This window comes from Bradyrhizobium sp. LB11.1, from assembly GCF_040549385.1.
GTDB lineage: Bacteria > Pseudomonadota > Alphaproteobacteria > Rhizobiales > Xanthobacteraceae > Bradyrhizobium.
Window position 1 is genome coordinate 114,079 of record NZ_JBEPTH010000004.1, and the last position, 112,300, is coordinate 226,378.

The 112,300-nt window shown below is 64.1% G+C and carries 112 protein-coding genes and 1 pseudogene (2 of these 113 running past the window's edge); 81 read left to right on the forward strand and 32 right to left on the reverse strand.

Features of this window, described 5'->3' with window-relative positions; translation table 11 throughout:
* The 5 genes from ABIA96_RS11865 to ABIA96_RS11885 all read left to right on the forward strand — a co-directional run.
* Positions 1–131 carry the 3' portion of an ABC transporter permease gene (locus ABIA96_RS11865; protein WP_354137236.1) on the forward strand. Its footprint begins 1,693 nt before the window's first position, so only the last 131 of its 1,824 coding nucleotides appear in the window; its start codon lies off the left edge, out of view; the stop codon is at positions 129–131.
* Positions 131–979 (forward strand): ABC transporter ATP-binding protein, encoded by an 849-nt coding sequence (locus ABIA96_RS11870; protein ID WP_354137237.1) that lies wholly within the window; start codon positions 131–133, stop codon positions 977–979. The genes ABIA96_RS11865 and ABIA96_RS11870 overlap by 1 nt, the downstream gene beginning before the upstream one ends.
* Positions 976–1,716, forward strand: coding sequence for an ABC transporter ATP-binding protein (locus tag ABIA96_RS11875; RefSeq protein ID WP_354137238.1), 741 nt, complete (start codon positions 976–978; stop codon positions 1,714–1,716). The genes ABIA96_RS11870 and ABIA96_RS11875 overlap by 4 nt, the downstream gene beginning before the upstream one ends.
* Before the next feature lie 232 nt (positions 1,717–1,948).
* Entirely contained in the window at positions 1,949–3,016 is a 1,068-nt protein-coding gene (locus ABIA96_RS11880) for a HoxN/HupN/NixA family nickel/cobalt transporter (protein ID WP_354137239.1), read from the forward strand.
* Positions 2,997–5,297 (forward strand): TonB-dependent receptor, encoded by a 2,301-nt coding sequence (locus ABIA96_RS11885; RefSeq protein ID WP_354137240.1) that lies wholly within the window; start codon positions 2,997–2,999, stop codon positions 5,295–5,297. The genes ABIA96_RS11880 and ABIA96_RS11885 overlap by 20 nt, the downstream gene beginning before the upstream one ends.
* Here the strand turns inward: ABIA96_RS11885 and ABIA96_RS11890 are convergent.
* On the reverse strand, positions 5,294–6,805 hold the full coding sequence (locus ABIA96_RS11890) for a helicase HerA domain-containing protein (protein WP_354137241.1): 1,512 nt from the start codon (positions 6,803–6,805) through the stop codon (positions 5,294–5,296). The two genes, ABIA96_RS11885 and ABIA96_RS11890, sit on opposite strands and share 4 nt — an antisense overlap.
* 358 nt (positions 6,806–7,163) lie before the next feature.
* Here ABIA96_RS11890 and ABIA96_RS11895 point away from each other — a divergent pair, with 358 nt between their 5' ends.
* Positions 7,164–8,228: a ketopantoate reductase family protein gene (locus ABIA96_RS11895; protein ID WP_354137242.1), complete on the forward strand. Its 1,065-nt coding sequence runs from the start codon at positions 7,164–7,166 to the stop codon at positions 8,226–8,228.
* A 1,058-nt stretch (positions 8,229–9,286) separates the two neighbouring features.
* Here the strand turns inward: ABIA96_RS11895 and ABIA96_RS11900 are convergent.
* From ABIA96_RS11900 to ABIA96_RS11915, 4 genes are all read right to left on the reverse strand, one after another.
* On the reverse strand, positions 9,287–9,922 hold the full coding sequence (locus ABIA96_RS11900; RefSeq protein ID WP_354137243.1) for a MarR family winged helix-turn-helix transcriptional regulator: 636 nt from the start codon (positions 9,920–9,922) through the stop codon (positions 9,287–9,289).
* A gap of 825 nt (positions 9,923–10,747) precedes the next feature.
* A complete protein-coding gene (fliI, locus tag ABIA96_RS11905; RefSeq protein ID WP_354137244.1) occupies positions 10,748–12,073 on the reverse strand; it encodes a flagellar protein export ATPase FliI in 1,326 nt (441 codons plus the stop codon).
* Between the two features lie 36 nt (positions 12,074–12,109).
* Complete coding sequence (flgF, locus tag ABIA96_RS11910; protein WP_354137245.1) at positions 12,110–12,838, reverse strand: flagellar basal-body rod protein FlgF; 729 nt, start codon at positions 12,836–12,838, stop codon at positions 12,110–12,112.
* Between the two features lie 3 nt (positions 12,839–12,841).
* Complete coding sequence (locus ABIA96_RS11915; RefSeq protein WP_354137246.1) at positions 12,842–13,633, reverse strand: DUF1217 domain-containing protein; 792 nt, start codon at positions 13,631–13,633, stop codon at positions 12,842–12,844.
* Positions 13,634–13,775: 142 nt separating this feature from the next.
* Between ABIA96_RS11915 and motA the strand changes: the two genes are divergently transcribed.
* From motA to ABIA96_RS12105, 38 genes are all read left to right on the forward strand, one after another.
* On the forward strand, positions 13,776–14,684 hold the full coding sequence (gene motA / locus ABIA96_RS11920) for a flagellar motor stator protein MotA (RefSeq protein ID WP_354137247.1): 909 nt from the start codon (positions 13,776–13,778) through the stop codon (positions 14,682–14,684).
* Positions 14,681–15,619: a flagellar motor switch protein FliM gene (locus tag ABIA96_RS11925; RefSeq protein ID WP_354137248.1), complete on the forward strand. Its 939-nt coding sequence runs from the start codon at positions 14,681–14,683 to the stop codon at positions 15,617–15,619. Before motA ends, ABIA96_RS11925 begins: the two co-directional genes overlap by 4 nt.
* Positions 15,600–15,914 carry a hypothetical protein gene (locus tag ABIA96_RS11930; RefSeq protein ID WP_354137249.1) on the forward strand — a complete coding sequence of 105 codons (315 nt, stop codon included), beginning with the start codon at positions 15,600–15,602 and terminating at the stop codon, positions 15,912–15,914. Before ABIA96_RS11925 ends, ABIA96_RS11930 begins: the two co-directional genes overlap by 20 nt.
* A 77-nt stretch (positions 15,915–15,991) precedes the next feature.
* A complete protein-coding gene (fliN, locus tag ABIA96_RS11935; protein ID WP_354137250.1) occupies positions 15,992–16,366 on the forward strand; it encodes a flagellar motor switch protein FliN in 375 nt (124 codons plus the stop codon).
* Positions 16,367–16,368: 2 nt separating this feature from the next.
* Positions 16,369–17,409 (forward strand): flagellar motor switch protein FliG, encoded by a 1,041-nt coding sequence (locus tag ABIA96_RS11940; protein ID WP_354137251.1) that lies wholly within the window; start codon positions 16,369–16,371, stop codon positions 17,407–17,409.
* A 13-nt stretch (positions 17,410–17,422) separates the two neighbouring features.
* A complete protein-coding gene (flhB, locus tag ABIA96_RS11945) occupies positions 17,423–18,508 on the forward strand; it encodes a flagellar biosynthesis protein FlhB (protein ID WP_354137252.1) in 1,086 nt (361 codons plus the stop codon).
* 63 nt (positions 18,509–18,571) lie between these two features.
* Positions 18,572–18,973 (forward strand): flagellar basal body rod protein FlgB, encoded by a 402-nt coding sequence (gene flgB / locus ABIA96_RS11950; protein WP_354137253.1) that lies wholly within the window; start codon positions 18,572–18,574, stop codon positions 18,971–18,973.
* 11 nt (positions 18,974–18,984) lie between these two features.
* Positions 18,985–19,401 (forward strand): flagellar basal body rod protein FlgC, encoded by a 417-nt coding sequence (gene flgC, locus ABIA96_RS11955; protein ID WP_200469622.1) that lies wholly within the window; start codon positions 18,985–18,987, stop codon positions 19,399–19,401.
* A gap of 2 nt (positions 19,402–19,403) precedes the next feature.
* Positions 19,404–19,733, forward strand: coding sequence for a flagellar hook-basal body complex protein FliE (gene fliE, locus ABIA96_RS11960; RefSeq protein WP_354137254.1), 330 nt, complete (start codon positions 19,404–19,406; stop codon positions 19,731–19,733).
* A 17-nt stretch (positions 19,734–19,750) separates the two neighbouring features.
* On the forward strand, positions 19,751–20,542 hold the full coding sequence (gene flgG, locus ABIA96_RS11965) for a flagellar basal-body rod protein FlgG (protein WP_354137255.1): 792 nt from the start codon (positions 19,751–19,753) through the stop codon (positions 20,540–20,542).
* A gap of 13 nt (positions 20,543–20,555) precedes the next feature.
* Positions 20,556–21,032, forward strand: a complete 477-nt coding sequence (flgA, locus tag ABIA96_RS11970) for a flagellar basal body P-ring formation chaperone FlgA (RefSeq protein ID WP_354137256.1) — start codon at positions 20,556–20,558, stop codon at positions 21,030–21,032.
* Complete coding sequence (gene flgI, locus ABIA96_RS11975; RefSeq protein ID WP_354137257.1) at positions 21,029–22,159, forward strand: flagellar basal body P-ring protein FlgI; 1,131 nt, start codon at positions 21,029–21,031, stop codon at positions 22,157–22,159. The genes flgA and flgI overlap by 4 nt, the downstream gene beginning before the upstream one ends.
* 67 nt (positions 22,160–22,226) lie before the next feature.
* Entirely contained in the window at positions 22,227–22,988 is a 762-nt protein-coding gene (locus tag ABIA96_RS11980) for a MotE family protein (RefSeq protein ID WP_354137258.1), read from the forward strand.
* Positions 22,989–23,684 carry a flagellar basal body L-ring protein FlgH gene (gene flgH / locus ABIA96_RS11985; RefSeq protein WP_354137259.1) on the forward strand — a complete coding sequence of 232 codons (696 nt, stop codon included), beginning with the start codon at positions 22,989–22,991 and terminating at the stop codon, positions 23,682–23,684.
* 30 nt (positions 23,685–23,714) lie between these two features.
* Positions 23,715–24,158, forward strand: a complete 444-nt coding sequence (locus ABIA96_RS11990; protein WP_354137260.1) for a flagellar basal body-associated FliL family protein — start codon at positions 23,715–23,717, stop codon at positions 24,156–24,158.
* A complete protein-coding gene (fliP, locus tag ABIA96_RS11995) occupies positions 24,155–24,895 on the forward strand; it encodes a flagellar type III secretion system pore protein FliP (RefSeq protein ID WP_354137261.1) in 741 nt (246 codons plus the stop codon). The genes ABIA96_RS11990 and fliP overlap by 4 nt, the downstream gene beginning before the upstream one ends.
* A 239-nt stretch (positions 24,896–25,134) precedes the next feature.
* Positions 25,135–26,040: a flagellin N-terminal helical domain-containing protein gene (locus ABIA96_RS12000; RefSeq protein ID WP_354137262.1), complete on the forward strand. Its 906-nt coding sequence runs from the start codon at positions 25,135–25,137 to the stop codon at positions 26,038–26,040.
* Between the two features lie 274 nt (positions 26,041–26,314).
* Positions 26,315–27,223, forward strand: coding sequence for a flagellin N-terminal helical domain-containing protein (locus tag ABIA96_RS12005; RefSeq protein WP_354137263.1), 909 nt, complete (start codon positions 26,315–26,317; stop codon positions 27,221–27,223).
* Positions 27,224–27,565: 342 nt separating this feature from the next.
* Positions 27,566–28,474, forward strand: coding sequence for a flagellin N-terminal helical domain-containing protein (locus ABIA96_RS12010; protein ID WP_354137264.1), 909 nt, complete (start codon positions 27,566–27,568; stop codon positions 28,472–28,474).
* Between the two features lie 299 nt (positions 28,475–28,773).
* Entirely contained in the window at positions 28,774–30,399 is a 1,626-nt protein-coding gene (gene fliF / locus ABIA96_RS12015; RefSeq protein WP_354137265.1) for a flagellar basal-body MS-ring/collar protein FliF, read from the forward strand.
* Complete coding sequence (locus ABIA96_RS12020; protein ID WP_354137266.1) at positions 30,396–31,097, forward strand: FliH/SctL family protein; 702 nt, start codon at positions 30,396–30,398, stop codon at positions 31,095–31,097. The genes fliF and ABIA96_RS12020 overlap by 4 nt, the downstream gene beginning before the upstream one ends.
* A 7-nt stretch (positions 31,098–31,104) precedes the next feature.
* Positions 31,105–32,424 carry a MotB family protein gene (locus ABIA96_RS12025; RefSeq protein ID WP_354137267.1) on the forward strand — a complete coding sequence of 440 codons (1,320 nt, stop codon included), beginning with the start codon at positions 31,105–31,107 and terminating at the stop codon, positions 32,422–32,424.
* Positions 32,421–33,605, forward strand: a complete 1,185-nt coding sequence (locus ABIA96_RS12030) for a chemotaxis protein (protein ID WP_354137268.1) — start codon at positions 32,421–32,423, stop codon at positions 33,603–33,605. The genes ABIA96_RS12025 and ABIA96_RS12030 overlap by 4 nt, the downstream gene beginning before the upstream one ends.
* Entirely contained in the window at positions 33,602–34,939 is a 1,338-nt protein-coding gene (gene fliK / locus ABIA96_RS12035) for a flagellar hook-length control protein FliK (RefSeq protein WP_354137269.1), read from the forward strand. The genes ABIA96_RS12030 and fliK overlap by 4 nt, the downstream gene beginning before the upstream one ends.
* Positions 34,890–35,474 (forward strand): transglycosylase SLT domain-containing protein, encoded by a 585-nt coding sequence (locus ABIA96_RS12040; RefSeq protein WP_354137270.1) that lies wholly within the window; start codon positions 34,890–34,892, stop codon positions 35,472–35,474. The genes fliK and ABIA96_RS12040 overlap by 50 nt, the downstream gene beginning before the upstream one ends.
* Positions 35,475–35,589: 115 nt before the next feature.
* Positions 35,590–36,828: a flagellar hook protein FlgE gene (locus ABIA96_RS12045; protein WP_354137271.1), complete on the forward strand. Its 1,239-nt coding sequence runs from the start codon at positions 35,590–35,592 to the stop codon at positions 36,826–36,828.
* A gap of 46 nt (positions 36,829–36,874) precedes the next feature.
* On the forward strand, positions 36,875–38,350 hold the full coding sequence (gene flgK, locus ABIA96_RS12050; protein WP_354137272.1) for a flagellar hook-associated protein FlgK: 1,476 nt from the start codon (positions 36,875–36,877) through the stop codon (positions 38,348–38,350).
* A gap of 2 nt (positions 38,351–38,352) precedes the next feature.
* Entirely contained in the window at positions 38,353–39,399 is a 1,047-nt protein-coding gene (locus tag ABIA96_RS12055; protein WP_354137273.1) for a flagellar hook-associated family protein, read from the forward strand.
* Between the two features lie 60 nt (positions 39,400–39,459).
* Positions 39,460–39,804 carry a flagellar biosynthesis regulator FlaF gene (flaF, locus tag ABIA96_RS12060; protein ID WP_354137274.1) on the forward strand — a complete coding sequence of 115 codons (345 nt, stop codon included), beginning with the start codon at positions 39,460–39,462 and terminating at the stop codon, positions 39,802–39,804.
* Complete coding sequence (flbT, locus tag ABIA96_RS12065; RefSeq protein ID WP_354137275.1) at positions 39,804–40,214, forward strand: flagellar biosynthesis repressor FlbT; 411 nt, start codon at positions 39,804–39,806, stop codon at positions 40,212–40,214. The genes flaF and flbT overlap by 1 nt, the downstream gene beginning before the upstream one ends.
* A gap of 14 nt (positions 40,215–40,228) precedes the next feature.
* Positions 40,229–40,645 (forward strand): flagellar hook assembly protein FlgD, encoded by a 417-nt coding sequence (gene flgD, locus ABIA96_RS12070; RefSeq protein ID WP_354137276.1) that lies wholly within the window; start codon positions 40,229–40,231, stop codon positions 40,643–40,645.
* Positions 40,642–40,908: a flagellar biosynthesis protein FliQ gene (gene fliQ, locus ABIA96_RS12075; protein WP_027535955.1), complete on the forward strand. Its 267-nt coding sequence runs from the start codon at positions 40,642–40,644 to the stop codon at positions 40,906–40,908. Before flgD ends, fliQ begins: the two co-directional genes overlap by 4 nt.
* 79 nt (positions 40,909–40,987) lie before the next feature.
* Entirely contained in the window at positions 40,988–43,069 is a 2,082-nt protein-coding gene (gene flhA, locus ABIA96_RS12080) for a flagellar biosynthesis protein FlhA (RefSeq protein WP_354137277.1), read from the forward strand.
* Positions 43,066–43,818 carry a flagellar biosynthesis protein FliR gene (gene fliR / locus ABIA96_RS12085; protein ID WP_354137278.1) on the forward strand — a complete coding sequence of 251 codons (753 nt, stop codon included), beginning with the start codon at positions 43,066–43,068 and terminating at the stop codon, positions 43,816–43,818. The genes flhA and fliR overlap by 4 nt, the downstream gene beginning before the upstream one ends.
* Positions 43,819–43,824: 6 nt before the next feature.
* The gene (locus ABIA96_RS12090; RefSeq protein WP_354137279.1) at positions 43,825–44,244 is read left to right on the forward strand and encodes a hypothetical protein; all 420 of its coding nucleotides are present in this window, start codon (positions 43,825–43,827) and stop codon (positions 44,242–44,244) included.
* Positions 44,241–44,720, forward strand: a complete 480-nt coding sequence (locus ABIA96_RS12095; RefSeq protein ID WP_354137280.1) for a rod-binding protein — start codon at positions 44,241–44,243, stop codon at positions 44,718–44,720. The genes ABIA96_RS12090 and ABIA96_RS12095 overlap by 4 nt, the downstream gene beginning before the upstream one ends.
* A gap of 44 nt (positions 44,721–44,764) precedes the next feature.
* On the forward strand, positions 44,765–45,364 hold the full coding sequence (locus tag ABIA96_RS12100) for a flagellar biosynthesis protein FlgN (protein ID WP_354137281.1): 600 nt from the start codon (positions 44,765–44,767) through the stop codon (positions 45,362–45,364).
* A complete protein-coding gene (locus ABIA96_RS12105; protein WP_354137282.1) occupies positions 45,361–45,819 on the forward strand; it encodes a hypothetical protein in 459 nt (152 codons plus the stop codon). The genes ABIA96_RS12100 and ABIA96_RS12105 overlap by 4 nt, the downstream gene beginning before the upstream one ends.
* A 179-nt stretch (positions 45,820–45,998) precedes the next feature.
* Here the strand turns inward: ABIA96_RS12105 and ABIA96_RS12110 are convergent, their stop codons facing one another.
* Positions 45,999–46,772 carry a response regulator transcription factor gene (locus tag ABIA96_RS12110; protein ID WP_354137283.1) on the reverse strand — a complete coding sequence of 258 codons (774 nt, stop codon included), beginning with the start codon at positions 46,770–46,772 and terminating at the stop codon, positions 45,999–46,001.
* Positions 46,773–47,590: 818 nt separating this feature from the next.
* Between ABIA96_RS12110 and ABIA96_RS12115 the strand changes: the two genes are divergently transcribed.
* A complete protein-coding gene (locus tag ABIA96_RS12115; RefSeq protein ID WP_354137284.1) occupies positions 47,591–48,520 on the forward strand; it encodes a hypothetical protein in 930 nt (309 codons plus the stop codon).
* Between the two features lie 13 nt (positions 48,521–48,533).
* Here the strand turns inward: ABIA96_RS12115 and ABIA96_RS12120 are convergent, their stop codons facing one another.
* Positions 48,534–49,112 (reverse strand): MarR family winged helix-turn-helix transcriptional regulator, encoded by a 579-nt coding sequence (locus ABIA96_RS12120; protein ID WP_354137668.1) that lies wholly within the window; start codon positions 49,110–49,112, stop codon positions 48,534–48,536.
* Between the two features lie 575 nt (positions 49,113–49,687).
* On the opposite strand from ABIA96_RS12120, the gene ABIA96_RS12125 reads away from it, so the two are divergent.
* Both ABIA96_RS12125 and ABIA96_RS12130 read left to right on the forward strand, forming a co-directional pair.
* Positions 49,688–50,914 (forward strand): MFS transporter, encoded by a 1,227-nt coding sequence (locus ABIA96_RS12125; RefSeq protein ID WP_502918816.1) that lies wholly within the window; start codon positions 49,688–49,690, stop codon positions 50,912–50,914.
* Positions 50,915–51,013: 99 nt separating this feature from the next.
* Complete coding sequence (locus ABIA96_RS12130; protein ID WP_354137285.1) at positions 51,014–51,901, forward strand: dienelactone hydrolase family protein; 888 nt, start codon at positions 51,014–51,016, stop codon at positions 51,899–51,901.
* Between the two features lie 58 nt (positions 51,902–51,959).
* On the opposite strand, the gene ABIA96_RS12135 is transcribed toward ABIA96_RS12130, so the two are convergent.
* Both ABIA96_RS12135 and ABIA96_RS12140 read right to left on the reverse strand, forming a co-directional pair.
* A complete protein-coding gene (locus tag ABIA96_RS12135) occupies positions 51,960–53,228 on the reverse strand; it encodes a serine hydrolase domain-containing protein (RefSeq protein ID WP_354137286.1) in 1,269 nt (422 codons plus the stop codon).
* A gap of 124 nt (positions 53,229–53,352) precedes the next feature.
* Positions 53,353–54,201 (reverse strand): SDR family oxidoreductase, encoded by an 849-nt coding sequence (locus ABIA96_RS12140; RefSeq protein ID WP_354137287.1) that lies wholly within the window; start codon positions 54,199–54,201, stop codon positions 53,353–53,355.
* Positions 54,202–54,334: 133 nt separating this feature from the next.
* On the opposite strand from ABIA96_RS12140, the gene ABIA96_RS12145 reads away from it, so the two are divergent.
* Positions 54,335–55,069, forward strand: a complete 735-nt coding sequence (locus ABIA96_RS12145) for an HAD family hydrolase (protein WP_354137288.1) — start codon at positions 54,335–54,337, stop codon at positions 55,067–55,069.
* 13 nt (positions 55,070–55,082) lie between these two features.
* Here ABIA96_RS12145 and ABIA96_RS12150 read toward each other — a convergent pair whose 3' ends face one another.
* Positions 55,083–55,490, reverse strand: coding sequence for a nuclear transport factor 2 family protein (locus ABIA96_RS12150; protein ID WP_354137289.1), 408 nt, complete (start codon positions 55,488–55,490; stop codon positions 55,083–55,085).
* A gap of 89 nt (positions 55,491–55,579) precedes the next feature.
* The gene (locus ABIA96_RS12155) at positions 55,580–57,049 is read right to left on the reverse strand and encodes a mannitol dehydrogenase family protein (protein ID WP_354137290.1); all 1,470 of its coding nucleotides are present in this window, start codon (positions 57,047–57,049) and stop codon (positions 55,580–55,582) included.
* Positions 57,050–57,196: 147 nt separating this feature from the next.
* Here ABIA96_RS12155 and ABIA96_RS12160 point away from each other — a divergent pair, with 147 nt between their 5' ends.
* The 4 genes from ABIA96_RS12160 to ABIA96_RS12175 all read left to right on the forward strand — a co-directional run bounded on the left by ABIA96_RS12160 (position 57,197) and on the right by ABIA96_RS12175 (position 61,563).
* Positions 57,197–58,009, forward strand: coding sequence for a FadR/GntR family transcriptional regulator (locus tag ABIA96_RS12160; protein ID WP_354137291.1), 813 nt, complete (start codon positions 57,197–57,199; stop codon positions 58,007–58,009).
* Positions 58,010–58,123: 114 nt separating this feature from the next.
* Positions 58,124–59,173, forward strand: coding sequence for an L-idonate 5-dehydrogenase (locus tag ABIA96_RS12165; protein WP_354137292.1), 1,050 nt, complete (start codon positions 58,124–58,126; stop codon positions 59,171–59,173).
* A gap of 13 nt (positions 59,174–59,186) precedes the next feature.
* Positions 59,187–60,377 carry a mannonate dehydratase gene (gene uxuA, locus ABIA96_RS12170; protein ID WP_354137293.1) on the forward strand — a complete coding sequence of 397 codons (1,191 nt, stop codon included), beginning with the start codon at positions 59,187–59,189 and terminating at the stop codon, positions 60,375–60,377.
* A gap of 34 nt (positions 60,378–60,411) precedes the next feature.
* Positions 60,412–61,563, forward strand: coding sequence for an alpha-hydroxy acid oxidase (locus ABIA96_RS12175; RefSeq protein ID WP_354137294.1), 1,152 nt, complete (start codon positions 60,412–60,414; stop codon positions 61,561–61,563).
* A gap of 258 nt (positions 61,564–61,821) precedes the next feature.
* On the opposite strand, the gene ABIA96_RS12180 is transcribed toward ABIA96_RS12175, so the two are convergent.
* Positions 61,822–62,472, reverse strand: coding sequence for a TetR/AcrR family transcriptional regulator (locus ABIA96_RS12180; RefSeq protein ID WP_354137295.1), 651 nt, complete (start codon positions 62,470–62,472; stop codon positions 61,822–61,824).
* A gap of 212 nt (positions 62,473–62,684) precedes the next feature.
* Between ABIA96_RS12180 and ABIA96_RS12185 the strand changes: the two genes are divergently transcribed.
* The 4 genes from ABIA96_RS12185 to ABIA96_RS12200 all read left to right on the forward strand — a co-directional run bounded on the left by ABIA96_RS12185 (position 62,685) and on the right by ABIA96_RS12200 (position 67,467).
* Positions 62,685–64,022, forward strand: coding sequence for an MFS transporter (locus ABIA96_RS12185; RefSeq protein ID WP_354137296.1), 1,338 nt, complete (start codon positions 62,685–62,687; stop codon positions 64,020–64,022).
* Between the two features lie 23 nt (positions 64,023–64,045).
* A complete protein-coding gene (locus ABIA96_RS12190; RefSeq protein WP_354137297.1) occupies positions 64,046–65,542 on the forward strand; it encodes a carboxylesterase/lipase family protein in 1,497 nt (498 codons plus the stop codon).
* Positions 65,539–67,197: a carboxylesterase/lipase family protein gene (locus ABIA96_RS12195; RefSeq protein WP_354137298.1), complete on the forward strand. Its 1,659-nt coding sequence runs from the start codon at positions 65,539–65,541 to the stop codon at positions 67,195–67,197. The genes ABIA96_RS12190 and ABIA96_RS12195 overlap by 4 nt, the downstream gene beginning before the upstream one ends.
* A 111-nt stretch (positions 67,198–67,308) precedes the next feature.
* Positions 67,309–67,467 carry a hypothetical protein gene (locus tag ABIA96_RS12200; protein ID WP_354137299.1) on the forward strand — a complete coding sequence of 53 codons (159 nt, stop codon included), beginning with the start codon at positions 67,309–67,311 and terminating at the stop codon, positions 67,465–67,467.
* 15 nt (positions 67,468–67,482) lie between these two features.
* Here the strand turns inward: ABIA96_RS12200 and ABIA96_RS12205 are convergent, their stop codons facing one another.
* From ABIA96_RS12205 to ABIA96_RS12220, 4 genes are all read right to left on the reverse strand, one after another.
* Positions 67,483–68,799, reverse strand: a complete 1,317-nt coding sequence (locus ABIA96_RS12205) for an MFS transporter (protein ID WP_354137670.1) — start codon at positions 68,797–68,799, stop codon at positions 67,483–67,485.
* 163 nt (positions 68,800–68,962) lie between these two features.
* A complete protein-coding gene (locus tag ABIA96_RS12210) occupies positions 68,963–69,721 on the reverse strand; it encodes an amino acid ABC transporter ATP-binding protein (RefSeq protein WP_354137300.1) in 759 nt (252 codons plus the stop codon).
* Positions 69,718–70,380 carry an amino acid ABC transporter permease gene (locus ABIA96_RS12215; RefSeq protein ID WP_354137301.1) on the reverse strand — a complete coding sequence of 221 codons (663 nt, stop codon included), beginning with the start codon at positions 70,378–70,380 and terminating at the stop codon, positions 69,718–69,720. The genes ABIA96_RS12210 and ABIA96_RS12215 overlap by 4 nt, the downstream gene beginning before the upstream one ends.
* 6 nt (positions 70,381–70,386) lie before the next feature.
* Positions 70,387–71,223 carry a transporter substrate-binding domain-containing protein gene (locus ABIA96_RS12220; protein ID WP_354137302.1) on the reverse strand — a complete coding sequence of 279 codons (837 nt, stop codon included), beginning with the start codon at positions 71,221–71,223 and terminating at the stop codon, positions 70,387–70,389.
* A gap of 237 nt (positions 71,224–71,460) precedes the next feature.
* On the opposite strand from ABIA96_RS12220, the gene ABIA96_RS12225 reads away from it, so the two are divergent.
* The 10 genes from ABIA96_RS12225 to ABIA96_RS12270 all read left to right on the forward strand — a co-directional run bounded on the left by ABIA96_RS12225 (position 71,461) and on the right by ABIA96_RS12270 (position 80,748).
* Positions 71,461–72,378 (forward strand): NAD(P)-dependent oxidoreductase, encoded by a 918-nt coding sequence (locus ABIA96_RS12225; protein ID WP_354137303.1) that lies wholly within the window; start codon positions 71,461–71,463, stop codon positions 72,376–72,378.
* A 17-nt stretch (positions 72,379–72,395) separates the two neighbouring features.
* Entirely contained in the window at positions 72,396–72,749 is a 354-nt protein-coding gene (locus ABIA96_RS12230; protein WP_354137304.1) for a RidA family protein, read from the forward strand.
* 9 nt (positions 72,750–72,758) lie between these two features.
* The gene (locus ABIA96_RS12235; protein ID WP_354137305.1) at positions 72,759–73,985 is read left to right on the forward strand and encodes a pyridoxal phosphate-dependent aminotransferase; all 1,227 of its coding nucleotides are present in this window, start codon (positions 72,759–72,761) and stop codon (positions 73,983–73,985) included.
* Positions 73,982–75,643, forward strand: a complete 1,662-nt coding sequence (locus ABIA96_RS12240; RefSeq protein ID WP_354137306.1) for a thiamine pyrophosphate-binding protein — start codon at positions 73,982–73,984, stop codon at positions 75,641–75,643. The genes ABIA96_RS12235 and ABIA96_RS12240 overlap by 4 nt, the downstream gene beginning before the upstream one ends.
* A gap of 3 nt (positions 75,644–75,646) precedes the next feature.
* Entirely contained in the window at positions 75,647–76,912 is a 1,266-nt protein-coding gene (locus tag ABIA96_RS12245) for an NAD(P)/FAD-dependent oxidoreductase (protein ID WP_354137307.1), read from the forward strand.
* Between the two features lie 9 nt (positions 76,913–76,921).
* Positions 76,922–77,665 carry an aspartate/glutamate racemase family protein gene (locus ABIA96_RS12250; RefSeq protein ID WP_354137308.1) on the forward strand — a complete coding sequence of 248 codons (744 nt, stop codon included), beginning with the start codon at positions 76,922–76,924 and terminating at the stop codon, positions 77,663–77,665.
* A gap of 104 nt (positions 77,666–77,769) precedes the next feature.
* A complete protein-coding gene (locus ABIA96_RS12255; protein WP_354137309.1) occupies positions 77,770–78,471 on the forward strand; it encodes a GntR family transcriptional regulator in 702 nt (233 codons plus the stop codon).
* 301 nt (positions 78,472–78,772) lie between these two features.
* Entirely contained in the window at positions 78,773–79,315 is a 543-nt protein-coding gene (locus ABIA96_RS12260; protein ID WP_354137310.1) for a thiamine pyrophosphate-binding protein, read from the forward strand.
* Between the two features lie 5 nt (positions 79,316–79,320).
* Positions 79,321–79,911 carry a thiamine pyrophosphate-dependent enzyme gene (locus ABIA96_RS12265; protein WP_354137311.1) on the forward strand — a complete coding sequence of 197 codons (591 nt, stop codon included), beginning with the start codon at positions 79,321–79,323 and terminating at the stop codon, positions 79,909–79,911.
* Positions 79,912–79,968: 57 nt separating this feature from the next.
* A complete protein-coding gene (locus tag ABIA96_RS12270) occupies positions 79,969–80,748 on the forward strand; it encodes an SDR family NAD(P)-dependent oxidoreductase (protein WP_354137312.1) in 780 nt (259 codons plus the stop codon).
* Positions 80,749–80,751: 3 nt separating this feature from the next.
* Here the strand turns inward: ABIA96_RS12270 and ABIA96_RS12275 are convergent, their stop codons facing one another.
* From ABIA96_RS12275 to ABIA96_RS12285, 3 genes are read right to left on the reverse strand one after another with little or no spacing between them, the layout of a single operon-like run.
* Positions 80,752–81,546 (reverse strand): IclR family transcriptional regulator, encoded by a 795-nt coding sequence (locus ABIA96_RS12275; RefSeq protein ID WP_354137313.1) that lies wholly within the window; start codon positions 81,544–81,546, stop codon positions 80,752–80,754.
* 21 nt (positions 81,547–81,567) lie between these two features.
* Complete coding sequence (locus ABIA96_RS12280; RefSeq protein ID WP_354137314.1) at positions 81,568–83,301, reverse strand: FAD-dependent oxidoreductase; 1,734 nt, start codon at positions 83,299–83,301, stop codon at positions 81,568–81,570.
* An 8-nt stretch (positions 83,302–83,309) separates the two neighbouring features.
* A complete protein-coding gene (locus ABIA96_RS12285) occupies positions 83,310–84,524 on the reverse strand; it encodes an ABC transporter substrate-binding protein (protein WP_354137671.1) in 1,215 nt (404 codons plus the stop codon).
* 360 nt (positions 84,525–84,884) lie between these two features.
* On the opposite strand from ABIA96_RS12285, the gene ABIA96_RS12290 reads away from it, so the two are divergent.
* From ABIA96_RS12290 to ABIA96_RS12300, 3 genes are all read left to right on the forward strand, one after another.
* Complete coding sequence (locus ABIA96_RS12290; protein ID WP_354137315.1) at positions 84,885–86,186, forward strand: MFS transporter; 1,302 nt, start codon at positions 84,885–84,887, stop codon at positions 86,184–86,186.
* A 225-nt stretch (positions 86,187–86,411) separates the two neighbouring features.
* Positions 86,412–87,203: a fumarylacetoacetate hydrolase family protein gene (locus ABIA96_RS12295; RefSeq protein ID WP_354137316.1), complete on the forward strand. Its 792-nt coding sequence runs from the start codon at positions 86,412–86,414 to the stop codon at positions 87,201–87,203.
* Positions 87,204–87,353: 150 nt separating this feature from the next.
* Complete coding sequence (locus ABIA96_RS12300; RefSeq protein WP_354137317.1) at positions 87,354–87,770, forward strand: hypothetical protein; 417 nt, start codon at positions 87,354–87,356, stop codon at positions 87,768–87,770.
* Positions 87,771–87,780: 10 nt separating this feature from the next.
* Here the strand turns inward: ABIA96_RS12300 and ABIA96_RS12305 are convergent, their stop codons facing one another.
* Genes ABIA96_RS12305 through ABIA96_RS12320 form a run of 4 tightly spaced genes read right to left on the reverse strand, consistent with a single transcriptional unit; the run spans position 87,781 to position 91,097 of the window.
* On the reverse strand, positions 87,781–88,524 hold the full coding sequence (locus tag ABIA96_RS12305) for an IclR family transcriptional regulator (protein ID WP_354137318.1): 744 nt from the start codon (positions 88,522–88,524) through the stop codon (positions 87,781–87,783).
* 21 nt (positions 88,525–88,545) lie between these two features.
* On the reverse strand, positions 88,546–89,397 hold the full coding sequence (locus ABIA96_RS12310; RefSeq protein ID WP_354137319.1) for an HpcH/HpaI aldolase/citrate lyase family protein: 852 nt from the start codon (positions 89,395–89,397) through the stop codon (positions 88,546–88,548).
* Positions 89,397–89,885, reverse strand: coding sequence for a MaoC family dehydratase (locus ABIA96_RS12315; protein WP_354137672.1), 489 nt, complete (start codon positions 89,883–89,885; stop codon positions 89,397–89,399). Before ABIA96_RS12315 ends, ABIA96_RS12310 begins: the two co-directional genes overlap by 1 nt.
* A 9-nt stretch (positions 89,886–89,894) precedes the next feature.
* Positions 89,895–91,097, reverse strand: coding sequence for a CaiB/BaiF CoA transferase family protein (locus ABIA96_RS12320; protein WP_354137320.1), 1,203 nt, complete (start codon positions 91,095–91,097; stop codon positions 89,895–89,897).
* A 229-nt stretch (positions 91,098–91,326) separates the two neighbouring features.
* Here ABIA96_RS12320 and ABIA96_RS12325 point away from each other — a divergent pair, with 229 nt between their 5' ends.
* Genes ABIA96_RS12325 through ABIA96_RS12350 form a run of 6 tightly spaced genes read left to right on the forward strand, consistent with a single transcriptional unit; the run spans position 91,327 to position 98,273 of the window.
* Positions 91,327–92,352, forward strand: coding sequence for a TRAP transporter substrate-binding protein (locus ABIA96_RS12325; protein ID WP_354137321.1), 1,026 nt, complete (start codon positions 91,327–91,329; stop codon positions 92,350–92,352).
* A 27-nt stretch (positions 92,353–92,379) separates the two neighbouring features.
* A complete protein-coding gene (locus tag ABIA96_RS12330) occupies positions 92,380–92,934 on the forward strand; it encodes a TRAP transporter small permease (RefSeq protein WP_354137322.1) in 555 nt (184 codons plus the stop codon).
* Positions 92,935–92,946: 12 nt separating this feature from the next.
* Positions 92,947–94,236, forward strand: coding sequence for a TRAP transporter large permease (locus ABIA96_RS12335; RefSeq protein WP_354137323.1), 1,290 nt, complete (start codon positions 92,947–92,949; stop codon positions 94,234–94,236).
* Positions 94,237–94,275: 39 nt separating this feature from the next.
* A complete protein-coding gene (locus ABIA96_RS12340; RefSeq protein WP_354137324.1) occupies positions 94,276–95,442 on the forward strand; it encodes an acyl-CoA dehydrogenase family protein in 1,167 nt (388 codons plus the stop codon).
* Between the two features lie 23 nt (positions 95,443–95,465).
* On the forward strand, positions 95,466–97,019 hold the full coding sequence (locus ABIA96_RS12345; RefSeq protein ID WP_354137325.1) for a class I adenylate-forming enzyme family protein: 1,554 nt from the start codon (positions 95,466–95,468) through the stop codon (positions 97,017–97,019).
* Positions 97,020–97,025: 6 nt separating this feature from the next.
* A complete protein-coding gene (locus ABIA96_RS12350) occupies positions 97,026–98,273 on the forward strand; it encodes an acetyl-CoA hydrolase/transferase family protein (RefSeq protein ID WP_354137326.1) in 1,248 nt (415 codons plus the stop codon).
* Positions 98,274–98,316: 43 nt separating this feature from the next.
* On the opposite strand, the gene ABIA96_RS12355 is transcribed toward ABIA96_RS12350, so the two are convergent.
* From ABIA96_RS12355 to ABIA96_RS12395, 9 genes and pseudogenes are all read right to left on the reverse strand, one after another.
* Positions 98,317–99,885 carry an AMP-binding protein gene (locus ABIA96_RS12355; protein WP_354137327.1) on the reverse strand — a complete coding sequence of 523 codons (1,569 nt, stop codon included), beginning with the start codon at positions 99,883–99,885 and terminating at the stop codon, positions 98,317–98,319.
* Between the two features lie 33 nt (positions 99,886–99,918).
* Complete coding sequence (gene upp / locus ABIA96_RS12360) at positions 99,919–100,554, reverse strand: uracil phosphoribosyltransferase (protein ID WP_354137328.1); 636 nt, start codon at positions 100,552–100,554, stop codon at positions 99,919–99,921.
* Between the two features lie 125 nt (positions 100,555–100,679).
* Positions 100,680–100,808: a hypothetical protein gene (locus ABIA96_RS12365; protein ID WP_354137329.1), complete on the reverse strand. Its 129-nt coding sequence runs from the start codon at positions 100,806–100,808 to the stop codon at positions 100,680–100,682.
* Between the two features lie 88 nt (positions 100,809–100,896).
* Positions 100,897–101,274 carry a hypothetical protein gene (locus ABIA96_RS12370; protein WP_354137673.1) on the reverse strand — a complete coding sequence of 126 codons (378 nt, stop codon included), beginning with the start codon at positions 101,272–101,274 and terminating at the stop codon, positions 100,897–100,899.
* Positions 101,275–101,290: 16 nt separating this feature from the next.
* Positions 101,291–101,482, reverse strand: coding sequence for a hypothetical protein (locus ABIA96_RS12375; protein WP_354137330.1), 192 nt, complete (start codon positions 101,480–101,482; stop codon positions 101,291–101,293).
* 112 nt (positions 101,483–101,594) lie between these two features.
* Entirely contained in the window at positions 101,595–101,990 is a 396-nt protein-coding gene (locus ABIA96_RS12380) for a hypothetical protein (protein WP_354137331.1), read from the reverse strand.
* 27 nt (positions 101,991–102,017) lie between these two features.
* Positions 102,018–102,936: pseudogene (gene dapA / locus ABIA96_RS12385) on the reverse strand (4-hydroxy-tetrahydrodipicolinate synthase).
* Between the two features lie 25 nt (positions 102,937–102,961).
* Positions 102,962–103,210, reverse strand: a complete 249-nt coding sequence (locus ABIA96_RS12390) for a hypothetical protein (RefSeq protein ID WP_354137332.1) — start codon at positions 103,208–103,210, stop codon at positions 102,962–102,964.
* A 132-nt stretch (positions 103,211–103,342) separates the two neighbouring features.
* Positions 103,343–103,810: a hypothetical protein gene (locus tag ABIA96_RS12395; RefSeq protein ID WP_354137333.1), complete on the reverse strand. Its 468-nt coding sequence runs from the start codon at positions 103,808–103,810 to the stop codon at positions 103,343–103,345.
* A gap of 425 nt (positions 103,811–104,235) precedes the next feature.
* Here ABIA96_RS12395 and ABIA96_RS12400 point away from each other — a divergent pair, with 425 nt between their 5' ends.
* The 6 genes from ABIA96_RS12400 to ABIA96_RS12425 form a co-directional block, all read left to right on the forward strand.
* Positions 104,236–104,325, forward strand: a complete 90-nt coding sequence (locus tag ABIA96_RS12400) for a K(+)-transporting ATPase subunit F (protein ID WP_035698142.1) — start codon at positions 104,236–104,238, stop codon at positions 104,323–104,325.
* A gap of 110 nt (positions 104,326–104,435) precedes the next feature.
* Positions 104,436–106,139, forward strand: a complete 1,704-nt coding sequence (gene kdpA / locus ABIA96_RS12405; RefSeq protein WP_354137334.1) for a potassium-transporting ATPase subunit KdpA — start codon at positions 104,436–104,438, stop codon at positions 106,137–106,139.
* 17 nt (positions 106,140–106,156) lie between these two features.
* Positions 106,157–108,271: a potassium-transporting ATPase subunit KdpB gene (gene kdpB / locus ABIA96_RS12410; protein WP_354137335.1), complete on the forward strand. Its 2,115-nt coding sequence runs from the start codon at positions 106,157–106,159 to the stop codon at positions 108,269–108,271.
* A gap of 60 nt (positions 108,272–108,331) precedes the next feature.
* Positions 108,332–108,937, forward strand: a complete 606-nt coding sequence (locus ABIA96_RS12415; RefSeq protein ID WP_354137336.1) for a K(+)-transporting ATPase subunit C — start codon at positions 108,332–108,334, stop codon at positions 108,935–108,937.
* 40 nt (positions 108,938–108,977) lie between these two features.
* Positions 108,978–111,701 carry a DUF4118 domain-containing protein gene (locus ABIA96_RS12420; protein ID WP_354137337.1) on the forward strand — a complete coding sequence of 908 codons (2,724 nt, stop codon included), beginning with the start codon at positions 108,978–108,980 and terminating at the stop codon, positions 111,699–111,701.
* Positions 111,698–112,300, forward strand: the 5' portion of a protein-coding gene (locus ABIA96_RS12425) for a response regulator (protein WP_354137338.1). 87 nt of this gene lie beyond the right edge of the window; only the first 603 of its 690 coding nucleotides appear in the window; its start codon is at positions 111,698–111,700; its stop codon lies off the right edge, out of view. The genes ABIA96_RS12420 and ABIA96_RS12425 overlap by 4 nt, the downstream gene beginning before the upstream one ends.

The window sequence follows — 112,300 nt, forward strand, 5'->3', positions numbered from 1 at the left end:
TCGGCGCGGTCGCGCTGGTCGGCCTGCCCGAGCTGTTCCGGATCGCGGCGGAATACCGCATCCTGATCTACGGCATCGTGCTGCTGCTGCTGGTCCGGTTCAGGCCCCAGGGCCTGTTAGGGACGATCTGATGGCGGAGGCGCACGCACCGCTGTTGTCCCTGCGCGGGCTGACGCGCCGCTTCGGCGGCCTCACGGCCGTCGACGGCATGGATCTCGATCTCGCCAAGGGCGGGCTCGTCAGCATCATCGGCCCGAACGGGGCCGGCAAGACGACGCTGTTCAACCTCGTGACCGGGCTCGACCGGCCGGATGCGGGCGTCGTCTGCTTCGAGGGACAGGACATCACCGGGCTTTCGCCCGAGCGGCTGGCGGCGCGAGGCATGGCACGCACGTTCCAGCTCGGCCGCGTCTTCGGCAATCTCAGTGTGATGGACAATGTCTTGATCGGCGCCCACACGCGGCTGCGCGCGGTGAAGCCGGCGGTGCCGGTGATCGGTCCGCTGCTTGAATTGGGGCTGGCGCTACTGCGGCCAGCAAGTGTGAAAGCCGAGGAAGAGCGGCTCCGCGAAGAGGTCAAGGCCATTCTCGCCCGCTTCGGCGAGCGACTGTTGCCACGGATCGACCAGCCCGCCTACAGCCTCTCTTACGCCAACCGTCGCCGCGTCGAGATCGCGCGTGCGCTGGCGCTGAAACCGCGCCTGCTGCTGCTGGACGAACCGACCGCCGGGATGAATCCGAGCGAGACCGCGGAGATGCAGACGCTCGTCGCCGAGCTCAAGGCGGAGGGACTGACCATCCTCCTGATCGAGCACAAGCTGGAGATGGTGATGCGGCTCTCCGACCGCGTCATCGTCATGGACGAAGGCCAAAAGATCGCGGAAGGATTGGGCGAGGAGGTACGCAACGATTCCAAGGTGATCGAGGCCTATCTCGGACATGGCCTGTCGGGAACGGCGGAGCAGGAGAGCGCGGCATGATGACGGGTGCAGCCGAACCGCTGCTGGCGCTGTCGAACGTCAATACGTTCTACGGACAGGCCCAGGTGCATTTCGACCTGTCGATATCAGTTGGCCGCGGCCAGATCGTCTGCCTGCTCGGCGGTAACGCCAGCGGCAAATCGACGACGATGAAGATCATTCTTGGGCTGGTGAAGCCGCGTTCCGGTGACGTGATGTTCGACGGCGCCTCGCTGATCGGGCTGACCACGCCGCAGATCGTTCGCCGTGGCATCGCCTCGGTGCCGGAGGCGCGGCGGCTGTTCGCGGACATGAGCGTTCGCGAGAACATTTTGATGGGCGCTTTCGTGCGCAACGACCGTGACGCCGTGGCGCAGGATCTCGACAGGATGCTGACGCTGTTCCCAAAGCTCGGCCAGCGGCTGTCGCAGCGCGCTGGCTCGCTCTCCGGCGGCGAGCAGCAGATGGTCGCGATGGCGCGCGCGCTGATGAGCCGACCGCGCATGATCGTGATGGACGAGCCGACCATGGGCCTGTCGCCGCTCTATGTCGATCGCGTGCTGGAGCTGATCCGCACCATCAACCAGGAAGGCGTCTCGGTCTTCATGGTCGAGCAGAACGCCAGTCTCGCACTTGAGATCGCGCACGAGGCCTATGTGCTCCAGACCGGCAAGATCGTGCTGTCCGGCCCAGCGCGGACGCTGAAGGACGATCCCCGCGTGCGCGACGCCTATCTGGGTGGATCCGAGGCGGCGTAGCCAGATCTCGGCCTTATGGTTCGAGACGCCCGCTGTGCGGGCTCCTCACCATGAGGGTTTGACATTTCGCCGCGAAACAGGAGCCTCATCCTGAGGAGCCCGCGCAGCGGGCGTCTCGAAGGATGGCCGCGAGCACTGCCGCAAAACTGTGCCTCCCTTCCGGGATTGCACTGGTCGGTGTGATCATTTTATGAAAAGATCATACCGTTGGCGCAACAGGGCGTGCGGCGGAATGAATGTCGTGACGAGATGGTCTTTGCGGGCGGCCGAGCCCGGAATGGTGCTGCTGTTCGGCGGGCTCGTCGCCGCAAATGTTGCCGCATGGGCCTGGGCTTTTGCGGCGTTCAGCGACCGGCCCGCGGTGATGGCGACCGCGCTGCTCGCCTGGGTGTTCGGCCTCCGTCATGCCGTCGATGCCGACCACATTGCCGCCATCGACAATGTCGTGCGCAAACTGATGCAGGCGGGCGATACGCCGCGCAGCGTCGGCCTTTACTTTGCGCTCGGTCATTCCACTGTTGTCGTGATCGCGACCATGCTGCTCGCGCTGGGCGTCGTCAGCCTTGGCGGCGACAGCCTGCTCAAGGATATTGGCAGCCTGATCGGCACGTCGGTGTCCGCGCTATTCCTGCTGGTGATCGCAGCCATCAATCTCGCTATCTTCGCCGGCCTGTGGCGGACCTTTCGCATGGCGCGCGAGCAAGGTGTTCATGACGCCGCAGGGCTCGACGCGCTGCTCGTCAATCGAGGCTTCCTGGCGCGGCTGCTCGGCCCGATGTTCCGCCTGGTGACGAAGCCCTGGCACATGTTTCCACTTGGCCTGCTATTCGGTCTTGGCTTCGACACAGCGACCGAGATCGGCCTGCTCAGCATCTCCGCCACCGAAGCGGCGCGCGGCGCCTCGCTCGCCGACATCCTTGTCTTTCCAGCGCTGTTCGCTTCAGGCATGGCGCTGGTCGACACTGCCGATTCCACGCTGATGGTGAGCGCCTATCGCTGGGCCTTCGTCGATCCCATGCGAAAGCTCTGGTACAACCTCACCATCACCGGCGCGTCCGTCGCGGTCGCGCTGTTCATCGGCGGCATCGAGGCGCTCGGCCTGATCTCCGACCGACTTGGTCTAACGGGCGGCGTGTGGGCGCTGGTCGATGGCCTCAACGAGTCGCTCGCCAATGTCGGCTTCGCCGTGATCGCGTTGTTCGTGATCGCCTGGCTGGTCTCAACCTTGCTCTATCGCCGCTTGTTTGCGGACGGGAGCGGCGCCACGCCAGATGGTCTCGATGCGACCGAGGCGGCCTGAGCCGGGCCGTCGTTGCGTCGTTCTCGCGGCGCTCCCGGCTTTCGTCCTTGTTGCGGATGACGGCAAGGCGTTCGCGCAGAGCGACCTGCCGCCGATCCAAATCACCGGCGGCGAGGCGCCGCATCGCAGGAAGCCGGCCCCGCCACGACGCTCCGCTAGATCTACTGCAGCGCCGCGCCACGTCGTCGCCCAGCCGGCCCCGGCTCCGGGAACGGATGCCACGAGCGTCGCCTCCGGCGCCGAGGGTCCGCCGAGCATGGCGAGCGAGCTTACCGTCTCCGGCGAGGCGCTCAACGCACGTACCTTCACGCGTCCGGGCGAGGCCCTCGAAGCAGTTCCGGGGCTGATCGTCACCCAGCATTCCGGCGAGGGCAAAGCCAACCAGTACTTTCTGCGCGGCTATAATCTCGATCACGGCACCGATCTCGCGATCACCGTCGACGATGTCCCCGTCAACATGCGCACCCACGCGCATGGCCAGGGCTATGCGGACCTCAACTGGCTGATCCCGGAAACCATCAGCGCGATGGATGTGCGCAAGGGACCATACTTCGCCGACGAAGGCGATTTCGCTTCCGTCGGCAGCATCCATATCGGCCTGATCGATCGCACCGAGAAGGGTCTGGCGCAGGTCATGGTTGGCAGCTTTGGCTATCGCCGTCTGCTCGGTATGGATTCCGCGAGAGTCGGCAACGGCTCTCTGCTCGTCGCCGGCGAACTCGGCACCTACAACGGTCCGTGGGACAACCCGGACAATGTGCGCAAGCTCAACGGCCTCCTGCGCTACAGCCAGGGCACCGCGACCGACGGCGTCTCCGTCACCGGCATGGCCTATGCCAGCAAATGGAATTCCACCGACCAGGTGCCGCAGCGCGCGATTACCGGTGGCTTTCTCGATCGCTTCGGCTCGGAGGATCCGAGCGACGGCGGCAACACCAACCGCTTCGCGCTCTCGGCCCGCGTCGCGCAGAGCGACGATCTCGGCTCGTGGAAGGCGAACGCCTATGTCGTGAAGAGCCAGCTCGACCTCTTCAACAACTTTACCTATTTCCTCAGCGATTCCGTGCTCGGCGACCAGTTTCACCAGCACGACGACCGGCTGATGGCTGGCGCGAATATTTCGCGCACGCTGAACGGCTCGTTCGCGGGGCTGCCGATGCAGACAACCTTCGGCCTGCAATCGCGCTACGATGCGATCGATCTCGCGCTCTCCCAGACGTTCCAGCGCAGCTTCCTCTCCAACGTCCGCAGCGACAAGGTCGGCGAAGGCAGCGTTGGTATCTATGCCGAGAACACCGTGCGCTGGACCGACTGGCTGCGGACCACCGTCGGCTGGCGCGATGATTATTACGCGGCCGACGTCACCTCGCTGTTCAACGCGAACAATTCCGGATATGTCGATGCCTCGCTCGGCAGCCCGAAATTCAGGATGGTGCTCGGCCCCTTCAACCAGACGGAATTCTTCCTCGGTGCCGGCTACGGCATGCACTCGAATGACGCCCGCGGCGCGACCACGACGGAGGATCCGAGCGATCCCACCACAAGGCTCTCGCAGTCGCCGCTGCTGGTGCGCACGCGTGGCGCGGAGGTCGGCGTTCGCAGCAGGATCATTCCCGGCCTCGACTCGTCGTTCAGCATCTTCATCCTCGACCAGGATTCCGAGATCCTGTTTTCGGGCGACGCCGGTGACACCGAGGCGACGCGGGCCAGCCGCCGCTACGGCTTCGAATGGACCAACCATTACCGCCCGAAATCCTGGATCGACATCGACGCCGATCTCGCGATGACGCATGCGCGTTTCCGCGGCATCGATAGCGAGCAGGCGGCGGTCTATGCCTCGCTGGCCGGCTATCCCGAGGCGCAAGTGGGCAACGCGCCCGGCAATTACAGCCCGAATGCGCCGCCGATGGTGGCGTCGGCCGGCATCACACTCGGCGAGAAGACCGGCTGGTTCGGTTCGTTGCGCTGGCGCTATCTGGCGTCGAGCCCATTGACGGAAGACGATGCGTTCCGCTCGTCAGCGACCAGCATCTTCAACGGCCGCCTCGGCTATCGCGCCGACAATGGCTGGCGCATCCAGCTCGACGTGCTCAATCTGTTCGACACCGGAGCGAACCAGATCACTTACGCGTACGGCTCGTTGCTCAAGACCGACACGCTCTACAATCTCTGCACCGGCGGTGCTGCGCCGACCGCGGTCTGCCAGAACGGCGTGATGGACTACGTGCTTCACCCGGTCGAGCCGTTGACGTTTCGTCTGACAGTCGCGGGGACGTTCTAAGCCGACGCCGCGCTCGGCATCTGCTCCGCCGGCAGATCGTCGCCATTGGGGTCGCCCGGCGCGGTCGCCCAGGCCAATTCCACCAGCGTCACGAACCTGCGGCCGGCGCCGTCGAGCTGAACCACGATGAGGCCCTGCTCCTCCATGTAGCCGAGCAGGCGCTGCGCCCTCCGCAGCGAATGCGAGCCATAAGCGCGGGCGATTGCAGCGTCGCTGGGGCACGGCCAGCCTTCCTTGGCGGCGCGGGCGATCATCATGAACACGCCCTGCATATCGTCGGGCAGGATCGAGGCGCGCAGCGTCACCTCCTGCCAGGCATCGTCATCGGCGATATCCGTGCCGAGCCCAGCGCGCGCATGCGTCAGCATGCGGCGGAATTCGCCGAGGTCAGGCACGGCGGCGCCGAGACCTTCGATGCGGCAACGGACCGCGAATTCCTGATAGAGCACGCCGATGGCGCGGAAGCCGGCATCGGGCGCGGCGAGCACGGCGCGCAAGGTCCGATCCACGCGCTCGCGCCGTTCGGCGAGCTCCTCGGCACTGACCGGAACCTCGACCACCTCGGGGCCGATCTCGGGAGCTGCCGCCTTTGCCGCGCGGAGCTGCTCGAGCAGATCAGGCGCCGGCCGGCGCTGCGGGCGGCTGGCGTCCGGCGGCGGTGCGGCCAGGATCACGGCGCGCGCATCCTCCAGCGTGGCTTCAGGCATCGGCATCAGCCGTGGCGTCGAATTGCGCGGGGAGGTCGCGGTCGGGCCAATGTTCAGACGCAGCGGACGGCGCGACAGCGCGGGTCCAAGCGCCATGAACTGCCCGCGTTCAAGATCGCGAAAGGCTTCCGCCTGCCGCCGCTCCATGCCGAGCAGATCTGCGGCACGCGCCATGTCGATATCGAGGAAGGTCCGGCCCATCAGGAAGTTCGAGGCTTCGGCCGCGACGTTCTTGGCGAGCTTCGCCAGCCGCTGGGTCGCGATGATGCCGGCGAGGCCGCGCTTGCGGCCGCGGCACATCAGATTGGTCATCGCGCTGAGCGAAAGCTTGCGCGCCTCGTCCGAGACTTCACCGGCGACGGCCGGCGCGAACAGCTGCGCCTCGTCGACGACCACCAGCATCGGGTACCAATGATCGCGCTCCACGTCGAACAGGCCGCCGAGGAACGCGGCCGCGCGCCGCATCTGGTTCTCGGCATCCAGCCCTTCGAGATTGAGCACGGTGGAGACCCGATGCAACCGGGCGCGCTCGCCTGCGACCTGAAGGCCGCGCTCGGTGTGATCCTCGGCCTCGATCACCAGGTGGCCGAAGCGCTCGGCCAGCGTGACGAAATCGCCTTCGGGGTCGATGATGGCCTGCTGCACCCAGGGCGCGCTCTGCTCGAGCAGGCGCCGCAACAGATGCGACTTGCCGGAGCCGGAATTGCCCTGCACCAGGAGACGGGTCGCCAGGAGTTCCTCGAGGTCCATGGCCGCCGCGGCGCCGGCCGTGGTCAGCCCCATCTCGATCGCAACCGTCATGTCCCGACTCAAGTCCCCGTCATTCGCGGACAGGGGCTTATCAATCGGATCGGGATGCGTCGAGCGAAACAGGACGGAACATGCCGCGTTGCCCACGGCGGAATTTCAGCCAAGATTTGAAAGCCGTAGAAGTGGGCCAGCGCGAGGGTCGAATAGTCGAGGTCCCCGATTTCGGTAAAGCCGCAATCGTTTCAGCGGAACTGGGCCGCCGGTCTGTCCGAGGGGCGGAATATTTACTGGCTTCTTGTATGCATTATCCCAGTTGCCATCCCCAACCGGTTTGCCTTAGATGCCGCCAACGCACCCGCGGACGGCGCCCGGGGCTCAAAAAATCACACACATTGTCGAGGGGACGAACATGGCGCGCAACGTTCTGATTCTGGGTGCTTCCTACGGCTCTTTGCTGGGCACCAAGCTGCTGATGGCCGGGCACAACGTGACCCTGGTCTGCCGCGCCAAGACCGCGGAGTTGATCAACCGCGACGGGACCGAGGTGCGCATCAAGCTGCGCGACGAAGCCGTGCACCGCGCGATCTTCTCGCGCGACCTGCCCGGCAAGCTCGACGCGGTGACGCCCCAGAATGTCGACCTCTCCCGCTATGATCTGGTCGGCCTTGCGATGCAGGAGCCGCAATACACCAACCACACGGTCCGCATGCTCATGGTCAAGATCGCGGCAGCGAAGCTGCCATGCCTCTCGACCATGAACATGCCGCCGCTGCCTTATCTCAAGCGCATCCCGGCGCTCGCCGACATGGATCTTGAGGAGGCCTACACCAATGCGCAGGTGTGGGAGCGGTTTGAGCCGGGGCTGGTGACGCTGTGCTCGCCCGATCCGCAGGCCTTCCGTCCGCCGGAAGAAGCGGCGAACGTGCTGCATGTCGGGCTGCCCACGAACTTCAAGGCTTCGGTCTTCGCCGACGAGAAGCACAACAAGGTGCTCCGCGAGCTCGAGGCCGATATCGACGCGGTGACGCTCGCCGGACAGGACGTTCCGGTGAAGCTGAAAGTGTTCGAATCCCTGTTCGTGCCGCTCGCGAAATGGTCGATGCTGCTCACCGGCAACTACCGCTGCATCACGCCGCATGAGCCGCAGTCGATCCGCGACGCCGTGCACGGCGACCTCGCGCGCTCGCAGACGATCTACGACCATGTCGACGCCATCGCCCGCCGCCTCGGCGCCGACCCGAAGGATCAGGTGCCGTTTGCGAAATACGCCAAGGCCGCCGAAAGCCTGCTCAAGCCGTCGTCGGCGGCGCGGGCCGTGGCCAGCGGCGCGCCGTTCATCGAGCGCGTCGACCTCCTGGTGAAGCTGATCTCGCATCAGATCGGCGCGCCCAATGCCGAGATCGACCGCACGGTCGATACCGTCGACCAGAAGCTGAACGAGAAGATCGTGCAGGGCGGATCGGGCGCGCAGTAACGGCGCGCGTCGATCGTCAGCCCCGGCGCTTCACGCGGTCAGCAGCTCGATGCGGGCTATCGGCGCCCGATGGGCGAAACACCTGCACAGTCTGTCAATCTCTCTCGGTAAAAATATTCCACTTTACCGAAATTCGGAAATCGCGTATATGTCGCCCATCCCGGCTCGACCTGGAGGGGCGATCGTACGTCGTCACTGATCGAGAGCTGGGCTTGCGGTGGACGCGGCAGCGTCGGCACGAGAGGTGCGGGCAGGGCGGGTAGTCCCTGTGAGTCCGAAACCGCGTGTGGATGAGCGGCGCTGTCAAGTTCGTCTCGCTGACATTTCGATGGCTACGTGCACGATGCCGTCGAACCCTGTGGCGGCTGGCGAACGCGCGTACGGCAAAACCGTGTGGTCCCGACCGTCGTTGCTACGGTCAAGCTTTTCGCGGAGGTGCGGAGCGCCCAACCGGGTCAACTGCATTGCTAATCTGCGAGGCGAGGGAGGCCAGAAGGAATTCGGCTCCCGGGAGAGCACGGCATAAGCCGTCAACCCATCGCGCAGGGAAGGCCGAGTGATTGGCACCACCTGTATGCTGCTGTGCGGTTTTTCTGCGCTACATTTTCGCGCAGCAGACCGCGGGTGCGAGGTCCGCACCCGGCCTTCCCTGCGCCCTCTTGGACAAGAGGGGAGTGACCAAGCAAAGCTCGGGCGAAATGCGCCGCGAGGGCGCGAAGGCGTGTCTGCGTTTCAGAATGCGAGCTGGAAGAGTGAACCTGCTACCTCATACTCCGTCATTGCGAGCGCAGCGAAGCAATCCAGAATCCCTCCGCGGAACGACTCTGCTTCGCTGCGCTCGCAATGACGAGATTGGGGAGGCTGCCTGCGACACACCCGGACATCGTAGGGTGGGCAAAGCGAAAGCGTGCCCACCATCTTATGCGGCGTCCGCGATTGGAATGGTGGGCACGGCGCTTTGCGCCTTTGCCCACCCTACGGCACTGTGCGACGACACTCGCAATGGGGAAGCCGCTGCGCTTACCACGCGCTGTGACGTGAAGCGTCGCGCGGCGCGCTCAACTCTGGCTTGCCGCGCGCGCGCGATCGAGATGCTCCTCGATCTTGGGGCGGTCACGGGTGCGCTCGAAGCTGGTGCAGAGCAGCTCCGTCTCCTCGAGCGAGACGGGCGCGCGATACAGTCGGCACATGAACTCCGCGGTGGCGCGTCCCTTTCCCGTGCCGGGGCTGCGCTCGGCCAGGAACATGCAATCGCGGCACACGCTGGCGTCGAACCGCTGATGGGCTGCATCGAGATGATTGAGAACCTCGCGCAGCGAGTCGCGCAGCTGGAGGCGCTCGTCGGTCTCGAGTGCCCTGACTGCATTGACAACGTGGTTGATCGGATCGTGTTGGCTCAGGCACTTCTCGCCCTGCGGGGTGACGTGCAGAACGACAGAACGCTTGTCTTCCTGCGACGGCTTTCGCACCAGGAAGGATTTGCTCTCCAGCGTCTTCACGATCTGCGATGCGGTCGCCCTGGTCGCGCCGATGAAGCCGGCGAGGGCGGATGGCGTGCGCGAGAAGCGATTGGCGCGGCCGAGAAAGCGCAGCGCTATCCATTCCCGATCTCGCAACCCGTGTTGATTGCCTTCGAAATACCAGGCTCTGGCCGCCTGGACCAGCAGCTCGACTGCTTCGCGTGCCAACGGCATAAATTCCTACCTCGCCCCGGGAATCGCGTGTGCGGCGCCCCGAAGCCGCTTTCCACCATGGCGCACGAATGTCTCGCGAGATTCCTGATGCCCGCCGGTGTCCGATGAGTGCGTCATGCCCGGCGTCAGCGCACCGGCTTGGACTGCATGGCATCCGACTTGGACTGATGAGCGTCGCAGGATACTGCGCGAGAAACGCTGTTGCCGATGGCATGCCAACCGCGGAGTCGTCGAACGCAAGCCCGAGCTGCCGTCACCGCCGGACGATGGATCGGAGTTGCTCAACTGAAGCCCCTGAGTTCAAGTCACACGCAGACGTTTCTTATGTTCGGACGAAACGATGGATGAGCTTCTCAACAAAATCAAGTAGAGACACTCGTGGAGAACGGATGTCGTTGCACACGAATGTAACGTTCAAGACAATCGCGGTCTTCAGAACACATGATGGTGAACGCATTAGCAGTCTAACCGGCTAGATGCATTTGGCTCTACGACGGTTTGATTGCACGGATATTGTTGTACGTCGTTGATGCAAGTTGATCGAAGCTTGTGCACGACAGGCGCCATGCAACACAAAAATCATCCACAACTTCCGCGATCTGCTTCCGGAATCGTCATGACGGCGTCAGGGGAATTTGCGGGAATTACACGTGATAGTTGTTGCGGTGTCGTGCGACCATGCGGATCGTCTCAACCAAATGGTTGAGATTCGCGCAGCGAACATTGCTGGCGAACGAACGCATATGCAATTTGTGCCACGACATGCGAGCATCGTGGGCAAGATGCTCGGGCGCGGGGCGCGCGCCCGGCTGGCAGCCTGTGCCGCTAGTCGCCCTTGAGCATGTCCCTGAGCTCGCGGAACGGATCGGCGCTCGGCGGAGCTGAGGCGTCTTGTCGCATGGCGGCGTAGATTCGCGGGACCATGTCGACCGCCTGATCGAGTCCCGAATCACGTCCCGATTGGTATCCGCCCATCAGGCGAAGGTCGCGGGTGTCCTCGTACTTGGCGATCAGGGTACGCAATTTGCTCACCAATTCGCGCTCCTCGGGGTCCCAGACGTTGTGGGCGAGGCGGGAGACCGAAGCCAGCACATCCACGGCGGGATAGCGCGCCTGGTCAGCAATGTGCCTGGAGAGCACGATGTGCCCGTCGAGCGTGCTGCGGATGGTGTCGGCGATCGGTTCGTTATGGTCGTCGCCGTCGACCAGCACGGAGAAGATGCCGGTGATGGTCCCGGATCCTTCCTCGCCGGGCCCGGCGCGCTCCAGCAGGCGCGGCAGGTCGGTGAAGACCGTCGGGGCATAGCCGCGGGCCACCGCGGGCTCGCCGGCCGCAAGCGCGACTTCCCGCGAAGCATGGGCGAATCGGGTGATCGAATCGACCACGAGCAGCACTGATTCACCGCGGTCGCGGAAGTATTCGGCCACGGCCATCGCCGTCTTCGGCGCCAGCCGCCGCATCATCGGGCTTTCATCGCCGGTCGATACGATGGTGACGGCGCGGTGGCGGTCGTTGCCGAGCACGTCCTCGATGAATTCGCGCACCTCGCGGCCACGCTCGCCGACCAGCGCCAGCACGACGGTGTCAAAACCCTGGCTGCGGGCGAGCATCGCGAGCAGCGTCGATTTGCCGACGCCGGAGCCAGCAAAGATGCCGACGCGCTGGCCGGCGCAGATCGGCGCAAACAGGTCGATGACGCGGACGCCGGTGCGCAGCGGCTTGTGGACGCGCGCTCGCTTCATTGCCGGTGGCGCTTCCGTCTCCGCCGAGACCGCACGCGCCCCCGGGGTGAGCGGGCCCATTCCGTCAAGCGGGGCGCCGAGCGCGTTGATGACGCGGCCCTTCCAGCTCGGATCCGGCGCGAACGACAATGCCGGCATGCGGTAGGCGACCGAGCCGAGCCCGCCGGCGAATTGCCGGTCGAACGGCTTTGCGACGATGCCGTCGCTGTCGATCCGGATCACCTCGCCGATCTGGGGCTTGCCCCCGGAATTGACACCGATCAACTCGCCGAGCTTGACAAAACGCGACAGGCCGGAGACGCGGAAATGCGTCGGTGCGATCTCGGAGATCGTGCCGCTGATGCTTGCCAGCGGCGTACTCTGCTGGAGTTCGAGCAGCGCCCACTCAAGTTGACGAAGAGCGTTCAAGGAAACCGTCCACCCAAATTACGCGCGACGCGCAGCCTACTTGCCGGGATCGCCCAGCGTCTGAATTGCGTTCCGGAGCGTGCTCTCGGTACCCTCGATCAGCGAGTTGGTGCTGTCGAAGGCGCGCGAGGCCGACATCAGCTTCGTCAGTTCCATCATCGGGTTGGCGCCGGAGCCCTCGACATAGCCCTGCTTGAAGCCGTCCCGGCTGAAATCTCCGATGGCGGTCGCGGGCCGGTCTGGCGTGACGCCGGAATTGCCGTAGCGATCGAGATTGGCATCGGGGGGAATGTTGAACAGGCCGATGGTGCCGATCTCGTTGTTGTCCTGGGTGATCGCGCCGCTGCGCGAGATCGAAACCGGCCCGCCGTTCGGGTCGAGTGAGATCTGCGCGCCGCCGGAATCGATGACGGGGAAGCCCGATACCGTCTGAAGGTCGCCGTTGGCGGCGAGCTCGAGCCGGCCGTCGCGGGTATAGACCGTGCCGTTGGGGCCGGCGAAGGCGATCCAGCCCTGTCCGACTACGGCGACGTCGAGCGGGTTGCCGGTCTCGGTGATGTTGCCTTGTTCGCGCGAGATGATGTTCTCGCCGGGCGAGGAGAACGCGACCGGGTTCGCGGCGGCCTTGGAGAGCACCGTCTCGAATTTCACCACGTCGGTGCGAAAGCCGGACGTGTTGACGTTGGCGACGTTGTTGGCGATCGTCTGGAGGCGCTTTTCGAGCGCGACCTGCGCCGACAATCCTACATAGAGAGCCGATTGCATGACTTACCTGTTGAACCTGATGTTCTGAAGTGTCGTGAGCAAGTTGGTATCCATGGTGGCCGGCGACGTCGAGGCGCCGGTGATCAAGACCAGCGCGGGGTTGGTCGAGTTGTCACTCTGGGCTTGGGTCGCATCCCACATCGCCGCGAAGCGCTGCACGAACTTGGTGACCTTGGTCGGGTCCTGGAAATCGGCGAGATTGATATTCTTCGTGATCATGCTGGCTTGAGCGTCGATGTCGCCCGAGCTGACGGTCGACGACCAGCCGAGCGCGGTCTGGACCACCTGGGTCAGGGCCTTGTCGGCGAGGATCTGGTAGGCGTTGGTGATCGTGGAGGCCTTGCGCGTGAAGTACAGCGCGAGCCGCAGGCCCTCGTTCTGGTCGCCGGCCTGCTGCTCCATAGTCTGCGTGACATACTGGGTCGCCGTGCCCGTGGTGGCCGCGGTGGTCGAGGTCGCGTTGGCGCCGTTGGCGGCGAAATTGAAGGCCGTGGCGAAGTCTCGGTAGCGGGTGTCGCTCAGCTTGTTGGCGAAGGCGTCCTTGTCCGTGACACCTTCGGTCAGCACCTTTCGCATGAAGGCCTTGGCGTACGTCATGTCGCTGAGACCATACGCCTTCATCGCATAGGAATAGAGCCGGTAGTCTCCCAGGAAATCGTCGATCGTCTTCACATTGCCGATATGGCCCAGGAAGTAATCGGTGTCGCGGCTGACATCCGGCTCCGTAGCGACCTGGGTCATCGACTTGCCCATGTTGCTCGTTATTCTGGTGTAATCCGCGATCGTGGATAGCATGGCACGCGCCCCTTTGGCCGCTATTGCGACATCGCCTCAAGCTGCCGCGAATTGCTTGCGCGGGGCTGGCGACCCCGAAACCAGCTTCGCGCAAGCGTGGCCGACTAGATGTTCCCGATGGGGTCGACGATGGAGTGGCGCGTTGCTCAGTTTCGTGGGGATTTTCATCACGGTGGCGGCACTGCTTGGCGGATTTGCCGCCATGGGCGGCCATCTGGCCGTGCTCATGCAACCGTGGGAATTCGTGATCATCATGGGCACTGCGGTCGGCACCTTCATCGTGGCCAATCCGTGGAAAACGGTGGTGGACACCGGCGTGGCCTGCATGCAGGCCATCACGGGCTCGGTGCCGGGTGAGCGCTATTATCTCGATCTGCTCGGGGCGCTTCATGCGCTGATGCGCGAGCTGCGCGGCAAGGGCCGCAATGAGGTCGAGGCGCATATCGACGATCCCTCGTCCTCGGAGATCTTCAAGGCGTTCCCGAGCGTGCTTGGTGACCCGTCGCTGCTCCAGTTCATCTGCGACTATGTTCGCCTCATCATCATGGGCAATGCGCGCACGCACGAAATCGAAGCGCTCATGGATGAGGAAATCCACACCATCGTAAAGAGCAAGCTGACGCCCTACCACGCGCTGGTGGTGGTGTCCGAGGCGCTGCCGGCGCTCGGCATCGTCGCCGCAGTGCTCGGCGTCATCAAGGCCATGGGCGCGCTCGACCAGTCGCCGAAGCTGCTCGGCGGCTTCATCGGTGCGGCGCTGGTCGGCACCTTCGCCGGCATCTTCCTGTCCTACGGCATCATTTCGCCCTTCGCGCTGAAGATCAAGATGACGCGCGAGAAGAAGTGCCGGCCCTACATCATCGTCAAGCAGACGCTGCTGGCGTTCATGAACGGCGCCATGCCGCAGATCGCCGTCGAGCACGGCCGCAAGATGATCGCAAGTTCCGAGCGGCCGTCGATCGATGTCGTCGAGAACGAGACCATCGCCGGTCCCAAGGCCGTCGCGTCCGAGCCCGAACCCAAGGCTGCACCCAAGGCCGCACGCGCATGATGGAAGCTCTCGACGTCGATCAGCGGAAGCAGCTGCCGAACTACCTGCTGGATGCCGCCGGCATCTCGATCGAACGCATGCCGATGCTCAATGTGATCTTCGATCGCATGGCGGCATCGTGCACTGACAGCCTGCAGCCGATGGCCGGTACGCCCTGCTATTTCTCGGTCAACGGCATCACCAACGACCGCGTCGGCGACATTATCAAGGACTACGAGGGCAATGCCGTCGCTGCCGTGCTCTATGCCGAGCAGTGGGACTCACGCGTCATCATCGTGCTCGACCGCGACTTCGTGTTCACCATGGTCGAGGCGATGTTCGGCTCCGACGGCGCCGAGCCGCCGCTGGACGTCGAGCGCACCTTCTCGAACATCGAGATTCGCCTGGTCCAGGCGCTGTTCGAGCGGTTCGCCAAGGCGCTGCAAACCGCTTTCGCCGGAACGTCCAACGTCACGTTCCGAGTGGAGCGGGTGGAGACCGCGATGGCGTCGCTGGCGATCGGGCGCGGCGGCAACATGTCGATCTGCGCGAACATCATGTTGCAGGCGCTCTACCGCGGCGGCCAGATGTTCCTGATCGTCCCGCACTCCGCCCTCAATCCGCTGCGGCAGAAGCTCGCTCACGTCGTCGTCAGCGACGGTCGCGCAGCCGACCCGCGCTGGCGCGAGCAGATGGAGAGCGAGGTGCACCGCACCGAGGTGACGCTGAGCGCGGTTCTCGACGAGAAGATGATATCCCTCGAGGACGTCGTGAAATTCAAGGTCGGACAGGTGCTCGAGCTCGAAGCCACGCCGCGCACGCTGGCCCGTCTCGAGAGCAACAACCAGGTGCTGTTCTGGTGCCAGATCGGCCAGCTTGATGGCTATTACGCCATGCAGGTGGCAGATCCCGTCGATCAGAAACGGGAGTTCGTCGATGATATCCTATCTCGTTGATGCCGTGCTGCTGATTGCGCTGGCCTTCACCAGCATGCGGGTGACCCGGATGCACCGTGAGCTGGCGCGGTTGCGCAGCTACCAGGGCGAATTCTCGACCATCGTCCACGAGACCGCGGGCGCCTTCGATACGGTGATCACCGCGGCGCACGATTCCACTGCAAATCTAGGCCGGCTCGCCAACGTGTTGAGCACGAAGATCGACCAGGCTCACGACGCGATCGCCGCACTCGATGCGCGGAGCGGGCTTCAGCCCACAACGATCGTGGGTGGCGCTGAGGCCAACAAGCATTAAGGCCGGGGACCGGCCGAGCGGATACGATCGGAACGTCGCGGCGCTCCGGGAGCGGAAATACCAAGAGGCGATACAAGATGGCGCAATCCTTCGACTACGATTCTGCAACCGCACCCGATGATGCCGAGACGTCTCCGCTGGAGCGGCTGGCGGAGATCGCCGCGCGCACGGCAGAGGAGACCGGCAAGTTCGCGAATGTCGATGCCATCCTGCGCATTCCCGTTACCATGCAGGTGGTGCTGGGATCGGCGACCATCCCGGTGGCAAACCTGATGAAGCTCGGCCGCGGCGCCGTGGTTCCGCTGGATCACCGCGTCGGCGAGCCTGTCGACGTCGTGGTCAACGGCCGCGTCGTCGCCCGCGGCGAGGTCGTCGTCGTCGAAGAGGACAATTCCCGCTTCGGCGTCTCGCTGACCGAGATCGTCGGGCCGCTGGGGCAGGGTGATTCCTGACCATGGCGGCACAGGTCGGCATCGCTCCCATCAAGCAGCGAGGCGTTGCCACGCTGGGCGGAACGGACAAGGTCGCGGCGCTCCTGCTGGCCATGGGCCGGCAGGCGGCTGCGAGCGTGCTCGCGCAGTTCGAGCCGCAGGACATCCGCATCGTCACCAAGGCCGCGGCTGAGCTGCGGCCGATCACGGCGCAGGAACTCGAGTCGATCGTCGAGGAGTTCGCCCAGCAGTTCTCGATGGGCGCGAACATTCTAGGCACCCTCGGCGGCCTTGAAGCGGTGCTCGGCGACGTGCTTCCTGCCGACCAGGTCTCGGCGATCATGTCGGACCTGCTCGGCAATTCGAGCCGGTCGGTGTGGGACCGCGTCTCGTCGGTGTCGGAAAACTCGCTGGCGACCTACCTCTCCAAGGAGCATCCGCAGACCGCGGCGCTGATCCTGTCCAAAGTCAAGCCGTCCTGCGCCGCCAAGGTGATGAGCCAGTTGCCGTCAAGTCTGCGCAACGAACTGATGCGGCGCGTGCTCAGCCTCAAACCGATCGTCGACGACGCGCTGAAGGTGCTCGAGAAGACGCTGCATGAAGACCTGACGCTCAATTTCGCTCGCAACCTCGGCGCCGACACCTATGCCCGCGTCGCCGACATCATCAACAAGATGGAGCGCGGCCATATCGAGGACATGCTGAAGAGTCTGTCGGAGAAGCGGCCGAAGTCCGCCGAAGTGCTGAAGGAGCTGCTGTTCACCTTCGACGACGTCATCAACCTGGCACCGAAGGCGCGCACCATGATCTTCGACCAGGTGCCGACCGATCGTATCGTCGTCGCGCTGAAAGGTACCGACAAGCACTTCCGCGAACTGATCCTGTCCGCAGTCGCCTCGCGCGTCCGTCGCGTCGTCGAGCACGAACTCGCCATCGGCGAGCCGTCGAACCAGCGCGACGTGCTGGAGGCGCGCCGCGTCATCACCGACCTCGCCCTCGACCTCGCCGAGAAGGGTGAAATCGAGCTCAATCCCGACCAGGAGGATGAGCCGGTCTTCCGCTGACCGCTGAACGGGCATGGCAGAGACATCCGACCAGGAGAGCAAAACAGAAGAGCCGACCGAGAAGAAAGTCCGCGATGCGCTCGAACAGGGCAATATTCCGGTCTCTCGGGAGGCGTCCATGTTCGCGACCATGGCAGCGCTGATGGTGATTCAGGCGTTCCTGATCGGCCAAGGCGTGCAGCGACTGACGCCGACCCTGAGGAGCTTCATCGACGAACCCGACGGCTTCCCGCTCAGCAACGCGGCGGACGCACTGAATCTTCTCACCGTGGTGGGCCTCGAGGCGCTGCGATTCCTGGTGCCGCTGGTCGTGATCATTGCGGTGTTCGGGCTCGCCGCCTCGCTGCTGCAGAACGCGCCGCGGCCGGTGTTGCAGCGCATCCTGCCCGACTTCTCCCGAATCTCCCCGGCCAGCGGCTGGAGCCGCATTTTCGGAACGCAGGGGCTGGTGGAGTTCGCCAAGTCGATGTTCAAGCTAGCCTCGGTGACCGCCGTCGTGTGCTTCGTGCTGCGATCGTCGGAGGCGAGGGCGTTCGAGGCAATGTACACCGATCCTGTCGCGTTGCCGGAGATGATCCTCACCATTGCGATGCGGATCGTGTCGGCGATCTGCATCGCGACGATCGTGCTGGTCGCGATCGATCTTGCGTGGGCGCGCTTTCGCTGGCGGCGCGAGCTGCGCATGACCAAGCAGGATATCAAGGAAGAGCATAAGCAGGCGGAGGGCGATCCGCTGATCAAGGCGCGCCTGCGTTCGCTCGCGCGCGATCGCTCGCGCCAGCGCATGATCGCCTCCGCATCGCGCGCGACGCTGGTGATCGCGAACCCGACGCACTTCGCGATCGCATTGCGCTACGACCGCGACGAAAACCCGGCGCCGCTCGTGGTGGCCAAGGGCATGGATGTGATCGCGCTGAAGATCCGCGAGGTCGCCGAACAGAACAAAATCCCGGTGATCGAAAACAAGGCTCTCGCGCGCGCGCTCTACGAGGCGGTGCAGGTTGATCAAGTCATCCCTGCCGAATTCTTCCGCCCGGTTGCCGAGATCATCTACTTCCTGCAGTCGAAACAAACGCCGCGGACCGAGAAGGTTCAGTAGATTTACGAGGATGGTGCTTCGCGCAACAGCTTGACGAAAGCTTAACGCCCTAGGGTTCTTTCAATGAATCACAATGGGGCTGTCGTGGGACCGCTTTATCTCTTCGAACTCGCATCGTCGCAGGCACGTTGGCTCGAGCTTCGTCAGTCGACCATCGCCACCAACGTGGCCAATGCCAACACGCCGGGTTTCAAGGCGCGCGACGTCGAGCCGTTCAACAAGGTGCTCGACGCAATGCCGGTCAGGCTCGCGACGACATCGCCCGCGCATATGCAGCTTTCCCCGACCGAAACAGACACGCGGGCAATCGCGAAGAAGGATAGCTGGGACGTCGTCCACTCCGGTAACTCGGTCAGCCTCGAGCAGGAGATGATCAAGGGTAGCGACGTCAATCGCGACTATTCGATGAATTCGGCAATCGTGCGGTCGTTCAACCGCATGGTTCTGACCAGTGCGAAGACCTGAGGTGAACTGACATGCTGGACGCTCTACAGGCTTCGTTGACGGTCGCAAGTTCCGGGCTCGAAGCGCAGTCGACCCGCATGCGGGTCGTCTCGGAAAATCTCGCGAACGCGAGCTCGACCGGGCGTACTGCCGGTGCCGATCCGTATCAGCGCAAGACGATCACTTTCGATGCTGCGATGGATCGTGCCTCGGGCACGCAGTTGGCGAAGGTCAAGGAGATCGGGGTCGACACCACGCCCTACCGCGTCGAGTACGATCCGGGGCATCCCGCGGCCGACAAGGCCGGCTACGTCAAGATGCCCAACGTCAACATGATGATCGAGATGGCGGACATGCGGGAAGTCAACCGGTCCTATGAAGCCAATCTCCAGGTCGTGAAGCAGGTAAGATCGATGCTCGGCATGACCATCGATCTTCTGAGGAGCTGACAATGCTAGAGGCGATTTCATCCACTGCGGTCACTGCAGGGCAGGCGGCGTCCCGCATCACAGAGACGCAGGCCATCGCGCCCAGCGCGACGTCGCCGGTCCATGCCGGCGACGACGTTGGCTTCGATTCAGTGATGAAGCAGGTGACCACCGACGCAATCGGTACGTTGAAGGCCGGTGAGAGCGCGTCGATCTCGGCGATGCAGGGCAAGGAATCGACGCGGAAAGTCGTCGAGGCGCTGATGTCGGCCGAGCAGGCCTTGCAGACGGCGGTCGCGGTCCGCGACAAGGTCGTGCAGGCCTACCAAGAAGTCGTTCGTATGTCGATTTGATCTGAAGGAATGACGCTGTGAAATCGCTCGCCATCGCGGCCACTGGCATGAATGCCCAGCAGACCAATATCGAAGTCATCGCGAACAACATCGCGAACATCAACACCACGTCGTTCAAGCGTGCCCGTGCGGAATTCACCGATCTGTTCTACCAGATGGACCGCATGCAGGGTGTCGCGAACGTCAACGGCGCCTCACCAATCCCGGAAGGCGCCAATCTCGGCCTCGGCGTCAAGTCGGCCGCGATCCGCAAGCTGCACATCCAGGGCGCGCTTACGCAAACCGGCAACCCTTATGACCTCGCGATCAACGGCCGCGGCTGGTTCCAGGTGCTGGGTCCCAACAACGAGGTGCAATACACGCGCGCTGGCTCGTTCAACACCAACGCTACCGGCCAGCTGGTGACGATGGACGGCTACCTGCTGGATCCCAACGTCACGGTGCCGCAGGGAACGGTGCAGGTCACGGTCAACCAGACCGGCCAAGTGTTCGCCAAGCTGGACACGGAAGCCAATCCGCGGCAGATCGGCCAGCTCAACCTTGCCAATTTCGCCAACGAGGCGGGCCTCGAGCCGCTGGGCAGCAATCTCTATCGCGAGACCACGGCATCAGGCGCTCCGGTCATTGGCCTCCCCGGAGATGCCGGCTACGGCAAGATCAACCAGCAGTATCTCGAGGCCTCCAACGTCGATCCCGTCAAGGAAATCACCGAGTTGATCTCGGCGCAGCGCGCCTACGAGATGAACGCCAAGGTCATCCAGGCATCGGATGAAATGGCGCAGACGGTGTCGAAGAATCTCAGTCGCTAGTTCCGGTGTGTCGATGTTGAACAGGGTGGGCCTGATCGCGCGCGGGTTGGCCGCCGCGCTGCTGGTTCTCGTCTCCGCGCGGCTCGCCGCCGCAGACGAGCGGCGGCTTCCCGTGCCGGCGGTGGCGATCCGCGCCGGTGAGCTGATCAGGGACGACATGATCACCGAGCGCGACTTTGCGGCGAATGCGCTCGGCGTCGCGATGTTCATCGAGGGACGCCAGGTCCTCGTCGGCCGCATGGCGCGGCGGGCGCTGTTGCCGGGGCAGCCGATTCCGACCAATTCGGTTGAGGATCCCTTCACCATCGCCCGTGGTGCCATGGTCAAGGTCGTGGTCGAAGACTCCGGTCTGTCGATCGTGGCTTACGGCGCCGCCATGCAATCGGGGGCGCCGGGCTCGCTGATCACCGTGCGAAACACCGATACGGGCGTGATCATCAGGGCCATCGTCCAGCCGGACGGCACCGTCAAGGTCGCGGACGGGTCATGACCAGAATCCTGATCGCGCTTCTCCTCGTCCTCTCCGCCGCGAGCGCCCAGGCCGCCGTCCGCATCAAGGACATCGCGGACATCAAGGGGCTGCGCGAAAATCAGGTCGTGGGCTATGGCCTCGTCATCGGCCTCAACGGCACCGGTGACACCCTGCGCAACGCGCCGTTCACGGAACAGTCGCTGCAGTCGATGCTCGAGAACATGGGCATCAATGTCCGGAACGAGACGACCAGCACGAATAACCCGGCGCGGCCGACCACGCTGCGCACGCGCAACGTCGCCGCCGTGATGGTGACCGCGGACCTGATGCCCTCGATCGGACCGGGCGAGCGGATGGACGTGACGGTGTCGTCGCTCGGAGATGCGACGTCGCTGCTAGGCGGGACACTGGTGATGACGTCGCTGCGTGCGGCCGACGGCGCGGTCTATGCGGTGGCGCAAGGCGCGGTCGTTGTCGCCGGTTACAGCGTCGGAGGCCAGGCCCAGAACGTCAGCCAGGGCACGCCTACGGCGGGCCGTATTCCGAACGGCGCGCTGGTCGAGCGGGAGGTCCAGGGCAGCCTCCACGAGATGGAATACCTGGTGCTCGAGCTGAAAAACCCCGACTTCGTCACCGCGACGCGAATCCTTGACGCCGTCAATCGCTATGCCGGCGGCCGCTACCGTGCCCAGATCGCCTTCGAGCGCGACTATCGGACGATCGTGCTGTCCAAGCCGCGCTACGTCGGCCCGGTTCGCTTCCTCGCCGAGATCGGCGAGCTCACCGTCGAGCCGGACACGCCGGCGCGGGTGGTGATCAACGAACGCACCGGCACGGTGGTGATCGGGCGTGACGTGCGAATCTCGACCGTCGCCGTCACCCACGGCAATTTGACGGTCCGTATCACCGAGATGCCCGTGGTGTCGCAGCCGGCGCCGTTCTCGCAAGGCAAGACGGTCGTCGTGCCCCAGACCGTGGTCGAGGCCAACGAGGCCGGATCGCAGGTGGCGATCCTGAGCGGTGTCGACCTCCAGCGCCTTGTGCGCGGCCTGAACCAGATCGGATTGAAGCCGTCCGGCATCATCGCGATCCTCCAGGCGATCAAGACGGCCGGGGCGCTGCAGGCTGAAGTCATCGTGCAATGATGCGTAAGCGTCGTGCAAGCTTGGTCGCTCAATGCTCTGGTTCTGACCGAGAATCGCACGCGAGCCGATGCTGAAGCTGAATCACAAAGCGCAACTTCTTCTCCTGGGCGCGATGTTCGTGCTCGCTGGCGCTTCGCCCGCGCTGGCGCTGGACGAGCCGAAATCGTCGAAGCCGCTCAATCTGCTCTCCTTCGCACGCGCTCGTGCGGCCGGGCAGCAGAGGCCACACGCATCGGCGACGCCCATTTCGAGCGAAAATTCAAGGGCAACGGCCTGGGCGGCCGAAGATGCAAGCCCCGCAATCACCGGTGCCGTGCCGACGGAGCCTCCTCCGCCGGCGCCGGCTCCCGCACCGGTGCCGATGCGCCCGCCGAAGTCCGGCAGCGTCACTGCGTCGCCGAAGCCGGCTCAAGCGGCCGCGCCTGCGGACAACGAAGTGGCGCTGTTCTGCAGCAACGTGACCGATCCCGCCGTCGATGCCAGGCTCGCCTGGCAGCTGAAGGAACTGGAGAAGGCCGAGAGCCTGCTGCGGGAGCGGATCGCCGAAGTCGAGGCCAAGCGCGCGGAATACGAGAAGTGGATGGCGCTGCGGGACGACTTCCTGAAGAAGGCGGAAGCGAGCGTCGTCGAGATCTATTCGCGCATGAAACCCGACGCTGCTGCCACTCAGATCGCCGGCATGGCGGACGAGACGGCCGCCGCGGTGCTCGCAAAGCTCACCCCGAGGAGCTCGAGCGCAATTTTCAACGAGATGGAAACCGGGCGCGCAGCACATCTCGCCGATCTGCTCGGCGGAATGCGTCGCGTGGATGACGGGAAGACCAAGTAAATGAAGAAGCCGATCCTCCTCCTGTCACTCGTGCTTCTTGGCGGATGCTCCCATGATCCGGCAGAAATCCTGACCGGCCCGAAACTGTCTCCGGTGGGCAGCGGGCTGCGGACGCCGGCCGAACCGATCCCGGTGACGCCCCGCATCCGCACGCCCGTCAGCTATCGCTCGACCTGGGATGACGGCACCGATCTCTACCGCGATCCCCGCGCCCGGCGCGTTGGCGACGTCGTAACCGTGATCATCTCGATGCAGGACAAGGCCAAGCTCGACAACAAGACCGATCGCTCGCGCGATTCGCAGATCCAGTTTGGGCTGAACTGGCTGATGGACGTCGCAGGATGGCAGGACAAGGGCCAGACCAACGCCAACCTCAACACCAATTCCCAGATCAAGGGCAACGGCAAGATCGACCGCTCCGAGGACATCAAGCTCTCCATTGCCGCCGTCGTCACCGACGTGTTGCCGAACGGAAATATGATGATCAGCGGGTCGCAGGAGTTTGGTATCAACACGGAGATGCGCGTGCTCAACGTCGGCGGTATCGTGCGTCCACGCGATATTTCGCGGACCAACACGATCTCCTACGAGAAGATCGCCGAGGCGCGCGTGGCCTATGGCGGTCGCGGAAATCTGTCTGACGTGCAGCAACCTGGATGGGGGCACCGGATCTATGACGCCGTGGCACCGTTCTGAGGCTCGCGCGCCGTGGGAGCGGGGGGCCTCATGCGCCTGATTGCCGCCATCCTCGTGCTGACCCTGGTCGCGATTGGCGCGGGCGCGCTTGCGGGCTTGCACCTGTTCGCCACCGCCGAACGGGCCGCCGACGCAAAGAAGGTCGCCACACCATCGCCGATCGCGTCGAGCTACGCCGGCAGCGCGCGGCTCAGGAAGCTGCCTCCGATCGTAACCAACCTCGCAGCGCCGGCCAACAATTGGGCCCGGGTCGAGGCCTCCATGGTGACCGACAGCATGAGCGATGAAGATGCCGGCATTCTGGCCGCTCATATCAGCGAGGACATCGTCACCTATCTCCGCTCGGCCTCGGTCACGCAGTTCGAAGGCGCGCGCGGGCTCCAGCATCTGCGCGACGACCTGTCCGAACGCGCCAGCATCCGCTCGTCCGGCAAGGTTCGCGAACTGATTATTGAGACGTTGGTGATCCAGTGAAATTGAAAGTCCTGCTGGTTGCGTTGCTGCTGGTCGTGCTGCCTGAGGTAGCGTTCGCCCAGATCCCGGACCTCAACTCGTTGCTGCCGCCGGGCAACGGCTCGACCAGCGGCCGTATCATCCAGCTCATGGCACTGCTGACGGTTCTGTCCGTCGCACCGGGGCTTCTCATCATGGTGACGAGCTTCACGCGCTTCGCCGTTGCGTTGTCGTTTCTCCGCGCCGGGCTCGGCCTTCAGACGACGCCTCCGAATCTCGTGTTGATCAGCCTCGCCATGTTCATGACCTTTTACGTCATGGCGCCGACCTTCGATCGCGCCTGGGAAACCGGCGTTCAGCCGCTGATGAAGAACGAGATCTCGGAGGAAGAGGCTTATCTGAAGATCAGCGACCCGTTCCGCGAGTTCATGCTGGCGCATGTGCGAGACAAGGACCTGCAGACGTTCGAGTCGCTCGCCGCCGAAAGCTTCCGCAGGAAGTTCGACGACAAGCGCATCGACATGCGCGTCATCATCCCGGCGTTCATGATCTCCGAGCTCCGGCGTTCGTTCGAGATCGGCTTCCTCATTATCCTGCCGTTCCTCGTCATCGACATGATCGTGGCGACGCTGACCATGTCGATGGGCATGATGATGATGCCGCCATCGATCCTCGCGCTGCCGTTCAAGGTGCTGTTCTTCGTGCTGATCGACGGCTGGAACCTGCTCGCCTCAGGACTGGTGCGGTCGTTCTCGTAGAGCGGCGATCGCCAGTCGGCCGCTTATGGTTAGCGAAGAGTAATATTAACCATATGATTTTGCTGTATAATTCACGCTTGTCTTAATCCGGAAGCAAGATTCGGCGTGCTAGCAATGCGGCACGGCGGGTTGGACCCCACCCATATCAGTCCAAAGGCATGATGCCGCCCCTCCGTACCGGTGAAAGCCCGGTATGTCCCCTCGTGAAAATGTAACGCGTAAAAAAAGGGACATTCGCAATGTCAAGCCTGCTTACGAACTCGACCGCTATGACTGCCCTCCAGACCTTGCGGTCTGTGAGCTCCCAACTCGCCACCACGCAGACCCGCATCTCCACCGGCCAGCGCGTCTCGACCGCTTCGGACAACGCCGCCTATTGGTCGATCGCAACCTCGATGCGTGCCGACAACGCCGCGCTCTCCGCCGTCTCCGACTCGCTCGGTCTGTCGGCCGCGACCGTCGACACCGAATATACCGCTCTGACCTCCGTTGTCGGTGACAGCACCGGCGGCCTGACCAAGCTGCAGTCGCTGCTGGTCGAAGCCAAGACGGCCGGTATCGATCGCGCCAAGATCCAGGCGGACGTGACGCAGATCCAGCAGCAGATGAAGGGTACCGCCGATGCGGCAACCTTCAACGGCGTGAACTGGCTCAGCACGACGACGGCTACGCCGACGACGGTCAACCTGGTGTCGTCGTACTCGCGCGTCGGCGGCACGCCGACCACCGGCTCCATCGGCCTGACCGTTGCCAACTACTCGCTCTATACGTCGTCCACCAGCGGCATCCTGGACACGGTGAGCGGCGGTGCGTCGGTCAACACGATCGACATCACTTCGCTGACCGACTCGTCGACCGACCAGACCACGCTCGATGGCTACATCGCGAAGGTGACTGCTGCGATCAACTCGGTGGCTTCCGCCGCCGCGAACCTCGGTGCCGTCAAGAACCGTATCTCGACCAACACGGATTTCGTGAAGTCGCTGATGGACTCGGTTGATCGCGGTATCGGTCAGCTCGTCGACGCCGACATGAACCAGGAATCCACCCGCCTGTCGGCCCTCCAGGTCCAGCAGCAGCTCGGCGTGCAGGCGCTTTCGATCGCCAACGGCAGCAGCCAGAGCATCCTCTCGCTGTTCCGCTAAGCCTTAGGACCATCCGAGAGGGGGCCGCGCTTCTCGCGAAGCGCGGCCCTTTCGTTTGACGTGACGTCCCGCGCACGTCGCAATTCCGGTCGCCCTGTTGCGGTCCGGTCACAGAGCCACAAGCCTCGCACAAGCTTCGCGCGTTACGGTCGCCGTTACGACAGGTTGGGCCCTAACCGCTTTTTCCGCCGCCCAAAGGCATGACGCCGCCCTGTCGTACCGGTGCAAGTCCGGTATGTCCCCAAATCAACTCAATCTTCAAAGGGACATCAAAATGGGTTCAAGTCTGCTCACCAACTCCGCAGCAATGACCGCGCTGCAAACCCTCCGCAACGTCAGCTCCAACCTCCAGACCACCGAAAACCGGATCTCGACCGGCCAGCGCGTGGCCACCGCGTCGGACAACGCCGCCTATTGGTCGATCGCAACCTCGATGCGCGCCGACAACGCCGCGCTCTCCGCCGTCTCCGACTCGCTCGGTCTGTCGGCCGCGACCGTCGACACCGAATATACCGCTCTGACCGCGGTTGTCGGCGACAGCACCGGCGGCCTGACCAAGCTCCAGGCGCTGCTGGTCGAAGCCAAGACCGCCGGTATCGACCGCACCAAGATCCAGGCCGACATCACCCAGATCCAGCAGCAGATGAAGGGTACCGCCGATGCGGCGACCTTCAACGGCGTGAATTGGCTCAGCACGACGACGGCCACGCCGGCGACCTTCGACCTGGTGTCGTCGTTCTCCCGCGTCGGTGGCACGCCCACCATCGGCTCCATCACCCTGACGATCTCCAATTATTCGCTCTATACTTCGGCCACGGGCGGCATCCTGGACACGGTGAGCGGTGGTGCGTCGGTCGACACGATCGACATCACCTCGCTGACCGACTCGTCGGCCGACCAGACCACGCTCAGCAGCTACATCACGCAGGTGACTGCAGCGATCAACTCGGTGGCTTCGGCCGCGGCCGACCTCGGCGCCGTCAAGAACCGCATCTCGACCAACACCGACTTCGTCAAGACCTTGATGGACTCGGTGACTCGCGGTGTCGGTCAGCTCGTCGACGCCGACATGAACGCGGAATCCACCCGCCTTCAGGCGCTGCAGACCCAGCAGCAGCTCGGCGTGCAGGCGCTCTCGATTGCAAATCAGAACAGCCAGAGCATCCTTTCGCTGTTCCGCTAAGCCTGAAAACCATCTGAGAGGGGGCCGCGCTTCTTGCGAAGTGCGGCCCTTTTCAGTTTGGCGTACGTTGTTCGCGTGCCAAACCTCAACTTGGTGCCCCAACTCGGCATCTCGACTTTGCTCACCGACCAGACGTCTTGGCGTGACGCTTCGAATTGGCTGGCCCCGTTGCAGTCCGGTCACAGAGCCACAAGCCTCGCACAAACTTCGCGTGCTATCGCCGCGGTTACGGTAGGTTGAGCGCGCTTTCCCGCAGCCCAAAGGCATGATGCCGCCCTGTCGTACCGGTGCAAGTCCGGTATGTCCCAAAAAATTCAATTCGTTTTCAAGGGGACGTCAAACATGAGTTCTAGTCTGCTCACCAACTCCGCAGCAATGACCGCGCTGCAAACCCTCCGCAACGTCAGCTCCAGCCTCCAGACCACCGAAAACCGGATCTCGACCGGCCAGCGCGTGGCCACCGCGTCGGACAACGCCGCCTATTGGTCGATCGCAACCTCGATGCGCGCCGACAACGCCGCGCTCTCCGCCGTCTCCGACTCGCTCGGTCTGTCGGCCGCGACCGTCGACACCGAATATACCGCTCTGACCGCGGTTGTCGGCGACAGCACCGGCGGCCTGACCAAGCTCCAGGCGCTGCTGGTCGAAGCCAAGACCGCCGGTATCGACCGCACCAAGATCCAGGCCGACATCACCCAGATCCAGCAGCAGATGAAGGGTACCGCCGATGCGGCGACCTTCAACGGCGTGAATTGGCTCAGCACGACGACGGCCACGCCGGCGACCTTCGACCTGGTGTCGTCGTTCTCCCGCGTCGGTGGCACGCCCACCATCGGCTCCATCACCCTGACGATCTCCAATTATTCGCTCTATACTTCGGCCACGGGCGGCATCCTGGACACGGTGAGCGGTGGTGCGTCGGTCGACACGATCGACATCACCTCGCTGACCGACTCGTCGGCCGACCAGACCACGCTCAGCAGCTACATCACGCAGGTGACTGCAGCGATCAACTCGGTGGCTTCGGCCGCGGCCGACCTCGGCGCCGTCAAGAACCGCATCGCGACCAATACCGACTTCGTCAAGACTTTGATGGACTCGGTGACTCGCGGTGTCGGTCAGCTCGTCGACGCCGACATGAACGCGGAATCCACCCGCCTTCAGGCGTTGCAGACCCAGCAGCAGCTCGGCGTGCAGGCGCTCTCGATCGCCAATCAGAACAGCCAGAGCATCCTCTCGCTGTTCAAGTAAGCTCCGGCATCGAAAAGGACCGTGCTCCCCTGGGAGCACGGTCCTCGCCGTGATCGGCGGACGTGACGGCACATGATGTGCCCGTAATTGATCTCCTGACGCCGGACTTCATGCAGCATTTCGTTCGCGCTGGTATGCGCCCGGGCGGCTGCGTGCCGTCGTTGACCCGGTCGCGTCATCCAAGATTCCAGCAAAATTACAACGCCTCGCCTGCGAACTGACACATTCCTGTCCGCGCGCAACCTTCAGACAAGGTTCGCAGCGGAGTGTCCTCACCGTTCGCATTGGTACGAGGTCATATGCTCAGTCGCGCGCAGCTACAGCAGCTGCTCAACAATCTGCTGGAACTTGGGCCGCGACGTCTGATGGCCTTGGGATTGATCGGCTTCGCCGTCCTCGTCACCGTGGTCGGGGGCGCTTACTACCTGAGCCGGCCGGAATTCGAGTCCCTCTATACCGGCCTGACCCGCGAAGACGTGACGCGCATCGGCGCCGCGTTGCGCGAGCAGAACATCGCCTTCGATATCAACACGGCCGGGGATACCGTCTCGGTGCGACCGAGCCAGACCGCGCAGGCGCGAATGCTGCTGGCCGAGAAAGGGCTGCCGACCAGCGCCAATGCCGGCTATGAGCTGTTCGACAAGATCGGATCGCTCGGGCTGACCTCATTCATGCAGGAAGTCACGAAGCTTCGCGCACTCGAGGGCGAGATCGCGCGTACCGTTCAGCTGATGAAAGGCGTCAAGGCGGCGCGGGTGCACATCGTGATGCCGGTGCGCGGGTCGTTCCGCGCGACGCAGCAGCCGCCCTCCGCGTCGGTTGTGCTGCGCACCGACGGTGCGCTCGAGGCGCGCACGGCGCAATCGATCCGCCATCTCGTCGCGGCCGCGATTCCCGGCATGACGCGCGACAAGGTCATCGTGCTCGATGCCGACGGCTCGATGCTGCTGGCCGAAGAGGACGAGGCCAGCGCCGCGCCGACCAGGATGGCGAGCCTCCAGAAGACCGTCGGCGGGATGGTGCAGGAGAACATCCGCAAGGCGCTGACGCCCTATCTGGGGCTGGAAAATTTCGAGGTCAGCGTCGCGCCGCAGCTCTCCACCGACAAGCGGCAGATCAACGAGACCGTTTACGATCCGGAGACCCGCGCCGAGCGTTCGGTCCGCAATGTGCGCGAAAACGAGAAGTCATCGAACACGGATCGCTCGACGCCGACAACCGTCCAGCAGAACCTTCCGGACCAGCAGGTCAACGCCGGCGGCGCCAAGAACTCCAGCGAGGACAAGACGCGACGCGAGGACGTTACCAATTTCGAGGTGTCGTCCAAGACCACGACGACGGTCAGCGACGGTTACTCGGTCCAGAAGCTCTTCATCGCCGTGCTGGTCAATCGCACGCGGCTTGTCGCCGACCTCGGCGACAAGACCAACCAGGCGATCGTCGACAGCAAGCTCGCCGAGATCAGCCAGCTCGCAGCGACCGCCGGCGGACTGGACAAGGCGCGCGGCGACCAGATTCAGGTGACTGCGGTCGACTTCGTGGAGGGCTCGCGCGAGCTCGCGCCGGTGCCGCCGATCAGCTTCGTCGAGATGATGAACAAGCAGCTCGGCAGCGTCATCAACGCGGTGACGATTCTGGCCGTCGCTTCGATGCTGGTCTGGTTCGGGCTTCGGCCTGCGGTCAACGGCATTCTGGCCCATCGCGCGGCGCAGGAGCAGACCGAGGCGGCCGAGGCCGCGGAGCTCGAGGCCGCTTCGGCCCTCGCATTGGCCGACAGCCAGGACCCCGAGCTCAACCTCGTCGAGGACCTCGAAGGCAAAATGCAGCGTACGCCGCAGAAGCGGCTGGAGCAGATCGTCCGCCTCGATCAGACGCAGGCGGCAGCGATCCTTAAAGACTGGATGCGACGCGAGGAGGCGGCATGAACGCGGCAATCGGAAAACTCCTGACGCAATTCGACGCGAACGGCCGGGCCAAGTCGCCTCCGGCTCCACCGCCCAAAATTCAGGATGTGCTGACAAGGCAGAGAGAGGTTCGACGCGAGCCTCAGCCTCAGCCTCAGCCGCAGCGTCAGGCGCAAGCCCAGCCGCAACTTCAGTCGCCTCCGGCGCCGGCGCCCGAAGCCACGCCGGTCAATCTGCTCGAAGACGCCTATCGACGCGGCCATACTGCAGGTCTTGCGGAAGGCGAATCCAAGCTCGCCGAAGAGCGCGTCCGCAGCGCGATCCGGCTCGGCGAGGAGCGCGCCAAATGGTCCGATCAGCAGGCGGTCGCGATCGTCAATGGTTTTGACGCGGCCTGCCGCGAGATCGAGAGCAACATTGCAAGCTCGGTCGCGCGGATATTGCTGCCGTTCCTCGCCGATGCGGTCCGCGACAAGGCGATCGGATCACTGGTCGAGCAGATCTCGGCGCTGACCTCGAATTCCCCGGTCCCGGCGTTCCGCGTTAGTGGTCCGAGCGAGCTCATCGACCTCGTCAGGACGCAACTCAATCTCGCCGGCCGCTCTGGCGTCGAATACCAGTCCGCCGACACTGTCGAAGTCCGCGTCCTCGCCGATCAGACCACGATCGAGACGCAGATCTCGACCTGGATGGATCGGCTGAAAGAGGCGCGTCGGTAGTTTCACCATGGAAGAGGTCAAGCACGAGCTCGTCATTATCCGTCGGCGGAGCGCATTCGAGGATGAGAAGCCGCACGGTGGCGTCTGGAAGATCGCCTATGCGGACTTCATGACCGCGATGATGGCGTTCTTCCTGGTGATGTGGCTGCTCAACGCGCTCAACCAGGACCAGAAGCAGGTGGTCGCGAGCTACTTCAACCCGATCAAGCTCGCGGAGAACGCACCCGCGCCGAAGGGCTTGAAGGATCTGACCAAGAAGGAGCCTACGACGTCCGAGGGCCAGGATGGCAAACGTCAGCCGTCCGGGCCGAACGAGGAGCGCCGCGGCGACTCGCCGACGGCCGAGAAGCCACCCTTCTACGAAGAGAAGGTTCTGTTCCGCGATCCCTACGCAACGCTTGCCGAAATCGCAGCCAGTTCGAACCAGGCGTCGGGCCAGCGGCGCGCCGGCGCGCTGACGTCGGCCGAAGAAGACGGGCTCAAGGGCGGTGACGCCTATCGCGATCCGTTCGATCCCGGCTATTGGAAGCTCGCGCCCGAGGCTTCGAAGGAAGCCGATAGGATCATGGAGGGCGAGCCGAAGCCGAACGCCTCCGCGCGCGACAATCCGGCCGGCTCAGATCAGGCCGCGCCGCGCCGCGGCAGGACCGATGATGCCGGCGGCAGCGTGGCCCCCGACGCGCAGGCGTCGTCTACGAGCGTGTCGCCGCTGTTGCCGCCGGGACCGGCGCCTTCATCGTCTGCGCGTGACGGCAGCCTTCAGCCGAGCACGCCGGCCAACCTTCAGGCCAACGCCGCGCCGCAGGCACGTCCCACCGACGCTCCGAAGGAGTCCGAGCCGCGCGACGCCGCCCAGACACAGCAGCCGACCGTCAAGCAGCTTCAGTCTGCGATTGCCGATGCCCTATCGGACATCAAGGCCGGCGCCGGGCCGGCGGCCGAGGTCCGCCAGGTCGAGGAGGGCCTCCTGATCAGCCTGACCGACGATGCGAGCTTCGGCATGTTCGCGGTCGGCTCGGCCGAGCCGCGTCCCGAGCTCGTCCGCGTCATCGACAAGATCGGCCCGCTCATCGCGAAGCGCCGCGGCATGATCATCGTTCGCGGTCATACCGACAATCGGCCCTACAAATCGGACAATTACGACAATTGGCGGCTGTCGACGGCGCGCGCGCAGATGGCTTACTACATGCTGGTTCGCTCCGGCGTCGATGCGCAGCGGATCGAACATGTCGAAGGCTATGCCGATCGCCGACCGAAACTTCAGAGCGATCCGGCCGCCGCGCAAAACCGACGTATCGAGATCCTGATCCGGGAGAAGCGCCCTTGACTAGGCTGCTGCTCCGCGCCGCGATGCTGATGGTGCTGTCGCTCGTGACGACACGCGCATCGGCCGAACCGACAGCGCCGTCCGGGGAGCCGGTTGAGCTCGTCCGCGCGTTGCAGGCGGTGCAGGACGGCATCGCCAATGGCGACACCGCGGCGCATGCCAGCCACATCGCGCTGATCCGGCAGATCGGCGAAAAATTTCTCGCCGCCGACGCGAGCGTGTGGAGTAATCCGCAGAACGGCCAGGCGCTCGTGATCTATCTGCTCAGCGGCGGCGCCCCGCAGATCGTCCGCAAGCTGCCGCGCGACAAGATCAATGTCGATTCGCGGCTGTTCGACGGCGCGCTGGCTTATGTCGAAGGCCGGCAGGACGAGGCGAGGGATCTGCTCAAGGACGTCAAGCCGCGCACGATCTCGTCTGGCGTGGGCGGGCAGGTGGCGCTGGTCCAGGGCGCGTTGTTTGCACGTTCCGAGGCATCGCTTGCGATCGAGCGTCTCGACGACGCGCGCCTGCTGCTGCCGGGCACGCTGGTCGAAGAGGCGGCGCTGCGGCGCGAGATCCTGCTGGTCGGGCAAGCGGAGGATTTCGACAAGTTCGAGTTCCTGACGCTGGCTTACATCCGCCACTACCGCAACTCGGTTTATGCCGGCGATTTCTGGCAACGCTTCTCCACGGGCCTGACGCAATTGACCCTTGCGCTGGACGATCGCCGCTTTGCGCGGGTCGCGTCGCTGCTGGAACAGGTCGACCGCGCCAGCCGCCTCAAGCTCTATCTGGTGATCGCGCGCGGCGCGCTCGTTCGCGGTAAACTCACGGTTACCCGGCTGGCAAGCGAGCGTGCGCTGACGCTCAGCGCCGATGCTACGCCGGATCGCGAGCGCGCCCATTTCTACTGCGGCGCATCCCGCGCGCTCACTGACGAATATGACGGCGGCTTTGCCGAGCTGAAGACGCTCGACCGGGCGAAGCTGGCGGAGCGAGACGTCCTTCTTCTCAACGCAACCCTGCAACTCGCGCGCGATGTCCGCAAGCCGATTGCAGGTCCGACTGCTGCCATGTCCACCGACAAGCCGCCGCCCACGCCGGCGCGGATCGATCTCGTGTCGTCGAACGCAATGCTCGCGCGCGCCCAGACGCAGCTCGGCGAACTGGAGCTTCTCACGAAAGATCGTCGTCCATGACCAAACTTAGCGGAACTTCCGGACAGCTTTTCGCAGGTCTCGCCGAAAGTCTTACGCGCGGGGTGTCCCGGTCAGCGAAGGGCACGGCGACGACGGGTGCGAAAGCGGCGGACGATTCATCGTTCCACGATCTGCTCCACACGGTCTCGAACATGGCCAAGCGGGCGCTCGACGACCAGGGCAGTGACACGACTGCAAAGGCTGCTTCGGCCCGCCCGCGCCTGGTTAAGCTGACCGAGCCCGACACGCCGAAGGACGAGCCGGTGCACGCGCGCACCGAGGAGTCCAAGTCGACCAAGAAAGACCCGGTCGATCAAACGGCGAAGGCCGACGTCCCGAGCAGATTGAGCGTTCCGACGATCGTGGGGCAGGAACTCGCCGCCGCGCAGGCCGTGACGATGCAGACGCCGCAGCCATCAAGCGACGAGAAGGACACCACGACCCGCGATGAACGGCCGTCCGCAGCGAAGCGTGAAATTCAGAACGTCACCGACGCAAAAGCGGCGACGGCAGATGTCGCGCGATCTGCCGCAGCGTCTGTCGCGCGTTCCACGGCCGATGCCTCCGGGCCGCGCCCGCAGGCGGCGGCCGCGCCCCAGCGGGCGATGCCGGAGGAAAGCGACGTTCAACCGAAGGCCATGCCCGCCGCCACATCAGGTTTCGAAGCCATCACGGCGAATGTCGAGCGCGCGGCCAAGTCCGCAAGCCGCGACACGTTGCCGGAAACGACCAAGGTCACGGTGGTTCAGCAGGAGACGCATCTGCCTCCCGTGCCACAATTCAGCGCAACCCAGCAGGTCGCAAACGCAGTGGTGTCGGAGCTGAAGGGCTCGCCTGCACCGGTCTCATCCGCCGCGGCCGATCTCGTGGGCGCCCAGAATAATGCACCGGATCAGCCGGTCAGGATCCTCACCGTCAATCTCGAGCCGCCGGATCTCGGCAATGTCACCGTGCGCCTTCGTCTCGTCGGCACCGAGGTGTCGGTTCAGCTTGCCGCCCAGCGTAAGGACACCAGCACGATGCTGGATCAGCAGCGCGACCAGATTCGCGACCTGATGCAGTCGGCGGGCTACGTGGCCGACGTCGCGCCTGTACAGCACGGCTCGCTCGATGGATTCCAGGCCGGATCCGGCCAGTCGCAGTCGCAGTCGCAGCTCGCGGGCCAGCAACAGCAATCATCCCAGCCGCAAGGGGCGTTCGCCGGCGCGGGCACGTCGTCCGGTCAGTCGAATGGCGGAGCCAGGCAAGCCCGGCAGGATCAGCAACCCAATCAGGAGGCACGCCATGACCAGGACATGGCGCCGCAGACTCGTCGCGGCCCTGTTTATCTGTAGCGTAGGCGCCGCCGAGGCGGCGACGACCGACACTTCGCGCCCCTGCGAGCGCGAGATGGCGCGCGCCTCGCAGCGGCACGGGATTCCGCTCGGCATTCTCTATGCCGTCGGTCTCACCGAGACCGGCCGGCGCGGCGCGCTCTATCCCTACGCGCTCGGCGCGGAAGGGCAGACCGTGTTCGCCAAGGACATGAATGATGCGATGGCGAATTTCGAAGCGATGCGAGCCAGGGGCGTCAAGCTGATCGATCTCGGCTGCATGCAGATCAACCACTATTTTCACGGCGACAAGTTCACGTCGGTGCGGGCGATGTTCGATCCAGCCAAGAACGTCGACTACGCCGCGCGTTTCCTCAAGGAGCTGAAGCAGCGCGAGGGAAGCTGGACCATGGCGGTCGCTCGCTACAACGCCGGCCCCAACAATCAACCGGCGCAGAAGCGCTACGTCTGCCACATCGTCGCGCATCTCATCTCCAGCGGCTTCGGCGCATGGACGGACAAGGCGCGCTCGTTCTGCCAACCCAAAACAACATGAAGCGACAACGTGAAATGACGATGCACCGCATGAAGTTGTGCATCGTCGCTAATCATCAGCCCCGCGCAAGCAAGACCCCCCATTGTAACGACAATCTGTCAAAGGAGCCCAATTCATGAGCCTGTATGGTGTTATGCGCACCGGCGTTTCCGGTATGAACGCGCAGTCCAACAAGCTGTCGACGGTCTCGGACAACATCGCGAACGTCAACACGGTCGGTTACAAGCGGGCTTCGACGGAATTCTCCTCGCTTATCCTGAAGAGCGGCTCAGGCAATTACGACTCCGGTGCGGTCGAGACCACGGTCCGCTACGCCATCACCGACCCCGGCAACCTCCAGTTCACGACCTCGACGACGGACCTCGCGGTCCAGGGCAACGGCTTCTTCGTCGTGCGGGACGCGAACGGCAACAACTTCCTCACCCGCGCCGGCTCGTTCGTGCCCGACAGCACGGGCAATCTCGTCAACACGGCCGGCTTCCAGTTGATGGGCTACAACATCCAGAATGGTGCCGCGCCCAACGTCGCCGCCAACGGATTCGGTGGCCTCCAGGTGATCAACGTCAATCAGATGGCACTGCAGGCGTCGCCGTCGACGCTGGCGACCGTGGCTGCCAACCTGGATCCGAGCGCGGCGGTTGTCGGTACACCGGCCGCTGCGGCTGGCCCCGGCAACTACACGTCGAAGACATCGATGGTGACCTACGACAATATCGGCAACGCCGTGACGCTCGACGTCTATGCGGCAAAAACCGGCGCGAATACGTGGGACGTCGAGGTCTACGATCCGTCCGGAGCCGCGCTGACGACGCACGGCGCGGCGACCACGTTCACCTTCGACGTCTCAGCAGCCGGCAAGGGTGCCTTGGCTGCAGCGAGCACGAAGTCGCTCTCGGTGGCGGTACCCGGCGGCTCGACCCTCAACATTGACCTCTCGGCCATGACCCAGGTCGCCTCCAGCTTCGACTTCAAGGCGACCGTCGACGGCAACGCGCCGTCCGCCGTCGAGAAGGTCAATATCGACAGCAAAGGCGTCGTCACCGCGGTACTCAAGAACGGCACCGAGCTGCCGAGCTTCCAGATCGCGCTCGCCACCGTGCCGAGCCCGGACCATCTGACGCCCGAGGTCGGCAACGTCTATTCGCCGAACCTGGACTCCGGAAACGTGCAGGTCGGCCTGGCCGGCCAGGGCGGTCTCGGAACCATCCAGTCGGGTGCGCTGGAAGACTCCAATGTCGATCTCGCGGACGAATTGACCTCGATGATCGAGGCGCAGCGCGGCTTCACCGCGAACTCGAAATCGTTCCAGACCGGCGCCGATCTGCTCGACGTCGTCGTCAACCTGAAGCGCTGAATCCTTCAGCGCCCTTGCCGGGCAAGAGAACGTTCAAGAGCACGCCATGTCCCTTACCTCAGCCCTCGACTCCGCCCGCAATTCGCTCATGGCGTCGGGCGTCCAGTCGTCGACCATCTCGCGTAACATCGCCGGCGCCAGTTCGACCGGCTATTCGCGCAAGATCACGGTGCTGGACAATCTTCCCGGTGCCGGCGTCTATGTGGCGGCGATTCAGCGCGCCGCCAGTTCAGGTCTGTACAGCAACGTCCTGACCGCGACTTCCGCGGCCGCCACGCAGAGCGCGATCTATGACGGTCTTCAGAAGATCGCGTCTGCCACCGTAGACGATCCGGAGCTCGACCAGTCGCCGACGGCGCAGCTCAATGCGCTGAAGCAGGCGCTCCAGCAATACGCCAACGCGCCGGATAACACTACGCTGGCGCAGGCGGCGGTCACGTCGGCCAAGGACATGGCGACCGCGCTCAACCAGGCGACCCAGACGGTACAGTCTGTCCGAGAGGGCGCCGATGCCGACATGAATACGTCGGTTCAGAACATCAACCAGTTGCTCTCCCAGTTCCAGACCGTCAATACGGCCATCGTGAAGGGAACGATTGCCGGCGACGACGTGACCGACTATCTCGACCAGCGCGACAGCATCGTCTCGAAGCTGTCCCAGGAGGTCGGCGTCACGATGTCGATCCGCACCAACGGCGATGCTGCGCTCTACACCGACAGCGGCGTGGTGCTGTTCGACAAGACAGCGCGGGCGGTGAGCTTCGCGCCTACCACCTCCTATTCGGCGAACATCACGGGGAACGCGGTCTTCATCGATGGTGTGCCTGTGACCGGCGCCAATTCGGTGATGCCGATCAAGTCCGGCAAGCTCGCCGGTCTCGCCCAATTGCGCGACAACGACATGGTCACCTATCAGGGCCAGCTCGACGAAGTCGCCCGTGGCCTGATCAATACTTTCAAGGAAAGCGATCAATCGGGCGCGTCGTTGCCCGACGTTCCCGGTCTCTTCACTTATCCCGGCTCGCCGGCGATGCCCGCGAGCGCCACCGTCTCGGTCGGCCTCGCCGGGATGATCTCGGTTGCCGCATCGGTCGATCCGGCTCAGGGCGGCAACCCGAATCTGCTGCGCGACGGCGCGATCAGCGGCAACGTCGCCTACCAATATAACACCGCCGGCAGCGGCGGCTATTCGACCCGACTTCAGCAGCTCATCGGCAACATGGATGCATCGCAACCGTTCGATGCGACCACGCAGGGCAAGCCAAACGGCAGCCTGATCGACTTCGCGTCGTCGTCGACGAGTTGGATCGAAAACCAGCGCAAGACCGCCAACGACAACTCGCAGTACCAGAGCACGCTGCTCGACCGCAGCACGACGGCGCTGTCGAATGTCAACGGAGTCAACATGGACGACGAGATGTCGTTGATGCTCCAGGTCGAGCGCACCTATTCGGCGTCGTCGAAGATCATTTCGACCGTCGATCAAATGTTGCAAGCCTTGCTAGCTGCCGTGGGGACCTAGTCATGATGAGCGCCAACTACATTTCCACCCTGATGTTGTCCTCGTCATTGAGGTATTCGATCACGAGCAACCAGGCTGCGCTGAGCAAGGCGTCGACCGAGGCGACCACCGGCCGCTTCGCCGATGTCGGCCTCCAGCTTGGTGCCACGACGGGTGGCGACGTTACCTTAAGGGCCGACATGAGCTTTGCCGATCAGCTCGTCGATACCAATGGGCTCGTCGCGGGACGCCTGGACGTGACCCAGGATCGCATCACCCAGCTCAGCTCGACCGCAACGGACTTCCTCAAGGACCTGATCGCGGCCCGCAGCACCGACGGCGGCGGGCGGATCATCCTGCCGCCTGCGTCCTCCAACCTCCAGGATCTGATCGGCGCGCTGAACATCTCCTATAACGGCTCGTATCTGTTCTCGGGCATCAACACGCAGAACCAGCCGGTCACGGCTTACGCTGCCGGCTCGGCCAGCAAGAACCAGGTCGACGTCGATTTCTCTGCGGCTTTCGGCTTCTCTCAATCCTCGGCCAGTGTGAGCACCATTACTCCGGCTCAAATGCAGACCTTCCTCAATACGACCTTCGATGCCGAGTTCGCGAGCCCGGCCTGGAACACCAACTGGTCGTCGGCCACCGACCAGGTCATGCAAAGCCGGATCTCCACGACTGAGATCGCCGATACATCCGTCAGCGCCAACCAGACCGGCTTCCGCAAGCTCGCGGAGGCCTACACCATGATGGCCGATCTCGGGAATGCGAACCTGGATCAATCAACGTTCCAGGTCGTCGTGGACAAGGCCATCGGCCTCGTCGGCAGCGCCATCACCGACCTCGCTACGCTCGGCGGCAGCGTCGGCACGGTCCAGCAGCGGCTCACTACCGCGACCGACAAGCTCAAGACCCAGAAGGACATTCTGAACAATCAGATTGTCGGCATGGAGCAGGTCGATCCGACGGAGGCCTCGGTGCGCGTCAATGCGCTGCAGACCCAGATCCAGACGGCGCTCGCGCTCACGTCGCAGCTCCAGAAGATCAGCCTCATCAACTATCTCTGAGCCTGAGCGGCGTCGCGTTCGCTTTTAGTTTCTTGCAATTTTCTGCGCAGAGTTGTCCGGATGACGTTTGAAGCCTACGAAACGGTCGTTGAAGACAGCGGCTACGAGGCGCGGCGGCGCGAGCGTCAGGCGCTCAGCCTCGGCATCGACCGGCTGGAGCGGCTCCAGAAGGAGCGCTACAGCACGGAGGATCAGGTCCAGAGCCTGCTCTACGTCCGGAGGCTGTGGACCATCTTCATCGAGGATCTCGCGCATCCGGAGAACGGACTGCCCGAGCAGTTGCGCGCCGACATCATCTCGATCGGCTTGTGGGTCGTCAAGGAAGCCGATCGCCTTCGCGAAGAAGGATCGAACGACGTGATGCAGCTCGTCGAAATCAACCGCATGATCCGAGACGCGCTTTAATGAAGATTTCCTTGCGGGCGGGCGAACGGGTCTACATCAACGGCGCGGTGCTGCGCGTGGACCGCAAGGTCTCTCTCGAGCTCGTCAACGACGTGATGTTCCTGCTTGAAGGGCAGGTCATGCAGGCCTCCGACGCCACCACGGCGATGCGCCAGCTCTATTTCATCGTGCAGCTCATGCTGATGAACCCGACGGATGTCGGCGCCGCCGCCTCGCTCTATGGGCAACATCACACTGCCCTGCTCGCTGTGTGCGAGAACCGCGAGATGCTGGACGGGCTCGGCGCGATCGACGAGATGGTCGGTGGGACCCGCTATTTCGAGGCACTCAAGCGGATCCGGGCGCTGTTTCCCCTGGAGCTGGCGATCCTCACCGGCGCCACCACCGAATCCCCATTCGAGGCTGCCTGACAGCGGAGAGGCACATGAACGTCCCCAGCGCGACCGATACCACAAGCACGAACTCCACCAGCTCCACAACGAACACGTCGAGCAACACCGTCGACTACAACACCTTCCTCCAGCTCCTCATCGCCGAAATGAAGAACCAGGATCCGACCAATCCGATGGACACGTCGCAGTATATGAGCCAGTTCGCCCAGCTGTCGTCGGTCGAGCAAGCGATGCAGACCAATACGAAGCTGGATTCGCTGCTGTCCTCACAGGCACTGTCGCAGGCGGACGGGCTGATCGGGAAAAACGTCAGCTTCACCGACTCGACCGGAGCGACCTTCACCGGCAAGGTCACGTCGGTCTCCATCAACAGCGACGGCTCCATCGCGACCCTCGACGACGGCACCAAGGTCGCGGTCGGTCCCGGACTAACGATCAGCCAATCATGAACGAGCGGGATGCTCTCGATATCGTGCAGGCGGCGATCTGGACCATCCTCGTCGCCTGCGGACCTGCTGTCGGCGCGGGGATGCTGGTCGGCATAGTGATCGCGCTGATCCAGGCCCTGACCCAGATCCAGGAGGCGACGCTGACCTTCGTTCCGAAGATCGTCGTCATCCTCGTGGTCGTCGCCGTCTCCGGCTCCTTCATCGGCGCGCATATCTCCACCTTCACCGAGATGGTCTATTCGCGGATCGAGCACGGCTTCTGATCCGCGGAAAGCTCCGGCCACCACCCCCGCGTAAGCTTTGCGGGGCAAATTGCGGGGCGGACCCTGCTGCCGGTGACCCATGGCCGATACTTTAGCTGCTAGCCTGCCGAACCCGCGACGCCTCGGCGCGGACGCCTTTTTCGCGGGCGGTATCGTGGCCATGCTCACGATCCTGTTCCTGCCGATACCTCCGATCCTGATTGACCTTGGCCTTGCCATCTCGATCGCGCTGTCGGCCCTGATCCTGATGGTCGCGCTGTGGATTCAGCGGCCGCTTGATTTCTCCGCCTTCCCGACGGTGCTGCTGATCGCCACGATCCTGCGGCTGGCGCTGAATGTTGCGACGACCCGCCTGATCCTGTCCCGCGGCGGGGAGGGCGAAGAGGCTGCGGGCCATGTCGTCGCCGGCTTCTCGAAGTTCGTCATGGGCGGCGACTTCGTCATCGGCCTGATCATCTTCGCGATCCTGGTCACGGTGAACTTCGTCGTGATCACCAAGGGCGCGACGCGTATCGCCGAAGTCGGCGCCCGCTTCACCCTGGACGCCATCCCGGGCAAGCAGATGGCGATCGACGCGGACCTGTCGGCGGGCCTGATCGACGACAAGGAAGCGCAGCGCCGGCGCCGCGAGCTCGAGGAAGAGAGCTCCTTCTTCGGCGCGATGGACGGTGCCTCGAAATTCGTCCGCGGCGATGCCATCGCCGGCCTGATCATCACCGCGATCAATATCTTCGGCGGCATCATCATCGGCGTCACCCACCACGGTCTGACGCTGTCGCGCGCTGCCGACGTCTATACGAAGCTTTCCGTCGGCGACGGTCTGGTAACGCAAATGCCGGCACTGATCGTGTCGCTGTCGGCCGGTCTTCTGGTCTCCAAGGGCGGCACCAGGGGATCGGCGGAGCAGGCGGTGCTGCGGCAGCTCGGCGGCTACCCGCGCGCCGTGTCGGCGGCGTCGTTGATGATGTTCGTGCTCGCCCTGATGCCGGGGCTGCCGATGGCGCCATTCATGCTCCTGGGTGGCGTCATGGCCTTCGTCGGCTACTCGCTGCCGAAGCGGCAGGCGGCCGAGAAGCAGAAAGAGGAGGCGCGCAAGGCGGAAGAGCGCGCGCAGAACGACGCCAAGGAATCCGTCAAGGAGTCGCTCAAGACCGCCGAGATCGAGCTGTCGCTCGGCAGCCATTTGTCGGTTCACCTGCTCAGTTCGCGCAACGAGCTTGCGCATCGCGTCAGCAAGATACGCAAGAAGTTCGCCAAGCAATACGGCTTCGTCATTCCCGAGATCAAGCTGTCGGACAATCTGTCGATCGATCCCAAGGGCTACCAGATCCGGATCCACGATACCCGCGTCGCCCATGGCGAGCTCAGGATCGGCGAGGTGATGGTGCTGGTGGACAAGGATGGCAAGCCCGACGTGCCCGGCGACGAGGTGATCGAGCCCGCGTTCGGCATGAAGGCGCTGTGGGTGACCGAGGCCTTCACCGATGAAGTCAAGCGGCAGGGTTGCAAGCCGGTCGACAACCTGTCGGTGCTGCTCACGCATCTGAGCGAGGTGCTCAGGGCGAACCTCCCCCAGCTTCTGTCCTACAAGGACATGCGTGGACTGCTTGACCGGCTCGAGCCGGAGTACAAGCGCCTGGTCGACGATCTCTGTCCTTCGCAGATTTCCTATTCTGGCCTGCTGGCGATCCTGAAGATCCTGCTGGGTGAGCGGGTGTCGATCCGGAATCTTCACCTGATCCTCGAGGCGATCGCCGAGATCGCGCCTCATGTGCGGCGGTCCGAGCAGGTGGCCGAGCACGTGCGCATGCGTCTCGCTCAGCAGATCTGCGGCGATCTCTCCGACAACGGGGTTCTCAACGTCCTTCGCCTCGGCAACCGCTGGGACCTCGCCTTCCATCAGAGCCTGAAGCGCGATGGCAAGGGCGACGTCGTCGAGTTCGACGCCGATCCGCGCCTGATCGAACAGTTCGCGACAGAGGCCAGCGCTGCGATCAGGAAATTCACCGAGGACGGTACCAGCGTGGTGCTGGCGGTGACTCCGGAAGCCCGCCCTTATGTCCGCATGATCCTGGAACGGGTGTTCCCGACATTGCCGATCCTGTCGCATGTCGAGGTCGCTCGCAGTGCCGAGATTCGGGCGCTCGGAGCCATCTCGTGATCAGCGGGCTCGCCGACGACGTACTCGTTACGTTCATCGTGTTCTGCCGTATCGGCTCCTGCCTGATGCTGGTGCCCGGCTATTCCAGCACGAACATTCCGCCGCAGATCCGCTTGTTCGTCGCGCTCGTCACGACGTTCGCGCTGTCGCCGATTCTGGTCTCGGTCCTGAAGCCGCTCGTGGACGATGCGCCGCCGCTGACGCTCGCGTTGCTGATCGGCACCGAACTCCTGGTCGGCAGCGTCATCGGTCTCGGCGGACGCGTGTTCTTCCTCGCGCTCCAGACCATGTCCACCGTCATGGCGAGCGCGATCGGGCTCAGCAACATTCCAGGCGTGCCGATCGGCGACAACGATCCGACGCCGGCCTCGGTGCCGTTGATCATGGCCGCGGTCACCACCCTGTTCTTCCTGACCGACCAGCATTGGCAGGTCCTGCGCGGATTGATGAACTCCTACGACGTCTGGCATCCCGGTGAGAAACTAAGCGGCGAAATGGCGCTGAACCAGCTCGCAAGCCGCCTTACGGACGCATTCGTGCTGACGCTGCGGATCACCAGCCCTTTCATCGTCTATTCCGTCGTCGTCAATTTTTCGGTCGGTCTCATCAACAAGCTGACGCCGTCGATTGCGGTCTATTTCGTCTCGGTGCCGTTCGTCCTGGTTGGCGGTCTCCTGCTGCTCTACCTCATCAGCGACGAGTTGCTGACGCAATTCATGCTCGGCATGTCGTCATGGCTGGCGGGATGACGGGCCATGACCTCGCGCGCGGACAAGCTCGGTCGGATCGTCTCGCTGGTGAAGCTTCAGCTCCGTCTGTCCGAATGGCAGCTCGCGCAATTGCGGCAGCAGGAGCAGACCATGCAGGATGAGCAGGCGTGGCTGGTCGGGACTCTGAACGAGGGAAAACCGCCGGCCGGATCGTCGAGCGGGTCGATTGCGAGGCGCCTCAACAGGACGACCGTCGGCGTGCAAGCCGTGCAGGAGCGTGCCGCGATGCAGCTCGACAAGGTCCGCTCGGAGAGTCGGCGGGTAAAGCAGCTCGAGGAGGTCGCCAAGGGGGCGCTCGCCGAAAAGCTGCGCGACGCCGAGAAGCGTTCGCTCGAGGATATGACAGAGACACATGCCACCGTGCGCGATTCGACGCCACGGCCAGCCAGCCGGAACAAGACATGATCGTGACACCGACATCCGACGTCGTCCTCGACGTCCTCGACGCCGCCGATCCGGTGGCGCAGCGCGCCGCGACCGCGAAGCTTGACGCGCTGAAATCGTCGAACGCCGATTTCGCCACGACGATGGACGCTGAGGCCAGCAAGGCGTCCGCGGCAGCGGCCGATCAATCCGCCGCAAAGCTGATGGAAGCGCAGTCGAGGGTGGTAAACGGGCCGCCGGTGCAGGTGATCAAGAAGCCGGGTCCTGACGAGGTCTATCGCAAGTTCGAAGCGTTCATCCTCCAGACCTTCGTCGAGACGATGCTGCCGAAGGAGTCGGAGGAAGTTTTCGGCAAGGGCACCGCCGGCGGCGTCTGGAAATCGATGCTGGCCGAGCAGCTTGGCGCTCAACTTGCGAAGGGCAAGGGGATCGGAATTGCCAAGCAGCTCGCGTCCGCGCACCCGGCTGGTCCGGATGTGACGGGCAAGTCGGGCTGATGGATCTGGGACATGGGTGACGAAAGTTGAAGGGTGAATTTGCTATGCAGGTAGAACAAGGCGCGACACTTCCGGTGATGGAGCAACCGGTCGTTGAAAGGCAGGTCTTGAACTCCCAGGTCTTGAACTCCCAGGTCTTGGACACCCAGGTCTTGGGCTACGAGGTCTTGGACTCCGAGCTGATGACGGGGGCCGCGCCGGGCGATACGTTGTTGCCCGTGCTCCTGCCGAATGTCGGCGGCGACATGCCGTTCGACGAGGTCGAAGCGGCGAGATTGGAGGCAACACGATCCGAGGAGATCAGCGGCCTGCTATCCGCGATTCGCCGGCTCGAGAACATCGTCGAGGAAGAAACCATCGCGCTTGCGACCGGACAGAAGGTCGATTTCGACGATTTCAGCATGCGCAAGAGCCGAAGCATGCTGGAATTCGTCCGCCTGATGCGGGCGCGGATGCATCTCGGCGGCGAGACCGAGATCACCGAGGAGATCCAGCGGCTACGCGAGAAGCTCGAGCGAAACCGTTCGCTCCTCGAAATGCATTACGACGCCGTGCGTGAGGTCGCGACCATCATCGTCAGGGCGATCAAAGACGCTGAGTCGGACGGCACCTACACCGGTCGCGCAGCACGGGATGGAAAATGATCAAACTGGTGCTGGCCGGGCTCTGGGTATGCATCCTCACCGCGGGCACGAGCTACGGGGTTGCCTATTGGAAGGAAAACGGCACCCTGCTGCCCGCGAAGGACGAATATCTCGACGGGTTGCAATACGAGAAGACACGGGCGCTGAGCATACCCATGGTCGAGAGCGGCGCGGTGCAGGGCTACATCGTCGCGCGCTTCGTCTACACGGTCGAGGCGCGGACCATGCACCAGCTCACCGTTCCGCCAGAGCCCTTCGTCGTCGACGAGGCCTTCCGCAGGATCTATGCTGACGACAAGCTCGATTTCAGGAAGCTCGCCCGTTACGACCTCTCCGTCCTAACCTCGGCGATCAAGAAAAGCGTCAACGAGCGGATGCAGGCCGACATCCTCCAGGACGTGCTGGTCGAGGACTTCAACTACGTCTCCAAGGACGAATTCCAGCAGAAGCCGTAGCGCGCCGGGTCGTGAAGCCGCGCGGTCGTAACGACGTTTCTGCCAGGAAAGCAAACCGGCCTCTGCGGATGTCCCCGCAGAGGCCGGTGATCGTTTGTGAGCCGTGGCTTTAAAGCACGCTCAAACAGCAGTCTAAAGCGCGATGACGATTTATCCCAATCTCATCGCGCTTTAGCGCGTCAGTTGCCGGCCGGATACGCCGCCTGGGCGACATGAGCTCGGTTCAGGAGAATGCCAACCCCGTCGAGCTCCTGCATCGGCTCGTCGATGATGGCCTCGTTGGCCGGGATGTTGAGCCGGTATCCGACGTAGCGCCGCGCCACGATCGCATCGAAACCGAGGCGGTCGCGCAGCTTCTTGCGCAGCTTGCTGACGTGGCTCTCGATCACGCTCTCGTCGAACGTGGATTCGAAGATGCCGTAAACCGCGTTGAATATCTGCGTCTTGGTGATCCACTTGCCGTGGTTGCTGACCATATATTCGAGAATGCGCAGTTCGCGGCGGGGCAAGGTGAGGGCGTGGCCCGCGATCTCCGGGTCACGTCCGTTGAAGAAGACCTGGATCCTGGTCTCGCAGGGCCTCGGCAACTCGCCTACCCGGCGGCGTGCGATCGCGGCCGTTCGGGCAAGGATCTCACGCAGGTGAATCGGCACGTGAACCACGTCGTCCACGCCGGATTCAAACAGCTCCAGTGTGTTCTTGAGCATCTTCTGGCCGCTCATGGCGATAATCGGAGCCGTGGACCGCTTACGCATCGCCCGTGGCAGGCTTCCGCGGGCATCGCAGTCCCCCAGAAGGAAGGCATCGACCGCTGCCAGGTCCGATTCGTTCGCAGATTGCAGCCAGTCCCAGAATTCTCCGGAGGAGAACCCGATCGACGAAACGCCCTCGCGAACGAGCCCTCCTACGTAGCTGTTCGTGACGGTCTCGCGATCATCAACGATAATATACATCAGTCTGTCGCCCCTGTTTCGCACTTGCAGCGGCCGGGAGGTTGTTGTGATACCCGGCTCGTCGGCCATGCTGTTTGACGATATTCCCTCCCACGAACCGTTATTATGGTTTCGATATTCGCGGGCAGCCCTACGCATTCAGTGCCTGCGTGAGCAGGCCTGTTACCTCGACTCGATACTGAACGCTTACTGCGTGAGGCTCGGCGGGTGTCTTACGGATCACCCCGCGGAGCGGTGAGATAGCGACCTAGAACAGTTGCGACACGTTGCTGATTGCGTCCGAACGCTACTGAACTCAGTCGATCTCCTCGCCAACTGGCGAGAATCACTTGAGAAGGACCGTAACGTTTGCCGATTTCCGATCAAGCGTGCGGAACAAAGCGTTTGCTACGTGTGCTTGATGCTGTTGATTTGTTTTTGGTTGTTTCTTTGTATGTCTAAACTCACCAGTTGATTTGGAATGCGAACTAGTTTTGCACCGTGGTGGTTATAAAGTCCCATACACCCGTGCAAATAAAGCTGTTTCGGGCAGGGCTAAAGGACCGTCGCTCGGAAGGGTTTTCAACCCGGGATTGACTCTCTTGGCCGCGCACCCGCCTGCGACAATTCGACTCATGTATGGCGGCGATACTCAAGCTTGGCGAAATCTAGGCGAGTGTGTGTCTTTCGAGTCGCACTTTCGCCTCGTGCATGACGCGTTGGACTCATTCGGTGTCGCTTTGTTTGTGACGAAGATATTTTTTTTGATGCGCACGTTTCAGGCAAGCTTCGCCTACTAGCTTCGTTCGACAGATCGAAAACGAACGGAGCATTTTCAAATGTTGTCCGATGGAAAAACGCGTCCCGCCGAAACAGCAGATTTAACTGCAGCGGCGAAGCCGGCTCCGGAAGCACGTGACACGAAGATCAATGATGCGCCGCGCACGGCCAAGCCCGCACCTGGCGCGAAGCCTGCAGTTGCATCGAGCGACGAGGTTGCGGCCAAAGCAGCGCTTGAAGGATTGAAGCGTATTCGCGCCAAGGCGCGCCTCGACAAGATGGCGATACCAAAGCCTGTACCGACGGTGATCAAGCCGGCGGTGATCGTGGCCAAACCGCCGCCGCCGCGTCCGACATGGGTGGCGCCGCTGGCGACATTGGCGGTTGCTGCCATCCTGGTGGTCTGCGCCTGCACCGGCGTCATTGCCTATCTCACCACGCAGCCGAGCCAGACCAATGTCGCGGCCAATGCCGAGATCAGGAATCTGCGCGATACGGTCGCCCAGTTGCGCAAGCAATTGTCCGGTGTATCCGAGAATCTCGACGGCCTGCGAGCGGCGGTCGATCAGTCGAGCAAGGCGACCAGCGATCGTTTCGGCCGGTTCGCCGAGAATCTGGATCGTATCGAGCGTGTGAGCTCGTCCTCGACCGCAAAGCTCGACAGGCTCGCCCAGGCCCAGGTCCAGCCGACTCCCGTTGCTGCGCAGCCGTCGCCGGCGATGCCGATGATGGCCTCGGTCGCGGCACCCGAGACCACGGGGTCGGTGTCTCCGGCCGAACACAGCTCGGCACCGCGAAAGGCGGTGAAGGGCTGGTCGGTCCGGCAGGCTTATGAAGGCGTTGCGATCCTGCAGGGCCCGAGCGGTGTCGTCGAGGCCGTGCTCGGTCAGCAGGTCCCGAATCTCGGTCGTATCGAAGAGATCAGGAGCGCGAACGGCCGTCTGGTGGTGGAGACCAGCGGCGGCGTCGTCTACTCAACGCGCAAATGAACCGCGGACAATCCTATTGGCGGTGATGCTCGAAGCTGGTGCATAGCAGGCCGATTTCGGCTTCCGCGATCGGCGCGCGAAACAGCCGGCAGGTGAACTCGACCGTGGCTTTGTTCTCGGAGCTGGTGCGATCTTCCCGGAGGAAGATGCATCGCTTGCAGACGTCGGTGTGATGCCGCTGTTCGGCGGCATCCGCCTGATCGAGCACGTGTCGTAAGGTGTCGCGAAAGCGGATTTTGCCGTCGTCAGCGAGGACATCAATGGCGTCGACGAGACCATTGACGGGATCTCGCGCCAGGAACTTCTTGCCCTGCTGCGTGACGCTCAGCAACACCGAGCGCTTGTCTTTGGCGGAGCGCTTGCGCTCCACATAACCCAACCGCTCGAGCTCGCCGATGATGAACGAGGCGGTACCGCGCGTGGTGCCGATATAGCTCGCCAGTGCCGAAGGTGTCCGGGAGAATCGGTTGGCACGGGAGAGAAAGCGCAGCGCCATCCACTCGCGATCGCGCATGCCGTGCTTGGTGCCTTCGAACCACAGGATTCGCGCCACCTGTCCCAATAATTCAATCGCTTCGCGAGCCAAATTCATATCAATGCCAAATCGGATGAAGCTTTGTTCAATTGGGTCTCTGGTAGCGCAATCGCTGCGGGTCGGAATAAAGCTGTCGAACGTCACTTCGCTCGAAGTTGAAACGGTGCCGCGCTTGGAAGACGCGTCTCCGTTCTGGAGATGGAACATTCGGGGGTGGAACTAGAGGGTCACGAAGAAAGTTCGAGTAAATATGACGGCTCAACTGATCGGAAAATTTCAGATAAATGGCGCGGGCTCGCGCTCAAATGTCGGGTGGTGTGCTGTACCTGGGCAACATGATGTGTCGTTGCGGCCATGATCGAACCCGATTGTTGCGGCGAAACGCTTCGAATTGCGAGAAACCGCGCACAGCCTGCAACGCGTGATGGCGCCGCGGGCAGCGGGAGAACCCCATTTTTCGGTTAATGGATGTTGCGACGCAATGTCGTTACGCGGTTAAATCGGGCACACAATCACCGGGGAATTCGAGAGTGTCGTCGCGAAACGAGCAAGCCAAGCCTTTTCAAGCTCAGCCCCTCCAGGCAGAGCCGTTCAGCGTCAGACGCGCAGCACTGGCCGCCACCGTCGGCAACATGCTCGAGTTCTACGACTTCATCACCTACAGCTTCTTCGCGATCCAGATCGGCCACACTTTCTTTCCGACCGGGAGCGACTACGGCAGTCTGATGCTGTCGCTTGCGACCTTCGGCGCTGGCTTCGTGACGCGGCCGATCGGCGGCATTGTGCTCGGCATCTACTCCGACCGGATCGGCCGGCGGCCCGCCATGCTGCTGAGCTTCGCGATGATGGGTATGGCGATCCTGACCATCACGTTCACGCCCTCCTACAATTCGATCGGGCTTGCAGCGCCGATCATCGTCATCGCGGCTCGAATGGTACAGGGCTTTGCGCTCGGCGGCGAAGTCGGGCCCACCACCGCCTATCTGATCGAGATCGCGCCGGTGGAACATCGGGCGCTGGTGGTGGCGTGGCAGCCGGCGAGCCAGGAGATCGCCGCGACGGCAGGCGCCCTGGTCGGCGTCATCCTCAGCAAGACGATGGCGCCGGAGATGTTGGACACCTATGGCTGGCGGTTGGCGTTTCTGATCGGCGCGGTTTGCCTGCCGTTCGGCGTCTGGATGCGCAGGACCCTGCCGGAGACGATCCCGCAGGCCGAAGCCGGTGCGGCCGCGAAAGAGAGCACGGGCCATCTCTCGCAGGCCCGCCGCCACACCGGACTCATCCTGCTGGCGCTGATGGTTCTGGCCAGCGGAACGATCTCGACCTATGTCACGCAATACATGACGACCTATGCGCAGAACACGCTGCATGTCTCGTCGACCTTGGCGTTTGGCGTGTCGCTGGTCAGCAACGCCATTCAGTTTGCCGGCGCGCTGGTCGGCGGCTGGCTCGCCGATCGTCTCGGCCGCAAGCCCGTCATGATCTGGCCGCAGCTCGCAACGCTGTTGCTGACCTATCCGGTCTTCCTGTGGATCGTCCATGCGCCCGGCACGCTGTCGCTCCTGGTCGGCTTCGGTCTGCTCTCCGTCATCGGTTCGCTGCCCTTCACCGCATTCTACGCGACGTTCACTGAGGCGCTGCCCCAGAACATACGCGGCGGCGTGTTCGCCACCGTCTACGCAGTCGCGATCGCGAGCTTCGGCGGCACGGCGCAGCTCGTAGTCACCTGGCTGCTCCATGTCACCGGCGATCCGCTGGCGCCGGCCTGGTACCTTCTGCTTGCTGCAATCGTCGGACTTGTCGCGATGAGCCTGATGCCGGAGACTGCGCCGGTGAAACAGCGTCAAGGCCAAGTCTGAAAGGTGCCGCGCTCGCAGGCTGGTGATTTGCGTTTCGCTGGCAATTATTGGCGAATGCGTCGCCTGAAGGATCAGGGTCAGGCAGGAAGGGACAAACCGATGAGCATTGAAACCATCATGACAGGCGACGTCGTCGGGTTGACGAAAGTCGCCCCGGTCTCACGCCGCGGATTCATGAGCGCGACCGCGGCCGTCGCCGCCGGCTACACGCTTGCGGCCGGGCCGGTCCGCGCCGAGGTGATCACGACCGACACCAATGGCCTCCAGGCTGGCGACGCCAGGATCAAGGTCGGTTCCGAGGAGATGCCGGCCTATTTCGCCCGCCCGGCCGGCAGCACCAAGGCGCCGGTGATCATCGTTGCGATGGAGATCTTCGGCCTGCACGAATACATCAAGGATGTGACGCGGCGTCTCGCCAAGCTCGGCGCCTTCGCCGTCGCGCCCGACTATTACTTCCGCAAGGGCACTGATCTCACCAAGATCACCGACATCAAGGACCTGCTGCCAATCGTCAACGCCAAGCCGGACGCCGAGCTGCTGTCCGATCTCGATGCGACGGTGGCATGGGCGGGATCGCAAGGCGGCGACATTGCGAAGCTCGGCATCATCGGCTTCTGCCGCGGCGGGCGCACGGTCTGGGAATATGCCGCCCATAACGGCACGCTCAAGGCCGGCGTTGCCTTCTACGGTCCGCCGGTCGATGCGCCAAATCCGCTCTGGCCGAAGAGCCCGATGCAGCTTGCGCCCGAGATGAAGGCGCCGGTGCTCGGCCTCTATGGTGGCGCCGACACCGGCATCCCCGTGGCCCAGGTCGAGCAGTTCAAGGCGGCGCTCGAGCAGAACAAGAAGACGGCCGAATTCAAGATCTATCCGGAAGCGCCGCACGGCTTCCATGCCGACTACCGCGGCAGCTACCGCAAAGACGCGGCGGAAGATGCCTGGAAGCAGGCACAGGCCTGGTTCAAGAAATACGGCGTGCTGAGCTGACGCCACAACATGAAAGGGCGGCCTGATCGGCCGCTCTTTCCATTCTATCGGACTGGTCTCACTTCGTCATCGCACCGTAAACGATGTCCTGCACCTGTTCGCGATAGTATTTCCTGAGCTCGCCGGGCGCCGCCGTTCCCACCACCACGACGAGACGCTCCTTGGGATCACAGAAGAACTGTGTTCCGTAGGCGCCGTTCCAGGTGAACTCGCCGGGATTGCCGGGGACTGACGACAGCCCTTCGCTGGTACGGACCGCGACTGCAAGGCCAAAGCCGAAGCCGGCGCGATGCGGTTCGACATTGGCCACGTTGTTCTTGATCTCGGGCCCAAGATGGTTGCTCGTCATGTGATGCACGGTCTTCGGCGAGAGAATGCGCTGGCCATCGAGCTCGCCGCCGTTGAGCAGCATCTGGCCGAAGCGGATATAGTCGCCGACCGTCGCGAACGAGCAGGCGCCACCGCAATCGAATTTGGTCGGGGTATCCAGCAACTTGATGGCCTGCGGCTTGCCCGTGATCGGATCGTTGGCAAAGGGACGGGCGAGGCGAGGGCGTTGCGCATCTGTCGGATGGAAGGTCGCGTCCTTCATGCCGAGCGGCTGCCAGACATTGGCGCCGAGATAATCGCCGAGGTGCTGCTCGCTCACCTTCTCGATCACGGCGCCGAGCACGTCGATCGAAAAACCGTATTCGAACTCGGTCGAGGGCTGATGCACCAGCGGCAGTTTTGTGATGCGTTCGATGAAGGCCTGCGTGTCGCCTTCGATCGCCGGCGCGGTGCCTTCCGGATATTGTCGTGCCAGCGCGCTGGAGCTGTCCGGGCGGCCGCCATACATCAGGCCGGACGTGTGCCGATAGAGGTCGTGAATGTGGATCGGCGAGGCCTGCGGTTCGAGCTTCACTGAACCGTCGGGCTGCTGAACGCCGACCTTCATATCGGCGAACGCAGGATAGTAGTCGGACAGCTTGGCCTGGAGCGGCAGCTTGCCTTGCTCCATCAGCGTCAAGCCGGCGACCGCGGCCATCGGCTTCGTCATCGAGGCCAGCGAAAAGATCGCGTCGATCGGCATCGGCGTGCCCTTGGCGGGATCGAGCATGCCATAGGCCTTGTAGCGCACGAGCTTGCCGTCCCGCGCGATCGCAACGACGGCACCCGGCACGCGCTTGGCCGCGATCTCGCGCGCGAAGAAATCGTCGAGCCGCGCAAGGCCCTGCTTGGAGAAGCCGACATCGTCGGGGTTGGCTTCAGGCAACGGCGCAGCGTTCGCCGCACCGAAGGTGATGACGGCAGCGGCCGCCGCGATCATGGCGATCGTCTTGTTCATTGCATCCTCCCAAGCCGCGAGCTCGTTATGAAGTGGCTCGCTCCACGGCTAGATCACGACCGCACAAGAGCGAAGTCAAGCGCGGGCAGGGCATGTCTGGGACGCGCCGGCGATGTCGGAACCCCTATCGTCCGTCTCCCGCGTGCCACAGCGCATCGAGACCATGCCGATAGGTCGGGTAGGTCAACGTGACGCCGAGCTCGTGCGTCAGCCGCGCATTGGAGACGCGGGCGCTGCTGGCATAGAAGCTGCGCGCCATCGCCGACATCTCGACTGTCGCGAACGCCTCTTCGTCCGGCGGCGCAATGCCCATCAGCTGCGCGGCATAGGTGATCACGTCCTGCGGCGGTGCGGGCTCGTCGTCGCAGACATTCCAGATGCCGCCGCCCCGATGGTGGATCGCGGCCATGATGGCGCTTGCAATGTCATCGACATGGATGCGGTTGAATATCTGGCCCGGCTTGATGATGCGCCGGGCCGTTCCGCCGCGCAGCGTCACTAGCGCGTTGCGGCCGGGGCCGTAGATGCCGGCAAGCCGCAGGATCTCGACATTGCCGTGCGCCGTCTCCGTCCAGGCCGCTTCGGCCGCGACCCGCATGCGCGCGCGGTCAAGGGCAGACTGCGGCGGCGTGCTTTCGTCCACCCAGCCACCGGCGTGATCGCCATAGACGCCGATGGTGGAGAGATAGACGACCTTGCGGCGGCCCGCCGCGAGTACGTCGTCGAGCACCGCGAGCGCGGGATCGCCGGTGCCGCCCGGCGGGATCGATATCAGAAGCACATCGGCCTCCCTGATACGGTCGACCGTCACGTCGGTGGGACGGCTGCCGGTAAAGCCATGCAGATCGAGGCCGGCGAGGTCGTCCCGCTTGGCGGGATCGCGCACCGTGCCGGCGATATGCGAGAAGCTGCCGCTGAACCTGCGGACGAAATGCCGAGCGCTATAGCCGAGGCCGAAGATGAAGAGCCGCATGCGTCTCCCGTGAGTTCCCGTTCGCGCGAGGCGCGCACCTCCGCTCATAAGAGATTTTTGGGTCCGGCAAAAGATATTGCGATTTTACTCGCCTGCCGGTGCGGGCGATGGTCTGCCCAGGGAGGCATCGACCATGCAGGTGGAATCGAGCGCGGCGGAGCTGGTCCGGAACGCGGCCGCGCTGATCTTCGACGTCGACGGGACTCTCGCTGAGACGGAGGAGCTGCATCGGCGGGCCTTCAACCATGCCTTTGCTCGTCAGGGGCTCGACTGGCACTGGGACCGTGCCGTCTACGGGGATCTGCTACGGGTGACTGGCGGCAAGGAGCGCATCCGCGCCTTCCACACCAGGCAGTGGATCGCGCCGCCCTTGTCGGATGCTGGTATCGCCGACCTCCATGGTATCAAGACCGCCCATTATGCCGAGCTGGTCGCGACCGGCTGCTGCCCCTTGAGGCCCGGCGTGACGGATCTGCTCGCCGCGGCCAAGGCGCGCGGCCAGCGACTTGCGATTGCGACCACGACCTCGCACGGCAATATCGATGCGTTGCTATCGCGGGCGCTGGGGGCGCGCTGGGCCGCGGATTTCGATGCGATCGTTGCCGGTGACGATGTCAGGCACAAGAAGCCTGCGCCGGATGTCTATCTCGAAGTCCTGGCGCGATTGAAGCTGATGCCGTCCGACTGCGTCGCGATCGAGGATTCCGCCAACGGGCTGATCGCGGCCGCGCGGGCCAACATTCCCGTGCTCATCACGCGCAGCATGTTTTTCCGGGATGATGATTTCAGCGCGGCGCGGGTGGTGCTGGACGATCTGTCGGAACTCGCCGCCAAACAAAAAACCGCAAAACAACCCCATGCACAGTAGAACGCCGCGGCGATCAGTGCACCCGGTGGCTCGCTCTATCGTCCTCAGCCTGCTCGACAATCTGCGCGATTGGGCTCGACTGGTGATGCACCAGACGCCAGCCGTCGCCGACGCGCCGAAAATGGTTGGCGGCGGCCAAGGCGGTGCCGTCGACGATCTCGATACAGAGCACGCGCGCGCTATCGCCGTCGACGATGGCCTGCGGCTCGGCGCAGACGATCTGCGGACGTTCCGGGTTCTGCAGGATGTCGCGCCAGCTTCCGATCACTGTGGCGTGGCCGACGATCGCCGGCCAACCCGGATGAATGCAGGAAATGGCGTCGTCATCCGCCCACATCCGCTTCATTTCGTCAAAATCGCCCGTCGAAAAGGCGGCGTAAAAAGCCGCGTTCGCGGCGATGACTTTCTTGTCCTTTGCCATGCCCCTCGGGTGGGCCAATGGCAGGCAAAAATCAAGCGCGACTTCTGTCCGACTTTGAACGCAGTGCAGCATTGCTGCCCACTTTATGGTCACGCCGAGACGAGCGTCTCCACCGCGCGCCGCGCACCTTGCTTATAAAGACGACCGAGCGCCGCGATCACGGCCTCACGCAGGCGCGGCTCGGCACCGAGCGGTCCAAATACTTTCTCCACGCCGAGCAACGCCGGCGCGAGCCGTTCAGCGACGGGACCAGCCTCGCGCGCCAGGTCCGCGATCTCGGCGGCGAGGGGATCGCGCACGTCGATGGTGCGGCCCTGCTCGTCGATCGCGGTGACGTAGCGCATCCATCCGGCCACCGCGAGCGCGTGCGTCGCGATCGGCAGATTTTTGGCGAGACGATCCCGCATCGCGCCGAGCAGGCGCTGTGGCAGCTTCTGCGAGCCGTCCATCGCGATCTGCCAGGTGCGGTGACGCAGCGCCGGATTGGCAAAGCGTTCGAGCAGCGAGGCGCGATAGGCGGCAAGGTCAGTACCCGCAGGCATCGTCAGCGTCACCGCGGCCTCTTCCATCACGTGTGCCGCAAGCCGCGCGAAATGCGGATCCCGCATGGTGTCGGCAATGGTCTCGTAGCCGGCGAGATAGCCGAGATAAGCGAGCGCCGAATGGCTGGCGTTGAGCAGCCGCAGCTTCATCAGCTCGAACGGCTTGACGTCTGTGACGAGCTCGACGCCCGCCGCGGCGAGATCGGGTCTTCCCGCGGAGAAGCGATCCTCGACCACCCATTGCGTGAACGGCTCTGTCATCACCGGCCAGGCGTCGCGCATCCCGAGCGCGGTGGCGACCGCATCACGGTCGGCCTCCAGCGTCTCAGGGACGATGCGATCGACCATGGTGCAGGGGAAGGCGGTGCTGTCCGCGATCCATTTGCCGAGATCCTTTGAGCGGAGTGCTGCGAATTGCGTGACGATCCGCTGCACGGTGTGACCGTTGGCGGCGAGATTGTCGCAGCACAGCACGGTGAAGGGCGCAACGCCAAGCGCGCGCCGCCGCGCGAGCGCGGCCACGATGAAGCCGGGTGCCGAGCGCGGCGCATCGAGATTGTTGAGATCGTGCACGACATCTAGATGCCGTTCGTCGAGATCGCCGGTCTGCGGCGTGTGGCAATAGCCCTTCTCGGTGACCGTCAGCGAGACGATACGAATGGCGGGATCGACCATCCGCTCGACGAGCGCAGCCGGCTTTTCGCGTGCGACGACGCTGTCGAGCAGCGCGCCGACAACGCGATGCTGGGTACCTTCGGCGGCGCGCACGGCGACCGTGTAGAGATGATCCTGCGGGGCGAGGGCGTCGCGCGTCTCCGGACTGCGCAGGCTCGCGCCGACGATGCCCCAGGACGTCGCTCCGGCAGCAAGGCAATCGTCGATGGCGACGGCCTGGTGGGCGCGATGAAACGCCCCGAGGCCGAGATGCACGATGCCGGGCGTGATGCGCGAACGGTCATAAGCCGGGCGGCGGATGGCTGGCGGCAGCCGGTCGAGATTGGCGCGGCCAAGCCGCATGGTCGTCTCTCCCTGTGTTTGGCCGCTGATTGACATGGCGCCCGTGCTCGGTCAATGCTTTGGTCAATTGGTAAGGCCAATTATCCAAAATTGGCGGGCCGCCGGGGTGGAAGCCACCCTTGCGAGACCCTTTTCGGGGAGGCCAGCGTGCCGCTGGAAGTTGTGGAGGCGAGGCGTCTTTATCGCCAGATCGCCGATCAATTGCGAAGCCTGATCGACTGCGGCGAGTACGCGGTCGGCAGCCGCTTGCCAACCGAGCGCGAGCTCGCCGATCAGCTTGGGGTGTCGCGGCCAACGGTGCGCGAAGCCCTGATCGCGCTCGAAGTCGAGGGACGCGTCCGCATCCGCGTCGGTTCAGGTATCTATGTGACCGAGCCCGCTGGCGTCACGCCCGCGCTGACGGCCGCCGTCATAGAAGGGCCGTTCGAGCTGCTGCGCGCCCGCGAATTCCTCGAAAGCGCGATTGCCGAGCAGGCCGCGCGCGTGGCGACGAAGGACGATATCGCACGCATCGACGCCGCCCTGGTCGCGATGCAGAACGTCGCGCACCCCGGCGAAGCCTCGATGGTCCATGACCGTGCCTTTCATATCGCGATCGCCGGATGCCTCGGCAACGCCGTACTGGTGCGCGTGGTCGGCGAACTGTTCGACCAGCGCCTCAATCCCTATTTCGCGCAACTTGCGCATTACTTCGAGAATCCCGGCACCTGGCGCGCCGCGCTTGACGAGCATCGGGCCGTGCGCGATGCCATTGCGGCGCGTCAGCCAACTGCGGCCCGCGACGCGATGCGCGATCACCTCGCGCATTCGCAGGAGCGCTTTGCGCAGAACTTTGGCGCCGACACCGCCACGGGATCGCCGGCGATGCGGAAACGGAGCGCGCGATCCCTGGCTCAGCCGACGAAGCCAAAACGACCGTCGAAGAAGCCGGCCAAAAGCGCCAGCGCGCGACGGCGATGAGACTTAAATCAGCGGAGGAAAATCAGTGTTGAAGACAATGACGATCGCGCTGATCGCGATCACCTACATTCCTGAACTCACCCTCTGGTGACCAAAATATATGGGACTCTCCAAATGACCTCGACCTCTCTCGCCGCAACCCTGTTCGGCCCCGAAGATCTGCGCATGATCGAGCATCCGCTCGACAAGCTCACTGAGGGCATGGCGCGCATCCGTTTTGGTGCCGGCGGCATCTGCGGCTCGGATATGCACTACTTCCGTCACGCCCGGACCGGCGACTTCGTGGTGAAGTCGCCGCTCATACTTGGTCACGAAATCTCGGGCCAGGTCGTGGAGATCGCGGGTTCGGCCGCGAACCTGAAGGTCGGTGACCGCGTCGCCGTCAACCCGTCGCGCTGGTGCGGCCATTGCGGCGCCTGCCGTGAGGGACGGCAGAACCTTTGCGAAAATATCTACTTCATGGGTTCGGCGTCGAAGACGCCGCACATGCAGGGCGGCTTCGCCAACTACTTCGATGCGATTCCGGCGCAGTGCGTGAAGATTCCCGACCATGTGTCCTATCAGGCCGCAGCGCTCGCTGAGCCGCTCGCGGTCTGCCTGCACGCGGTCGCGCGCGCCGGCAACATCCAGGGCAAGCGCGGCATCATCTTCGGTGCCGGCCCGATCGGGCTTCTGACCATGTTGGCCGCGCACCGCGCCGGCATGGTCGATGTCACGGTAGCCGATATCGCACTGGCCCCGCTCGCCTTCGCGACCCGGCTCGGCGCATTGCATGTCGAGAACGTCGCGAACGGCGAAGAGGGCCTGAAGGCGCAAGCTGCGTTGCGTCCCTACGACGTCGCGTTCGAGGTCTCGGGCACGGCCGCGGGCCTTGCCAGCGCCATCGGCATTATCAGGCGCGGCGGCGTGGTGGTGCAGATCGGCAATCTGCCGGGTGGCCAGATTCCGACGCCGTCGAATGCGGTGATGGCCAAGGAGATCGACCTGCGCGGCTCATTCCGCTTCGGGCTCGAGTTCATGACTGCCGTGGAGCTGATCAGTGCCGGCAGCGTAGATGTGCTGTCCCTTGTCACCGCCGAGCGACCGTTGTCGACTGCGCCCGACGCGCTGCGGCTGGCGCTCGACCGTTCGCAGAGCGTCAAGGTCGTGCTCACCGCGAACTGATAGGAGAGAAGGCATGATGCTCGAGGGATGGCGCTGGTACGGGCCCAATGATCCCGTGTCTTTGGATGACGTCAGGCAGGCCGGGGCGAGCGATATCGTCTCGGCGCTGCATCAGGTGCCGATTGGCGAGGCCTGGACGCGCAAGGCGGTCGAGGAGCGCAAGAACTTCATCGAGAACGGCCAGCCCGGCCGCTCGCAGCTGACGTGGTCGGTGGTGGAATCGATTCCGATCCCCGACGATGTCAAGCGCCTCGGAGCCAAGGCCACGAAGTCGATCGAAGCGTGGATCGCGAGCCTGGAGGCGGTGGCCGCCTCCGGCATCAAGATCATCTGCTACAATTTCATGCCCGTCGTCGACTGGTGCCGCACCGATCTGGAATGGGAGCTGCCGAACGGCGCCCGGGCCATGCGCTTCGATCAGGACCGCTTTGCGGCGTTCGAGCTGCATATCCTCAAGCGCCCCGCCGCCGTGCAGGAGTATTCGCCGGAGCAACAGGCCCGGGCGAAGCAGCTCTTCGACAAGATGAGCCAGGCCGATATCGACTATCTCATCATGGCCATCGCCAGCGCGCTGCCGGGCTCGACCACCGAGCCGATGACGATCCCGCAATTCCGCGACCGGCTGGAGAGCTATCGCGACATCACGCCAAAGATCCTGCGGCAGCATCTCGCCGAGTTCCTCGCACGCGTCGCGCCGGTGGCCGAACAGCTCGGCGTCTCGCTGACCCTGCACCCGGATGATCCGCCGCGGCCGCTGTTCGGCCTGCCGCGCATTGCCTCGACCGCCGACGACTATCAGGCGCTGTTCGATGCCGTGCCATCCAGGGCCAACGGCATCTGCCTGTGCACCGGCTCGCTCGGCGTGCGGGCAGAGAACAATCTGCCGGCGATGGCCGAACGCTTCGGCCCGCGCATCGCCTTTGCGCATCTGCGTGCGACCAAGCGCGAGGCCGATGGCCTGACGTTCTACGAGTCCGATCATCTCGACGGCGACGTCGACATGGTCGCGGTGCTGAAGGCGTTGTTGAAGGAGAACGCGCGGCGTTCGCCGGACAAGCAAATCGTATTCCGTCCCGATCATGGCCATCGCATGCTCGACGATCTCGCCGCTACCAAGTGCATTAATCCCGGCTATACTGCAATCGGCCGTCTCCGCGGCCTCGCCGAACTCCGCGGCGCGATCCGTGCGATCGAGCATCAATAGGAGATTTGCGGCGGTGTGTGAGCAGAGGTGAGAGATGCGTCTGACGCAGTGTCATAACTTCCACGACTTCCGGCGGTTGGCGCGTCACCGGCTGCCGGGGCCGATCTTCGATTATATCGATGGCGGGGCCGACGATGAGGCGACCCTCCGCCGCAACAGCGCCAGCTTCGAGCATTGTGATCTGCTGCCCAACGTGCTGCGCGGCGTGCAGCAGGTCGACCTCTCGGTCACCGTCATGGGCCAGAAGCTCGCGCAGCCGTTCTACTGCTCGCCGACCGCCCTGCAGCGGCTGTTCCATCATGAAGGCGAGCGCGCCGTCGCGGCGGCGGCTGCGAAATACGGCACCATGTTCGGTGTCTCCTCGCTGGGCACGGTGAGCCTCGAGGAATTGCGCAAGGCCTACGATACGCCGCAGGTCTATCAGTTCTATTTTCACAGGGATCGCGGTCTCAACCGGGCCATGATGCAGCGCGCCAGGGAGGCGGGCGTCGAGGTGATGATGCTGACGGTGGACAGTATTACCGGAGGCAATCGCGAGCGCGATCTGCGCACCGGCTTCAGCATTCCCTTTCGCCTGACGCTTGCAGGCATGCTGCAGTTCGCGATCAAGCCGAGATGGGGCATCGACTATGTCACCCACGAGAAATTCAGGCTCCCGCAGTTGGAGGAGCATGTCGACATGAGCGGCGGCGCGATGTCGATCGGCCGTTATTTCACGGAGATGCTCGATCCCGCGATGAACTGGGATGATGTCGCGGAGATGGTGCGGACCTGGAACGGGCCGTTCTGCCTGAAAGGGATCATGTCGGTGGAGGACGCGCGCCGCGCGGTTGATATCGGCTGTGCCGGGATCGTCCTGTCCAACCATGGCGGCCGCCAGCTCGACGGCTCCCGCTCAGCCTTCGATCAACTCGCCGAAGTCGTCGACGCCGTGGGTGACCGCATCGACGTGATGATGGATGGCGGCATCCAGCGCGGAACCCATATCCTGAAAGCGTTGTCGCTCGGGGCCAAGGCGGTCGGGCTTGGACGATACTATCTCTATCCGCTCGCCGCCGCGGGCCAGCCCGGTGTCGAACGCGCGCTGGGCCAACTGCGCGCCGAGCTCGAGCGCGGCATGAAGCTGATGGGGTGCAATTCGATCAGCCAGCTGTCGCGCGCAAATCTGCGCTTTCGGCCCGGCTAGCGCACCGCGCGAGAAGGCGAGGGTATGTCCGAGAGCCGGCATGCGCGTTGGAGATCGGCGCTGTCGAATTTCGCTCAATGACGAGCATGTAGCAACGCGTCCCACACTTTCGGTGTCATCGCCCGACTTGATCGGGCGATCCAGTATTCCAGAGACAGTTGTGAGTCCTCGATAAGCAGCGGCGTACTGGATGCCCCGGTCAAGCCGGGGCATGACAGCGAGTTTGCGACGGCTGGCTTTGTTTGCGTCGCCGCTGCCTCAAACCTTCACCGCCAGCCACGCCAAAATCATCTCCACGATCTGGCTCCTGCTCTTCGCCAGCACCCTGGGCTCGCTGAGGTCGCGGTCGAACAGCGCGCCAAAGGTGTGGCGGTTGGCGACGCGGAAGAAGCAGTAGGAGGAGATGGCCAGATGCAAATCGATGGCGTCGACGTCGTCGCGGAAGGCGCCCTCGGTACGGCCGCGTTTGAGGATGCCGTCGAGCGTTGCGATCACGCTGGCGTTGAGCTGGCGCAGCTGCAGATTCTGCTTCAGGTGCTTGCCGTGATGGATGTTCTCGATTGAGACGAGGCGAATGAAGTTCGGATTGCGCTCGTCGTGATCGAAGGTCGCCTCGATCAGCCGGCGCAGGCCCTCGCGCGCGTCGCAGCTGGCGATGTCGAGCTGGTCCTCCAGCGCGCGGATGCTGCGATAGGCTTCTTCCAGCACTGCGAGGTAGAGCTGCTCCTTGCCGCCGAAATAATAGTAGATCATCCGCTTCGAGGTGCGCGTGCGCGCCGCGATCGCGTCGACGCGGGCGCCGGAATAGCCCTCCGAGGCGAATTCGGCCATCGCCACTTCGAGGATGTCGCGCTTCGTGCGCGCGGGGTCGTTGGTGCGCTTCGATGGGGCTGGCATGCGCTCGAGCATCACTGTTTCTCCCGCCCGTTTCTATGGATCACCTTGAAGGTGAAGGCAAATTTCGCCCAATCCGACGTCTTTCGATGTAGCCTTGCATAAACGTACTAGTTCGTACATTATGAATAGAAAGCAAGGTTGCGGCAACCAAAACAAAAAACGCGCGCACGGCCGGACGGGCCAAAGCGAGCCGCGATCCACATCGCACACGGGGAGGAATTTTGATGAGCTCGACCTCAATCGCATCGCTGCACGCGCCGTCCGGCGCGGACGTTTCGCAAGGCAAGCTGCCGAAGCGCGCCGCGCTCGTCAGCTTCGTCGGCAGCATGCTCGAATACTACGACTTCTTCATCTACGGCACCGCGGCGGCGCTGATCTTTCCAAAAGTGTTCTTCGCCAATGTCGACCCGGCGACCGGGACGCTGCTCGCGCTGTTGTCGTTCGGCATCGGCTATATCGCGCGTCCCGTCGGCGCCGTCATTCTCGGCCATTTCGGCGATCGCATCGGGCGCAAGACGGTGCTGCTGTTCACGCTGGTGGTGATGGGCGCCTCGACGCTCGCGATCGGCCTGTTGCCCGATGCCAAGACGATCGGCAACGCCGCGCCCATCATCCTGACGCTGCTGCGCCTGTTGCAGGGCCTGTCGGCGGCTGGCGAGCAGAGCGGGGCGAACTCACTGACGCTGGAGCACTCCGCCAACTCGAATCGCGCCTTCTTCACGAGCTGGACCCTGAGCGGCACCCAGGCCGGCGCGATCCTGGCAACGCTGGTGTTCATTCCGGTCGCCAGCATGCCGGAAGATCAATTGCTGAGCTGGGGCTGGCGCATTCCGTTCCTGCTCTCTTCGTTGGTGCTGCTGGTCGCTTATCTGGTGCGGCGGACCATGCCGGAAACGCCGGTGTTCGCCGACATCAAGGACAAGGCGCAAGTGGCGCGCTTTCCCGTCGTCGCGCTGCTGCGCGACTACTGGCCGGACGTGCTGCGCGTCATCGTCTGCGCGCTGATCGCGACCGTCAGCACCATGACCGCGGTGTTCGCGCTCGGCTATGCCACCAGCAAGTTCGGCGTCGCGCGTCCGACCATGCTGTGGGCCGGCGTGCTCGGCAATGTCGTGGCGCTGTTCGCCCAGCCGCTCTGGGCCCTGCTCGCCGACAAGATCGGCCGCAAGCCGGTGTTCATCGGCGGTGTGCTCGGCTGCGCTGTGCTGCTGTTCCCCTATTTCATGCTGGTGACGTCGGGCAGCACGCCCGCAATCTTCGTCGCCGCGATCGGCCTGTACATCATCTACTCCGCGCCGAACGCGATCTGGCCGTCGTTCTATGCGGAGATGTTCGAGACGCGCGTGCGCTATTCCGGCACGGCGATCGGCACTCAGCTCGGCTTCCTTGCCGCCGGCTTCACACCGCTGGTGAGTGCGAGCCTCGTCCGCGAAGGACCGAACGGCTGGATCCCGGTTGCGATCTTCGTCGCCGGTTGCTGTGTCGCTTCGGCCGTGGCCGCATCGACGGCGCGCGAAACCCACAAGGTCGACATCGCCGATCTCGGCAAGCGGCGCGCGTGAGCGCAAGACAGGACAACGATCGCATGCTGACCAACGCTGTTCCAACCACGCTCGGCCCGATCATCGGGGCCGAGCAGGGGCACGTCAGCGCCTTCAGAGGCGTGCCGTTCGCGACCGCGCGGCGCTTCGCCAAAGCGACGCCGCCGTCTGCGTGGACGGAGCCGCGCCAATGCACGGATTACGGCGCTTATGCGCCGCAGCCCGGCCATCTTGATCAGGCGGAGGAATCCTGTCTCAGCCTGAATATCTGGACGCCGGGCAGCGCCGATCGCCCGCTGCCGGTGCTTTTCTTCATCCATGGCGGCGCCTTCATCACTGGCGGCGGCGCCGACTATGACGGCGCATTCCTCGCGGCGCACGGTCCGGCCGTCATCGTCACCATCAACTACCGGCTCGGCCCGCTCGGCTTCCTGCAATTGCATCGTCACGGATTGGGCGAGGCCAACAATCTCGCGATCTCGGATTCACTCGCGGCGCTCGACTGGGTCCACGCCAACATCGCCAATTTCGGCGGCGATCCGGACCAGGTGACGCTGTCGGGCCAGTCGGCCGGCGCATCCATGGTCATTGCGCTCGCAACGCTGCCGCAAGCCAAGGGCAAGTTCGCCCGCGCGCTGGCGCTGAGCGCGCCGGGCCGCAGTATCATGAGCACGGAGCATGCCGACCAGGGCGCGCGCCGCGTGCTGGCCGAGCTCGAACTCGAGCACGACACCGCTGCGATCGCATCCGTGCCGCTGCCAAAGCTCTTTGCCGCAGTGGAGCGCGTCGGCCGCAGGATCGCTGATGAAACCACCTCGGGCACATTGTTCGGCCCGGTGCTCGACGGCACCGTGATCCCGCGCGAGCCGCGCGATGTCTTTGCCGAGGGAGGCTTGCGCCACATTCCGCTCTGGCTCGGCTCCTGCCGCGACGAGATGGTGATGTTCCTCAAGAGCACGCCGCCGGCCGCGATGATCCGCACCACCGAGCGCAATGTGCGCGCCGCCTTCGGCGATGCCGGCTGGGAGCGTCTGCTCGGCTGCTACCGCGGGTCGGCGCGCCTCGACGAGGATCCGTACGAGGCGCTGCTGTCGGATGCATTCTGGCATCGCCCGATGGCCGATCTCGCGCGGCATCACGCGGCCGCAGGTGGCGCGGTGTGGCTGAGCCGGTTCGACCATCGCCCGACGCTGGAACCGTTCCTGTCGCAAGGACCGACCCACGGTGCCGACAATGCGTGCCTCTGGGCGCATCTGCCTGACTTCATCGATCGTCCGATCCTAAAGCGCAAGGGCGGCCCGATGACCCCGGCCGATATCGACGTCGCGGCACGGTTTCAGAGCAGCCTGCTGCGCTTCGTGACGACAGGCATGCCTGATGTCGCGGAAGCCTGGCCGCGGTTCGAGCGGGCCAAGGAGCCTCTCGCAATCTTCGGGCAACCGTTTCATATTGTACCTCTCAACGAAGGTGTTCGCTTCCGTCTATGGGCGGAATTGAGCACAGGCTCCAACGATAAAAACAACATCAGGGAGGCCGTATGAGCATCTTGAACAGGAATGCTAAATGGTCCGCTTTGTCGGTCGCTTCGCTCCTTGTGGTGCTGGCTGCTTCGTCCCTCACGGCGCAGATCGTCGCGACGCCTGTTCCCGGAGATCCCGTCAGCATCGATAACGGCGCCGTCTCCGGCAAGGTGCTGCCGTCGAACGTAAGGGCCTATTTCGGCATTCCCTTTGCCGCGCCGCCACTCGGCGATCTCCGCTGGCGCGCGCCGCAAAAGGTCGACGCGTGGCAGGGCGTCTATCACGCCGACCGGCTGGCGCCGGAATGCATCCAGGTGCTGCGCCGGCACAATCTCAATCATTATTTCGGCGAGGAGGCGACCAGCGAGAACTGCCTCTATCTGAACATCTGGGCGAGCGCGGATGCAAGGCAAGGCGCGAAGCTGCCGGTCGTGGTCTGGATCTATGGCGGCGGCTTCACGCTCGGCTCCAGCGGCAGCGCGATGTATGACGGCGAGAACGTCGCGAAGAAAGGCACGATCTTCGTCAGCTTCAACTACCGCGTCGGCATTTTGGGCAATCTCGCCCATCCCGAGCTGACCGCGGAATCGCAAAACCACGCCTCCGGCAATTACGGCCTGATGGATCAGGTCGCGGCGCTGCAATGGGTCAAGCGCAACATCGCGCAATTCGGCGGCGACCCCGACAACGTCACCATCACCGGGCAATCGGCCGGTGCGATGTCGGTCTCGGCGCTGGAGGCGAGCCCGTTGGCCAAGGGCCTGTTCAATCGCGGCTTCGCGATGAGCTTGAGCATGTTCGACAACCGCTTCAAATTCCCGGCGCTCCCCGCCGCCGAGAAGATCGGCCTCGAGGTGCAGTCGGCGCTTGGTGCCGCGTCGCTCGCCGAGATGCGGCAGATCCAGGCCGACAAGATTCTGGCGATCCAGAAGGATTGCCAGCTCGGCTGCGCCGGATCGATCGCCGTGACGCTTGATATCGACGGTTACGTGCTACCCGATACCGTCCCGAACATCTTTGCGGCTGGAAAGCAGAACGATGTTGCGACTGTCGCAGGATTCACGAGCGACGAAAGCTCGAACGAGCTGCGCGCCGCTGGAAATTTAGACGCATATACCGCGGCTGCGAAAAAACTCTACGGCGACCAGGCCGATCGCTTCCTCGCGCTCTATCCTGCCAAGACCGACGGCGAGGCGAAGGCGATGGGCCTGCTTGCGGCGCGCGAAGGGCTGGTCGAGATCGGCACGCGCAACTGGGCGGAAGCCCAGGCCAAGACCGGCAAGGCGCCGTTCTACATGTACATGTTCTCGCGCGTGCATCCGTTCGCGCCGGGCGTCGAGTTCTTCGACAGCCCGCAGAAGATCGGCGCCTATCACACCTCTGACGTGCCTTACTGGTTCGGAACACAGGACGCCTTCAACAAATTCCGCACCACGCGCAACTGGACCGAATTCGACCGCGCGCTGTCCGAACGCATGATGGACACGCTGGTCACCTTCGCGCGCACCGGCAATCCCGCTACGTCGGCAACGCCATGGCCGCAATGGAAGCAGGACGCGCAGACCTATGTCGAGTTCGGCGACGACTCTGGCGTGCGCGAGGAGAACCGGGCGCGGCTCGAGTTCCACACGCCCGCCAACGTCACGCCCTCGACGCCGCGAGTGTCGCGCGACTAGCGCGGGGACGATAGCCATGGTGCACCTGTAATCTGCTTCACAAGCAGAAGCGCCGATCTGCGCTAGATGTAGTCAGGCCCCGCGACCGCGCGGCCGGCTTCGGAGCTGGCGATGATTGCTGCACTGGCAAGAGCAATAACCCGCGCGACGGGGACCAATCTCGACGTCGAAACGCTGAAGATCCTGGTGATCTTCTCAGGCGCGGGCCTGCTCGTCTCGCTCGTGGCTGCGATGATCTACGGACAGGCTTTCAACCCCGCTCTGTTCTGAGCGCGTTGCGATCCGTCAAGCCACCGGATCCTCCGAACGGCTCCGCTCAATTGGCGCCAGTGGCGGTGCGCGCTTGAGGGGAGCATCCTCACGTGGTGCGATGTCACTGCCGGAGAATTGTCCGACCGGCGCGGAGCCGGTGTCCCGATAGGCGACGATCCAGATCAGAAAGCCCAGGACTGCTAGCCCGGCGCCGACGGGACCGGTGGAGGTCCAGCCGAGACCCTGGCGAATGGCGAGGCCGCCGAGGAATGGGCCGAGCGCATTGGCGGTGTTGAACGCCGAATGGTTGAGCGCGGCAGCGAGCGCCTGTGCGTCTCCAGCGACGTCCATCAGCCGCGTCTGCAGCACGGCCCCGAGCGCAACGCTGGCGCCGATTGCGAAAATGTCGATCGCGAGCAGCCAGGGATTGCCGGCGGCGAGCGGAAACGCCAGCAGCGCCACGGCCGCGAACAGCAGGATGACACCTGCCGTCGGCATCAGCGCGCGGTCGGCGAAGCGCGGCACGAACAGATTGCCGAGCGTGGCGCCGATGCCGAATATCGCGAGGAAGAACGGAATGACCTCGGTGCTGACCTTGGTGACCTCGATCAATGTCGTCGCCAGATAAGTGTAGACGGCGAACATGCCGCCGAAGCCGATAGCGCCGATCGCGAGCGTGTTCCAGACGCGGCGGCTTCGGAGCGCACCGAGCTCGCGCAGCGGATCGGATCGGCCGGCCTGGTCGCGCGGGGCGAACAGCGCACACAGCAGCATCGTGAGCAGCGCCAGCACCGACACGAGCCCGAAGCTGGCACGCCAGCCGACTACCTGGCCAATCAGATTGGCCAGCGGCACACCGATGATGGTGGCGACGGTCAGGCCGAGCATCACCTGGCCGATCGCCTGCGAGCGGCGATGTTGCGGAACGAGCGAGGCCGCGACCAGCGCGGCGATACCGAAATAGGCGCCGTGCGGGAGCCCTGAGAGAAAGCGGGCCGCGATCATCGCGCCAAAGCCCGGTGAAAGCGCGGTGAGGGCGTTGCCGAGTGCAAATATGGCCATCAAGACCAGCAACTGCGTGCGTCGCGCGAACCGCGCGCCGAGCACGGCGATCAGGGGGGCGCCCAGCACCACCCCGAGGGCGTAGGCGCTGATCGCGTGTCCGGCGGTCGGCTCATCGATATGAAGGTCAGCCGCGAAGAACGGCAGCAGGCTCATCGATGCGAATTCGGTGGTTCCGATCGCAAAGCCGCCCATCGCGAGCGAGAACAGGACGATGGCGAGATGAGGGGGCGCGGAAGCCGAATTCGAGTGCGCGCTTGGCGAGGTCGCGTGAGGCGAGGGCGTCATGTGTCCTGCATCGGTGGCGTCGAGGGGAACCAGCCCGGCAAACGTCGCCACCCCTGCAGTCTTTGTCTCACCTACTTAAACGCGCATGGATTCGCGTCAACACCGGAAGCGCCACGTAAGGCGACGCGCATATCAGCGTCCCGGTTTGCTCAGGGCATCCGCGTCAATGTGTCTCGTGAAACCGGCTCAAAAACGCCTTCAGCCGTTCGCTGCGCGGCTGGCGGATGGTTTCTTCCGGTGTGCCGATCTCGGCCATGATGCCGTCGTTCATGAAGCCGACGCGGGTGGAGACGTCCGCGGCGAAGGCCATCTCGTGGGTGACCAGCACCATGGTCATGCCTTCGGCGGCAAGGCTGCGGATCACGGAGAGCACTTCGCCGACGAGCTCGGGATCGAGCGCCGAGGTCGGCTCGTCGAACAGCATCACGTCAGGTTTCATCGCGAGCGCACGCGCGATGGCAACGCGCTGCTTCTGGCCGCCGGACAGGCGGCTCGGGAAGGCGTCGGCCTTGTCGGCAAGGCCGACTTTTGCCAGCAGGTCTCGGCCGAGGTCGTTGGCCTCGGCCTGCGTCATGCCTTTCACCTGCGCCGGACCCTCGGTGACGTTGGCGAGCACCGACATATGCGGGAACAGATTGAAATGCTGGAACACCATCCCGACGCTGCGCCGAAGCAGCGCAAGCTGCGCATCGCCGGCGGCGCGTACCTCCTTGCCGAACGAGAACTTGTGTGCGCCGATCGCGAGCTCGCCTTGCTGCGGCATTTCCAGCAAGTTCAGGCAGCGCAAAAAGGTCGACTTGCCGGAGCCGGAGGCGCCGATCAGGGTGACGACCTCGCCGCGCACGACCGCGAGCGAGACGCCCTTGAGCACCTCGTTGTCGCCGAACGCCTTGTGGATGTTGTTTGCGATCAGAGCGTTCATCGATGCGCTCCCATCCTGAGCTCGACCCTATCAGCGACCAGCGTCAGCGGGAACAGCACGACGAAATAAAGCACGGCGATCGTGGTGTAGACCTCGAGCGGCTTGTAGCTCGACGCCGTGATCACCGTTCCCTGATAGAGCAGGTCTCCAACCGCGACCACCGACACCAGCGAGGTGTTTTTCAGCTGCATGATGGTCTGGTTGATGAAGGAGGGGATCATCACTTGGGTGGCCTGCGGCAGCACGATGCGGCGAAAGATCTTGCCGCGGCGCATACCGATGGCGCGGCCGGCCTCCCACTGGCCGGTGTCAACGGCCTCAATGCCGCCGCGGAAGATTTCGGCGTAGAATGAGCCGGCATAGAGCGACAGCGCGATGAAGCAAGCCATCGCCGGTGACATGTCGACGCCGATCAGGACCGGCAGGGCGTAGTAGACCCAGATCAGCTGCACCAGCAGCGGCGTGCAGCGGAACACTTCGATGTAGAGACGCAACGGCACCGTGATCAAACGCGGCGCCGTCGTGCGCAGGATGCCGACGCACAGTCCGATGGCGAGACCCGCGACCACGGTGGTCACCGTGTAGAACAGGGTGACCAGGAGCCCCTGCCAGATCAGGCCCCAATATGGCTTGAGCGCCGCGAAGTCCCAGACATACATGGTCGATCAGAACTGCACTTCGGGCGGGAGATCGTCGGCAGTGAGGCCAACGGCCTCGAAGCCCTTCAGCATCCATTCGCGGGTCTGGCCCATCGAGCGGTTGTAGTCGGCCCAGGCGCTGAGGAAATCCTTGTAGCGGCGATCGCTCTCGGCGCGGATGCCCATGTTGGTCGGCAGCGTCAGCAGCGGGCGCGGAATCGCGAGCTCGCCGATGTTGGGGTTCTTCTTCAGCGTCGAGACCGAGAGCACCGCCAGCGAGACGTTGCAGTCGGCACGTCCTGTTGCGACCGCAAGGATCGCCTCGTCGCGGCTCTTGAAGCCGAGGATGTTCGCTTTCGGGCAGTAGCGGCGCGCGATGGTCTCGTGGGTCGATCCGATATCGACCGCGATCTTCACTTCGGGCTTGTTGAGATCGGCCCAGGTCTGCGGCTTGGCAAAACCCTTCTTGGTGATGACGGTGAAGGCGTGCACCAGGATCGGGGTCGAGAAGTCGATCACCAGCGCACGCTCCGGCGTCGGGTTCACGGCGAAGGCGAGGTCGACCTTGTCGGCCTGGAGATCGAGGATCTGGTTGCCCCAGGTCGATTCCAGCGTCTCGAGCTTGGCGCCGAGCTTGCTCGCGATGTCCTTGGCCATCTCGATGCAGGCGCCCGACCATTCATTGGTGGCGAGATCCTTATGGAAGTAGGGCTCCTGTCCGACGATGACGGCGACCCGCAACACGCCATTCTTCTTGATGCGGTCGAGCGTGGAAGTCGGTGCGTCGGCCTTGGCTGCACCGCTTGCGGCAGCCATCGCAGCGCCCGCGAGCGCGACAGTGGTGAGAGCGTCCCTGCGATTCATGGTCTCTGTCTCCCTGGATTTTCGGTCGGATCGTCTCCGGCCACTGGACTATTTCTGTATTCAGGATAAAATGCAATACGGTATTTCAAGTTGCTGACCATTTGGGCGGCAAGGCAGAAATGAGCCCAATATCTTGGCAGGATTGCGTAAAATTCCTGAAAGTCGGGGATTGCAAATCGCATTTAAGTCTGAATACAAGACTGTACGCAATATCGAGATGTGCTGAAGGAGAGGCCTGTGCGCGCCCTATTCGTCGATGCGAACGAGACCCTGGCGGCGGTGACCGACAAGCTGCTGGCCTCGCAGAAGCTGCCGGTCAGCATCAACCGCAATCCCTCCATCAAGCCCGACGATCTGCCCGGTCTGCTCGGCGACGCCGAGATCATGATCGTCGACCACACCGCGGTGCCGAGTGCGATCGCTGAAAAGTGCAAGGCGCTGAAGCATGTCGTCTTCCTCGGCACCGGCGCGCGCAGCTACATGAATCCGGAAGAGCTCGGTGAGCTTGGCATCTCCGTGCACACCATCAAGGGTTATGGCGACACCGCCGTGGCCGAATGCGCGATCGCGCTGATGTGGGCCTCCGCCAAGAGCTTTGGCGAGATGGACCGCGGCATGCGTGAAGGCAACTGGCTGCGCCGTGACGCGGTCCAGCTCACCGGCAAGACGCTCGGCCTGATCGGTTTCGGCGGCATCGCCGCGGAAGCCGCGCGCATGGCGTCGGGCTGCGGCATGAAGGTGATCGCCTGGAACAGGACCCCGAAGACCCATCCCGGCGTCGAGTTCGTGTCGCTGGAGAAGCTGCTGGCCGAGAGCCACGTGATCTCGCTGCATCTTCTGCTCAACGACGAGACCAAGGGTTTTCTGTCGCGCGAGCGCATCGCACAGATGCGTCCCGGCAGCATTTTGATCAACACCGCGCGCGGTGCCGTCGTTGACGAGGATGCAATGCTCGACGCGCTCCGCTCCGGCCACATTGCCCACGCCGGCCTCGACGTCTTCACCGTCGAACCGCTGCCATCAGGTCATGCCCTGACCAAACTGCCGAACGTGACACTGTCGGCGCATTCGGCGTTCCGTACGCCCGAGGCCAGCGACAATCTCATTGGTGCTGCGCTCGATCACTGCCGCCGCATCATCGCCACCGGCAAGTAAAGCAATAAGGACAACCCATGTCGGACATCGCCCGCATCGACCAGAACGCCCGCCGCAGCCGCGCCTCCGTGTTCGGCGATCTCGTCTTTCTCGCCGGCCAGGTGGCGGATACCAAGACCGCCGACATCACCCAGCAGACCAAAGAGGCGCTGGCGAAGGTCGACGACATGCTGGCGCGCGCCGGCACCGACAAGTCGCGCCTGCTCAGCGTCCAGGTCTGGCTCAAGACCATGGACGATTTCGACGCCATGAACGCGGTCTATGATGCCTGGGTCGTGGCGGGCAACACGCCGAGCCGCGCCTGCGGCAAGGTCGAGCTCGCCGATCCCGCCTTCCGTATCGAAGTGATCGCGATCGCCGCGCGCGCGTAGAGGCCGGCCGTGACTGTCAGGGCACCCGCATCGACGTTTCGCCCGGCCCAGCGCATCAGCGCGATCGGCGTCTCCGAGATCTTGAAGATCGGCGCGGTCGCGCAGCGGCTGAAGCGCGAGGGGCGGCCGGTGATCGTGCTGGGCGCCGGCGAACCTGATTTCGACACGCCCGACCATGCCAAGGACGCGGCCGAGCGCGCTATCCGCGCCGGCCAGACCAAATACACCATCCTCGACGGCTCGGTCGAATTGAAAGCGGCGATCGCGGAAAAATTCCGCCGCGAGAACGATCTCGTCTATGCCGCCGACGAGATCACCGCCGGCGCCGGCGCCAAGCAGGTGATCCACAACGCCTTCATGGCCAGCTTAAGTCCCGGCGACCAGGTGATCCTCGCCGCGCCCTACTGGACCAGCTATGCCGACATGGTGCGCATTGCCGACGGTACGCCGGTCGATGTGCTTTGCCGCGAGGACAACGGCTTTCGCCTCGATGCCGCCGATCTCGAACGTGCAATCACGCTGAAGACGCGCTGGCTGCTCTTGAACTCGCCGTCCAATCCGACGGGTGCAGCCTATTCGGCCGCGCAACTGCGCCCGATCCTCGACGTGCTCAAGCGCCATCCGCATGTCTGGCTGATGGCGGACGACATCTACGAGCACCTGATCTATGACGGCATGCCGTTCGTCACGGCGGTAGCACTCGAACCGAGCCTGAAATCGCGCACGCTGACCGTCAACGGCGTCTCCAAGGCCTACGCCATGACCGGCTGGCGCGTCGGTTATGGCGGCGGCCCGCGCGAATTGATCGCGGCGATGGCGGTGGTGCAGAGCCAGAGCACGACCAATCCGTCCTCGGTGAGCCAGGCCGCCGCGATCGCCGCGCTGACGGGGCCGCAGGACGTGCTGATCGAACGCCGCGCCGCGTTCCAGCGCCGCCGCGACATCGTGGTCGATGCGCTCAACGCCATCGACGGCGTCACCTGCCGCCGGCCGGAAGGCGCGTTCTACACCTATGCCAGCTGCGCCGGCCTGATCGGCCGCCGCACGCCTGATGGTGCCATCATCGACAGCGATGCCGCGTTCTGCCGCTTTCTGCTGGAGAGGCATGACGTGGCCGTGGTGCCGGGCAGCTGTTTCGGCCTTGCACCTTATTTCCGCCTGTCCTACGCCACCTCGGAACAAAATCTGCGCGAGGCCGTGAAGCGCATCGCCAAAGCCTGCAGGGAGCTGTCATGACCATTCGCAACACCCGCACCGGGGGCCAGATCCTGATCGATCAATTGGTCGCTCAAGGTGTCGATCGCGTCACCTGCGTGCCGGGCGAGAGCTATCTCGCGGCGCTGGACGCGCTGCATGACAGTCCGATCGACGTCGTGATCTGCCGCGCCGAAGGCGGCGCCGCGATGATGGCGGAAGCCTATGGCAAGCTCACGGGACGCCCGGGCGTCTGCTTCGTCACCCGCGGTCCCGGCGCGACCAATGCCAGCCACGGCGTCCACATCGCGATGCAGGACTCCACGCCGATGATCCTGTTCGTCGGCCAGGTCGATACCGGCATGCGCGAGCGCGAGGCGTTCCAGGAGCTCGACTACAAGGCGGTGTTCGGCACCATGGCGAAATGGGCGGTCGAGATCGATCGCCCCGATCGCATTCCGGAGTTGGTCGCGCGCGCCTTCCGCGTCGCCATGCAGGGCCGTCCGGGTCCGGTCGTGATTGCGCTGCCGGAAAACATGCTGACCGAGACAGCGGCGGTGGCCGACGCCATGCGCATCGAGCCGGCGGTGAGCTGGCCCGCGCCCGCTGATATCGAACAGGTCAGCGCGATGCTTGCCGGCGCCAAGGCGCCGCTGGTCATCCTCGGCGGCTCGCGCTGGACGGATGATGCGACCAAGAGCATCGCGCGCTTTGCCGAGCGGTTCGACCTGCCGGTCGCGACTTCATTCCGCCGCGCGTCGCTGATCGACGCCGACCATTCGCATTATGCCGGCGACCTCGGCATCGGGCCGAGCCCGGGCCTGAAGGCGCGCATTGATAACGCCGATGTCATTCTACTCATCGGCGGCCGCATGTCGGAAATGCCGTCGTCGTCCTACACGCTGCTCGACATTCCCACCCCGAAGCAGAAGCTGATCCACGTGCATCCGGGCTCGGAAGAGCTCGGCCGGATCTATCAGCCGGCGCTCGCGATCCAGGCGACGCCCGCCGCGTTCGCCGCCGCCGTCGAGACGCTAAAGCCTTCAGGCGCAGTCGCCTGGAAGGGCGAGGCCGCCAAGGCGCATGCCGATTATCTCGCCTGGACCGACAAGGCGCGCGAGCTGCCGGGCACATTCCAGTATGGCCAGGTCATGACCTGGCTGCGCGATCGCCTGCCGAAGGACGCGATCGTCTGCAACGGTGCCGGCAACTATGCCGGCTGGATCCATCGCCATCATCGCTTCCACAGCTTTGCGGCTCAGCTCGCGCCGACCTCGGGCTCGATGGGCTATGGCGTGCCGGCGGGTGTGCTGGCCAAGCGGCAATATCCGGATCGCGTCGTCGTCGCCTTTGCCGGTGACGGCTGCTTCCTGATGAACGGCCAGGAATTCGCGACCGCCGTGCAGTATGACGCGCCGCTGGTCGTCATCGTCGTCGACAATTCGCAATACGGCACCATCCGTATGCACCAGGAGCGCGACTATCCCGGTCGCGTCGTCGGCACCCAGCTCAAGAATCCTGATTTTGCGATGTACGCAAAAGCGTTCGGCGGCCATGGCGAGCGGGTCGAACGCACGGAAGAATTCGCCCCGGCGTTCGAGCGTGCGCTCGCCTCGGGCAAGCCGTCGATCCTTCATTGCATCATCGATCCACGCGCGATGTCGGTCGGCAAGGATTTCACGCCTGCGGTGAAGGCCTAAGCGATGTCGGAAGGCCGCCACGTCGCCATCATCGGAGCAGGCGCGGTCGGCGTAATCAGCGCCATCGAGGCGCTGCGCGAGGGTCATCGCGTCACGCTGATCGACGCAAGCGAGCCCGGTGGCGAACAGGCGGCGAGTTACGGCAATGCCGGCTGGCTCTCCTCCCATTCGGTGATCCCGCCGGCCGAGCCGGGCATCTGGAAGAAGGTGCCTGGCTATCTCCTCGATCCACTCGGGCCCCTCGCGATCCGCTGGTCCTACTTGCCGAAGGCGCTGCCATGGCTGATCAGATATCTGCTCTCGGGCTGGACCGAGGCGCGGGTCGAGAGGACCGCGTTTGCGCTGCGCGATCTTCTGAAGGATGCACCGCTGCTGCACAGGAAGCTCGCAGAAGAAGCCGGCGTTCCTGAGTTGGTCGAGCGCAACGGCGTGATGCATGTCTTCCCGTCGCGCGGCAACTTTGACAACGATCTCGGCTGGCGGCTGCGCAAGAAGGTCGGTGTCGAATGGATAGAGCTCAACGCCGACGAGATGCGTCAGCGCGAACCGGATCTGCATCCGCGCTACACCTTTGGCGTGGTGGTGGAAGAGGCCGGCCGTTGTCGCGATCCCGGCGCTTATGTCGCCGCGCTTGCACAGCATGCGCTCGCGAACGGTGCGAAGCTTGTGCGCGCCAAAGCGACCGGGCTGAAACTGAGCGGCAACAAGCTCGTCGCCGTCCTCACCGAGACTGGTGAAATTCCCTGCGATGCCGCGGTCGTTGCTGCCGGCGCGCATTCTAAGCGATTGACCGCATCGGTCGGCGACCCGCTCCCGCTTGAAACTGAGCGCGGCTATCACGTCATGATCGAGCATCCGGAATCGGGGCCGCGCAGCTCGATGATGGCGTCCGACGCAAAAATGGTGGTGAACTGGACCGACAAGGGCCTGCGCGCCGCCGGCACCGTCGAGATCGCCGGCTTAGAGGCCGCGCCGAACTGGAAGCGCGCCGAGATTTTGCGCAACAACCTCCTCAGCATGTTCCCAAAACTGCCAAAGGACATTCCGGCCTCGCGGATCAAGACCTGGTTCGGGCATCGGCCGAGCATGCCGGATGGACGCCCCTGCATCGGCTATTCGCGCGCCTCGCGCGACATCGTCTATGCCTTCGGGCACGGCCATATCGGGCTGGTCAGCTCGGCCCGCACTGGCCGTCTCGTCGCCCAGCTTTTGAGCGGCAAGCCGCCCGAAATTCCGCTCGCACCGTTCGCACCCGCTCGCTTCCTCTGAGATCGCATCATGACCACTGCAGCCAACTCGTCTTCCCGCATCGCCCGTGGCGGCAAGGCCATCTATGGCGCGCCGCTCGGCATCCTGATGCTGGAAGCGCGCTTCCCCCGCATTCCCGGCGACATGGGCAACGGCACGACCTGGCCATTCCCCGTGCTCTATCGCGTGGTGAGCGGCGCTTCGCCGGAGAAGGTGGTGCTGAAGGGCGCGGCTGGCCTGCTGCCTGATTTCATCGATGCGGCGCAGGATCTGGTGCGGCTCGGGGCCGAAGCCATCACCACCAATTGCGGCTTCCTCTCGCTGTTTCAGAAGGAGATCGCGGCGGCCGTCGGCGTTCCCGTTGCGACCTCGTCGCTGATGCAGGTGCCGTGGGTTCAGGCGACCTTGCCGCCCGGCAAGCGCGTCGGCCTCGTCACGGTGTCGGGCTCGACCCTGACGCCGGCCCATCTCGAAGGTGCCGGTGTGCCGCTCGATACGCCGCTGGTCGGCACCGAGCACGGCAAGGAATTCTTTCGCGTCCTGATCAAGGCCGAGAAGGACGATATGGATGTGGCGCAGGCCGAGCGTGACGTGGTCGAGGCGGGCAAGCAGCTGGTCGCTGAGAACCCCAACGTTGGCGCCATCGTGCTCGAATGTACCAACATGCCGCCCTATGCGGCAGCGTTGCAGGCTGAGGTCGGATTGCCCGTTTACGACATCTATTCCATGATCACCTGGTTTCATGCTGGACTGCGCCCGCGCGCATTTGCCTAAAGTCTGGCTCGCGAGCTCCTCACAACCTGTGCTCTCGTTTGCATTGCAATCGCGCCCACAGCCCCGGTATATTAGGCTGTGTGCGGGCATGAATGCAGCTAATGATGAGCAACGTGGAACTGGCCTCCGATAGTATCGTCGATCGCGTCTATGAACAGCTCAAGGCGATGGCCGTGAGCTATGAGTTCAAGCCGGGCGAACGGCTCAACGAAGGCGAGCTGGCTAAACGTCTTGGCGTCAGCCGCACGCCGCTGCGCGAGGCGCTCAACCGTCTCAACACGGAGGGCTTCCTGCGCTTCACGCCCGGCAAGGGATTCTTCTGCCGCGAACTCGACGCGCACGAGATTTTTGATCTCTACGAGCTGCGCAAGTCGATCGAGGTCGCCTCGGTGCGCCTCGCCATCAAGCGCGCCAAGGATGAAGACATCGACGCGCTGCTGAAATTCCTCGAAGCCACCGGCCCCGATCCCGGCGAGCGTTCCTCGGTGGAGCTGGTCGAGCTCGACGAGACCTTTCACGAGCGGCTGATGGCGATGTCGAACAACGCCGAGATGCTGCGCGTGCTCCGCAACGTCAACGCCCGCATCCGCTTCGTGCGCTGGATCGACATGGACAGCATCAACCGCTCCAACACGCAAGCCGAACACCGCGCTGTCGTCGTGGGCCTGAAGGCGCGCGACGAAGAGGCTTGCGTCTCGGTGCTGGAGAAGCACATCGATCGCCGATTGGATCGCATTACGTCAGCGATCAAGGAAGGCTACGCGCAGATCTACATGCCGGCGGCGGCAAGAGCTGCGACGAACTAGGGGCTGTCTCCGCGATCGCGGTATCGTAGGGTGGGCAAAGCGACTTGTCCGCCATAGCTCGAAGAGCGACGGCGGAAGCGTGCCCACCACTTGATCGTGGGCACGGCGCAAGTGCGCCTTTGCCCACCCTACGATTTCGGACTCGCGGAGAGATATCCCGTCTCGCAGCCACGCGGCGATTCACCCGCACCGCAAGAAAAACCCAGCTATACAATCCTTCAATACCTGCTCATGCCAGACGGTCAGAGCTTTCGTAATCGAACATCGCTAGCGTGCCGCTCGAAAATCACGGAGACACGCGGTGCATAGCCCCCAACCCAATTCCGACACGCGCAGCAGCGACGACTGGCCGTCCGGACTCTATCGCATCCTCAAAGCCGCCGACGTCAGGCAGATGTCGTACGTGCCGGATGCCGGCCACAGCCAGCTGATCCGCATGTTCTCGGCCGACCGCGACGTCACCACCAATGTGCTGACGACCGAAGAGGAAGGCATCGCGATTGCCGCCGGCGCCTGGCTCGGCGGGCAGCGCAGCGTGCTGCTGATGCAGTCGAGCGGGGTCGGCAATTGCATCAACATGCTGTCGCTGTCGGCGATCGGCCGCTTTCCGCTTTTGATGCTGGTGACGATGCGCGGCGAATGGGCCGAGTTCAATCCCTGGCAGGTGCCGATGAGCCGGGCGACGCAACCCTCGCTGGAGGCGATCGGCCTGAAGGTGATGCGGGCGGAGACGGCGGAAGATCTGGTCGAGACGGTCGAATCTGCGGCCGCGCTCGCCTACGATTCCGACCAGCAGATCGCGGTTCTGATCGCGCAGCGCCTGATCGGCAAGAAGAAGTGGTGATATCGATGACCGTTGCCTCCCAGCTCGATCGCCGCGCCGCCGTTGCGGCCCTTCTCAAGAACCGCAAGGATACGCTGGTCGTATCCGGCCTCGGCTCTCCCACTTACGATCTGCATTCCGTCGGCGACCACGACGGCAATTTCTATCTCTGGGGTGCCATGGGCGGCGCCGCGCTCATCGCGCTTGGATTGGCGCAGGCCCAGCCGGGCAAGCGCGTCCTCGCTTTGACTGGCGACGGTGAGCAGCTGATGGGTCTTGGCGGTCTCGCCACGATTGGCGTCGCGAGCCCGCGCAATCTCGACATCGTCGTGATCGACAACCAGCATTTTGGCGAGACCGGGATGCAGGCGAGCCACACCGGCCGTGGCGTCGATCTCACGGCGATCGCGACTGCCTGCGGCTTTGCCGCAGCCGCGACCGTGCGGACGCTCGCGGAGGTGCAACGCCTCGCCGCTGATATTGCCAAGCCGGCCGATGGCCCGCGGCTTTTTGTCATCAAGGTGTTGGCCGAAAATCCGCCGCGCTCGCTGCCCTCGCGCGATGCTGTCTTTATCAAGAACCGGTTCCGTGCTCATCTCGGGTTTGCTGCGGCTTGAACTGGAGTCCTCTCCGGGATAGGTCGCCGCGTAAGCAGCTATCCTGGAGTGAGACCCATGAAACTATCCGGCAAGGTCGCCGCCATCACCGGCGCGGCACGCGGCATCGGCAAGGCTTGCGCAAAGCGGTTCCTCGATGACGGCGTCAAGGTCGTCATCTCGGATATTGATGCCGAGGCTCTTGCCCAAACGGCCGCCGAACTCGGGCGACCGGACGCCTTGCGCACCGTGGTCGGCAATGTCGCCAAGCGCACTGATGTGGATCAGCTCGTCGCAGCCGCCGTGAAAGAGTTCGGCCGGCTCGACATCATGGTCAACAATGCCGGCGTTGCGCGCAACCGGGACATTCTGGAGATTTCCGAACAGGAATTCGACGATGTCATCGGTATCAATCTGAAGGGCGCGTTCTTCGGCGTGCAAGCGGCCGCAAAGCAGATGATCGCGCAACGCGGTGGCGGGGTTATCATCAACATGTCCTCGGTGAATGCGTTGTTGGCGATTCCGGCGCTGGCGACCTACGCCATGTCCAAGGGCGGTATGAAGCAGCTGACCTCGGTCGCGGCCGTCGCGCTCGCCCCGCACAACATCCGCGTCGTCGCGGTCGGCCCCGGCACGATCCTGACCGATATGGTCGCGTCCTCGATCTACACCTCGGACGATGCCCGCAGGACCGTGATGTCGCGCACGCCGGCCGGCCGCGGCGGCGAGCCGAGCGAGGTTGCCTCGGTTGTTGCATTCTTGGCGAGCGACGATGCGTCCTATATCACCGGGCAGACCATCTATCCCGATGGCGGCCGGCTGATCCTGAACTACACGGTGCCGGTGAAGGACAAGTAGGCTTCACTCCGCGGCGATCGTCATGCCGTAGCCGAGCCGCTTCGAGATGTGGCCGGCGCAGTCGCGCAGGGCATGGGCGATGGGGCTGTCCCAGCGGGCATCGAACGTGCCTTCCGGACCCATCGCGGTGATGACCAGCGCAACGTGGCCGGCATGGTCGAACACGGGCGCGGAAAACGCGTTCACACCGGGCAGGGGATCGCCGAGCGCGCGGGCGAGGCCGTGCTTGCGCACCTCAGCAAGCATCTCGGCGACCTTCGCGCCTTTGACAGCCCGCTTCGGATTGTAGCCGACGCCATGGCGGTCGAGACCGCTCTCGAGCGCGGCGTTGATCGTCTTCTCCGGCAGGAACGCCGCAAAGGCGCGGCCGGTTGCCGTCTCCAGCAACGCCATCACCGAGCCGGCGCGCATCACGATGTGCACGGGCTGGCCGGGCTCCTCCAACTGCACCACGGTCGGGCCGTGCGTGCCCCAGACCGCGAGCGAGACCGCGTGTCCGATCTGGTTTGCGAGCGCCGCGATCTTCGGCTGCGCGATGCGGACGCCGGACAGACGTCGCAGGCTGATGAGCCCGAGCTCGAGCGCCAGCGCGCCGATCTCGTAGCGGCCGGTGGTCTCGTCCTGCTCGATCAAGCCGATGCGGGAGAAGCTGGCCAGATAAGGATGCGCCTTGGCCGGCGTCATGCCGGCTTCGCGCGCGAGATCGCGCAGCATCATCGGCTCGCCGCTCTTGGCGAGCGCACGGAGCAGTTCTCCGCCGACCTCGATCGACTGGATGCCGCGGCTTTCTCTCTTCATGCGCCTCCTGGCGTGGCTCGCTTACGCCGCGTCGCGCTTGGCGGCGCTGTCGGCGAGATGACGGCCGGCAATGTAGCCGAAGGTGAGCGCCGGCCCAAGCGTGATGCCCGCGCCGGGATAATTGCCGCCCATGATGCTCGCCATGTCGTTGCCGGCGGCATAGAGACCCGGAATCACCCGGCCTTCTGCGTCGAGCGCGCGTGCGTTCTCGTCGGTGACGACGCCGGCATAGGTGCCGAGATCGCCGATCACCATCTTGATGGCGTAGAATGGCCCGTTCTCGATCGGCGCGACGCAGGGATTGGGGCCGTGCATGGCGTCGCCCTGGTAGCGATTATAGGCCTTCGAGCCTTTGCCGAAGGCGGCGTCATAGCCTTGCGGCGCGGTCGCATTGAACTGCTTGACGGTGTCGGTGAACGCCGTCGCGTCGATGCCGGCCTTCGCCGCCAGCGCTTCGAGTGTCTCGCCGCGCATCAGATAGCCGGTGGTCAAGTGATGACCCAGCGGCATCGGGAACGGCGGCACGCAGCCGAGGCCATACTTGCGCAGCGTTTGGTGATCGCAGACGAGAAACGCGGCGATCTCCTCGCCGGGCTTTGCGGCCTTGATCATGGCCTGGACGAAGTCGTGATAGGAATTGCCTTCATTGGCAAAGCGCTTGCCGTCGCGCATCACCGCGATCACGCCGGGTTTTGCGCGGTCGATGAAATGCGGCATCACGCCTTTCGATCCGTCCTTGCGCGTGGTGAGCGACACCGGCACCCAGGCCGCCGCGTTCGGTAGCCGGTCCTCGACATGCCCGCCGGCGCATTCGGCCAGGCGCAGACCGTCGCCGGTGTTGCCGGTCGGTCCCGGCGAATAATGCTCATTGCCGGTCGGCGCATGCGGAAACATCTTTTTGCGCCGTTCGACATCGTGCGGAAAGCCGCCGCAGGCGAGCACGACGCCTTGTCTTGCGCGAATGCTGACATCGCGTCCCTCGCGTGAAACGATCGCACCGGTGACGGCGCCGTTCTCGACCGTCAGCTCGCGCACGGGCGAGGACAGCCACATCGGAATCTTCAGATCCTGCGCGGATTTCGCCAGGCGCCCGGCGAGCGCGTTGCCGTTGGTCAGGGTCATGCCACGGCCGTAACGCAGCACGTCCATGAGATGCCGCGACAGGCGTTTAGCGACGTAGACCGCCGAAGTCAGCGACTTCGTCACGCGCATGAAATGGATGATCTCCTTGCCGGATCCGAGCATCATGCCGAACACGGTGAGCTCGGGCAGAGGCATGCCCAGCGTCTTGATCTGGTCGCCGAGCTCGCGGCCGTCGAACGGGCGCGTCACCATGGAGCGGCCGCCCTGCGCGCCGCCGGGCGCTTCAGCGTGGTAGTCGGGAAACACCAGCGGCATGTCGAAGCGGAGCGTGGTCTTGGTGGTGAAGAAATCGACAGCTTCAGGGCCTGCGCTCAGGAATGCATCGACGCGCGCAGCGTCAAAATTGTTGCCGGCCTCGTGGCGCAGATAAGTGCGGGCCTGCTCCGGCGTCTCCTCGATGCCATAGGCCTTTGCCAGCGACGTGCCTGGAATCCACAGCCAGCCGCCGGAACGCGCTGTGGTGCCGCCGAAGCGCGGCTCCTTCTCCACGATCAGCACGTCGAGGCCGCGGTAACGCGCGGTGATCGCCGCCGACATGCCGGAGGCGCCGGATCCGGCCACGAGCACGTCGCACTCGTAAGTCTCAATTGCGTTGCGCTCGTTGCCGGTCATGTCTTACCTCACTTCTTCAGCAGCGGACATTTGGATTCGGAGACCGGGCGATAGGCGTCCTCGCCCTTCACGGTCTTGACGATCTCCAGATAATCCCAGGGCTCCTTGGACTGCTCGGGCGACTTCACTCTGGCCAGATACATGTCGCGGATGACGCGGCCATCCTCGCGCAATTTTCCGCCATGAACGAAGGTATCCTCGATCGGCAGCTCGCGCATCTTGGCCATCACCTTGGCCGGATCGTCAGTGCCGGCGGCCTTGATGGCCTTGAGATAATGCAGCACCGAGCCGTAGACGCCGGTGTGGATCATGGTCGGCATCACATTGGTGCGTGCAAAGAACTTCTTCGACCAGGCGCGGGTCGCCTCGTCCATGTTCCAGTACGACGCCGTCGTCATGTAGGTGCCTTGCGCGGCCTTGAGACCGACCGCGTGCACGTCGGTGTCGAACATCAGGAGGCCGACAAGCTTCTGGCCGCCTTGCACCAGGCCGAACTCGCCGGATTGCTTGATCGCGTTGTCGGTGTCCTGACCGGCATTGGCGAAGGCGACGACGTCAGCCTTGGAGCTCTGCGCCTGCAGTGCAAAGGAGGAGAAGTCCGCCGTGTTGGTCGGATGCTTGACGCCGCCGAGCACCTTGCCGCCCATCTCGTTGATGAAGCGGGTGGCGTCCTTTTCGAGCTGCTGGCCGAAAGCATAGTCCGCAGTAATGAAATACCAGGACTTGCCGCCTTCCTTGATCACGGCGGAGGCCGTCACCTTCGACAGCGCGTAGGTGTCGTAGGTGAAGTGCACGGTGTTCGGGCTGCACAGCTCGTCGGTGAGCGAGCTTGCGCCGGGGCCGGAGAGCAGCGCGATCTTGTTGCGCTCGCGCACCATGTTGTGCACGGCGATCGCGATGCCGGAATTGGGAATGTCGGCGACGGCGTCGACCTTGCCGTTGTCGAACCAGCCGCGCACGATATTCACGCCGACATCGGTCTTCATCTGGTGATCGGCGCTGATGATCTCGATCGGCTTGCCGAGCACGGTCGGCCCAAATTCTTCCACCGCCATTTTCGCGGCCTCGACCGAACCCGGCCCGCTATTGTCGCGGCCCCAGCTCGACAGATCCGTCAGCACGCCGATCCGTACCACGTCGTCGGAAACTTGCGCGGTGGCAGCCGTCGTCATCGCAGTAGAAGTCATCGCCGCGAGCATGGCGCAGGCCCAAAGCCCTCTCATCGTCATTCCCTCTCTTTTATGGGCCGCTTGGCGCGGCCGGTTGTTCTGGGATTGAATTAGATATTAGCAAATGAATTTGTCAATGGCGAATAATTGCGCGGATTGGGTTCCCTGACCGCCTTGCAGGCGGTGCGGAGATAGATGCGTAGCCGCTTCAACACCCGTCATTGCGACGAAGCAATCCAGACTGCCTCACAGAGAAAGTCTGGATTGCTTCGCTGCGCTCGCAATGACGGGTGTGGGGACAGCGGCGCGAAAATCTCGCATCGTGATCCCGGCGAGGCGCAATGCTTCCGCAGGTTGCAACCATCACCACGATTGGCCATGATGCCAACCGGAATTCTTGGGGCGCGCATGGCAATGACGGCAGCAACGGGGGTCTCCGCAGCGACGGAGCAATCGACGACGGCGCATGTGGTGTGGGCAAGTGCGCTCGGCACCGCGATCGAGTGGTACGACTTCCTGATCTACGGTACCGCCGCCGCGCTCGTGTTCAACAAGCTGTTCTTTCCGAGCTTCGACCCCTTCGTCGGCACGCTCGCGGCATTCTCGACCTATGCGGTCGGCTTCGCGGCACGGCCGATCGGCGGCGCGATCATCGGTCATTACGGCGACCGGCTCGGTCGCAAGACAATGCTGGTCGCAACCATGATTGCGATGGGGCTCGGCACGTTCCTGATCGGATCCCTGCCGACCTACAGTCAGATCGGTGTCTGGGCGCCGATCCTGCTCGTCATCCTGCGCTTCGTCCAGGGCATCGGGCTCGGCGGCGAATGGAGCGGCGCGGTCGTCATGGTCGCCGAGCATGCCGGCAACCGCCGCGGCTTCTACGGCAGCTTGGTGCAGATCGGCTTTCCCGTCGGCGTCGCCGCCTCCACCGGCATTTTCGGGCTGATGACACAGCTGCCCGAAGCGGACTTCCTGAGTTGGGGTTGGCGCGTGCCGTTCCTGATCAGCATTCTTCTTGTCGGGGTCGGCCTTATCGTGCGGCTCAAGCTTGCGGAGACGCCGCACTTCAAGGAAGTTGTCGAGCGCAAGGAAGTGCTGGCGCAGCCGGTCTGGGAAGTGCTTCGCCGCGACTGGCGCAGCTTTCTGCTGGCGATCGGCATCACGGTGTCGGAAGTCGGGCTGGCTTATCTCCTCACCGTCTTCATCGTGGTCTACGCCACGACGAAGCTCGGCCTGTCGCGTCAGGTGATCCTGAATGCTGTGGTCTATGCCGCGATCGTCGAGTTCGCGACGCTGCCGCTGGCAGGCTGGCTCTCGGACATCTTCGGTCGCAAGGCGCTCTATCTCGCCGGCGGCGTATTCTCGGTGGCCCTGGCGTTTCCGCTGTTCTGGTTTCTTGATACAAAAGAGCCGGTGCTGATCACGCTTGCGCTCATCGTCACGATGACGCTGACGCATGCGCTGCTGTTCGGACCCAAGGCCGCGTTCATGCCGGAGTTGTTCCGCACCCCGGTGCGCTACAGCGGCGCCTCGCTCGGCGCAAATGTCGCAGCCGCGTTGAGCGGCGGCTTCTCGCCGCTGATCGCGACCGCGCTGCTCGCGTGGGCTGGCTCTTACTGGCCGGTGTCGCTCTACATCATCGCGCTCTCGATCATCACGATCATCGCGACGCTGATGGCGCCGGAGACGGCCCGCGACACGCTGAGATCGTAAAGACCCCGCCACCGGCGTGTATACATGTCCTGACGCCGTCTTATGCGCGCTGCCGAAAGCGAATGCAGCCGCCTGAATCATTGACCAGAGGGGTTCAGGGGGCGTGCTCTCATCAACAAAACAATGCCGCGCCGCGCGGACCGGCGTTGCTGGCATACTGAATATCCAGTAACAGCGGGATCGGCGCGCATGAACGCCGCCCAACAAAGCAAGGGAAGCATAAACATGAAAAAGACCACGCGTCGGAGTTTGCTCGCGACTGCCGCGGCAGTCACTGCAGCTTCCATCGCCGATGCGGCGCCGGCCGCAGCGCAGGCCACCCCGAAGCCGATCTTCCCAGTGTCGATGGTGACGATCCCGATCGTCGGTGAAGCAAGTGTGTTCCAGGTCCGCCGGATCTACTGCATCGGCCGCAACTACGCTGCGCACGCGATCGAGCGTGGCTCGGATCCGAGCCGCGAGCCGCCGTTCTTCTTCCAGAAGCCGACCGATGCGATCCAGAACGTCGCGGTCGGCGAGGTCGCCGACCATCCCTACCCGTCGCTGACCAAGAACTATCATCACGAGGTCGAGCTGGTGGCGGCGCTGAAATCCGGCGGCGCCAACATTCCTGCCGAGAAGGCGCTCGACCATGTCTATGGCTATGCGCTCGGCCTCGACATGACCCGGCGCGATCTCCAGAACGGCATGGCCGCGGAGAAGAAGCCATGGGAGATCGGCAAGAGCTTCGACCACGCCGCGGTGCTCGGTCCGATCCATCCCGCGAGCAAGACCGGCCATTTCGAGAAGGGCGCGATTTCGCTCGCGATCAACGGCACCGTCAAGCAGAGCTCGGATCTCAGCAAGATGATCTGGAGCGTCGCCGAGCAGATCGCAAAGCTCTCGGAAGCGTTCGAACTGAAGGCCGGCGACATCATCTATTCCGGCACGCCGGAGAATGTCGGCCCGGTGGTGAAGGGCGACGTGCTGTTGTGCAAGCTCGAAGGCTTGCCGGACATGTCGATCAAGATCGTCTAGCTCGCGCTGGCTGGCCTCCGCTGGAACCGCGACCGGCGGGGGTCTTTGAATTGCCGGAGTTCCATCGGCCATTGCCCCGTGTTGGGCAACGAACAAACCTCGTGCGGCCATATTTGAGTCAGAGTGATCTCCCGAGAGGGAGGCGCTCCGATGAAGAAAGCATTGATCACCGCCATCGTGATGCTGGCTGGTGTGCCTGCAAGCGCCGTCGCACAGGAGCGTGCTGGCGCTGCGGCATTGGGCGCCGTGTCCGGCGCTGTCGTGCTGGGTCCGATCGGCGCGGTCGCGGGTGCTGTGGTCGGCTACACCGCCGGACCTTCGATCGCCAGGTCATGGGGCGTGGGAGGTTCGCGCTCGGTGAGACATCGGCAGCCGCCGCGTCGCGAGGCGTATCGTGCAGCCGCGACCGGCGCTCCGCCGCGCGCTCGTGAGGCGCTGAATGCCAACGGCCAGGTCAGAGCTGCCAGCAATCCGCCGGTTCAAGCCGCGCCCGCGGTGCAACCTGTTCAAGCTGCTCCTGCGGTGCCAGCGCAGACTTCGACGCCGCCCGTTCAGGGATTCGAATAAGGCTTCGGCTTTAGGCCGCGGTCGTCTTCGGCCGCAGCCGGTCGACCGTCCGCGCGATCAGCGACGCGACTTCTGCCACCTTCGGCCCGATCCGAAATTCCGGTCCTGCGACGACGACCGAGAGTCTGCGGTCGCCGATCGGCAGGGGAATCGCTGCTCCCGCAAGATCGCGGCTGTAGTCGGCAAAGCTCTGGCAGTAACCGCGCTCGATCGAATTGCGCAGCTCGGTTTCGACCGCCTCGATGCTGATCGGCGTCGACGGGCCGTATTGCTTGAACTCGATCTTGCGATAGACCGAGTCGCGTTCTTCCTGCGAATATTGCAGCAGCAGTGCGCGGCCGCTGGCCGTGGCGTGGATCGGCACGCGATGGCCGATGGTGGCGAAATAGCGGATTGCGGCCCGCGACTCGACGACGTCGATGAACACGGCACTGACTCCGGCCGGTGCCACGATCGACGCGGTTTCTCCGGTCTCGGCGGAGAGGTCGGCAATCAGCGTGTGCGTCCACGGCGGCAGCGGCTCGACCTCGGAGATCATCCGCGCCATCGCCAGCCACCGCGGCGTCGGATAGAAGCCGGCGCGGGGGCGCGGTTCGTAGAGATAGCCCTTCTCCGTCAGCGTTGCGAGCAGGTTGAAAGTCGACGAGCGCGGCCAGCCGAAATGATCGGCGATTTCGGCAAGCGTCGCCGGCTTCCTCGTTTGCGCGAAGAATTCCATGATCTCCAGGACGTTTGCGGCTTGGCGAACGATCATGGTGAGGCCTTGCGTCCTGATCTAGGGCTGGCCGAGAATCTTCTTCGCGGCGCGAAGATGCGGCTTGTCGATCATCTGGCCGTCGAGCCGCAGCGTGCCGGAATTTGGATTGCTCGCGAACGCCGCGATCACCTTCTCCGCCCAGCTGCGTTCGGCGTCCGTCGGCGCGAACGCAGCGTTGACGATGTCGACATGTTTGGGATGGATCAGCGCCTTTGCCGAAAACCCGTCGCGCCGCGCAGCGCGCGTTTCCTGCTCGAGGCCGGCGAGATTGTCGATGTCGGTGTAGACCGTGTCGATCGGTGCGACTTCCGCCGCAGCCGCCGCCATCAGGCAGAGATCGCGCGCGAGGCGATAGGGGCTGTGGAACACGCCGCCTGACGCCTTCTCGGTGGCGCCAAGAGATGCCGAGAGATCTTCCGCTCCCCACATCAATCCGGCGAGGCGAGGGGAGCAGCCCTTGTAGCTGCCGAGGCCGAAGATTGAGCCCGCAGTTTCAGTCGCGACGCAGACGATACGCGTCGTGCCGACCGTGATGCCGGCGGCCGCTTCCAGTGCTTCCAGCCAGGTCGCGACCTGCCGCACGTCATCGCCGCCCTGCGATTTCGGCAGCACGATGCCGTCGGGCTTGCCCGGCACCACCGCGGCGAGATCGGCCAGCGTCATGCCGGTGTCGAGCGCATTGACGCGGACATAGAGCTGGTGCGGGCCGCGAGAACCTTTCAGCATCGCTAGCGTCAGCCCGCGGGCCTCCGGCTTCTTGTCGGTGACGACGGAATCCTCGAGATCGATGATCAGCGCGTCGGCCTTGCCCTCGCTGGCCTTCTCGAATTTGCGCGGGGAATCGCCCGGCACGAACAACATCGAACGCATCAGACCGGCCTCTTGTGCATCAACGCCATGCGGCGGCATTTGCCGACGATCTCGTCGTTCTGGTTCAAGGCGTGGTGCTCGAACTCGACGATGCCCGCCTTGGGGCGCGATTTGGATTCCCGCAATGAAAGCACCTTCGTCGTCGCCCGCAAGGTGTCGCCATGGAAGACCGGTTTCGGAAACGTCACGTCGGTCATGCCGAGATTGGCAACGGTGGTGCCCATGGTCGTATCATAGACCGTCATGCCGATCATGATGCCGAGGGTGTAAAGGCTGTTGAAAATGCGCTGGCCGAACTCGGTCTTTTCGGAGAAATGCGCGTCGATGTGCAGCGGCTGCGGATTGAGCGTCAGCAGGCTGAACATGGTGTTGTCCATCTCCGTAACGGTCCGGGTCAGCGGATGCCTGAACTCCTGGCCAACGGAGAAGTCTTCGAAATAAAGTCCGGCCATCGCGGTTTCCTCCCGATTGTCTTGCGATTTGGCCAGCGCCTGCCTTTAGGGCGGCGCTGCCAGGTGAACTGCCTTTTGCTCCGCGAGCCGTTCGATCTCGTCAGCCGAGAAACCGGCCTCGCGCAGAATGTCGCGGCCGTGCTGACCGAGCGTCGGGGCTGGGCCGGCGGGCTCCGGCTGGGTCACACTCCAGGTAGAGGGCACGCGCATCTGGCGGATGCGGCCTTCCACGGGGTGATCCACCGCCCTGAAGAAGTCGATCGCCTTGAGATGCGGATCGTCTAGGACCGTTTCCAGCGTGTGCATCGGCATCACCGGAATGTCGGCGCGCTCCAGCAGTTCGCGCCATTCCGCTGTCGTGCGCGTGACGAAGATGTCGCCGATCTCCTCATAGATCTCGTCGATATGCTTGGTGCGCGCGGCGTGGTTGGCGAAGCGCGGCTGCTCGAGGAAATGTGGCTGCCCAATCGCCTCGAAGAAGCTGCGCCAGTGCTTGTCGTTGTAGATGAGCACGCAGAGATGGCCGTCGCTGGTCTTGTAGGGCCGGCGATAGCGCGAGAGCAGGCGAGCGTAGCCGCCATGGTCGAGCGGCGGATCGTAGGTGAGGCCGCCGAGATGGTCGACCAGCACGAACTCCGTCATCGATTCGAACATCGGCACGTCGATGCGCTGGCCCACGCCGGTGCGCTGCTGGTGCATCAACCCGCCCATGATCGCATTGACCATCATCAAGCCGACGATGCGGTCGGCGATGGTGACGGGCACGTAGCGCGGCGTGCCGTCGCCGGCGGTCGCGAGCAGCGTCGGAATGGTGGACGCGCCCTGGATCAGATCGTCATAGGCGGGCTTGGCGGCATAGGGGCCGGACTGGCTGTAGCCGAACGCGCCGACATAGACGAGGGCCGGATTGATCGCGGCGAGCGTCTCGTAGTCGAGGCCGAGCCGCGCCATTGCCTGCGGGCGCACATTATAGACGAGCGCGTTGGCACTTTTCGCCAGCCGCAACAGCGTGTCGCGCCCTTCCGGCTTCTTGAGGTCGAGCACGATGCTGCGCTTGCCGCGATTGGCATTGTGGAACATCCCGCCCATGCCGGGTGTGCGCCCGGGACCGATCTGGCGAACGATGTCGCCCTCGGGGCTTTCGACCTTGATGACGTCAGCACCCATGTCCGCCAGCACCTGGGTGCCGTAGGGGCCCATCAGCACAGACGTCAGGTCGAGAATGGTGAAGCCGGCGAGCGGTCCCATGGAGCCTCGTAGGACGAATTCATATACGTGGAGTTAGGATTCATAAATCCGGGTTGTCAATTCGATCGCACGGCCAGGGCGCGCATAGCTCCATGCATCGTTCATATACTTGACAGATAAATTCACATATATGTACATTTTCCTCAAGCAAGAAATGGAGCGAGGGGCCGAACGGATCGGCAGCCAGCGGCTGCTGCCTTCGGCGTGGGGACGCGTCAGGGAGAATGACATGAAGAAGAATCTGGTCCGGGCTGCAGCCGTGCTCGCTTTGTCGCTGCCGGTCTCGACATTGTCGGCGCAGGCTCTCGAGCTGAAGGTCGCCGATAGCTTCCCCGCTGGACATTATCTCGTCCGCCTCATGCTCAGGCCCTGGATGGACGACGTCACCAAGCGCACCAATGGCGCGGTGACCTTCACCTATTATCCGAATCAACAGATCGGCAAGGCCGCCGACATGCTGCGGCTGACGCAGTCGGGCGTGGTCGATATCGGCTACATCGGGCCGTCCTATGTCTCCGACAAGATGCCGCTGTCGGAAGTTGCGCAATTGCCGGGTGCGTTTGCGACCAGCTGCCAGGGCACGCTCGCTTATTGGAAGACCGCGCGCGAAGGCGTGCTGGCCAAGCAGGAATATGCGCCGAACAAAATCAAGCTGCTGATGGCCGTGGTGCTACCGCCCTACCAGGTGTGGACCGTCAAGTCGAAGGTCGAATCCACCAAGGACATGCAGGGCCTGAAGCTGCGCACCACCGGCGGCGCGCAAGATCTCACGCTGCGCGCGCTCAATGCCGTGCCGGTGCGCATGGCCGCGCCCGATGCCTATGAGTCGCTGTCGCGCGGCACGATGGACGGCCTGCTGTTTCCGCTCGACAGCGTCGTGTCCTATGGCCTCGACAAGCTGGTCAAGCACGCGACCGAAGGCGTCAGTTTCGGCAGCTTCATCGTCGCCTATTCCATCAACCAGTCGGTCTGGGACAAGCTGCCGGACGACGTGAAGAAGGCGATGAACGAGGCTTCCGAAGCGATCACGCCGAAGGCTTGCGCCGACGTCGACAACGAAGGCGAAACCACCAAGAAGCACATGCAGGACGAGGGCGTCAGCTTCGACCCGCTCCCGGAAGCCACGCGTGCTGAGATGAAGGACAAGCTCAAGGGCGTGAGCCATGAATGGGCGGCCGGACTCGACAGCCGTGGCAAGCAGGCTTCTGCCGCGCTGAAGGAGTTCGAAGACCTGCTCGCGGCCGGCAGCAAGTAATCTGCGGAACGAAGAAGGAGGGGCGACGTGATCGAACGGGCAGGGCAAGTGCTCGGCGCGCTGGAGCGCGCGCTGACTGTCATCGCGGTGGTGTTCATGTTCGTGATCATGATGCTGGTCGTGACCGACGTGTTCATGCGCTACGTGCTGAACAGCCCGTTCTCCTTCACCTATGACCTGATCGGGCTCTACCTGCTCGCGGGCGTGTTCTTCTTCACGCTGTCGAATGCCTTGCGCGAGCACGTCCATGTCGGCGTCGACATTCTGCTGTCGCGCTTCTCGCCGACGGGGCGGCGGCTGTCCGAGATCGTCACCGCGCTCGCGGGTCTGTTCGTGTTCGTCCTGATCTGCAAGGTCGGCTTCGAGCGTGCGCTGGAGAATTACGAGCAACACGACGTGCTGTCAGGCGCTATTCCCTGGCCGACCTGGATTTCGGCGGCGCTGGTGCCGTTCGGTTGCGGCGTGCTGGTGCTGCGGCTGGCGCTCCAGCTCGTCGGCAATGTGCTGAGCCTCGTCAGCGGACGCGACCTCTATCCGCTGCCGCCGGTGACCGGCGTCGGCGAAGCGCGCGGCTTCGAGTAACGGCGGATATCCATGACACCCCTCATCGTTCTCGCTTTGCTGTTCGGCCTGCTCGCGCTCGGCACGCCCGTCGGTTTTGCCATGGCCTTTTCCGGCTCGGTCGGCCTCGTCATGGTCGGCGGCTTCCCGACCTTGTTTGGTATCCTGGAGACCGCGCCGCTCTCGACCGTTTCCGCCTACGAGCTGATCACCATCCCGATGTTTCTGCTGATGGCGGACCTCGTGCTGCTGTCCGGCGTCGCGGATGATCTGTTCAAGACGGCCTCGGCCTGGGTCGGCCGCGTTCCCGGCGGGCTCGGCATGGCGACCGCGCTTGCTGGCGCAGGCTTCGGCGCGATCTGCGGCACGTCGACGGCATCGGCCGCGACGCTGTCTTCGACCAGCCTTCCCGCGATGATCCGCCAGGGTTATGAGCCGAAGATGGCGGCCGGCGTGGTCGCGATCTCGGGCACGCTGTCGATGCTGCTGCCGACCAGCGTCGCGCTCGTCATCTTCGGCCTGCTCGCCGAGGTGAACATCGGGAAGCTGCTGATCTCTGGCATCATCCCCGCGATCCTCGTCACCTTCACCATCATGGCCACGATCTCCTTTTTGGTCTGGCAGGATCCGTCGCGCGCGCCGGCCGCGAAATCGGTACCATGGCGCGAAAAATTCGCGCTGCTGTGGCAGGTCTCGCCGATGGTGGTGCTGTTCTCGATCGTCACAGGCACGATCTATCTCGGCGTCGCGACGCCGACGGAGGCGTCGGCCTTCGGCGCGTTCGGCGCCTTCCTGCTCGCGATCGTCAAGGGCAAGATCACGCCGACCTCGCTCTACAAGACGCTGCTGCGCGCCAGCCACGGCACCTGCATGATCATCATGATCCTGGTTGGTGCCTCGATCTTCGGCTACTTTTTCACGCTCACCCATGTGACCCAGGATCTGGTCGCCTGGATCGGCTCGCTGCCGACCTCGCGCTGGGTGATCATCACGCTGATCCTGTGCGGCTACATCGTGCTCGGCTCGTTCATGGACCAGATCGCGATCCTGGTGCTGACCGTGCCGATCGTACTGCCGCTGATCAAGACGCTCGGCTTCGACCCGATCTGGTTCGGCGTCATCAAGATCGTCACCGCCGAGGTCGGCATGATCACGCCCCCGGTCGGGCTCAATTGTTTCATCGTCGCCCGCTACGCCAAGCGGCCGGTGGCGGAAGTGTTCCACGGCACCCTCCCGCATTTTATTGCGCACCTGTTCGCGATCGCGATCCTGGTGGCGTTTCCCAGCATCATTCTCTGGCTACCCTCGCAGATGGGACGCTAGACTACGAGCCGTCGCGGCTCCAATAAGGAGATCAAGAACATGGATTTCGCGCTCACCGATCAGCAGGAAGCCATTCGCGACGCCATCGCCAAGATCTGCGAAGGCTTTCCCGACGCCTATTGGTTGAAGAAGGACCATGACGGCGGCTTCCCGCACGACTTCCACAAGGCGCTTGCCGACGCCGGCTGGCTCGGCATCTGCGTGCCGGAAGCCTATGGCGGCTCGGGGCTCGGCATAACCGAGGCGGCGATCATGATGCGCGCGATTGCGGAATCCGGTGCCGGCATGTCCGGGGCCTCCGCGGTGCATATCAATGTGTTCGGTCTCAATCCCGTCGTCGTGTTCGGCACCGAGGAGCAGCGCAAGCGCATGCTGCCGCCGATGGTCGAAGGACGCGAGAAGGCGTGTTTCGCCGTCACCGAACCCAACACCGGCCTCAATACCACCCAGCTCAAAACGCGCGCGGTCGCCAAAAACGATCGCTACATCGTCAACGGCCAGAAGGTGTGGATCTCGACCGCGCAGGTCGCGCACAAGATCCTGCTGCTGGCGCGCACCACGCCGCTGGAAGAGGTGCGCTCACCCACGCATGGCCTCAGCCTGTTCTACACGGATTTCGATCGCAAGAAGATCAAGGTTCATGAGATCGAGAAGATGGGCCGCAAGATCGTCGATTCCAACGAGCTGTTCTTCGAGGATTTCGAGATCCCGATGGAGGATCGCATCGGCGAAGAGGGCAAGGGTTTTCAGTACATCCTGGAAGGCATGAACCCCGAGCGCATCCTGATCGCGGCCGAAGCCGTCGGTCTCGGCAAGCTCGCGCTATCGCGCGCGACCGAATACGCCAAGACTCGCGTGGTGTTCAATCGTCCGATCGGCAAGAATCAGGGCATCCAGCATCCGCTCGCGGTGAACTGGGTCGAGCTCGAGGCGGCCTGGTTGATGGTGATGTCGGCGGCCTGGCAATATGACAAGGGCATGCCCTGCGGCGGCGCCGCCAATGCTGCGAAGTACATTGCGGGTGAGGCCGGATATCACGCCTGCGAGCAGGCCGTGATGACCCATGGCGGCTTCGGCTACGCCAAGGAGTTCCACGTCGAACGCTATTTGCGCGAGGTGCTGATCCCGCGCATCGCGCCGGTCAGCCCGCAGCTTGCGCTCAGTTTTATTGCGGAAAAGGTGCTGGGCCTCGCGAAGTCATACTAGGCTCAGCGCCCGAGGAGGACGTAGTGAACCTCGCTCATCATCTCCTGCGCGCGGCCAAGGCGGATGCGTCCGCGCCGGCCTTGCTCAAAGGGCTGACACCGGTCGTCGATTACGGCCGGCTTGCCATGACGGTGGCATCGCTGGCTGCGTCGCTTCAGCAGCGATTTGGCCTCGCCAAGGGCGATCGCGTCGCGTTGCTGATGAAGAACGTGCCCGACTATGTCGCCTGCCTTTATGCCTGCTGGCATGCCGGGCTTGTTGCCGTGCCCATCAATGCAAAGCTTCACCCGCGTGAGGTCGCGTTCATTCTCGAGAATTCCGGCGCCGCCGTCGTGTTCGTGACGGAGGACATGGCGAGTGCCGCGTCGGAAGCGTTGGCGCTCGGCACGGCCACGCCGCGTATCATCGAGATCGGCTCGGCCGAGCATCGCGGGCTTGAGAAGGCTGACGGCATTGCGATTGCCGATGTCGCGATTACCGATCCAGCCTGGATATTCTACACCAGCGGCACCACCGGCCGGCCCAAGGGCGCGGTACTCAGCCATCGCAACCTGCTTGCGATGTCGCTGAACTATCTCGCCGAGATCAACCCGATTGTGTCGGGTGAAGCACTATTGCACGCCGCCCCAATGTCGCACGGCTCCGGCCTCTACATGGTGCCGCATGTGCTCGGCATGAGCGCGCAGATCATTCCCGAGAGCGGCCGCTTCGAGCCGGACGAGATTCTGGAGCTGACCGCGAAGCGCGACGGCATCTCCTTCTTCGCCGCGCCGACCATGGTGCGGCGTCTGACGGTCGCGGCGGAAGCGGCAGGCGCGACCGCGCCCGGACTAAAGACGATCATCTATGGCGGCGGCCCCATGTACGTCGCCGATTGCAAGGCCGCACTCGGCGTGTTCGGTCCAAAGCTCACGCAGATCTACGGTCAGGGCGAGACGCCGATGACCATCACCTATTTACCGGAATCCATGCATGTCGATGGCGGGCATCCGCGTCATGAGGAGCGCCTCGCCTCGGTCGGCATCGCGCAAGGCGTGGTGCGGGTGCGCACCGTGGACGAGGCGGGGCGGGACGTTGCGCCGGATGAGATCGGCGAGATCATCGTGCGCGGCGACACCGTGATGTCCGGCTATTGGCAGAACCCGGAAGCGACCGCGACCACGCTGCGCGGGGGCTGGCTCTACACCGGCGACATGGGAGCCTTCGATGCCGATGGCTTCCTCACGCTGAAGGATCGTTCCAAGGACGTCATCATCTCCGGCGGTACCAATATTTACCCGCGCGAGGTCGAGGAGGTGCTGTTGCGGCACGCGGCCGTTGCAGAGGTCTCGGTCATCGGCCGGCCGCATCCGGAATGGGGCGAGGAAGTTGTGGCCGTCGTCGTTCCCGTCGCGGGCAGGGCGGTTACGCGGGACGAGCTTGATCAGACGTGCAACGCCTGGATCGCGCGCTTCAAGCGGCCGAAGCATTATTACCTCACCGGCGAGTTGCCCAAGAACAGCTACGGCAAGATCGTCAAGACGGAGCTGCGCGCGTTGCTCGGCGTGTCCTCCACGCGCCTCGTGCGGATGGACTGAGCTGAAATGCGCGAACCCACGTCGCCAATCGACCTCTCCGGCCTGATCCGTGAGGGCGATCTCGTCGTGTGCGGGCAGGCGACGGCAGAGCCTGTTACGCTGACCGAAGCGTTGATGGCGCAAGCTGCGCATCTTCCGCCTTTCCGCATGACGATCGGGCCGCTGTTTTCCGAGACGTTCTCCGCGGCCTGCGCGCCCAACGTGTCGTTTAGGAGTTATGGCGTGATCGGCAATGCGCGGCGGCTCGCCAGGGCTGGGCGGCTCGACGTGATACCGAGCAACTATAGCGCCTTCTGTGCCGACTTTGCCTCGCGCCGCCATCAGGCCGATGTCGTGCTGGTGCAGCTCGCGGAGTCCGGGGGGCGGCTCAGTGCCAGTCTCTCCAATGATTACGTCATCGATGCCGCGCGCGGCGCGCGCCTCGTGATCGCGGAGATCAATCCGGCTGCGCCCTTCACGTTTGGGGCGGAATGGCCGGAGGATGTGCCGATCCATACGCGCGTGGCGGCTCGTCGTCCGCCGGTCGAATTGGCGCCACCGCCTCTGGACGATGTGTCGCGGCGCATTGCTACGCACGCGGCCAGCCTGGTCGTAGATGGCAGCACGCTCCAGTTTGGTGTCGGCCGCATTCCGGACGCGATCCTCTCTTCTCTTTCCCACGTACGCAATCTCGGCATCCATTCCGGCCTGATCAACGATGCCGTGGTCGACCTGATCGAGCGCGGCGCCGTTACGAATGCGGAGAAGGGGCTCGATGCGGGGATCACGGTCACCAACCAGGTGATCGGCACGAAGCGGCTCTATCGCTTCGTGCACGAGAACGAGGCGGTCGCGGTGCGGCCGACGTCCTACACGCACGGCCAGGGCGTGCTGGCGCGGATCAACCGGCTGGTCGCGATCAATTCGGCGCTTCAGGTCGGGCTGGATGGCAGCGTGAATTCCGAGACGCTGAACGGCGTTGCGATCGGGGCGATCGGCGGGCAGCTCGATTTCGTGCGCGGGGCCAACGCGTCTCCCGGCGGACGGGCGATCATCGCACTGCCGGCGACGGCATCGGATGGCACCAGCCGGATCGTCGCCCATGTCGAGACGGTGACGACTCCCCGCGCTGACGTCGACGCCATCGTCACTGAATGGGGCATCGCCGAGCTGCGCGGCTGCGGCCTTGCCGAGCGCGCGCGGCGTATGATTGCGATCGCGGCACCGGAGCACCGCGATGTGCTGTCCGCGCAGCTCCGCGGCTCTGCGCGCTAGCTGAACAACAGCCGCTCGCGTTCGCGAGCTACCTGAAATAGGCCTATTCCGCCGCGATCCGTTCCATCGCCATGGCGCGGAGCCGGGCGCGCTGGATCTTGACGCCATTGGCACTGTCGGTCACCGGGAAGGCGTCCACGACATAGATACGCGCAGGCACCTTGTATCCGGCAAGCCGCTCGCGCAGGCGTGCCGTCAGCACCTCTTGCTGCGGCGGCGCGTTAGCAGGGATCACGAAGGCAACGCAGCGCGCCTGGCCCTTCAGATCGACCGCGACGACTTGGGCATCGGCGACGCCGGGACAGGACTTGAGCTCGTCCTCGATCTCACCGGGCGCGACCAGGAATCCGCCGAGCCGCATCGCGTCACCCGCGCGGGTCTTATAGACGAAGGCGCCGTTGCGCAGCCGACCGATGTCGCCGGTGCGGAAGAAGCCGTCCGCGGTGATCGCATCGCGTGTCGCATCCGGGTTGTTGAAATAGCCCAGGAAGCGCGACGGCGCGCTGATCTCGATTTCTCCGGAGACGCCCTGCGCTGCAAGCTCGCCGGTCTCGGTGTCGCGCACGCGGACCCTAACCTCGGGGGACATTGGCCAGCCTCCGCCTTCGATGCGATCGGCGAAGGCGTCGCTGGGGCGGGCGATCGAAAACAGCGCCTGCACCTCGCTCGAGCCGTAGAGGCCGAACAGCGGCAGGCCGCGTGCTTCGGCCTCTGCGGCCAGTTCGCGCCAGCCGGGCTGGAATGCGGCGAAGCCGCAGACCTCGAGGTGCGGGAATGGTCGCGGCGCATCGGTGAGGCCGAGGATGCGACGGAACATCTCGTCGGAGCCAAAAGCGTGCGTGATCCGGTGTTCGCTGAGGATCTTCAGCGCCGGAGCCGCCTCGAAGGCATCGAGCACGTGGACGGTCGCGCCGGCTGCAATGAAGCCGAGCAGGCTCGTCATGCCAAAGGTGCCGCAGACCGGCAGCATCGCCAGCAGCGAATGACGCTGCGGGGAGAGTTGGAGCGCCTTCGCAACCGAGTTGGCGTGGGTCGTGAGCGTTCGCTGCGAGTGGGCGACAAGCTTAGGGCCCTTGGTCGTGCCCGATGTGGGGTAGAGCAGCACCGGCAGGTCGACGTCGTCTTGGGTGGGAACCGGCGGATGGGGCGTGTCGAACGCATCGAACCGAATGCAGGGCCATTGGGCGAAGATCGCATCCGCGCCGACCACCGCGAGCCTTTGCAGCGCGGGCACCTCGTCCCTGGCGATGTCGGCGAGAATGGCAGCGAAATCGATCGAACGGAATGCTGCCTCGACCACGAGCAGCTTTGCACCGGACAATTTCAGGAGGTGCGCGACCTCAGCGCTGCGATAACGCGTATTGACGGCAGCGACGATCGCACCGCGTCGGGCTGCGGCGAACAGCAGTGCGATCCATTCGACCCGGTTGACCAGCCAGACCGCCACCACGTCGCCCTTGCCGATCCCCTGCGCGGCGAGCCAGGCCGTGGTCTGCTCGACCATCCCTGAAAACTCCGCGCGCGACACGGACGTGCCGTCGAACACGAAGGCGGGATCGGCGGCGGTCTCCGATCCGATCAGCGATTGCAGTGAAACATCGTCGGCGTGCATGACGACGGGAGTAGCCCGATCGTGCAAACCTGTCTACTTGGTGCCGAACATCCGGTCGCCGGCATCGCCCAGGCCCGGCACGATGTAGCCGTGATCGTTGAGCCGCTCGTCGATGGCGGCGGTCCAGACCGGCACGTCGGGATGCTCGCTCTGGAACTGTGCAATGCCTTCGGGCGCCGCCAGAAGGCAGACGAAGCGGATGTCGCGGGCGCCGCGCTCCTTGAGCAGGGACGCGCCCGCGCAGGCTGAATTGCCGGTCGCCAGCATCGGGTCCATCAGGATCACGGTGCGGTCGGACAGATCCTGCGGCGCCTTGAAGTAATATTCCACGGCCTGCAATGTCTCGGGGTCGCGGTAAAGACCGATATGGGCGATGCGCGCCGAGGGCATCAGCGCCAGCATGCCGTCGAGGAAGCCGACGCCGGCGCGCAGGATCGGCGCCAGCGTGAGCTTCTTGCCGGCGATCTTGGGCGCCTGCATCGGCGAGATCGGCGTCTCGATCTCGACCAGCTCCAGCGGCAGGTCGCGTGTCACCTCGTAGCCGAGCAGCATCCCGATCTCGTTCAGGATCTCGCGAAAGCTCTTGGTCGAGCGATCCTTCTCCCGCATCAGGGAGAGCTTGTGCTGGACCAGGGGGTGGGTGACGACGTTGACGTTGCTGCTGCTCATGCAACCGCTCTACACGGTTCCGCGAAACGGCGCCAGATCGGCCGGGCGTTTTCCGCAAGGCGCTCGTGCCCGGTTGCTCGCCGCGCAGGCAGCCATGGTCAATTCGCGGTCGATCGCCCTGAAGTCTAGACGCCGAGCCCGCGCGCTGCGAGCGTGATCACGATCGTCAGGACCGCACCCCAGACCAAGCTCAGCGTCATGGTCAGGATGGTTGTGGTGACCGCGTGCTCGAGATGTCCCTTGAAGAGCCGCATTCTAACGGTCCGCGGTGAGGCGCAGGCTGAGCAGCAGTGTGCTCATCAACATGATCAGTAGTGCGATCTTGAGCTCGATCATGTCGCACTACCTCGCAGCGAGCCGCGCCAGCTGCCGCCTGGTTTGCGCCGTCAGCACAATCAGCGGATTGCCGCGGTTCTCGAGGTCGAGCTCGAAGGTCTCGGCCGGAAACACCAGCGCGCACCGCGCCGGCGCGCTCTGACGATTGGCGAAATCGACGGCCGAGCTCTTGAACAGGAACAGGCCGCCGATGCGTCCGTGGGCCTCGCGGGCGACCCAGAGCCCGGCCTCGTTGCGGCCGATAAAGAACGCCGGAATGGCGGTGCTGATCACATCGGGATCGAGCGGCCTGAGTTCTGCCGCCGGCACTTTCCGCCGTTGGCAATGCGTGGCTTGAAGAGCAATTGCCGTCATGGCGGCCTCCTCACACATCTGCAAGGTCATGATGGTCACCGAGGCCTCAGGCGTGGAGGTGCCAGACGAAGATTGCGGTCTTCAGTGCGATGAGCGCAGTGAGCACGCCACCCATCGTGAGCACCGCCAGTGCGCGGAGCGCGACGCGCTTGAGTTGAGCCTTGCGCTCCTTCGAGATTCGCGCCGGGCGTTCAGCCCAGTTGAAGGGCCGTTCAAAACCGTGTGTCAGCATCGACATATCAGAAGTCCCTGTTCGTGGTGCGGCGAAACGGCCGCGCCGATGTGCCTTGTCGGATGACAATCCTCGCGTAGGATTGCGAGACGGACGCCGGGGCTGCGGTATAGGAATGTCATAAAGACGCCGACCGACGCGGCGGCAGTCCTCTGAACAGCTCGGGGTTTCGCTTCGGTCGAGGCTGAGCCGGTGCAGGGTCCGAAGATGATGTCATCCCCATCGCCGCGGCAAACGCGAGTCTCAGCCGCGGTTCTTCGGTCTGCTTGCAAAAGTTCTCCAACACCGCTTGAGCGTCCGGCTGCTGCCCACTGATCGCCGCGCAAAGCTGGGAACTGGTTCGCCGGAAGAAGTGCAGCGTGCCATCCGCGTCACGCCGACCACCGGGGCGATCGAGTTCAGCTGCGAGGGCCGCGACATTGAGACGATCGGACTGATCGTGCGTCACGGCAAAGCGCAGCAGCGCCAGTTTCCAGGCGAGAAGCAGCCTGTGAGATTCTCCCGATGGCGGCATGCGATGTCCTGAACTGCCCCCGACGCGTCAGGCGCCAACGCCGTCGATTAGTTCCTCGTCGGCAATCGCGATGAAGGCTCTCGCGACCTCGGCTTGAGCCGCCTTGTCCAGCGGCACGATCGGCAGCCTTGTGGCCGGTGACATCAGGCCTAGCGTGCTCAACGCGTATTTGAGCGCAGCTGGGGCTCTCTCTCGAGAGGCAGGAAATCAGCGGGACGAGTCGCTTGTGCAGATAGCGCGCGGTTTGCAGGCGACCTTGCCTGACCTGTGAGAAGATCGTCCGGCACAGATCCGGTACGATGTTGGAGACTTCCGAGATCGCGCCGTCGCCGCTGCCGGCGATATAACCAAAGGTGGTCGCGTCGTCGCCGGATAGCAGTCGAAAGCCGGATGGCAGCAATCGATTCAGCCGCATCGGGCGGGTGGTGTCACCGCTGCCATCGCGCAGGCCCACAAACTGACGAGATTCGACCAGACGCATCAGCGTCTCGTCGGCGAGCGGACGCAGTGTCCTGGAGGGAGCGTCGTGCAGGATGACCGGAAGTCCGGTTGAGCCGGCAATGGTGCGGAAATGCACGAGCATCCCCTCCTGCATCGGCTTGTTGTAGGCCGGCACCACCGCCATGATGGCATCGGCGCCGGCCGCTTCTGCGCGCCGCGCAAACTCGACGGCGCGGCCGGTCGCATTCGACATTGCGCCCGCGATGACTCGCGACCGGCCGCGGGCGACGTCCACCGCAGCGCGAATAACGAGCTCCTGCTCGGCGGGCGAGAGCGTCGGTGCCTCGCCCGCTGTCTCGCAAACCACGAGCGCGGGAACGCCGGCCGCAACCTGGCGCTCGCAGAGTGTGGCGAACGCCTTGAGGTCGATCGTGTCAGCCGTGTCGAACGGCGTCGGCAGATCTGGAATGAAGCCGGTGAACCAGGCTGAGGGAGGAATGAACATGGCTTGCTCGCCGAATGCGGCCTGCTCAGGCGGCGCGCTGCGAGAGGTCGGGGTGTTTGCCCATGTCGAGCTCGATCTCGCGTGGCAGCTCGACGATGGTCTCAGGGCGTTGTCCGTTCTCGAATAGCGCGTATTTGATGGCCTGGGCTCGGCTGACGAACAGGCCGCCATAGAGGCCGCTCTGCTCTTGCACGATCCACTGTCCGCGGTGGTTCTTGCCGATGAAGACGATGGTGGATGGTGAGCTGCACGAAGGAGGTTCGACGAGTTTCACGGATTTAGTCCTTCCAATTGATGCGGCGGGCGGAATCTCGTCCCGCAACCGCCGGATCAATATCTTTCTCAATGGATAGGATTTCGAGAGAGAGCGCGCGGCGATCTCATAGGAACGCCATAAGCTTCGGGATCAGCCGAAATTCTCGCAGGCGATCGGCTCGTAGAGCAGATCCGGAGCAGGGCACACGATGGGAACGCTCGGCCTCGAAACCTCCACGGCCAGCGCCTGGACCTCCACGAAAGCTGACAGCAGCGCGATCGGGAGGTCGCCGTGGCATCCCTCGACAGCCGCGTCGAGCCAATCCGGCAGCTCGCGTTCACGCGAGAGCGCACAATGCCATTCACCTTCGGCATAGGCGATACGGCGGACCTGCCACAGCGGCAGCTCGAGCTCCATCAACGCCAGCGTGGCGTCGGCCCAGGCCTCCGCGTCGATCAAGCGCATAAGGCGTGCCGTACGCTCGCTCTGGCCGAGCGAGGGAAATCGGCGGCAGGCCTTGTCGATGATCTCGAGCATCAACGGCCGCGTCATGCCCTGCGCATTGCGCAGGCTGTCGTTGAGGGAGGGGGGATCATAGTGTCGGAAAGCGACGGTCATATCGGCCTCCTGGAATTGGCGTCGGTCAGTCGGCCGGCCTCTTCAGGATGGCGGGAAGGGCATTGGAAAACGAGATGGGAAGGGGCGGGAGAAATAGGAATCTCATAAGCGCGGGGCCCGTGCGTGACGGACGCCATGGCCCGTCCTTTATGAGATTCCTATAACTTCGCCATAGCCCTCGTCTCGAAAACCTATGCCCGTAGTGGCACTTCAGCACGGTCAAAAGTCCCGTTTGGGGCGTGGAAATGCGTCGCGCTTCTCTCCACGAGCTCCGCCGGGTCCCCGAGAAAGTGTTGCTCCCGATAGAGGGACGCAACGAGGAGCAATCCCATGATGGACATTCTGATGCCGGCGCTGGGCTTTGCCTTTTTCGCCCTTGCGATCGGCTACACCTTCGCCTGCGAACGGCTGTGACGGAGAGAACCATGATCTTCGATTATGCGCTCGCCGGTGCCGTTTCGTTCGGCCTCCTGATCTACCTCACCTATGCGCTGCTGCGGCCGGAACGGTTCTGAGGCGTGCTCCTGCTCGTCGAATTGCTGCTGGCGGGTTGCGCTCGTCGGCTGCCTGCTTGTGGTGCTCCTGCCGCTATTGCGCCGGACACCAAGCCTGAAGGGTTGATGCCATGACTGTGATCGGTTGGCTCCAGATCATTCTTTTCTGCGTTATCATCGTCGCGCTCGCAAAACCGCTCGGCTGGTACATGACGCGCGTGTTCAAGGGCGAGCGGACGTTTCTCTTGCCGGTGCTGCGCCCGATCGAGTCCGGCATCTACTGGATTTCCGGCGTCGACGAGAAGCGGGAGCAGCATTGGCTGACCTACACGGTCTCGATGCTGCTGTTCCATGTCGGCGGCTTCCTCATCATCTACGGCGTGATGCGCTCGCAGTCCGTGTTGCCCTTCAACCCGGCCGGCCAAGGCGCAGTCGCGGAGGATCTCTCGTTCAATACTGCGATCTCCTTCATCACCAACACCAACTGGCAGAACTACGGAGGCGAGAGCACGATCTCCTACCTGGTGCAGATGGTGGGCCTGACGCATCAGAACTTCCTGTCGGCGGCCACCGGCATCGCGCTCGCGGTCGCGCTGATCCGCGGCTTCTCACGCGCCTCGGTGCGTACGATCGGCAATTTCTGGGTCGACGTCACCCGCACGACGCTCTACGTGCTGTTGCCGATCTGCGTCGTCTACACGCTGTTTCTGATCTCGCAGGGCATGCCGCAGACGCTCGGCGACTATGTCGAGGCCACTACGCTCGAGGGCGCCAGGCAGACCATCGCGGTCGGCCCAGTAGCCTCGCAGGTCGCGATCAAGATGCTCGGCACCAATGGCGGAGGTTTCTTCAATGCCAACGCCGCGCATCCCTTTGAGAACCCGACCGCGCTGTCGGATTTCGTGCAGATGCTATCGATCCTCCTGATCGGCGCGGCCATGACCAACGTGTTCGGCCGCATGGTCGGCAACCAGCGTCAGGGCTGGGCGATCCTCGCCGTGATGGGCGTACTGTTTGTCGCCGGCGTTACCGTCACCTATTGGGCGGAATCCAACGGCACCTCGACGCTGCATGCGCTGGGTCTGACCGGTGGCAACATGGAAGGCAAGGAAGTCCGCTTCGGCATCGTTGCGTCCTCGCTGTTCGCCGTCGTCACCACCGCCGCCTCCTGCGGCGCGGTCAACGCCATGCATGACAGCTTTACCGCGCTTGGCGGCATGATCCCGCTGATCAACATGCAGCTCGGTGAAATCATCATCGGCGGCGTCGGCGCGGGCCTCTATGGCATGCTGCTGTTCGTCGTGCTCGCGATCTTCGTCGCGGGCCTGATGGTCGGCCGTACGCCGGAATATGTCGGCAAGAAGATCGAGGCGCGTGAGGTCAAGATGGCGATGCTCGCGATCCTGGTGCTGCCGCTGATGTATCTCGGCTGGACTGCGGTCGGCGTGGTCTATCCGGCGGCGGTCGCCTCGATGGCCAATGCCGGCCCGCATGGCTTCACCGAGGTGCTCTACGCCTTCACCTCGGCGACCGGCAATAACGGCTCGGCGTTCGCCGGCCTCACCGGCAACACCTTGTTCTACAACCTCACGCTCGCCAGCGCGATGTTTGTCGGCCGCTTCTTCATGATCGTCCCGGCGATGGCGATCGCGGGCTCACTGGCCGCCAAAAAATCGATTCCTCCGTCAGCGGGTACGTTCCCGACCACCGGCGGTCTGTTCGTCGGCCTCGTTGTCGGCGTGATCCTGATCATCGGCGGTCTCACCTTCTTCCCGGCACTCGCACTCGGCCCGATCGTCGAGCATCTCGCGATGAACGCTGGTAACCTCTTCTGATTGTTGGAGTGACCTCCATGGAAACCATGAAACTGCAAAAGCGCGCGTCCGTCTCGGCGATGCTCGATCCCAAGATCGTCGTGCCCGCGATCCGCGCGTCCTTCGCCAAGCTTGATCCGCGGCTTATGATCAAGAACCCCGTGATGTTCGTGGTCGAGATCGTGGCCGCACTCACCACCGTGATCTTCCTGCGTGACCTCCTTGCGGGTGGTGCCAATCTCGGCTTCACGTTCCAGATCATCCTCTGGCTCTGGTTCACGGTGCTGTTCGCGAACTTCGCCGAAGCGGTGGCCGAGGGCCGCGGCAAGGCGCAGGCCGATTCGCTACGCAAGACCCGCACCGAAAGCCAGGCCAAGCTGCTGACCGGCACGGGCCGGGATTTCGGGCTCGTGCCGGGCACGAGCCTGAAGGTCGGCGACATCGTGCTGGTCGAGGCAGGCGACACCATCCCGTCCGATGGCGAGGTGATCGAGGGCGTGGCCTCCGTCAACGAAGCCGCTATCACTGGCGAATCCGCGCCCGTGATCCGCGAGTCCGGTGGTGACCGTTCGGCGGTGACCGGCGGCACGCTAGTGCTGTCCGACTGGATCCGCGTCCGCATCACGGCCGCCCAGGGCTCGACCTTCATCGATCGCATGATCAAGCTGGTCGAGGGTGCCGAGCGGGCGAAGACGCCAAACGAGATCGCGCTCAACATCCTGCTCGCCGGCCTCACCATCATCTTCGTGTTCGCCACAGTCACGATTCCGAGCTACGCGGCCTATGCCGGCGGCTCGATCTCGGTGGTCGTGCTGGTTGCGCTGTTCGTGACGCTGATCCCGACTACGATCGGCGCGCTGCTGTCGGCGATCGGTATCGCGGGCATGGACCGCCTTGTGCGTTTCAACGTGCTGGCGATGTCCGGTCGTGCGGTCGAAGCCGCTGGCGATGTCGACACGCTGTTGCTCGACAAGACCGGCACCATCACGCTCGGCAACCGCCAGGCGACCGCGTTCCGTCCCGTGCGCGGCGTCGGCGAGCAGGAGTTGGCGGACGCTGCTCAGCTCGCTTCACGCGCCGACGAAACGCCGGAAGGCCGTTCCATCGTGGTGCTGGCCAAGGAGAAGTATGGCATCCGTGGTCGCGACATGGCCGAGCTCGGCGCCACCTTCATCCCGTTCACGGCGCAGACCCGCATGAGCGGCGTCGATGCCGGCGGCTCGTCGGTGCGCAAGGGTGCGGTCGATGCCATGCTCAACTATGTCGGCGGCGGCGCGCCGCTGGCCGTGGCATCCGGTAATACCGCTCGCGCCATCCAGCCTGCGGGACTGTCGGACATCGGCCGCGAGATCCAGACAATCGCGGACGAGATCTCGAAGGCCGGCGGGACGCCGCTGGCCGTGGCCAAGGACGGCAGGCTGCTCGGCGTCATCCAGCTCAAGGACATCGTCAAGGGCGGTATCCGCGAGCGCTTTGCCGAGCTGCGCCGCATGGGTATCCGGACCGTCATGATTACCGGCGACAACCCGATGACGGCGGCCGCCATCGCGGCGGAGGCGGGTGTGGATGATTTCCTGGCGCAGGCAACGCCCGAGGACAAGCTCAAGCTGATCCGCGACGAGCAGGCCAAAGGCAAGCTGGTGGCCATGTGCGGCGACGGCACCAACGATGCGCCGGCGCTTGCGCAGGCCGACGTCGGTGTCGCCATGAGCACCGGCACGCAGGCCGCGCGCGAGGCCGGCAACATGGTCGATCTCGACTCCAACCCGACCAAGCTGATCGAGGTGGTCGAGATCGGCAAGCAGCTGTTGATGACGCGCGGTGCGCTGACGACCTTCTCGATCGCCAACGACGTCGCAAAATATTTTGCGATCATCCCGGCGATGTTTTTGGCGTTCTACCCGCAGCTCAACGTGCTCAATGTCATGAACCTGTCGAGCCCGCAGAGCGCCATCCTGTCGGCGATCATCTTCAACGCGCTTGTTATCATCGGGTTGATCCCGCTGGCGCTGAAGGGCGTCGCCTATCGTGCGGTCGGCGCCGGCGCGTTGCTTCGCCGCAACCTGCTGATCTACGGCCTGGGCGGAATCGTCATTCCCTTCATCGGCATCAAGGCGATCGACCTCGTCGTTGTTGCCTTGCACCTGGCTTGATCGTTGTCCCGGGGCGCGCAGCGCTCGCCCGGGCCGCGACGAAGAAACTGGAGACCCAACATGCTCAGAGAAATCCGCCCCGCCATCGTCCTCTTGCTGGTGCTCACTGCGATCACGGGCGTGGCCTATCCGCTCGCCATGACCGGCATTGCCGGCGCGATCTTCCCCGCCCAGGCGCAGGGCAGCCTGATCGAGAAGGACGGCAAGGTGATCGGCTCCGCCCTGATCGGCCAGGAGTTCAAGGACGACAAATATTTCCACGGCCGTCCTTCGGCGACGCTTGCGCCGGACCCGAATGATTCGACCAAGACGGTGTCCGCCCCCTACAACGCCGCCAATTCGGGTGGCTCCAACCTCGGCCCGACCAGCAAAGCGCTGGCCGACCGACTGAAGGAGGACGTGGACAAGCTGAAAGCCGAGAACCCGAACGCTTCAGTGCCCGTTGATCTCGTCACGACTTCGGCGAGCGGTCTCGACCCGGATATCTCGCCGGAAGCCGCGCAATTCCAGGTGCTCCGCGTGGCCAAGGCGCGGAATATCCCGGAAGTCCAGCTCAGGCAGCTCGTCGCCTCCAACACCCAGGGCCGTCTGCTCGGCCTGCTCGGCGAACCCCGGGTTAACGTTCTTGCCCTGAACCTCGCACTGGATCGGGCGTCCGCGAAGTAGCGCTCTAGGCTGGGAATGCCCGGATGATTATATTGGCCTGATGGTTCAACAGCGCCGCGATCCCGAACAACGTCCGTCTCCCGAGGCGCTGCTTGAAGCCGCGCGTCGGGAAGAGAGTGCGAGCGGCAAGCTGAAGATTTTTGTCGGCGCCGCCCCTGGCGTCGGCAAGACCTACGAGATGCTGCAAAGCGCCCATGCCAGGCGCAAGGCCGGCATCGACATCGTGATTGGCTTCGTCGAGACCCATGGCCGCGCCGAGACCGAGGCGCTGGTGCGAGGGCTCGAGATGGTCCCACGCAAGCGGCTCGACTATCGCGGCCAGACTATCGAGGAGATGGACCTCGACGCCGTGATCGCGCGGCACCCTAAGATCGCATTGGTCGACGAACTCGCCCACACCAATGCGGCGGGCAGCCGTCACCCCAAACGCTATCTCGACGTCGAGGAGCTGCTGTCCCACGGCATCGACGTCTACACCGCCGTCAACATCCAGCACATCGAGAGCCTGAACGACGTCGTCGCGCAAATCACTCATGTACGGGTGCGCGAGACTGTGCCGGATTCGATCTTCGACCGCGCCGATGCGATCGAGCTGATCGACCTCACCCCCGACGATCTGATCCAGCGCCTGCGTGAAGGCAAAGTCTACGTCCCCAAGCAGGCCGAGCGAGCGCTGGAGCATTACTTCTCGCCCGGCAATCTGACCGCGCTGCGCGAGCTCGCGCTGCGGCGCACGGCTGAGCGTGTCGACGAGCAGCTTCTTACGCACATGCAGGCGAACGCCATCGCCGGTCCGTGGGCTGCGGGCGAGCGCATCCTCGTTTGTGTCAGCGAGGATCCGCGCGCAGCCGGGATCGTGCGCTACACCAAGCGGCTGGCCGACCGGCTGCATGCGCCATTCACCGCGATCTCGATCGAGACGCGGCGCTCGCTCCAGCTCTCGGAGCAGGAGCGCGACCGGCTCGCCGACACGCTGCGGCTCGCCGAATCGCTCGGTGGCGAGGCGCTGACCATTCCGGCCGTCGGCCGTCGTATCGCCGACGACGTCATCAATTTCGCCCAAGGCAACAACGTCACCCAGATCGTGATCGGCAAGTCGACGCGCTCGCGCTGGTTCGAGATGACGCGCGGCTCCGTCGTGCATGAATTGGTGCGCCGCGCCGGCAATATCAGCGTTCACGTCATTCCCGGCGACGAGCTGCCGGACGAAGCAGCGCCGAAGACGCCGGTGCAGACCGCCGCGCGGTCCGACCCTTTCAATCCGCTGCCCTATCTGAAGACGCTCGGCATCGTGCTGGTGGGCCTCGGCGCCGCAAAGCTGCTTCAGCCGCGGTTCGGCATCGAGAACGTGGACCTCGTGCTGCTGACCTCGGTCGTCGCCATCGCAGTGCGGTACGGCTTGTGGCCGTCGCTGCTCGCGAGCATCGTAGCGTCGCTCGCTTATAACTTCTTCTTCCTGCCGCCGGTCTATACGTTCACCATCACGGATCCGACCAACGTAGCGGCGTTCTTCTTCTTCATGCTGATCGCGATCCTGGTTTCGAATGTCGCCGCGCGCGTGCGCACGCAGGCCGACACGGCGATCGGCCGCATCAGGACCACCGAGCAGCTCTATGCGTTCAGCCGCAAGCTCGCCGGCACCGCCACGCTCGACGACGTGCTGTGGGCCTCGGCCTATCAGATCGCACTGATGCTGAAGGTCCGCGTGGTCCTGCTGCTGCCGGAGGACGGGCTTTTGACGGTGAAATCCGGCTATCCGCCGGAAGACCAGCTCGACCAGGCCGATCTCGCCGCCGCCAACTGGGCCTGGAGCAATGACCGCTCCGCCGGCCGCGGTTCGGACACCCTGCCGGGCGCCAAGCGCCTGTTCCTGCCGATGCGCACCGGGCGCGGCCCGATTGGCGTGATCGGCATCGACAACGACCGGACTGGCCCGCTGCTGACGCCGGACCAGCGGCGGCTGCTGGACGCGCTGGTGGATCAGGGCGCGCTTGCGATCGAGCGCGTGCTGCTGGTCGAGGACATGGATCGCGTCAAGCGTACCGTCGAATCCGAGCGGCTGCGCTCCGCGCTATTGACCTCGATCTCGCACGATCTGAAGACGCCGCTCGCCTCCGTGCTGGGCGCCGCCTCGACGATTCGCGATCTCGCTGGCGCGCTGTCGGATACCGAGAAGCGCGACCTGCTTGCCACAGTGATCGACGAGTCCGAACGGCTCAATCGCTTCATTGCGAACTTGCTGGACATGACGAAGCTCGAATCCGGCGCCATCGTGCCCAACACAGCCTTGCACGATCTCGGTGAGATCGTCGGCAGCGCGCTACGGCGGGCGTCCAAGATCCTCGCCGCGCACAAGGTGGAGCTGGTCCTGGCGGCCGATCTGCCGATGCTTCAGCTCGATGCCGTGCTGTTCGAGCAGGTGTTGTTCAACCTACTCGACAACGCCGCGAAATATTCGCCGCCCGACACCACGATCGCGATCAGGAGCCGGCGCGAGCGTGATCAGGTGGTGCTGGAAGTCGCCGACGAAGGCGCGGGCATTCCGCCCGACGAGCTCGAGAGCGTGTTCGACAAGTTCTATCGTGTGCAGAAAGGCGACCATGTCCGTCCCGGCACCGGGCTTGGGCTTGCCATCTCGCGCGGCTTCGTCGAGGCGATGCGCGGCACCATCACGGCTGCCAACCGCAGTGACCGGAGCGGCGCTGTTCTCACCATCCGTCTGCCTGTTCCGGCGCAGACCCACGCATTGGACACCGCCGCATGAGTGCCGCCCCGATCAAGGTTTTGGTGATCGACGATGAGCCGCCGATCCGCAAATTGCTGCGGATGGGGCTTTCGACGCAGGGTTACGAGATCCTGGAGGCGTCGAACGGCAAGATCGCGCTGGAAAAGCTCAATGAAGATCCCGCGCTGATCATCCTCGATCTCGGCCTGCCCGATATCCAGGGCCATGAGCTGCTGCGCACCATCCGCGCCCGCAATGAGAGCGTGCCGATCGTGGTGCTGTCGAGCCGCGGCGACGAGGCCGGCAAGGTGCAGGCGCTCGATCTCGGCGCCGATGATTACCTGACCAAGCCGTTCGGCATGGACGAACTGCTGGCGCGCTTGCGTGCAGCCTTGCGGCACCAGCTTCAGGTCCAGGGCGAGCGCCCTGTGTTTCGTACCGGAGATCTCTCGGTCGATCTCGTGCGTCGCATCGTCAAGCTCGGGGAGCGCGACGTCAAGCTATCACCGAAGGAATACGACCTCCTGCGCGTGCTGGTGCAGCACGCGGGCAAGGTGCTGACCCACCGCTTCCTGCTCAAGGAACTCTGGGACGAGTTGACCGACGCGCAATATCTGCGCGTCTATGTCCGCCAGCTC

Excerpts from the sequence above, each read along its gene's own strand:
- ABIA96_RS12130 (WP_354137285.1), top strand. The coding sequence starts at position 51,014 with ATGAGCATTGAAACCATCATGACAGGCGACGTCGTCGGGTTGACGAAA.
- ABIA96_RS12420 (WP_354137337.1), top strand. The coding sequence starts at position 108,978 with ATGGTTCAACAGCGCCGCGATCCCGAACAACGTCCGTCTCCCGAGGCG.
- ABIA96_RS12230 (WP_354137304.1), top strand. The coding sequence starts at position 72,396 with ATGTCGGACATCGCCCGCATCGACCAGAACGCCCGCCGCAGCCGCGCC.
- ABIA96_RS12040 (WP_354137270.1), top strand. The coding sequence starts at position 34,890 with ATGACCAGGACATGGCGCCGCAGACTCGTCGCGGCCCTGTTTATCTGT.
- ABIA96_RS12155 (WP_354137290.1), bottom strand. The coding sequence starts at position 57,049 with ATGCGGCTTGGCCGCGCCAATCTCGACCGGCTGCCGCCAGCCATCCGC.
- ABIA96_RS12280 (WP_354137314.1), bottom strand. The coding sequence starts at position 83,301 with ATGACCGGCAACGAGCGCAACGCAATTGAGACTTACGAGTGCGACGTG.
- flaF (WP_354137274.1), top strand. The coding sequence starts at position 39,460 with ATGACGTTTGAAGCCTACGAAACGGTCGTTGAAGACAGCGGCTACGAG.
- fliF (WP_354137265.1), top strand. The coding sequence starts at position 28,774 with ATGCTCAGTCGCGCGCAGCTACAGCAGCTGCTCAACAATCTGCTGGAA.
- ABIA96_RS12090 (WP_354137279.1), top strand. The coding sequence starts at position 43,825 with ATGACCTCGCGCGCGGACAAGCTCGGTCGGATCGTCTCGCTGGTGAAG.
- ABIA96_RS12095 (WP_354137280.1), top strand. The coding sequence starts at position 44,241 with ATGATCGTGACACCGACATCCGACGTCGTCCTCGACGTCCTCGACGCC.
- ABIA96_RS12180 (WP_354137295.1), bottom strand. The coding sequence starts at position 62,472 with ATGCTCGAGCGCATGCCAGCCCCATCGAAGCGCACCAACGACCCCGCG.
- ABIA96_RS12150 (WP_354137289.1), bottom strand. The coding sequence starts at position 55,490 with ATGGCAAAGGACAAGAAAGTCATCGCCGCGAACGCGGCTTTTTACGCC.
- ABIA96_RS12305 (WP_354137318.1), bottom strand. The coding sequence starts at position 88,524 with ATGATCGTTCGCCAAGCCGCAAACGTCCTGGAGATCATGGAATTCTTC.
- ABIA96_RS12005 (WP_354137263.1), top strand. The coding sequence starts at position 26,315 with ATGGGTTCAAGTCTGCTCACCAACTCCGCAGCAATGACCGCGCTGCAA.
- ABIA96_RS12375 (WP_354137330.1), bottom strand. The coding sequence starts at position 101,482 with ATGTCGATGCTGACACACGGTTTTGAACGGCCCTTCAACTGGGCTGAA.
- ABIA96_RS12190 (WP_354137297.1), top strand. The coding sequence starts at position 64,046 with ATGCTGACCAACGCTGTTCCAACCACGCTCGGCCCGATCATCGGGGCC.
- ABIA96_RS12290 (WP_354137315.1), top strand. The coding sequence starts at position 84,885 with ATGACGGCAGCAACGGGGGTCTCCGCAGCGACGGAGCAATCGACGACG.
- ABIA96_RS11925 (WP_354137248.1), top strand. The coding sequence starts at position 14,681 with ATGATGGAAGCTCTCGACGTCGATCAGCGGAAGCAGCTGCCGAACTAC.
- ABIA96_RS11885 (WP_354137240.1), top strand. The coding sequence starts at position 2,997 with ATGCGACCGAGGCGGCCTGAGCCGGGCCGTCGTTGCGTCGTTCTCGCG.
- ABIA96_RS12210 (WP_354137300.1), bottom strand. The coding sequence starts at position 69,721 with ATGAACGCTCTGATCGCAAACAACATCCACAAGGCGTTCGGCGACAAC.
- flbT (WP_354137275.1), top strand. The coding sequence starts at position 39,804 with ATGAAGATTTCCTTGCGGGCGGGCGAACGGGTCTACATCAACGGCGCG.
- ABIA96_RS12055 (WP_354137273.1), top strand. The coding sequence starts at position 38,353 with ATGATGAGCGCCAACTACATTTCCACCCTGATGTTGTCCTCGTCATTG.
- ABIA96_RS12270 (WP_354137312.1), top strand. The coding sequence starts at position 79,969 with ATGAAACTATCCGGCAAGGTCGCCGCCATCACCGGCGCGGCACGCGGC.
- flgH (WP_354137259.1), top strand. The coding sequence starts at position 22,989 with ATGAAGAAGCCGATCCTCCTCCTGTCACTCGTGCTTCTTGGCGGATGC.
- ABIA96_RS12200 (WP_354137299.1), top strand. The coding sequence starts at position 67,309 with ATGATTGCTGCACTGGCAAGAGCAATAACCCGCGCGACGGGGACCAAT.
- ABIA96_RS12215 (WP_354137301.1), bottom strand. The coding sequence starts at position 70,380 with ATGTATGTCTGGGACTTCGCGGCGCTCAAGCCATATTGGGGCCTGATC.
- ABIA96_RS12325 (WP_354137321.1), top strand. The coding sequence starts at position 91,327 with ATGAAGAAGAATCTGGTCCGGGCTGCAGCCGTGCTCGCTTTGTCGCTG.
- ABIA96_RS11870 (WP_354137237.1), top strand. The coding sequence starts at position 131 with ATGGCGGAGGCGCACGCACCGCTGTTGTCCCTGCGCGGGCTGACGCGC.
- ABIA96_RS12295 (WP_354137316.1), top strand. The coding sequence starts at position 86,412 with ATGAAAAAGACCACGCGTCGGAGTTTGCTCGCGACTGCCGCGGCAGTC.
- ABIA96_RS11940 (WP_354137251.1), top strand. The coding sequence starts at position 16,369 with ATGGCGGCACAGGTCGGCATCGCTCCCATCAAGCAGCGAGGCGTTGCC.
- uxuA (WP_354137293.1), top strand. The coding sequence starts at position 59,187 with ATGATGCTCGAGGGATGGCGCTGGTACGGGCCCAATGATCCCGTGTCT.
- ABIA96_RS12240 (WP_354137306.1), top strand. The coding sequence starts at position 73,982 with ATGACCATTCGCAACACCCGCACCGGGGGCCAGATCCTGATCGATCAA.
- fliK (WP_354137269.1), top strand. The coding sequence starts at position 33,602 with ATGACCAAACTTAGCGGAACTTCCGGACAGCTTTTCGCAGGTCTCGCC.
- ABIA96_RS12105 (WP_354137282.1), top strand. The coding sequence starts at position 45,361 with ATGATCAAACTGGTGCTGGCCGGGCTCTGGGTATGCATCCTCACCGCG.
- ABIA96_RS11990 (WP_354137260.1), top strand. The coding sequence starts at position 23,715 with ATGCGCCTGATTGCCGCCATCCTCGTGCTGACCCTGGTCGCGATTGGC.
- ABIA96_RS12020 (WP_354137266.1), top strand. The coding sequence starts at position 30,396 with ATGAACGCGGCAATCGGAAAACTCCTGACGCAATTCGACGCGAACGGC.
- ABIA96_RS12025 (WP_354137267.1), top strand. The coding sequence starts at position 31,105 with ATGGAAGAGGTCAAGCACGAGCTCGTCATTATCCGTCGGCGGAGCGCA.
- ABIA96_RS12285 (WP_354137671.1), bottom strand. The coding sequence starts at position 84,524 with ATGAGAGGGCTTTGGGCCTGCGCCATGCTCGCGGCGATGACTTCTACT.
- flgA (WP_354137256.1), top strand. The coding sequence starts at position 20,556 with ATGTTGAACAGGGTGGGCCTGATCGCGCGCGGGTTGGCCGCCGCGCTG.
- fliE (WP_354137254.1), top strand. The coding sequence starts at position 19,404 with ATGCTAGAGGCGATTTCATCCACTGCGGTCACTGCAGGGCAGGCGGCG.
- ABIA96_RS12300 (WP_354137317.1), top strand. The coding sequence starts at position 87,354 with ATGAAGAAAGCATTGATCACCGCCATCGTGATGCTGGCTGGTGTGCCT.
- fliN (WP_354137250.1), top strand. The coding sequence starts at position 15,992 with ATGGCGCAATCCTTCGACTACGATTCTGCAACCGCACCCGATGATGCC.
- ABIA96_RS12115 (WP_354137284.1), top strand. The coding sequence starts at position 47,591 with ATGTTGTCCGATGGAAAAACGCGTCCCGCCGAAACAGCAGATTTAACT.
- ABIA96_RS11915 (WP_354137246.1), bottom strand. The coding sequence starts at position 13,633 with ATGCTATCCACGATCGCGGATTACACCAGAATAACGAGCAACATGGGC.
- ABIA96_RS12275 (WP_354137313.1), bottom strand. The coding sequence starts at position 81,546 with ATGAAGAGAGAAAGCCGCGGCATCCAGTCGATCGAGGTCGGCGGAGAA.
- fliQ (WP_027535955.1), top strand. The coding sequence starts at position 40,642 with ATGAACGAGCGGGATGCTCTCGATATCGTGCAGGCGGCGATCTGGACC.
- kdpA (WP_354137334.1), top strand. The coding sequence starts at position 104,436 with ATGACTGTGATCGGTTGGCTCCAGATCATTCTTTTCTGCGTTATCATC.
- ABIA96_RS12125 (WP_502918816.1), top strand. The coding sequence starts at position 49,688 with ATGCTCGAGTTCTACGACTTCATCACCTACAGCTTCTTCGCGATCCAG.
- ABIA96_RS11875 (WP_354137238.1), top strand. The coding sequence starts at position 976 with ATGATGACGGGTGCAGCCGAACCGCTGCTGGCGCTGTCGAACGTCAAT.
- flgC (WP_200469622.1), top strand. The coding sequence starts at position 18,985 with ATGCTGGACGCTCTACAGGCTTCGTTGACGGTCGCAAGTTCCGGGCTC.
- ABIA96_RS12010 (WP_354137264.1), top strand. The coding sequence starts at position 27,566 with ATGAGTTCTAGTCTGCTCACCAACTCCGCAGCAATGACCGCGCTGCAA.
- ABIA96_RS12165 (WP_354137292.1), top strand. The coding sequence starts at position 58,124 with ATGACCTCGACCTCTCTCGCCGCAACCCTGTTCGGCCCCGAAGATCTG.
- ABIA96_RS12350 (WP_354137326.1), top strand. The coding sequence starts at position 97,026 with ATGCGCGAACCCACGTCGCCAATCGACCTCTCCGGCCTGATCCGTGAG.
- ABIA96_RS12320 (WP_354137320.1), bottom strand. The coding sequence starts at position 91,097 with ATGGGACCGCTCGCCGGCTTCACCATTCTCGACCTGACGTCTGTGCTG.
- ABIA96_RS12370 (WP_354137673.1), bottom strand. The coding sequence starts at position 101,274 with ATGACCTTGCAGATGTGTGAGGAGGCCGCCATGACGGCAATTGCTCTT.
- ABIA96_RS12100 (WP_354137281.1), top strand. The coding sequence starts at position 44,765 with ATGCAGGTAGAACAAGGCGCGACACTTCCGGTGATGGAGCAACCGGTC.
- ABIA96_RS12145 (WP_354137288.1), top strand. The coding sequence starts at position 54,335 with ATGCAGGTGGAATCGAGCGCGGCGGAGCTGGTCCGGAACGCGGCCGCG.
- flgF (WP_354137245.1), bottom strand. The coding sequence starts at position 12,838 with ATGCAATCGGCTCTCTATGTAGGATTGTCGGCGCAGGTCGCGCTCGAA.
- ABIA96_RS12255 (WP_354137309.1), top strand. The coding sequence starts at position 77,770 with ATGAGCAACGTGGAACTGGCCTCCGATAGTATCGTCGATCGCGTCTAT.
- ABIA96_RS12355 (WP_354137327.1), bottom strand. The coding sequence starts at position 99,885 with ATGCACGCCGACGATGTTTCACTGCAATCGCTGATCGGATCGGAGACC.
- ABIA96_RS11880 (WP_354137239.1), top strand. The coding sequence starts at position 1,949 with ATGAATGTCGTGACGAGATGGTCTTTGCGGGCGGCCGAGCCCGGAATG.
- flhA (WP_354137277.1), top strand. The coding sequence starts at position 40,988 with ATGGCCGATACTTTAGCTGCTAGCCTGCCGAACCCGCGACGCCTCGGC.
- ABIA96_RS12265 (WP_354137311.1), top strand. The coding sequence starts at position 79,321 with ATGACCGTTGCCTCCCAGCTCGATCGCCGCGCCGCCGTTGCGGCCCTT.
- ABIA96_RS11980 (WP_354137258.1), top strand. The coding sequence starts at position 22,227 with ATGCTGAAGCTGAATCACAAAGCGCAACTTCTTCTCCTGGGCGCGATG.
- ABIA96_RS12120 (WP_354137668.1), bottom strand. The coding sequence starts at position 49,112 with ATGAATTTGGCTCGCGAAGCGATTGAATTATTGGGACAGGTGGCGCGA.
- ABIA96_RS12400 (WP_035698142.1), top strand. The coding sequence starts at position 104,236 with ATGATCTTCGATTATGCGCTCGCCGGTGCCGTTTCGTTCGGCCTCCTG.
- ABIA96_RS11895 (WP_354137242.1), top strand. The coding sequence starts at position 7,164 with ATGGCGCGCAACGTTCTGATTCTGGGTGCTTCCTACGGCTCTTTGCTG.
- flgD (WP_354137276.1), top strand. The coding sequence starts at position 40,229 with ATGAACGTCCCCAGCGCGACCGATACCACAAGCACGAACTCCACCAGC.
- ABIA96_RS12045 (WP_354137271.1), top strand. The coding sequence starts at position 35,590 with ATGAGCCTGTATGGTGTTATGCGCACCGGCGTTTCCGGTATGAACGCG.
- flgK (WP_354137272.1), top strand. The coding sequence starts at position 36,875 with ATGTCCCTTACCTCAGCCCTCGACTCCGCCCGCAATTCGCTCATGGCG.
- ABIA96_RS11890 (WP_354137241.1), bottom strand. The coding sequence starts at position 6,805 with ATGACGGTTGCGATCGAGATGGGGCTGACCACGGCCGGCGCCGCGGCG.
- kdpB (WP_354137335.1), top strand. The coding sequence starts at position 106,157 with ATGGAAACCATGAAACTGCAAAAGCGCGCGTCCGTCTCGGCGATGCTC.
- ABIA96_RS12340 (WP_354137324.1), top strand. The coding sequence starts at position 94,276 with ATGGATTTCGCGCTCACCGATCAGCAGGAAGCCATTCGCGACGCCATC.
- ABIA96_RS12335 (WP_354137323.1), top strand. The coding sequence starts at position 92,947 with ATGACACCCCTCATCGTTCTCGCTTTGCTGTTCGGCCTGCTCGCGCTC.
- ABIA96_RS12195 (WP_354137298.1), top strand. The coding sequence starts at position 65,539 with ATGAGCATCTTGAACAGGAATGCTAAATGGTCCGCTTTGTCGGTCGCT.
- upp (WP_354137328.1), bottom strand. The coding sequence starts at position 100,554 with ATGAGCAGCAGCAACGTCAACGTCGTCACCCACCCCCTGGTCCAGCAC.
- ABIA96_RS12245 (WP_354137307.1), top strand. The coding sequence starts at position 75,647 with ATGTCGGAAGGCCGCCACGTCGCCATCATCGGAGCAGGCGCGGTCGGC.
- ABIA96_RS11930 (WP_354137249.1), top strand. The coding sequence starts at position 15,600 with ATGATATCCTATCTCGTTGATGCCGTGCTGCTGATTGCGCTGGCCTTC.
- ABIA96_RS12220 (WP_354137302.1), bottom strand. The coding sequence starts at position 71,223 with ATGAATCGCAGGGACGCTCTCACCACTGTCGCGCTCGCGGGCGCTGCG.
- ABIA96_RS12415 (WP_354137336.1), top strand. The coding sequence starts at position 108,332 with ATGCTCAGAGAAATCCGCCCCGCCATCGTCCTCTTGCTGGTGCTCACT.
- ABIA96_RS12380 (WP_354137331.1), bottom strand. The coding sequence starts at position 101,990 with ATGCCGCCATCGGGAGAATCTCACAGGCTGCTTCTCGCCTGGAAACTG.
- flhB (WP_354137252.1), top strand. The coding sequence starts at position 17,423 with ATGGCAGAGACATCCGACCAGGAGAGCAAAACAGAAGAGCCGACCGAG.
- flgI (WP_354137257.1), top strand. The coding sequence starts at position 21,029 with ATGACCAGAATCCTGATCGCGCTTCTCCTCGTCCTCTCCGCCGCGAGC.
- flgB (WP_354137253.1), top strand. The coding sequence starts at position 18,572 with ATGAATCACAATGGGGCTGTCGTGGGACCGCTTTATCTCTTCGAACTC.
- ABIA96_RS12000 (WP_354137262.1), top strand. The coding sequence starts at position 25,135 with ATGTCAAGCCTGCTTACGAACTCGACCGCTATGACTGCCCTCCAGACC.
- ABIA96_RS12365 (WP_354137329.1), bottom strand. The coding sequence starts at position 100,808 with ATGCGGCTCTTCAAGGGACATCTCGAGCACGCGGTCACCACAACCATC.
- ABIA96_RS11900 (WP_354137243.1), bottom strand. The coding sequence starts at position 9,922 with ATGCCGTTGGCACGCGAAGCAGTCGAGCTGCTGGTCCAGGCGGCCAGA.
- ABIA96_RS12205 (WP_354137670.1), bottom strand. The coding sequence starts at position 68,799 with ATGACGCCCTCGCCTCACGCGACCTCGCCAAGCGCGCACTCGAATTCG.
- ABIA96_RS12110 (WP_354137283.1), bottom strand. The coding sequence starts at position 46,772 with ATGTATATTATCGTTGATGATCGCGAGACCGTCACGAACAGCTACGTA.
- ABIA96_RS12135 (WP_354137286.1), bottom strand. The coding sequence starts at position 53,228 with ATGAACAAGACGATCGCCATGATCGCGGCGGCCGCTGCCGTCATCACC.
- ABIA96_RS12175 (WP_354137294.1), top strand. The coding sequence starts at position 60,412 with ATGCGTCTGACGCAGTGTCATAACTTCCACGACTTCCGGCGGTTGGCG.
- ABIA96_RS12185 (WP_354137296.1), top strand. The coding sequence starts at position 62,685 with ATGAGCTCGACCTCAATCGCATCGCTGCACGCGCCGTCCGGCGCGGAC.
- ABIA96_RS12250 (WP_354137308.1), top strand. The coding sequence starts at position 76,922 with ATGACCACTGCAGCCAACTCGTCTTCCCGCATCGCCCGTGGCGGCAAG.
- ABIA96_RS12310 (WP_354137319.1), bottom strand. The coding sequence starts at position 89,397 with ATGCGTTCGATGTTGTTCGTGCCGGGCGATTCCCCGCGCAAATTCGAG.
- ABIA96_RS12140 (WP_354137287.1), bottom strand. The coding sequence starts at position 54,201 with ATGCGGCTCTTCATCTTCGGCCTCGGCTATAGCGCTCGGCATTTCGTC.
- ABIA96_RS12395 (WP_354137333.1), bottom strand. The coding sequence starts at position 103,810 with ATGACCGTCGCTTTCCGACACTATGATCCCCCCTCCCTCAACGACAGC.